The organism is Acinetobacter sp. 1294243, assembly GCF_000588015.1.
GTDB lineage: Bacteria > Pseudomonadota > Gammaproteobacteria > Pseudomonadales > Moraxellaceae > Acinetobacter > Acinetobacter pittii.
Map to the genome: position 1 here is coordinate 288,358 of NZ_JFXG01000001.1, position 115,343 is coordinate 403,700.

General features: G+C 37.1%; 115 protein-coding genes and 3 pseudogenes (2 of these 118 only partly in view). 38 read left to right on the forward strand and 80 right to left on the reverse strand.

Translation table 11 applies throughout. The features are described 5' to 3' along the window. The 5 genes in view from trpB to J655_RS06265 are tightly spaced (at most 36 nt apart) and all read right to left on the reverse strand, a layout consistent with a single transcriptional unit that may run on beyond the window. Window positions 1–634 carry the 5' portion of a tryptophan synthase subunit beta gene (gene trpB, locus J655_RS06245; RefSeq protein ID WP_001164640.1) on the reverse strand. It extends 572 nt beyond the left edge of the window, so the window shows 634 of its 1,206 coding nt (coding positions 1–634); the start codon lies at window positions 632–634; the stop codon falls past the left edge of the window. A 36-nt stretch (window positions 635–670) separates the two neighbouring features. Next, window positions 671–1,858: a vWA domain-containing protein gene (locus J655_RS06250; RefSeq protein WP_032052159.1), complete on the reverse strand. Its 1,188-nt coding sequence runs from the start codon at window positions 1,856–1,858 to the stop codon at window positions 671–673. A gap of 15 nt (window positions 1,859–1,873) precedes the next feature. Further along, window positions 1,874–2,725, reverse strand: a complete 852-nt coding sequence (locus J655_RS06255; protein WP_032006141.1) for an AAA family ATPase — start codon at window positions 2,723–2,725, stop codon at window positions 1,874–1,876. 29 nt (window positions 2,726–2,754) lie between these two features. After that, window positions 2,755–3,141 carry a hypothetical protein gene (locus J655_RS06260; RefSeq protein ID WP_002113949.1) on the reverse strand — a complete coding sequence of 129 codons (387 nt, stop codon included), beginning with the start codon at window positions 3,139–3,141 and terminating at the stop codon, window positions 2,755–2,757. Continuing rightward, on the reverse strand, window positions 3,134–3,439 hold the full coding sequence (locus J655_RS06265; RefSeq protein ID WP_005069366.1) for a YcgL domain-containing protein: 306 nt from the start codon (window positions 3,437–3,439) through the stop codon (window positions 3,134–3,136). The genes J655_RS06260 and J655_RS06265 overlap by 8 nt, the downstream gene beginning before the upstream one ends. Before the next feature lie 441 nt (window positions 3,440–3,880). On the opposite strand from J655_RS06265, the gene J655_RS24315 reads away from it, so the two are divergent. Beyond that, the gene (locus J655_RS24315; protein WP_032006139.1) at window positions 3,881–4,045 is read left to right on the forward strand and encodes a hypothetical protein; all 165 of its coding nucleotides are present in this window, start codon (window positions 3,881–3,883) and stop codon (window positions 4,043–4,045) included. A 72-nt stretch (window positions 4,046–4,117) separates the two neighbouring features. Here J655_RS24315 and J655_RS06275 read toward each other — a convergent pair whose 3' ends face one another. From J655_RS06275 to J655_RS06285, 3 genes are all read right to left on the reverse strand, one after another. Then, window positions 4,118–4,453: a hypothetical protein gene (locus J655_RS06275; protein WP_019767826.1), complete on the reverse strand. Its 336-nt coding sequence runs from the start codon at window positions 4,451–4,453 to the stop codon at window positions 4,118–4,120. Between the two features lie 178 nt (window positions 4,454–4,631). Beyond that, window positions 4,632–4,898: a hypothetical protein gene (locus J655_RS06280; protein WP_032006138.1), complete on the reverse strand. Its 267-nt coding sequence runs from the start codon at window positions 4,896–4,898 to the stop codon at window positions 4,632–4,634. A gap of 97 nt (window positions 4,899–4,995) precedes the next feature. Beyond that, window positions 4,996–5,847: a LysR family transcriptional regulator gene (locus J655_RS06285; RefSeq protein ID WP_032006136.1), complete on the reverse strand. Its 852-nt coding sequence runs from the start codon at window positions 5,845–5,847 to the stop codon at window positions 4,996–4,998. Between the two features lie 118 nt (window positions 5,848–5,965). On the opposite strand from J655_RS06285, the gene J655_RS06290 reads away from it, so the two are divergent. Beyond that, window positions 5,966–6,640, forward strand: coding sequence for an FMN-dependent NADH-azoreductase (locus J655_RS06290; protein ID WP_080973572.1), 675 nt, complete (start codon window positions 5,966–5,968; stop codon window positions 6,638–6,640). 459 nt (window positions 6,641–7,099) lie between these two features. Here J655_RS06290 and J655_RS06295 read toward each other — a convergent pair whose 3' ends face one another. From J655_RS06295 to J655_RS06315, 5 genes are all read right to left on the reverse strand, one after another. Next, on the reverse strand, window positions 7,100–8,224 hold the full coding sequence (locus tag J655_RS06295; RefSeq protein WP_002113905.1) for a ribonuclease D: 1,125 nt from the start codon (window positions 8,222–8,224) through the stop codon (window positions 7,100–7,102). Window positions 8,225–8,556: 332 nt separating this feature from the next. After that, window positions 8,557–9,153, reverse strand: a complete 597-nt coding sequence (gene recR / locus J655_RS06300; protein ID WP_002113756.1) for a recombination mediator RecR — start codon at window positions 9,151–9,153, stop codon at window positions 8,557–8,559. 9 nt (window positions 9,154–9,162) lie between these two features. After that, window positions 9,163–9,492: a YbaB/EbfC family nucleoid-associated protein gene (locus tag J655_RS06305; RefSeq protein ID WP_002113538.1), complete on the reverse strand. Its 330-nt coding sequence runs from the start codon at window positions 9,490–9,492 to the stop codon at window positions 9,163–9,165. A 265-nt stretch (window positions 9,493–9,757) separates the two neighbouring features. Continuing rightward, complete coding sequence (locus tag J655_RS06310) at window positions 9,758–9,994, reverse strand: hypothetical protein (RefSeq protein WP_032006132.1); 237 nt, start codon at window positions 9,992–9,994, stop codon at window positions 9,758–9,760. A gap of 167 nt (window positions 9,995–10,161) precedes the next feature. Continuing rightward, window positions 10,162–11,349, reverse strand: coding sequence for an O-succinylhomoserine sulfhydrylase (locus J655_RS06315; protein WP_032006131.1), 1,188 nt, complete (start codon window positions 11,347–11,349; stop codon window positions 10,162–10,164). Window positions 11,350–11,485: 136 nt separating this feature from the next. Here J655_RS06315 and J655_RS06320 point away from each other — a divergent pair, with 136 nt between their 5' ends. Beyond that, window positions 11,486–12,571: an alpha/beta fold hydrolase gene (locus tag J655_RS06320; protein WP_032006130.1), complete on the forward strand. Its 1,086-nt coding sequence runs from the start codon at window positions 11,486–11,488 to the stop codon at window positions 12,569–12,571. Between the two features lie 110 nt (window positions 12,572–12,681). Here J655_RS06320 and J655_RS06325 read toward each other — a convergent pair whose 3' ends face one another. After that, window positions 12,682–13,149 carry a hypothetical protein gene (locus J655_RS06325; RefSeq protein ID WP_032006128.1) on the reverse strand — a complete coding sequence of 156 codons (468 nt, stop codon included), beginning with the start codon at window positions 13,147–13,149 and terminating at the stop codon, window positions 12,682–12,684. A gap of 855 nt (window positions 13,150–14,004) precedes the next feature. On the opposite strand from J655_RS06325, the gene J655_RS06330 reads away from it, so the two are divergent. The 3 genes from J655_RS06330 (at window position 14,005) to J655_RS06340 (ending at window position 16,079) form a co-directional block, all read left to right on the forward strand. After that, window positions 14,005–14,274, forward strand: coding sequence for a YARHG domain-containing protein (locus tag J655_RS06330; RefSeq protein ID WP_014206654.1), 270 nt, complete (start codon window positions 14,005–14,007; stop codon window positions 14,272–14,274). Between the two features lie 17 nt (window positions 14,275–14,291). Continuing rightward, window positions 14,292–14,705: an HIT family protein gene (locus tag J655_RS06335; RefSeq protein WP_005069390.1), complete on the forward strand. Its 414-nt coding sequence runs from the start codon at window positions 14,292–14,294 to the stop codon at window positions 14,703–14,705. Window positions 14,706–14,960: 255 nt separating this feature from the next. Further along, entirely contained in the window at window positions 14,961–16,079 is a 1,119-nt protein-coding gene (locus tag J655_RS06340) for a porin (RefSeq protein WP_002122289.1), read from the forward strand. A 110-nt stretch (window positions 16,080–16,189) separates the two neighbouring features. Here J655_RS06340 and J655_RS06345 read toward each other — a convergent pair whose 3' ends face one another. Both J655_RS06345 and J655_RS06350 read right to left on the reverse strand, forming a co-directional pair. After that, window positions 16,190–16,780, reverse strand: coding sequence for a YidB family protein (locus J655_RS06345; RefSeq protein ID WP_032006127.1), 591 nt, complete (start codon window positions 16,778–16,780; stop codon window positions 16,190–16,192). Between the two features lie 99 nt (window positions 16,781–16,879). Beyond that, window positions 16,880–17,341, reverse strand: coding sequence for a DUF6231 family protein (locus J655_RS06350; RefSeq protein WP_005069394.1), 462 nt, complete (start codon window positions 17,339–17,341; stop codon window positions 16,880–16,882). A gap of 39 nt (window positions 17,342–17,380) precedes the next feature. Here J655_RS06350 and J655_RS06355 point away from each other — a divergent pair, with 39 nt between their 5' ends. After that, window positions 17,381–18,250, forward strand: a complete 870-nt coding sequence (locus J655_RS06355; RefSeq protein WP_017482227.1) for a DUF2797 domain-containing protein — start codon at window positions 17,381–17,383, stop codon at window positions 18,248–18,250. Window positions 18,251–18,284: 34 nt separating this feature from the next. Here J655_RS06355 and lpxB read toward each other — a convergent pair whose 3' ends face one another. Next, a complete protein-coding gene (lpxB, locus tag J655_RS06360; RefSeq protein WP_017482228.1) occupies window positions 18,285–19,460 on the reverse strand; it encodes a lipid-A-disaccharide synthase in 1,176 nt (391 codons plus the stop codon). A 220-nt stretch (window positions 19,461–19,680) separates the two neighbouring features. On the opposite strand from lpxB, the pseudogene J655_RS06365 reads away from it, so the two are divergent. The 4 genes and pseudogenes from J655_RS06365 (at window position 19,681) to J655_RS06375 (ending at window position 23,972) form a co-directional block, all read left to right on the forward strand. Next, window positions 19,681–21,779 (forward strand): annotated as a pseudogene (locus J655_RS06365) (TonB-dependent siderophore receptor). A gap of 66 nt (window positions 21,780–21,845) precedes the next feature. Then, window positions 21,846–22,145 carry a hypothetical protein gene (locus J655_RS0104205; RefSeq protein ID WP_025468528.1) on the forward strand — a complete coding sequence of 100 codons (300 nt, stop codon included), beginning with the start codon at window positions 21,846–21,848 and terminating at the stop codon, window positions 22,143–22,145. Then, window positions 22,138–23,694 carry a PepSY-associated TM helix domain-containing protein gene (locus tag J655_RS06370; RefSeq protein ID WP_032052160.1) on the forward strand — a complete coding sequence of 519 codons (1,557 nt, stop codon included), beginning with the start codon at window positions 22,138–22,140 and terminating at the stop codon, window positions 23,692–23,694. The genes J655_RS0104205 and J655_RS06370 overlap by 8 nt, the downstream gene beginning before the upstream one ends. Then, window positions 23,691–23,972 carry a hypothetical protein gene (locus J655_RS06375; RefSeq protein ID WP_032052161.1) on the forward strand — a complete coding sequence of 94 codons (282 nt, stop codon included), beginning with the start codon at window positions 23,691–23,693 and terminating at the stop codon, window positions 23,970–23,972. The genes J655_RS06370 and J655_RS06375 overlap by 4 nt, the downstream gene beginning before the upstream one ends. On the opposite strand, the gene J655_RS24320 is transcribed toward J655_RS06375, so the two are convergent. After that, window positions 23,947–24,063 carry a hypothetical protein gene (locus tag J655_RS24320; protein WP_081312007.1) on the reverse strand — a complete coding sequence of 39 codons (117 nt, stop codon included), beginning with the start codon at window positions 24,061–24,063 and terminating at the stop codon, window positions 23,947–23,949. The genes J655_RS06375 and J655_RS24320 overlap by 26 nt on opposite strands. 61 nt (window positions 24,064–24,124) lie before the next feature. Here J655_RS24320 and J655_RS06380 point away from each other — a divergent pair, with 61 nt between their 5' ends. After that, a complete protein-coding gene (locus tag J655_RS06380) occupies window positions 24,125–25,012 on the forward strand; it encodes a sulfite exporter TauE/SafE family protein (RefSeq protein ID WP_032052162.1) in 888 nt (295 codons plus the stop codon). Between the two features lie 96 nt (window positions 25,013–25,108). Next, complete coding sequence (locus J655_RS06385; RefSeq protein WP_078220773.1) at window positions 25,109–26,218, forward strand: 3-deoxy-7-phosphoheptulonate synthase; 1,110 nt, start codon at window positions 25,109–25,111, stop codon at window positions 26,216–26,218. Window positions 26,219–26,290: 72 nt separating this feature from the next. Here J655_RS06385 and J655_RS06390 read toward each other — a convergent pair whose 3' ends face one another. The 9 genes from J655_RS06390 to ybaK form a co-directional block, all read right to left on the reverse strand. After that, a complete protein-coding gene (locus J655_RS06390; protein ID WP_032052164.1) occupies window positions 26,291–27,034 on the reverse strand; it encodes an adenosylcobinamide-GDP ribazoletransferase in 744 nt (247 codons plus the stop codon). Window positions 27,035–27,141: 107 nt separating this feature from the next. Next, window positions 27,142–28,710 carry a histidine phosphatase family protein gene (locus J655_RS06395; protein ID WP_032052165.1) on the reverse strand — a complete coding sequence of 523 codons (1,569 nt, stop codon included), beginning with the start codon at window positions 28,708–28,710 and terminating at the stop codon, window positions 27,142–27,144. Between the two features lie 123 nt (window positions 28,711–28,833). After that, a complete protein-coding gene (locus J655_RS06400) occupies window positions 28,834–29,433 on the reverse strand; it encodes a histidine phosphatase family protein (RefSeq protein WP_032052166.1) in 600 nt (199 codons plus the stop codon). Next, window positions 29,426–30,481, reverse strand: a complete 1,056-nt coding sequence (cobT, locus tag J655_RS06405) for a nicotinate-nucleotide--dimethylbenzimidazole phosphoribosyltransferase (protein ID WP_032052167.1) — start codon at window positions 30,479–30,481, stop codon at window positions 29,426–29,428. Before cobT ends, J655_RS06400 begins: the two co-directional genes overlap by 8 nt. 1 nt (window position 30,482) lies before the next feature. Further along, window positions 30,483–31,001, reverse strand: a complete 519-nt coding sequence (gene cobU, locus J655_RS06410) for a bifunctional adenosylcobinamide kinase/adenosylcobinamide-phosphate guanylyltransferase (protein WP_032052168.1) — start codon at window positions 30,999–31,001, stop codon at window positions 30,483–30,485. Continuing rightward, a complete protein-coding gene (locus tag J655_RS06415) occupies window positions 30,989–31,615 on the reverse strand; it encodes a 2'-5' RNA ligase family protein (protein ID WP_032052169.1) in 627 nt (208 codons plus the stop codon). The genes cobU and J655_RS06415 overlap by 13 nt, the downstream gene beginning before the upstream one ends. 100 nt (window positions 31,616–31,715) lie before the next feature. Continuing rightward, window positions 31,716–33,863 carry a bifunctional mannitol-1-phosphate dehydrogenase/phosphatase gene (gene mtlD / locus J655_RS06420; RefSeq protein ID WP_032052170.1) on the reverse strand — a complete coding sequence of 716 codons (2,148 nt, stop codon included), beginning with the start codon at window positions 33,861–33,863 and terminating at the stop codon, window positions 31,716–31,718. 564 nt (window positions 33,864–34,427) lie between these two features. Next, the gene (locus J655_RS06425) at window positions 34,428–36,659 is read right to left on the reverse strand and encodes a TonB-dependent receptor (protein WP_017482242.1); all 2,232 of its coding nucleotides are present in this window, start codon (window positions 36,657–36,659) and stop codon (window positions 34,428–34,430) included. 158 nt (window positions 36,660–36,817) lie between these two features. After that, window positions 36,818–37,285 (reverse strand): Cys-tRNA(Pro) deacylase, encoded by a 468-nt coding sequence (gene ybaK / locus J655_RS06430; protein WP_017386867.1) that lies wholly within the window; start codon window positions 37,283–37,285, stop codon window positions 36,818–36,820. Window positions 37,286–37,474: 189 nt separating this feature from the next. Between ybaK and J655_RS06435 the strand changes: the two genes are divergently transcribed. The 4 genes from J655_RS06435 to J655_RS06450 all read left to right on the forward strand — a co-directional run bounded on the left by J655_RS06435 (window position 37,475) and on the right by J655_RS06450 (window position 42,126). Continuing rightward, window positions 37,475–37,777 (forward strand): hypothetical protein, encoded by a 303-nt coding sequence (locus J655_RS06435; RefSeq protein WP_005076193.1) that lies wholly within the window; start codon window positions 37,475–37,477, stop codon window positions 37,775–37,777. A gap of 234 nt (window positions 37,778–38,011) precedes the next feature. After that, the gene (locus J655_RS06440) at window positions 38,012–39,385 is read left to right on the forward strand and encodes an ABC1 kinase family protein (protein WP_032006115.1); all 1,374 of its coding nucleotides are present in this window, start codon (window positions 38,012–38,014) and stop codon (window positions 39,383–39,385) included. A 228-nt stretch (window positions 39,386–39,613) separates the two neighbouring features. After that, window positions 39,614–40,897: an acyl-CoA dehydrogenase family protein gene (locus J655_RS06445; RefSeq protein WP_171063705.1), complete on the forward strand. Its 1,284-nt coding sequence runs from the start codon at window positions 39,614–39,616 to the stop codon at window positions 40,895–40,897. A 23-nt stretch (window positions 40,898–40,920) separates the two neighbouring features. After that, on the forward strand, window positions 40,921–42,126 hold the full coding sequence (locus J655_RS06450; protein WP_032052172.1) for an acyl-CoA dehydrogenase family protein: 1,206 nt from the start codon (window positions 40,921–40,923) through the stop codon (window positions 42,124–42,126). A 126-nt stretch (window positions 42,127–42,252) separates the two neighbouring features. Here J655_RS06450 and J655_RS0104210 read toward each other — a convergent pair. Beyond that, window positions 42,253–43,464 (reverse strand): annotated as a pseudogene (locus J655_RS0104210) (alkane 1-monooxygenase). Between the two features lie 189 nt (window positions 43,465–43,653). Here J655_RS0104210 and J655_RS06455 point away from each other — a divergent pair. Further along, entirely contained in the window at window positions 43,654–44,601 is a 948-nt protein-coding gene (locus J655_RS06455) for an AraC family transcriptional regulator (RefSeq protein ID WP_032006111.1), read from the forward strand. Window positions 44,602–44,646: 45 nt separating this feature from the next. Here J655_RS06455 and J655_RS06460 read toward each other — a convergent pair whose 3' ends face one another. From J655_RS06460 to J655_RS06470, 3 genes are all read right to left on the reverse strand, one after another. Next, window positions 44,647–46,512, reverse strand: a complete 1,866-nt coding sequence (locus J655_RS06460; RefSeq protein ID WP_032006110.1) for a SurA N-terminal domain-containing protein — start codon at window positions 46,510–46,512, stop codon at window positions 44,647–44,649. Window positions 46,513–46,643: 131 nt separating this feature from the next. After that, on the reverse strand, window positions 46,644–46,916 hold the full coding sequence (locus J655_RS06465) for an HU family DNA-binding protein (protein WP_001043034.1): 273 nt from the start codon (window positions 46,914–46,916) through the stop codon (window positions 46,644–46,646). A 169-nt stretch (window positions 46,917–47,085) separates the two neighbouring features. After that, complete coding sequence (locus tag J655_RS06470; protein ID WP_005069443.1) at window positions 47,086–47,541, reverse strand: phasin family protein; 456 nt, start codon at window positions 47,539–47,541, stop codon at window positions 47,086–47,088. 208 nt (window positions 47,542–47,749) lie between these two features. On the opposite strand from J655_RS06470, the gene J655_RS06475 reads away from it, so the two are divergent. The 8 genes from J655_RS06475 to fdx all read left to right on the forward strand — a co-directional run bounded on the left by J655_RS06475 (window position 47,750) and on the right by fdx (window position 53,865). Beyond that, complete coding sequence (locus J655_RS06475; protein WP_005069445.1) at window positions 47,750–48,397, forward strand: hypothetical protein; 648 nt, start codon at window positions 47,750–47,752, stop codon at window positions 48,395–48,397. 109 nt (window positions 48,398–48,506) lie between these two features. Further along, window positions 48,507–48,980 carry an Rrf2 family transcriptional regulator gene (locus J655_RS06480; RefSeq protein ID WP_002117915.1) on the forward strand — a complete coding sequence of 158 codons (474 nt, stop codon included), beginning with the start codon at window positions 48,507–48,509 and terminating at the stop codon, window positions 48,978–48,980. Between the two features lies 1 nt (window position 48,981). After that, a complete protein-coding gene (locus J655_RS06485) occupies window positions 48,982–50,199 on the forward strand; it encodes an IscS subfamily cysteine desulfurase (protein ID WP_002117998.1) in 1,218 nt (405 codons plus the stop codon). Between the two features lie 66 nt (window positions 50,200–50,265). Further along, a complete protein-coding gene (gene iscU / locus J655_RS06490; protein ID WP_002117907.1) occupies window positions 50,266–50,652 on the forward strand; it encodes a Fe-S cluster assembly scaffold IscU in 387 nt (128 codons plus the stop codon). A gap of 30 nt (window positions 50,653–50,682) precedes the next feature. Continuing rightward, the gene (gene iscA / locus J655_RS06495) at window positions 50,683–51,003 is read left to right on the forward strand and encodes an iron-sulfur cluster assembly protein IscA (protein ID WP_002117986.1); all 321 of its coding nucleotides are present in this window, start codon (window positions 50,683–50,685) and stop codon (window positions 51,001–51,003) included. A gap of 90 nt (window positions 51,004–51,093) precedes the next feature. Then, the gene (hscB, locus tag J655_RS06500; protein WP_005076214.1) at window positions 51,094–51,612 is read left to right on the forward strand and encodes a Fe-S protein assembly co-chaperone HscB; all 519 of its coding nucleotides are present in this window, start codon (window positions 51,094–51,096) and stop codon (window positions 51,610–51,612) included. A 37-nt stretch (window positions 51,613–51,649) separates the two neighbouring features. After that, window positions 51,650–53,509: a Fe-S protein assembly chaperone HscA gene (gene hscA / locus J655_RS06505; RefSeq protein WP_017399526.1), complete on the forward strand. Its 1,860-nt coding sequence runs from the start codon at window positions 51,650–51,652 to the stop codon at window positions 53,507–53,509. A 17-nt stretch (window positions 53,510–53,526) separates the two neighbouring features. Continuing rightward, complete coding sequence (fdx, locus tag J655_RS06510) at window positions 53,527–53,865, forward strand: ISC system 2Fe-2S type ferredoxin (protein WP_009387062.1); 339 nt, start codon at window positions 53,527–53,529, stop codon at window positions 53,863–53,865. A 54-nt stretch (window positions 53,866–53,919) separates the two neighbouring features. On the opposite strand, the gene J655_RS06515 is transcribed toward fdx, so the two are convergent. The 8 genes from J655_RS06515 to J655_RS06550 form a co-directional block, all read right to left on the reverse strand. Then, entirely contained in the window at window positions 53,920–55,386 is a 1,467-nt protein-coding gene (locus J655_RS06515) for an adenylate/guanylate cyclase domain-containing protein (protein ID WP_017403203.1), read from the reverse strand. A 56-nt stretch (window positions 55,387–55,442) separates the two neighbouring features. Further along, complete coding sequence (locus tag J655_RS06520) at window positions 55,443–55,877, reverse strand: HIT domain-containing protein (protein ID WP_002117900.1); 435 nt, start codon at window positions 55,875–55,877, stop codon at window positions 55,443–55,445. A gap of 201 nt (window positions 55,878–56,078) precedes the next feature. Continuing rightward, a complete protein-coding gene (mfd, locus tag J655_RS06525) occupies window positions 56,079–59,540 on the reverse strand; it encodes a transcription-repair coupling factor (protein ID WP_032042620.1) in 3,462 nt (1,153 codons plus the stop codon). A 134-nt stretch (window positions 59,541–59,674) separates the two neighbouring features. Then, window positions 59,675–60,031, reverse strand: coding sequence for a hypothetical protein (locus J655_RS06530; protein WP_032006107.1), 357 nt, complete (start codon window positions 60,029–60,031; stop codon window positions 59,675–59,677). A gap of 81 nt (window positions 60,032–60,112) precedes the next feature. Further along, window positions 60,113–61,045 carry a Dyp-type peroxidase gene (locus J655_RS06535; RefSeq protein WP_025466564.1) on the reverse strand — a complete coding sequence of 311 codons (933 nt, stop codon included), beginning with the start codon at window positions 61,043–61,045 and terminating at the stop codon, window positions 60,113–60,115. A 141-nt stretch (window positions 61,046–61,186) separates the two neighbouring features. Then, a complete protein-coding gene (locus J655_RS06540) occupies window positions 61,187–61,969 on the reverse strand; it encodes a glutathione S-transferase N-terminal domain-containing protein (protein ID WP_078210398.1) in 783 nt (260 codons plus the stop codon). Between the two features lie 21 nt (window positions 61,970–61,990). Then, window positions 61,991–62,497 carry a ribonuclease E activity regulator RraA gene (rraA, locus tag J655_RS06545; protein ID WP_002117938.1) on the reverse strand — a complete coding sequence of 169 codons (507 nt, stop codon included), beginning with the start codon at window positions 62,495–62,497 and terminating at the stop codon, window positions 61,991–61,993. A gap of 12 nt (window positions 62,498–62,509) precedes the next feature. Further along, window positions 62,510–63,175 carry an NAD(P)H-binding protein gene (locus J655_RS06550; RefSeq protein WP_032052173.1) on the reverse strand — a complete coding sequence of 222 codons (666 nt, stop codon included), beginning with the start codon at window positions 63,173–63,175 and terminating at the stop codon, window positions 62,510–62,512. A 212-nt stretch (window positions 63,176–63,387) separates the two neighbouring features. On the opposite strand from J655_RS06550, the gene rpsT reads away from it, so the two are divergent. After that, complete coding sequence (rpsT, locus tag J655_RS06555) at window positions 63,388–63,654, forward strand: 30S ribosomal protein S20 (RefSeq protein WP_002117906.1); 267 nt, start codon at window positions 63,388–63,390, stop codon at window positions 63,652–63,654. A gap of 57 nt (window positions 63,655–63,711) precedes the next feature. Here rpsT and J655_RS06560 read toward each other — a convergent pair whose 3' ends face one another. Then, complete coding sequence (locus J655_RS06560; RefSeq protein ID WP_032052174.1) at window positions 63,712–64,446, reverse strand: histidine phosphatase family protein; 735 nt, start codon at window positions 64,444–64,446, stop codon at window positions 63,712–63,714. 57 nt (window positions 64,447–64,503) lie between these two features. Then, window positions 64,504–65,361, reverse strand: a complete 858-nt coding sequence (locus tag J655_RS06565) for a 3'(2'),5'-bisphosphate nucleotidase CysQ family protein (protein ID WP_032052175.1) — start codon at window positions 65,359–65,361, stop codon at window positions 64,504–64,506. A gap of 294 nt (window positions 65,362–65,655) precedes the next feature. Between J655_RS06565 and J655_RS06570 the strand changes: the two genes are divergently transcribed. Continuing rightward, on the forward strand, window positions 65,656–66,024 hold the full coding sequence (locus J655_RS06570; protein ID WP_017399519.1) for a hypothetical protein: 369 nt from the start codon (window positions 65,656–65,658) through the stop codon (window positions 66,022–66,024). 59 nt (window positions 66,025–66,083) lie between these two features. Here J655_RS06570 and J655_RS06575 read toward each other — a convergent pair whose 3' ends face one another. From J655_RS06575 to J655_RS06605, 7 genes are all read right to left on the reverse strand, one after another. Beyond that, entirely contained in the window at window positions 66,084–66,743 is a 660-nt protein-coding gene (locus J655_RS06575; protein ID WP_032007503.1) for an SOS response-associated peptidase family protein, read from the reverse strand. A 107-nt stretch (window positions 66,744–66,850) separates the two neighbouring features. After that, window positions 66,851–68,584, reverse strand: coding sequence for an ABC transporter ATP-binding protein (locus J655_RS06580; protein WP_017482258.1), 1,734 nt, complete (start codon window positions 68,582–68,584; stop codon window positions 66,851–66,853). 12 nt (window positions 68,585–68,596) lie between these two features. Beyond that, window positions 68,597–69,739: an ABC transporter permease gene (locus J655_RS06585; protein WP_002117973.1), complete on the reverse strand. Its 1,143-nt coding sequence runs from the start codon at window positions 69,737–69,739 to the stop codon at window positions 68,597–68,599. Window positions 69,740–69,746: 7 nt separating this feature from the next. Further along, the gene (locus J655_RS06590; RefSeq protein ID WP_000881922.1) at window positions 69,747–70,685 is read right to left on the reverse strand and encodes an ABC transporter permease; all 939 of its coding nucleotides are present in this window, start codon (window positions 70,683–70,685) and stop codon (window positions 69,747–69,749) included. Between the two features lie 12 nt (window positions 70,686–70,697). Further along, on the reverse strand, window positions 70,698–72,731 hold the full coding sequence (locus J655_RS06595; protein WP_081403774.1) for a M3 family metallopeptidase: 2,034 nt from the start codon (window positions 72,729–72,731) through the stop codon (window positions 70,698–70,700). After that, complete coding sequence (locus tag J655_RS06600) at window positions 72,732–74,555, reverse strand: ABC transporter substrate-binding protein (protein WP_005069494.1); 1,824 nt, start codon at window positions 74,553–74,555, stop codon at window positions 72,732–72,734. Between the two features lie 15 nt (window positions 74,556–74,570). Beyond that, complete coding sequence (locus tag J655_RS06605; RefSeq protein WP_078225382.1) at window positions 74,571–76,361, reverse strand: ABC transporter substrate-binding protein; 1,791 nt, start codon at window positions 76,359–76,361, stop codon at window positions 74,571–74,573. A 131-nt stretch (window positions 76,362–76,492) separates the two neighbouring features. Between J655_RS06605 and J655_RS25100 the strand changes: the two are divergent. The 6 genes and pseudogenes from J655_RS25100 to J655_RS06630 all read left to right on the forward strand — a co-directional run bounded on the left by J655_RS25100 (window position 76,493) and on the right by J655_RS06630 (window position 82,450). Beyond that, a pseudogene (locus J655_RS25100) lies at window positions 76,493–76,614 on the forward strand (hypothetical protein). A 521-nt stretch (window positions 76,615–77,135) separates the two neighbouring features. Beyond that, complete coding sequence (locus J655_RS06610; protein WP_032052177.1) at window positions 77,136–79,835, forward strand: TonB-dependent receptor; 2,700 nt, start codon at window positions 77,136–77,138, stop codon at window positions 79,833–79,835. 108 nt (window positions 79,836–79,943) lie between these two features. Further along, window positions 79,944–80,657, forward strand: coding sequence for an energy transducer TonB (locus tag J655_RS06615; protein ID WP_032052178.1), 714 nt, complete (start codon window positions 79,944–79,946; stop codon window positions 80,655–80,657). A 40-nt stretch (window positions 80,658–80,697) separates the two neighbouring features. Then, window positions 80,698–81,579, forward strand: coding sequence for a MotA/TolQ/ExbB proton channel family protein (locus J655_RS06620; RefSeq protein ID WP_075382891.1), 882 nt, complete (start codon window positions 80,698–80,700; stop codon window positions 81,577–81,579). 15 nt (window positions 81,580–81,594) lie between these two features. Next, a complete protein-coding gene (locus J655_RS06625) occupies window positions 81,595–82,017 on the forward strand; it encodes an ExbD/TolR family protein (RefSeq protein WP_002118000.1) in 423 nt (140 codons plus the stop codon). Between the two features lie 19 nt (window positions 82,018–82,036). Next, a complete protein-coding gene (locus J655_RS06630) occupies window positions 82,037–82,450 on the forward strand; it encodes an ExbD/TolR family protein (protein ID WP_002117898.1) in 414 nt (137 codons plus the stop codon). A gap of 69 nt (window positions 82,451–82,519) precedes the next feature. On the opposite strand, the gene J655_RS0104215 is transcribed toward J655_RS06630, so the two are convergent. From J655_RS0104215 to J655_RS06645, 4 genes are all read right to left on the reverse strand, one after another. After that, entirely contained in the window at window positions 82,520–82,969 is a 450-nt protein-coding gene (locus J655_RS0104215; protein WP_017399510.1) for a GNAT family N-acetyltransferase, read from the reverse strand. 101 nt (window positions 82,970–83,070) lie between these two features. Continuing rightward, complete coding sequence (locus J655_RS06635) at window positions 83,071–85,236, reverse strand: malate synthase G (RefSeq protein ID WP_017399509.1); 2,166 nt, start codon at window positions 85,234–85,236, stop codon at window positions 83,071–83,073. 368 nt (window positions 85,237–85,604) lie between these two features. Then, window positions 85,605–86,747 carry a cell division protein ZapE gene (zapE, locus tag J655_RS06640; RefSeq protein WP_002117902.1) on the reverse strand — a complete coding sequence of 381 codons (1,143 nt, stop codon included), beginning with the start codon at window positions 86,745–86,747 and terminating at the stop codon, window positions 85,605–85,607. Window positions 86,748–86,824: 77 nt separating this feature from the next. After that, complete coding sequence (locus J655_RS06645) at window positions 86,825–87,847, reverse strand: AraC family transcriptional regulator (protein WP_002117929.1); 1,023 nt, start codon at window positions 87,845–87,847, stop codon at window positions 86,825–86,827. A gap of 121 nt (window positions 87,848–87,968) precedes the next feature. On the opposite strand from J655_RS06645, the gene J655_RS06650 reads away from it, so the two are divergent. Both J655_RS06650 and J655_RS06655 read left to right on the forward strand, forming a co-directional pair. Beyond that, window positions 87,969–89,516: a flavin-containing monooxygenase gene (locus J655_RS06650; RefSeq protein WP_080973577.1), complete on the forward strand. Its 1,548-nt coding sequence runs from the start codon at window positions 87,969–87,971 to the stop codon at window positions 89,514–89,516. 46 nt (window positions 89,517–89,562) lie between these two features. Next, complete coding sequence (locus J655_RS06655) at window positions 89,563–90,474, forward strand: lysine exporter LysO family protein (protein WP_032007235.1); 912 nt, start codon at window positions 89,563–89,565, stop codon at window positions 90,472–90,474. On the opposite strand, the gene pyrF is transcribed toward J655_RS06655, so the two are convergent. The 28 genes from pyrF to J655_RS06795 form a co-directional block, all read right to left on the reverse strand. Further along, the gene (pyrF, locus tag J655_RS06660) at window positions 90,471–91,169 is read right to left on the reverse strand and encodes an orotidine-5'-phosphate decarboxylase (protein ID WP_032052179.1); all 699 of its coding nucleotides are present in this window, start codon (window positions 91,167–91,169) and stop codon (window positions 90,471–90,473) included. The genes J655_RS06655 and pyrF overlap by 4 nt on opposite strands. 177 nt (window positions 91,170–91,346) lie before the next feature. Continuing rightward, complete coding sequence (locus J655_RS06665) at window positions 91,347–91,712, reverse strand: lipopolysaccharide assembly protein LapA domain-containing protein (RefSeq protein ID WP_032007237.1); 366 nt, start codon at window positions 91,710–91,712, stop codon at window positions 91,347–91,349. Between the two features lie 25 nt (window positions 91,713–91,737). Beyond that, window positions 91,738–92,040: an integration host factor subunit beta gene (locus J655_RS06670; RefSeq protein ID WP_002121337.1), complete on the reverse strand. Its 303-nt coding sequence runs from the start codon at window positions 92,038–92,040 to the stop codon at window positions 91,738–91,740. Window positions 92,041–92,196: 156 nt separating this feature from the next. Further along, window positions 92,197–93,870, reverse strand: a complete 1,674-nt coding sequence (gene rpsA, locus J655_RS06675; RefSeq protein WP_002121348.1) for a 30S ribosomal protein S1 — start codon at window positions 93,868–93,870, stop codon at window positions 92,197–92,199. A gap of 111 nt (window positions 93,871–93,981) precedes the next feature. Next, entirely contained in the window at window positions 93,982–94,662 is a 681-nt protein-coding gene (cmk, locus tag J655_RS06680; protein WP_032052180.1) for a (d)CMP kinase, read from the reverse strand. Between the two features lie 10 nt (window positions 94,663–94,672). After that, window positions 94,673–95,113, reverse strand: coding sequence for an SRPBCC family protein (locus J655_RS06685; protein WP_014206600.1), 441 nt, complete (start codon window positions 95,111–95,113; stop codon window positions 94,673–94,675). A gap of 70 nt (window positions 95,114–95,183) precedes the next feature. Then, on the reverse strand, window positions 95,184–95,687 hold the full coding sequence (tadA, locus tag J655_RS06690) for a tRNA adenosine(34) deaminase TadA (RefSeq protein ID WP_032052181.1): 504 nt from the start codon (window positions 95,685–95,687) through the stop codon (window positions 95,184–95,186). A gap of 5 nt (window positions 95,688–95,692) precedes the next feature. Then, complete coding sequence (locus J655_RS06695; protein WP_014206599.1) at window positions 95,693–96,817, reverse strand: enoyl-CoA hydratase/isomerase family protein; 1,125 nt, start codon at window positions 96,815–96,817, stop codon at window positions 95,693–95,695. Next, the gene (ung, locus tag J655_RS06700) at window positions 96,814–97,527 is read right to left on the reverse strand and encodes a uracil-DNA glycosylase (protein ID WP_005069527.1); all 714 of its coding nucleotides are present in this window, start codon (window positions 97,525–97,527) and stop codon (window positions 96,814–96,816) included. The genes J655_RS06695 and ung overlap by 4 nt, the downstream gene beginning before the upstream one ends. Window positions 97,528–97,580: 53 nt before the next feature. Beyond that, complete coding sequence (locus tag J655_RS06705) at window positions 97,581–98,177, reverse strand: 6-pyruvoyl trahydropterin synthase family protein (RefSeq protein ID WP_002121363.1); 597 nt, start codon at window positions 98,175–98,177, stop codon at window positions 97,581–97,583. Between the two features lie 228 nt (window positions 98,178–98,405). Further along, window positions 98,406–99,365: a type II secretion system minor pseudopilin GspK gene (gene gspK / locus J655_RS06710; protein ID WP_032052182.1), complete on the reverse strand. Its 960-nt coding sequence runs from the start codon at window positions 99,363–99,365 to the stop codon at window positions 98,406–98,408. Then, window positions 99,366–100,181: a type II secretion system minor pseudopilin GspJ gene (gene gspJ, locus J655_RS06715; protein WP_032052183.1), complete on the reverse strand. Its 816-nt coding sequence runs from the start codon at window positions 100,179–100,181 to the stop codon at window positions 99,366–99,368. After that, a complete protein-coding gene (gspI, locus tag J655_RS06720; protein WP_005069533.1) occupies window positions 100,181–100,561 on the reverse strand; it encodes a type II secretion system minor pseudopilin GspI in 381 nt (126 codons plus the stop codon). Before gspI ends, gspJ begins: the two co-directional genes overlap by 1 nt. Continuing rightward, window positions 100,551–101,105: a type II secretion system protein gene (locus J655_RS06725; protein WP_005069534.1), complete on the reverse strand. Its 555-nt coding sequence runs from the start codon at window positions 101,103–101,105 to the stop codon at window positions 100,551–100,553. The genes gspI and J655_RS06725 overlap by 11 nt, the downstream gene beginning before the upstream one ends. Before the next feature lie 6 nt (window positions 101,106–101,111). Continuing rightward, window positions 101,112–101,720: a TetR/AcrR family transcriptional regulator gene (locus J655_RS06730; protein WP_005069536.1), complete on the reverse strand. Its 609-nt coding sequence runs from the start codon at window positions 101,718–101,720 to the stop codon at window positions 101,112–101,114. Between the two features lie 36 nt (window positions 101,721–101,756). Next, window positions 101,757–102,530 (reverse strand): TatD family hydrolase, encoded by a 774-nt coding sequence (locus J655_RS06735; RefSeq protein ID WP_005069538.1) that lies wholly within the window; start codon window positions 102,528–102,530, stop codon window positions 101,757–101,759. Between the two features lie 17 nt (window positions 102,531–102,547). Continuing rightward, window positions 102,548–102,889: a PilZ domain-containing protein gene (locus J655_RS06740; protein ID WP_002121335.1), complete on the reverse strand. Its 342-nt coding sequence runs from the start codon at window positions 102,887–102,889 to the stop codon at window positions 102,548–102,550. Window positions 102,890–102,899: 10 nt separating this feature from the next. Further along, entirely contained in the window at window positions 102,900–103,880 is a 981-nt protein-coding gene (locus tag J655_RS06745; RefSeq protein ID WP_032007245.1) for a DNA polymerase III subunit delta', read from the reverse strand. 13 nt (window positions 103,881–103,893) lie between these two features. Further along, window positions 103,894–104,655 (reverse strand): 3-deoxy-manno-octulosonate cytidylyltransferase, encoded by a 762-nt coding sequence (kdsB, locus tag J655_RS06750; protein ID WP_002121419.1) that lies wholly within the window; start codon window positions 104,653–104,655, stop codon window positions 103,894–103,896. A gap of 9 nt (window positions 104,656–104,664) precedes the next feature. Continuing rightward, the gene (gene lpxK / locus J655_RS06755; RefSeq protein WP_002121338.1) at window positions 104,665–105,675 is read right to left on the reverse strand and encodes a tetraacyldisaccharide 4'-kinase; all 1,011 of its coding nucleotides are present in this window, start codon (window positions 105,673–105,675) and stop codon (window positions 104,665–104,667) included. Window positions 105,676–105,677: 2 nt separating this feature from the next. Beyond that, window positions 105,678–107,405 carry a lipid A export permease/ATP-binding protein MsbA gene (gene msbA, locus J655_RS06760; protein ID WP_002121388.1) on the reverse strand — a complete coding sequence of 576 codons (1,728 nt, stop codon included), beginning with the start codon at window positions 107,403–107,405 and terminating at the stop codon, window positions 105,678–105,680. Then, on the reverse strand, window positions 107,402–107,830 hold the full coding sequence (locus J655_RS06765) for an ExbD/TolR family protein (RefSeq protein ID WP_005069548.1): 429 nt from the start codon (window positions 107,828–107,830) through the stop codon (window positions 107,402–107,404). The genes msbA and J655_RS06765 overlap by 4 nt, the downstream gene beginning before the upstream one ends. A 15-nt stretch (window positions 107,831–107,845) precedes the next feature. Then, a complete protein-coding gene (locus J655_RS06770; protein ID WP_032007246.1) occupies window positions 107,846–108,481 on the reverse strand; it encodes a MotA/TolQ/ExbB proton channel family protein in 636 nt (211 codons plus the stop codon). 50 nt (window positions 108,482–108,531) lie between these two features. Next, window positions 108,532–109,419: a ParB/RepB/Spo0J family partition protein gene (locus tag J655_RS06775; RefSeq protein WP_017399496.1), complete on the reverse strand. Its 888-nt coding sequence runs from the start codon at window positions 109,417–109,419 to the stop codon at window positions 108,532–108,534. Beyond that, the gene (locus J655_RS06780) at window positions 109,416–110,198 is read right to left on the reverse strand and encodes a ParA family protein (protein WP_002121458.1); all 783 of its coding nucleotides are present in this window, start codon (window positions 110,196–110,198) and stop codon (window positions 109,416–109,418) included. The genes J655_RS06775 and J655_RS06780 overlap by 4 nt, the downstream gene beginning before the upstream one ends. Before the next feature lie 21 nt (window positions 110,199–110,219). Further along, complete coding sequence (rsmG, locus tag J655_RS06785) at window positions 110,220–110,852, reverse strand: 16S rRNA (guanine(527)-N(7))-methyltransferase RsmG (protein WP_017482277.1); 633 nt, start codon at window positions 110,850–110,852, stop codon at window positions 110,220–110,222. Between the two features lie 87 nt (window positions 110,853–110,939). Next, on the reverse strand, window positions 110,940–111,629 hold the full coding sequence (gene murU / locus J655_RS06790; RefSeq protein ID WP_032052184.1) for an N-acetylmuramate alpha-1-phosphate uridylyltransferase MurU: 690 nt from the start codon (window positions 111,627–111,629) through the stop codon (window positions 110,940–110,942). Continuing rightward, window positions 111,629–112,642, reverse strand: a complete 1,014-nt coding sequence (locus J655_RS06795; RefSeq protein WP_017482278.1) for an aminoglycoside phosphotransferase family protein — start codon at window positions 112,640–112,642, stop codon at window positions 111,629–111,631. The genes murU and J655_RS06795 overlap by 1 nt, the downstream gene beginning before the upstream one ends. A gap of 120 nt (window positions 112,643–112,762) precedes the next feature. Between J655_RS06795 and J655_RS06800 the strand changes: the two genes are divergently transcribed. Both J655_RS06800 and J655_RS06805 read left to right on the forward strand, forming a co-directional pair. After that, window positions 112,763–115,204 (forward strand): LPS-assembly protein LptD, encoded by a 2,442-nt coding sequence (locus J655_RS06800; protein WP_032042352.1) that lies wholly within the window; start codon window positions 112,763–112,765, stop codon window positions 115,202–115,204. Continuing rightward, window positions 115,204–115,343: the start of a peptidylprolyl isomerase gene (locus J655_RS06805; RefSeq protein WP_017482279.1), read on the forward strand. The gene runs 1,171 nt beyond the window's last position; only the first 140 of its 1,311 coding nucleotides appear in the window; the start codon lies at window positions 115,204–115,206; the stop codon falls past the right edge of the window. Before J655_RS06800 ends, J655_RS06805 begins: the two co-directional genes overlap by 1 nt.

Consider the following 115,343-nt stretch of genomic DNA (forward strand, 5'->3'; position numbering starts at 1 on the left):
CTCGAACCATTTTAGGAAATGGATGGGGTCCAACCACAGAACCAATCGCATAAATAAAATTTTTAGGATCTTTTAAATATTCTTCAAACGCGCTATCTACAGCATCTTTTAAGGTTGCTGTACCGCGAGTTACTGACACCAAATGAGCGCCCAAAATTTTCATTTTGACCACATTTGGATGTTCTTTTTCAATATCAACTTGCCCCATGTGGATTTCGCATGGAATACCAACTAAAGCACAAGCCGTTGCTAAAGCCACCCCATGCTGACCCGCACCCGTCTCGGCAATGACTTTCTTTTTGCCCATATACTTAGCAAGTAGGGCCTCACCTAAACAGTGGTTAATTTTGTGGGCACCGGTATGATTTAAGTCTTCACGCTTTAAATAAATTTGTGCGCCACCTAACTGTTCTGAAAGGCGTTTTGCATGAAATAAAGGACTTGGACGGCCGACATAATTTGCAAAGAGATCTGCTAATTCATTTTGAAATTCTGGTGTATGGCGAATTTCTTCATAAGCAACATTAATTTCATCCATTGCTTCTTTTAAATGCGGAGGAATAAATTGGCCTCCATATTCACCAAAAAATCCCTGTTCATTTGGCAAAGCAATACCATTAATTTGATGTTGCATATCATCCCTCTTTTTAAATTATTAAAGTTATCAAGTTTATCGAGAAAGGTAACGCGTCAGATCCTCAATACCTTTTAGGGTCATTGGATACATATGGTTTTCAAAAATCTCTTTAATCCAACCAATGGTTTGAGTGTAATGCCAATACCCTTCAGTTTCAGGGTTTAACCATGCTGTTTTATCAAAATGTTGACGTAGGCGACGTAACCAAACCTCCCCTGTTTCATCATTCATATATTCAACCGAGCCACTTACCGATTTCAACTCATACGGTGCCATACTGGCATCGCCCACTACAATTACACGATAGTCGCGTCCATAGGTGTGAAATAGATCCCATGTATTCATACGGGTGGCTGTTCTGCGGTAGTTATCTTTCCAGACATAGTCATAGAGACAATTATGGAAATAGAAGTATTCGAGTGTCTTAAACTCACTTTTAGCAGCACTAAAGAGTTTTTCACACTGGGCAATGTGCGCATCCATCGAACCACCCACATCAAACAACATGAGTACTTTTATTCGATTACGACGCTCTGGCACCATTTGAACATCAAGAATACCTTGTTTGGCTGTTTCTCGAATAGTTCCATCAACGTCTAACTCTTCAGCTGCGCCTTGGCGAGCAAATTTGCGTAAACGTCGTAACGCAATTTGCATCTGACGAGTTCCAAGAACTTGGTCATCATCTAGATTTTGGTATTTCCGCTGTTCCCAGACTTTAACCGCCGAACGTTTACGCCCTGGCCCACCAATTCTGACGCCTTCTGGATGGTCACCAAAAGCTCCAAAAGGTGAAGTTCCACCTGTGCCAACCATACGGTTACCACCTTGGTGTTTCTTATGCTGTTCGCGTAAACGCTCTTCTAGCATTTTCATCAGTTCTTCTAAAGAACCTGCTTTTTGAAGTTCAGCTCTTTGCTCTGGTGTTAAATGCTTTTCGAGAAGTTCTAAATCGAACCAGTCTTTTGGTAATTTATGAACTTGCTTAAGCAACTCATCGATATCAAAAGTTTCAATGCCATCAAAGTAATCTTTCATGGCACGATCAAACTTATCAAAAAATCGCTCATCTTTAACTAAAATAGTTTTAGCAAGCTGATAGAACTCTTCTTGGTCGGCAAAAACCAAACCTTCACTCACCGCACGGTTTAGATCAATGAGTTCACGAGTGGTAACTGGAACACCATATTTACGTAAGGTGTAAAATAACCGCACAAACATGGGTTACTCCCTCCCTTAACGTCGAGACATGAAAGCCAAGCGTTCGAGAAGTTGTACATCTTGCTCGTTTTTGATGAGAGCACCATATAAAGGTGGAATAGCTTTAGAGGTATCTCGATTACGTAATACATCTTCAGGCATATCATCTGCCATGAGCAAGCTTAACCAATCAATTAACTCAGAGGTTGATGGTGGTTTCTTCAAATTAGGAATTTCACGTAGTTTAAAGAAAACCTGTAAAGCTTCGTTTACTAGTGTTGCAGAGATATTTGGGAAATGAACCGCAATGATTTCTCGCATTGTAGCTTCATCTGGAAACTCAATATAGTGGAAGAAGCAACGACGCAAGAAAGCATCTGGCAATTCTTTTTCATTATTTGAAGTAATAATTACAATTGGGCGTTGCGTTGCCGTAATTGTTTCATTCGTTTCATAAACATAAAAAGACATTTTATCGAGTTCATGCAACAAGTCATTTGGAAACTCGATATCGGCCTTATCAATTTCATCAATTAATAATACGCAACGCTCTTCACTGGTAAAAGCTTCCCACAATTTACCAGGTTTAATGTAGTTCTTAATATCGTAAACTCGGTCATCACCTAACTGGCTGTCTCTTAAACGAGAAACTGCATCATATTCATACAACCCTTGCTGCGCTTTAGTTGTAGATTTGATATGCCAAGTAATCAGTTTTAAACCTAAACTTTGTGATACTTGTTCAGCAAGTAAAGTTTTACCCGTGCCCGGTTCACCCTTAATCAGTAAAGGCTTTTGCAAAGCACGAGCTGCTTTTACAGCAAGTTTAAGACTATCAGTCGCGATATATTGATCTGTACCGGTAAAATGTTGGGTATCAGCAGACATTTAAAGACCTTATTTTTCTATTTCAATGGTTAGATGGAACGCATGCTTTTGTTTGTTGAATATTTTGACCAACAATATCCAATCACCAAACCTAAACCAACTACAAACAGAATTAAAGATAAATTTGACCAAATTAGAGGGCTGTCTTTGGTTAAAACACCAAAAAGGAGTCCAAAAATAGCAGGTGCTACAGATGCATTCGGTCCTTCAGACACTGTTGGTGTAACTAAAATAGCAAATACAATCAGCCAGCTAATTGCACCAAAGGTGGTAGGAAGACGGCGCATTAATCGCCACCAACACCACAAAGCAATAATAGCGCCTATTCCATAAGCTGTTAAAGCAATAACACCTTCAGGAATAACATCCAAAAAAGAGAATAATTGATTCATTATTCCAGTTTGATCTTCACGCACCACGTAAGCCCTCTGGTTCAACTGCATTCGGGTTAATTAACCCTTCTGGCGGCATCTGAATAAAGAAACCTTTTGTTTGTAATGAGTCTAAAACATGTAAAACATTAACACGCGCCAATTTACGTGTTGGAGCCAACTCTAAATGCATGACAAACGTTGCACGACCAAACGCTTGTAAAACAGCTTCAGGAACATTTTCAAACGGATCAGCTTGTTCCGTATTGTCAGGATAGTTTGGACGAGCAATATACATGTACATTTCATCTTTTTTGCTCGATCTATAAATATCACAGTGCATTTCAAATCAACTCTTGAACTAAGGACAGCATACATGAAAAAAAACGACACACACACGCAGGTTTGTTTACGCATCAGTCGTTTTTTTAATTCTTGAGAAATATTAACCTACAACATTGATTAAGGTCGATAATAACTTTGTTCTAAACAGGAGCTAGATTTTACAAAATCATATAAGTTTTTGATTTTAAATATTAAAATAAAAGCAGTTCTTGGATTTTAAAAAAAGTATTCATCATCAAAGATTTGATAATAGTGTTCTTGCAAGACTTATACTTAAGCTATCAAAATAATAAATTTCTTTTTCACCTATTTAAGAATACACACTTGAGTAAAACTTTTAACTACTTCACTACACATCACCAGATGTTACTTAACTCGTTTAATAGCGAGATATGTTTCAATAATAAGTATCTTGTTCATAGATATGGAGGATGAACTTATGCCTCGTGGTGATAAAACTGCTTATACAGCAAAGCAAAAACGTCAGGCCAAACATATTATTGAGAGTGAAGTAGATAGAGGCCATTCTCAAGAAGAAGCCGAACGAATTGCATGGTCTACCGTCAACAAACAAGATGGTGGCGGTAAGAAAAAGTCCCATTAATATATAAAAATAAATACTTCTTTAGCCCAAACTAAAGAAGTATTTTTTATTTAAGGACATGTTAATTTTTTTCTAGAAGACGCGAGAGCTTTTTATATAGTCATCGCTTACTTGATTTAAGGCACTCAAAATAGCGCTATCATCTTGACTTAATAAAGCCTCATTAAGACTTTCCATATAAGCGATGAGTTGGGTTTTAGAAGTATGGGCAAATTCGGTCGTTACAGCTTCATCTTCATATAAGATTACATAACTACGTGCGAAACCGTAGATTAGGTAAACTGCTGCTTTTTCTTTTGTATCTTGAGATTCTTTAAGAGACTGCTCACATGCATTTTTTAAGTCTTTAAATGCATCTGTACCAGTAGATTGATTTTTGAAAGATAAAAGTATTGTTTGGAAGTTCATATCCATATTCCACTTAAAAAGCAAAGCTACAGAACAAGATAGAACCTGTCAAATAATATCCTGATTAATATAAATTTAATTGTAAATAAATTTATATTTAACTTCCTTTAGATCACAATAAATCATGCAATAAAAAACCACTCCTTTTTAAGAGTGGTTTAGTTAAAAATATCATTCATTAGAAGCTTATTTCAATTGTGATCGTGGTACCGGAGTGCTCAATATCAGTTGAGACATTAAAACCTCTGCTTCTAAGCTCCTCTTCAACCACTGTAAGATGATCAGGACTTATAGCATCCACAGGAAACCAGAAAGTTGCTTTTCGTTTCCCCTCCTTAGATTCAGACTCAGTACCTGTTAAAATTTTTTCCAATAAGACGTCTTGATTTATTTTAAAGTTTTTAGCATTTTGACGAGCTTGTTCAGCATTAAAGTTGTTAAGCATATTTATCTCTCTAATTATTAATTTATCTAATTTTATATCATAAAAACGCTATATAAGTTTTAGTGTTGTGTAGTTAAAAGCAATCAGAGATATAGGTTTATTGATTGAATAAACTTTCCACCCATTCGATAAATTTTCTGGCATTTCTATTTTTAAGATCCTCCTTATTTGGAATGTAGTAACACAGCTTTGATTGAACAGCTTTAGTTTCAAACTCCCGTAAAAGATTTGCCTTAACAAACCTTTGGGAAAGTGTAGTAGAGCAAAATACTAATCCATTGGCAGATAAAGCCTCGTGTATCCCAAAAATTTCCTGATCAAATTTCTTAATCGTCACCCTATCTTGTTTCCATTCATTTTCCTCAAGCCAAGCCTCTAGTGGTGGGCTTGGTAATGCCTTATTTTTCCATTCTGTCGTAAATAAAGTTATTGGTTCACTAGAACATTTAAGCAGATCAAGTTTGGATGAACCAAATACATTAAAAGACTCATATTTAACGATATCTTGAGACTGGACCAAAGATACGTCGCCATATCGAATAGGTAATGTATATAAGTGATTATCTAAAGTTTCACCTGTAGAAAACTCAACAGAGATATCGGGGTACAATTGATAAAATTCATTTATTGAAGGAATTAGCAGCATTGCAGCTAGTGAAGACGTACTAGCGACTCTCACTACGTTTCCATTTACTTTTATTTCATCTAGTGCATCTTCAATCTTACGAAACCCCTCAGAAATTGCTGCAGCAAGTCTTTGCCCTGTCGTTGTAAGCCTTATTTTCCTTACCTGTCGATGAAATAAATCAACATTTAATCTGCTTTCTAGATTCGCAACATGATGTGAAATTGCAGTCGGTGTAAGCGAGAGTTCTTCAGCAGCCAATTTAAAACTACCCAATCGAGCGGCTGATTCAAATGCTTTAAGTGCTTGCAAAGAAACTTGCATGTCTCCTCCCCATTTACAATTATAGATGAACTAAAATCATCTATAATTGTAATTTTCTCGTTTGTCTACTTATGTTTTAAAACTCAAAATAAATTAAATCCTAACCTTTCTGGAATTAATGATGAGTAAAATATTACATATAGATGCTAGTGTCAGAGCTGCAATTAACGCTAATCCAAATCATAATTCTATTTCAAAAAATATTGCCAGTCGTTTGATCAACTCTTGGAAACAACAATTGCCTATAGATGAGTATATCTATCGTGATGTAGGAATGAATCCACCACCCTTTATTAATCAAAATTGGATTGATGCTGTATTCACATCTAAAGATAAAAGAACTCAAGCTCAATGTGATGTTTTATCTATATCAGATCAATTAATAGCAGAAGTTTCGAGCTCAGATATTCTTGTAATTTCTTCACCTATGTACAATTACGGCATGCCTGCTCAACTGAAAGCATGGTTTGATCAAATTATTCGTATTAATAAAACCTTTGATTTTGACCTAGCTCGTGGAGACTTTCCCTTACAACCTCTTTTAGCTGGAAAAATTTTAATTATTATCACTTCCAGCGGTGAATTTGGGTTTGAGAAAGATGGGATTCGGCATGATATGAGTCATCTTGTACCCCACATTCGTACACTGAGCAAATATTTAGGCGTAGAAAAAACTTATGAAATTACTTCTGAGTATCAAGAGTTTGGAGATCAAAGGCACATAGAGTCATTGGAAAATGCTTTTCAAAAAACCGAAGAAGTTGTGTCTAAACTTGCTGATTCATTTAGATAATATCTGTAGATTTTAATACTCATTTTAAATTTCATAAAATTAAGTTACTTTAACTAAGCCATATCATTAAAAATAAAAAAGCCTACCCAATTGGGTAGGCTTTTCATTTCTGCACCGAAACAAACTTATAGTTATATATTATATAAATTGAAGTTGTTTTTCTTAAATCCAAGAATATACAGACCTGTATGTTTAATCAATTGAATTTTTCTCATTATATAAGTTAATTTAATTCATTATTGAAATTTCAAATTATATTTACTTTATTACATTATTTTATGAATTTTATCAGGCTAAATAATTATTTAGATAAACTACAGAAAATCTATTTTTTGTATACTTAGATATTATAATTAGCTCATTTTAATAATTAATTAAAAATTTAACAGAATTATTATGCTTTAGTTAAAAAGGCTCATCATATGATGAACCTTTAAATTTCTAATTATTTATTGCATTTTAAATAGATAAACTTTGTTTTTCTTCTTGAAACAACTGGATTAATGGTTGCGTTAATAACTCATAACGCCATCCTAATAGATAGTCAGGTAAATCCTGTTCATCCCCTTGACATAGAACATGTTGATGAATGGCGTTTAACCATTTTTTTCTCAACAACACTTCTTTAGGAATAGAAGTCTCATTTATTGCATGAGCAAGCACCATATCCATTTTATTTAAAGTCTCTTTAGACGTAATCTTAAATGGTTTTGCAATCTTTGATGGCCATTTGCTTTCGACTGGCAAATCTTTAAGAAGTTCTAAAATCGTTTTGCCGTACTCGCGAACCACATTTGGACGAATATCTTTCACTTGCGACAGTTGAAAGCTATTGCGTGGGTTCTTTTCAACCATATCAATCATAGTTGAGTTTCTAAGAATAAAACTACGTGGCTGATTCGTTGCTTTTACAATGTATTCACGCCACTCACTTAAATTTTGTAGCTGCATTAGCTGACGACGTGAGTGACGATAATTTCCCACATCGGTATATAGTAATTCGTTAGGGGTTTCACTAATGATTTCTTTAGTTAGACTACTACAGTCCTCAAGAACATAATTATAAAGCCCTTTCTGCTTAAGCTGCTCTTGAATATGATGAGCTAACTTCATTAGATACAAAACATCATTAGCAGCATAACAAAGTTGTTGAGGCGATAAAGGTCTAGCTAACCAATCAGATCTGGTTTGATCTTTTTCAATATCAATATCAAGACATAGTTTTAAAGCACCTTGGTAACTCACCTGCAGGCCATGACCTAAAAAAGAAAGACCCACTTGAGTATCAAACACATTAAGCAAATCTTCTTGATCAGCATAATGATAGATTAAATCAATATCTTCTCCACATGCATGAAAAATGTTTTGCTGTGCAAGGAAGATCTTTTTCCAAAACTGACTTAGATCTAATGAAACACCATCCAACAGATAGACATCACCATTTACATTGACTTGGCATACTCCAAGTTTAGGCCAGAGTGTGTCAACCTTAATAAATTCTGTATCAAGTCCATATATTGAACATTGATCCATTTTTTGAAGAACATCAACCAATTCGGTTTGCTGTTGGATAAACTGAAACATGCTTTCTCAAGTATTGCAAAGAGTGCTTTAAACTCTGGTATATATAACATAGAAGCAGAAAAATGCCACTTAAACCTTTATGAATACTCTATTTTTGAACAATTTTTCGAAAATAGATAATTTTTTGATCTTTTATTTGTACTTTTTAAATTTATCTCCAAATGTTCTTTATTTAAAATTTATAAGATCTTTTTCATTCTTATATTCATATTTTATTTAAACTATCTTTAATAATAAAAGACAGAATAATATTTATGTTTAATAACTGAATTTAATTAATAAATTTAATCAAATTGATAGTACATTCATTAATGAAATAAGCATCGGAATGCTTATTTCATTCTCATGCGGTTATGCACTGCCTGACTTAAAGTATGGCTATCTACGTATTCGAGTTCACCACCCTGAGGTACACCTTGAGCAATACGCGTCATTTGTATTGGTAAATGTTTAGTCGCCTCTACCAAATAATGGGCTGTCGCTTGTCCTTCTACAGTAGCATTGGTTGCCAAAATGACTTCTTCAATAGTACCTTGGCTTAGACGCTGAATGAGATAAGGAATACCAATTTCTTCTGGACCAATACCATCTAATGGAGAAAGATGGCCACCTAAAACATGATATTTTCCACGAAAGCTACCGCTTTGCTCAATCGCCATCACATCCGCTGGTGATTCAACCACACACAATAACTGATCATCTCTGTCAGTTGAGGCGCAAATATCACAAATTTCATGTTCAGTCAGAGAATGGCAGACACTACATTCATGTATATAACTTGAAGCCTCATGTAAAGCATGCGCTAATGCAAATGCCCCTTCTCGATTTTTCATCAAAAGATGTAAAGCCATACGTTGAGCCGACTTCGGACCAACGCTTGGCAATATACGTAAAGCTTGAACGAGTTGTTCAAATCTATCGCTAAACACTGAATTTCCTTAGAACATGCCCGCTAAGCCAGGTGGTAAACCCATACCAGAATTTGCTTTTTGCATTTTTTCTTCAGAAATCACTTCTGCTTGACGCACAGCATCATTTACTGCAGCAGCAATTAAGTCTTCAATCATGTCTGGTTCATCTTGAAGTAATTCTGGATTAATTTCGATACGTTTTACGATATAACGGCCAGTCATTGTGACTTTAACTAAACCACCGCCCGCTTCAGCGTGTACTTCAGTTTGAGCAAGCTCTTCTTTAGCCTTTTTTATATTTGATTCCATATCTTTTTGCATGCGCTGCGCTTGCTGCATAAGCATATTGATATTCATAAACCTAACTCCGTATCTCTACCAAATATTTCAAGTATTATTGATAGTCACATAACACTGCAAAACTTAAACTCTTTCTACTCCCCCTATAGATCATCAAGATCATTGAGGTTAGTACGTTTAAATCAAAATTAATCCGTAATTCTGACACAATAAATCAATGTTTTCTATTGGTATCTATGAAACTATTTTCTATGGTCAATCCACTATAAAGCTTTTATATAAAAAACTTTTGATGAGTAGAAAAAAGTAAAATTTAGAAAAGTTACTGGGCAGCCTGTAGACTTTTATTGTTTGTTTTATATTCACTTAAGGGAACTTTCTTGAACGAAGTATTGGCTTTTTCTATTGAAAGATCAGCATCTTGAACAGATTTGTTTGCATCATTAATTAATAATACAGTTTCACTCATCTGTGTTGGTTCATCTTTTTGGGCAAATACTCTATATCCAACCAGACCAATTGCCCCTATCGTAACTAAAATAATTATTGGTTTAAGCATGACTAAAGACTCTCTTTGTTATTTTTATTAAATTTAGAACTTTTATACGTTGAAATTTTAGACTGATTTATAACAAAACGTAGACTTTTTATTGCTATTGTTGTTTATAAGTAACAAAAAAGCCACATTAAAATCTATGTGGCTTTTTCATAACAAACATAACTTAATTAGATTAAATCTAACCCACGCGAGATATCGCCAATAATATCATTAATATCTTCTAGACCAACAGAAACACGAATTAGACCTTCTTGAATACCAGCTGCTTCTTTTGCTTCAACAGAAAGTTTGCCATGAGTTGTGGTTGCTGGATGGGTAATCGTCGATTTCACATCACCTAGATTACCTGTAATCGAGATAAACTTAGTATTATCAATAACCTTCCACGCACCTTCACGCTCGCCTTTAACAACGAACGATACAATACCGCCAAAGCCATTTTGCTGTTTAGCAGCAAGTTCATGACCGTCATGAGCTGGTAAACCAGCGTAGTAAACCTTCTCTACCTTTTCATGAGTAGATAACCATTCTGCAAGAATTTGAGCACTCTCACAGTGTGCTTTCATACGTAAACGTAAAGTTTCTAGACCTTTTAAGAAAACCCATGCATTAAATGGGCTCATTGATGGTCCAAGCGTACGAACAACACCAAAAACTTCTTCTAACAACTGATGATTGCCAACAACAGCACCGCCTAATGCACGGCCTTGCCCATCTAGGTATTTAGTCGCAGAGTAAATCACAAGATCCGCACCAAACTTGAGTGGTTGCTGCAAAACAGGTGTACAGAAACTGTTATCAACCGCAAGTAATGCGCCATTCGCATGGGCGATATCTGCTAGTGCTTGTATATCTGCAATCTCAGCTAAAGGGTTAGACGGTGACTCAACAAAGAAAAGTTTGGTTTCAGGACGTACAGCATTTTTCCATTCGTCTAAATCACATAAATCAACAAATGTAATGTCTACACCAAACTTGGCAATATATTTTTCAAATAAGGCAACAACTGAACCAAAAACTGCTCTTGAGCAAATAACATGATCACCCGCTTTTAGATATGCCATAGCAACTGACAAGATTGCGCCCATTCCAGAGCTCGTCGCTACAGCTCGTTCAGCACCGTCTAAAGCTGCTAAACGTTTTTCGAACATCGATACAGTCGGATTAGTAAAACGAGAATAGATATTTCCTTGAACCTGACCAGAAAATTTTGCTGCAGCTTCAGCCGCATTTTCATATACAAATGATGAAGTCAAAAAAATCGGTTCGCCATGTTCCCCTTCAAAACTACGAGTATGTCCGGTACGAATGGCTAAAGTATCAAGTTGGTATTCTAAATCATCAGACTGGTGCATTAAATGTTCGCCTTTACTGGTCATGTACTAAAAAACTATCATCATTTTGAGTGTCTAGGGTATTTAAGGTCAAGGTAAACCTTAAAATTATCGCTTAGACTTTATTCAACTTTAGTAAATAGTTGGTAAAAGCAAGATGAAACGCTTAAAGTCCCTTGTCTCTGAACAAAGTCAAATCAAGCACCTCTCTACCCGACTATTTCACCCACAGACATTAGTATTGTCACAAAGCACTCCGTTTGAAGTGATTGGTGAATTCAATCAAACCCGTATTCGTTATTACGCAGCTACTCAAAAACAATTTAAAGAACCTTTAGTATTCGTTGCACCACTCGCTATTAATATGGCGATATATGATTTATATCCTTATCGTTCTCTTATTAAATACTTCCAAAATGCTGGTTTTGATGTCTATTTGGTAGATTGGGGCCGTTTAAAGTTTAAGGACAGACATCTTAACTTTTTATCATTTATTGAAGATTTCATTCCTAAAGCCATACAACTTGTCAGAACACACTCCAGAAGTGAACAAATCTCGCTTCACGGATGGAGTATGGCAGGGATATTCGTCACTTTATATACAGCGCATAATCATCCAAATTATGTTAAAAATCTTATTGTTCTTGGTAGTCCAATAGACAGTTATGCTTCTGGTTATATTGGAAAACTCTCCCGAGCCATAAACAACACGATTGGTCACAATAAAAAAATTCAAGACCGTATTTATTCTGGATTGCCAAAACGTCTGATTCATAGCCCAGGAATTTTAAATTCTTTAGGTTTCAAAATTCTCGACCCTAAAGGCTGGTTCGATGGTCATATTCAATTACTTAAAAACCTTAATGATCTTCAGTTCGTACAAGAGCATGCCACTCTAAGTAGCTTTTTAAATAATATGATTGATTACCCAGGTGGAATTAATCAGGACATGTTGTTCAATGTTTGGTTGCAAAATCCATTGAAGCGCGGCTTTATTCAGTTAAAAGATAAAAAAATCGAATTAAAAAATATCGACTGCTCTCTCTTAGTGGGCGCAGGTCGTAGTGATCAACTGGTTACCGCTGATGCAGCTCAACCATTAAGTCAGTTAACCAGTAGCCAAGATGTTACGTTTACTCTCATACCTGGCGGTCATTTGGGCCTCATGTCGAGTCAGGCAAGTGCGCTGGAGTTCTGGCCACAACTAGCAAAATGGCTCACCGAACGATCAACGCAAATTTAAGAATAAGGTCATGATTCCACCTATTGCTTTTATTCGGTTGGGTGGAATAAACCCTCCTATAACAGTGCATTTACCAATAATATTATTGTTTTAATAGAAAATTATTATTTTCACCATGAAGGCACTTTATTAACTTTTTTATAATCGGATGATTTAAAGTAATTTACAATCATCTGTGCACTTTTTTCAGAAGAGGCCTTGGCCTGCTCCAGTTTTGTTACATAAGGATTAGTCACTATACAGCTCGGTAGTAAACTATTTGTAAGCGGTGGAAACTTTTCCCTACCACCTAGAGTAATTTTTTCGATAAAACTTGCCAACCACATAATGTACTCACTTTTATTCTTATAAGTTGGCATTAAGCTGATATCGAGTTTAACTGTACATTCCTTTGCAGGCTTATTTAAACATTCTTCAAAATCAATAAAGTTATATTTTAGTTTATATGAAGTGTCTTTTATCTCTAGTCGAATAATACTAACTAAGCTATTCAAATGCTCGATCATATCCTCTGAGAAAAGCTTTTGCTCTTCAAAATTTTTATAAACTCTTTCAGCAATTAGTAAAAATTGTGGCATCACCTATTCCTTTAATATTTAGTCTTAACGAATGACTAGATCCTTTAAGGAAGTATGATGGATATACTATTACTATATGTAAGGGTCTGATGCTATAAAGTAACTATCAGGGCAATTATGAAAGCAACATTTGTACTATGTCACAAAATCCAAATATAAAGCGAACTTATCCTCAATATAAAATACTAAATTTTAATGATTCGAAATAACTTTAATAAAAAAAGCCCATTTCATTTGGAGAAATGGGCTATAAAAACAAAAACTATCAAACGCAGCAATTATGGGCCATATAATAAGACTTTAAATATGTAAAATCAATGTATCTTTCAGGTGAATTTTAATCTTAAATAAAAGTCGAAAATAATTTTATCTGTGTTTCAATAAGAGAAGCCCATTTCCGTCTAAAATAAATGGGCCTAGTGAATTCCACCAAATCCTAAAATACAAAATGTGATAATTATCACGCTTTGTTCTTTGATCATGGCATTAATATCTTTCTTTCCCATTGACCAAAATTCAAACTAAAACTGTCTTTTCAGCAAAAGATGAGTCATAAATATGGCTTTTCTACGAACTTTTTGATTTTTTATTTAATAGAAGCAAGTCCCCTATTTCATTCATTATGAGCAATTACAAGGTATTAGATAGTAGTTAAGTTATGGAAAGATATATAAAAAATTTAGTTAAGTTTTTGTTTTTATTGTTTATTTTTAAAACATTGATATATAAAGATTTTATTAATTTTTTGCCCAAAATTCAAACCAAAATGACACTTGAGTAATTAATAGTCATTGAAATATTGGTAAGAAACCTTATATTGAGTACAGGTTCATACCTTTAACTGAGGAAAAGCTCATGAATAAATTTATGGTTGCAGTCTTTACTGGCATGGTGAGCATTGCTAGTTTTGGCGTACAAGCTGCAACACCTGAGCAAGAATGTCAAAAATTGCAAGATGATTACAATTTGATTTATGCGTCAAAAGGCTTTTGTTTTAAAGATCCTGATGCTAAAGAAAAATATGGTAATGAAAACTGTCATACGACAAAACCAAAATTTTCTGACAAAGAGCAACAACGTCTTGACGCGATTAAAGAACGTCAAAAAGAATTGAAATGTAAATAATTTTAAAGGAATAATACATGGCATATGATGATCAAAATATCTTCGCAAAAATTTTACGTGGAGAACTTCCAGCGATAAAAGTCTATGAAGATGATCAAGTTCTAGCTTTTATGGATATTATGCCTCAAGCCGATGGTCATACATTAGTTATTCCAAAAACACCTGCTGTAACACTGCTGGACTTACCTGCTGAAGCAGCAGCCTATACTATACAAATTGTTCAAAAGATTGCTAAGGCAATGGAAAAAGCGCTCAATTTGGAAGGTATTGTATTGATGCAACTTTCTGGAGCAGCAGCAGGACAAACTGTTCCACATGTTCATTTTCACCTAATTCCAACAAATGTGCATCATCTTGGACGCCATGCTGTTGAGTTAGGAGATCAAGAAAAAATTAAAGAATTAGCTGAAAAAATTAAAGCAGCTCTTTGATTTTTAGATGGTTAAAGCGGAGTTTAGGCTCCGCTTTTTTTCGTCTAAAAACTATAAAAAATGAAAATAACTAATTTATTTCTAAATTTTAAACGTCATAAAACTGTCATTTATTCTTCACTTCTCTGTCACAAAATTTGCCGATACTGCTTAGCAAGTTGGTGAGCTTTTGTAACTTTTTGTACATAAGTCAACTACAAAATAAATAGTTAGCTAGGCATACGCCATTTTTAAATACCTTTTGGAGAAATCTCAATGAAGAAATTGCTACTCGCTGCCGCAGTTGCAACTTTGAGCGTAAACGCGGTGCAAGCAGCGCCAACTTTGTATGGCAAACTAAATGTTTCTATTAACCAAGTTGATAATAAAAATTTCGATGGTAAAAGTGACGTTACCGAAGTTAACTCAAACTCTTCTCGTATTGGGGTAAAAGGCGAAGAGAAATTAACTGATAAGTTATCTGCTGTTTATTTAGCTGAATGGGCAATTTCTACTGATGGTTCAGGTTCTGATACTGACCTTAGTGCTCGTAACCGTTTTATCGGTTTAAAAACTGAAGGTGTTGGTACATTAAAAGTAGGTAAGTATGATTCTTACTTTAAAACAGCTGCTGGTGGTAACCAAGACATCTTTAATGACGATACACGTTTAGATATTACTAATATCATGTACGGTGAAAACCGTTTAGACAACGTGATCGGTTTTGAATTAGACCCTAAATTATTAGCTGGTTTAACATTCAATATCATGGCTCAAACTGGTGAAAGCACCTCTGATAGCAAACAAGGTGAAACTGGTAAAGACAGCAAAAATGATAGCTTTGACTCTGTATCAACATCGCTTGGTTACGAAAACAAAGATATCGGTTTAGCAATTGCTGCTGCTGGTGACTTTGGTATTAAAGGTAAATATGCAGCTTACGGTCTAAAAGATGTTTATACCGATGCTTACCGTGTAACTGGTTCTTATGATATTGCTAAATCTGGTTTTGTTGTAGGTGCTTTATGGCAACACGCTGAACCTACTGATGACTTGACTGCTTATAAAACGTCAAAAACTACGCGTGTAGATGGTGTTGATAAAACTACAGATACCTATACAAACTACAAAGGTTTAGAAGAAGAAGCATATGCAGTAACAGCTGCTTATAAAATTCCTAACACTAAACTTAAAGTGAAAGCAGAATACGCTTCTGCTGAAACACAAGTAAGCGGTAAACAAGATCGTAAAATTGACTTATACGGTTTAGGTCTTGATTACCAAATCAACAAACAAGCTCGCTTCTACGGTATCGTTGCTCAACAAAAACGCGACTGGATTAAAGAAGACGACAAACAAACTGTTGTAGGTACTGGTATCGAATATAACTTCTAATCAGTTATGTTTGATTCAGATCTAAAATAAAAGGGCTTATGCCCTTTTATTTTTTGTCCTGAGTAAAAAAAGCCGATATAAAACTTATCGGCTTTTTTAAGATTTATATCTTATTTTAAAAAACCACTTACAAGATTCATGACATTTTGAATATCTTGGTTTGCTTCTTGATGATCGGTACTGTCACCTTGAGGTGTTAAAGAGTCAATGACCTGAGGTAAAACCGATGCGATTGCACCATAAACTTGCTCTTTGGGCGCTTGAGCTTGCTCGGCAACTTGTTCAATGTCAGACGGATTAAATAGGCTCTGTAACTGTTGGGTCGGAACTTCGCTATTACTTTGATTTGGATCAACCCAACTTTGAACCTGACTTCCTAAACCAGCCCCTTTTAACTTTTCTAATGCAGCTTGTAAACCACCTTGTTGCTGTACCCAACCTAAAATTAAAGGCACAACTGCAATTAATAAACTTTGTACGCCGCCACCTGTTTGAGGTGTACTGTTATTGCCAGTCACTTGCCCTAATACAGAACCTAATACTCCTCCAAGGCCACCTTGAGCGCCCGAAGAAGTATTGCCCCCCATTTGTCCGAGTACTGAACCTAAAATTCCACCTAAACCACCTTGACCTGACGCTTGCTGATTCCCACCTAAAGCCTGCTTAGCCAAAACTTCTACAATATTGCTTAAATTAGTCATGTGTAACTCTTATGTATGGTTTATACATGAGCATACGCGGATTCTTGTTAAGACAGCAAAAACCAAATTGTTAAATTTTGAAAGAGATTTAAGGCCCTTTTACCAGCGGAATTTATTCCAGTTTTCCGGGTTCGCCCAGAACTTTGAATTAAACCAGTCCGGAACATGTTTATAAGTCAATATATTAAATTGCCATAAAGCAAAATCACTATCATGTGAAGTTTTATCAATAAGTTGAGTAAAACCTAAAGAACGTAATAACTGCTCATCACTGCGTTTACTTACCACTACAATTCGTTTCGCTAATAAATCTCTTAGCTTTACTAATAATTGTGATTTTTGCACATCGCTGATGTTCTGCATTTCGTCAGTATCAAACAATACAAAACCCAAGTCATAACGCTGAGTAAAAGGCAGACTTAAAAGCTCAGTTACGGTAAAATAGTGCCATTGAATTGCGTTATTCTGGTCAATTTTCTGGCCAATACAAAGTGCAGTATGAATGGGCTGTTCGTTTGATAAATCGTCTAGCATAGAAGTGATGACATTTTGTTCAGCCATAACTGCAACCCTTAATTGAAAGATGTGAGTTTAAACTTTATGGAACTACAAGGCATTTGCCATAAAATGCATGCAGGCCTAAAAGATGCTAGTGTAACTGATCAACAGACAACCAAGGCAAATGTTGAATACAAATTTGTATTAGACCGTTCAGAAATTGATCTTCCTTTTAATTTAGGACAAGAACTAGAAATCGAATGGACAGGTAATATTTATTGCACTTCTTGTGGCACTAAAACACCAAAGTCTTATTCTCAAGGCCACTGCTTTAAATGTTTTAAGACCAAAGCAGAATGTGACCTTTGTATTATGAAACCTGAATCATGTCACTATCACTTAGGTACATGTCGTGAAGATGACTTTGCCCATAGCGTTTGTTTCCAACCACATATTGTATATTTGGCAAACTCTAGTGCTTTAAAAGTGGGTATTACGCGTGTTAGCCATATGCCAGGTCGTTGGTTAGATCAAGGTGCAACTCAAGCCTTACCTATTTTAAAAGTTGGATCACGCCGTTTATCCGGTCAGCTTGAAACCATGTTTGGTTCTTTAATTGCTGATAAAACAGATTGGCGAAAACTCCTCAAGGGTGAAGCTGAACCTTTAAATATGGTTGAACAACGTGATCAATTAATCGAAGAGTTCGCCCCTAAAATTCAAACTATTCGTGAAGAATTTAGTCAAAACCTTGAATTTAACGAAACGGTTGAACTACTAGAAAATGAATTGCCACGTGAGTTTGTTTACCCAGTTGAACAATATCCTGAAAAAATTAAGTCTCTAAACTTAGATAAAACACCAAAAATTCGTGGTGTCTTACAAGGGATTAAAGGCCAATATTTAATTTTTGATATCGGTGTTATCAACATTCGTAAATATACAGGGTACGAGCTGATTGTACGTGCATAAATAGAAAAGGCATTCTTATATGAATGCCTTTTTTTTACTTCTCTAGTACATTTAGGATGACTTGAACTGGGTCTTCCGTATTTCCAGAAATAAGCTGTTTATGCATGGTTAAGTGCTGCATCACCTGAATTTGAGCGGTTTCAACATTCATTAGTTTTTCTATTTCTGCTGCTAAATTTTCAGGTGTGGCATCAGCTTGAATTAGCTCTTCAATTACTTTTTTACCGGCAATAATATTAGGCAAAGAGTAATAAGGAATTTTGACCAAGAATTTAGCAATTAAATAAGTTAACCAATGCAATTTATAGAATGTGACCATTGGTCGATGCATCAGCATGGCTTCTAATGTCGCCGTTCCTGATGCTAAAGCAATAATGTCACTCGCGTTCATGACCATACGACCAATTTTCGATTCACTATCCGTATTTTCTAAAATATGAATTTTTGCTTTTAACTGCGGTGCTAATTGTTCAACACCCTGCTCAATCTGTTGTTTACGAGCATCATTAATTGCCGGAATTAAAAATTGAATGTCTGGATGTTTGGTATGCAAAATATTGGCAGCCCCCAGTAACATAGGAAGAAGACGCTCTACTTCACCTTTGCGGCTACCAGGTAACAAGGCAATATGTTTTTGATTTTCATCAATACCCAATTGCTGTTTGGCAATTTGAATAGGATTCTCAAATGGCAATTGTTTAGCTAGCGGATGTCCGACAAATGCTGCTGGAACTTCATATTGTTCATAAAAAACTTTTTCAAAAGGAAATAAACAAAGTACTAAATCTATACTCTGTTTAATGCCATGAACACGCCCTTGGCGCCACGCCCAAACTGATGGGCTCACATATTGAACTGTTTTTATTGGAAGATTCTTTTCTTTAATACTTTTCGAAAGTCTAAGGTTAAAATCCGGTGCATCAATACCTATAAAAATATCAACCGGATGTTGAGTCCATTGATTGATTAGACCATCACGCACGGCGAATAATTTTTTTAAATCTTTTAAGACCTCAACAATCCCCATCACAGATAGAGTTTCCATTGGGTAATAACTGTTAAAACCTTCAGCAATCATTTGGGGACCACCGATTCCCTCAAATTCAGCATCGATTCCCTGTTCTCGAAAACTACGCATAAGTTTCACACCAAGCGTATCTCCAGAAACTTCCCCAACTACAATACCTATTTTAAGTTTTCGGTTTGCCAAGGTGATTTACCCAAGAATTTGAAATAATGCATTCTAGCATAGAGGTTTATCAATCTTGAACTTGATCTATATGTACTTACCAAGAGCGGCCACAGCACAAGCTATCTAAAATTACACTCATTCACCATCTTTTAATCTAAATTAACAATGCAATTTGAATTGTAGCTTACATTTACAAACAATAAAATAAATGAGAATTATTTACATTATCCTTAATCTTATGAATATCCCGCCTCTACCATTTAAGCTTACCGTAATCGCCTGCGCGATTTGTTATGCGAACCTCTCTCATGCTCAGGACTCAGAGGTACAATCTTTACAGACGATTCAAGTTAAAGCATCAAATACTGAACAGTCTTCTGAACAAACTAAAGCATATAATGTTAAAAAATCGAGTAGTGCAACCAAGCTTAATATTGAAGCTAAAGAAACTCCTCAAACCATTAACGTCGTTACTCGTCAGCAAATTGAAGATTTTGGGCTTACCAGTACCCGAGATATTTTAAGTAATACACCGGTGTAACTGTAACCGGATTGGAAACAAACCGCACAACTTATACTGCTCGTGGTTTTGATATTTCAAATATTCTGGTTGATGGAATCGGTATCCCTCAAGTTGACAGCTATAACTATAACAATAGTGATGCAGATAGTTATTTCTATGATCGTGTTGAAATTGTCAAAGGTGCTGATGCCCTGACAAATGCTCTAGGGGATCCTGGCGCTACAATTAATTATATTCGTAAACGTCCCACTAAAGAATTTCAAGCAAATGCTGGGGTGAGCTATGGTTCATGGGATACACAACGTTATGAAGCGGATATCTCTGGTTCTCTTACACAAGATGGACGAGTACGAGGACGTCTTGTAGGTTATGAGAAAGTAGGAGATTCTTATCTAGACCGCTATTCAGAAGAAAAGAATGGATTTCAAGGAATTTTAGAAGCTGACGTTACAGACACCACAAATGTTTCAGCAGGATATTCGAAAACTCGTCAATACGCTAATGGTTCTCAATGGGGTGCTCTACCCTTGGTTAACTCCAAAGGTGAACCATTAAGTTATTCTCGTAACTATAATTATGCACCGTCATGGACATACTACGATTGGGAAATAGATAATTACTTTGCCAATATTGAACAAAAATTATGGGGAGACTGGAAGTTAAGATTAGGCTATAACCTTAAGAAATCAGATGTTAAAGATAAAATGCTTTATCTCAGTGGTTTTCCTTCTGCTAGTGACAATACGTCTGGTATTTCACTATATCCAGAAATTTATAATCAGAAATTTAAAGAAACTACTGCTAATGCAGACATTCAAGGTACTTTTAATTTATTAGGACAGCAACACGAAGCAAATATTGGTTATAACTGGTCAAAATATAGTGCTCAAAGTGTTTATTCGTATGGCAGTAGTTTAGGTGTTATTACCACAGACTTACCAAGCTGGACTCCTGAAGAACCGACTTGGGGAGACTTTACCTATGCAGACTCAGAAGAAAGAACCATGAAGTCCGTTTATGGTGCGACTCGTATTCATTTAGGTGAGGATCTGAAATTTATCTTAGGTGCCAACTACACTGAAATCGATACTTTAGAATATAAAAAGAATAAAGTTTCTCCATATGCAGGTATTACATATAACTTTACTCCTGAATATACAGGTTATATGAGTTATACCTCTATTTTTAGACCACAAACTGTTATTGATCTTTCTACTAAACAAACAGCTGTACCAGTAGAGGGTGAAAGCTATGAATTAGGTGTAAAAAGCGCTTGGTTAGATGGGGCTTTAACAGGAAATATCGCAATCTTTAGAACAGATGAAGATAATTTTGCACTAAACCCATTATGGGATCCGCTTTATAACAAATACTCATCTCCAATCGGAACGATTAGATCGCAAGGTGTTGAGGTAGGATTAACTGGAAAATTAACTGATAACTTAGATTTGGTTTTTGGTTTTTCAACATTTAGTCTAAAAAATATGGAAACGGGTGAAAGAGGCCGACCTAATATCCCGACTCAAACACTTAATGTTTTAGCTTCTTATACTATTCCACAGATTCCAAAATTAAAAGTTGGTGCAAGCATTAAGTGGCAAGATGATATACATGACACCTCTTACTCAACTGTAAAACAGGATGCGTATGCATTGCTTAACGTTATGGCCAGTTATGATTTAAACGAACATGTACTGTTCCAAGTAAATGGTAACAACCTGACAAATGAAAAATATTTGACAGGTTTATCTGGTGGCCAAGGTTACTATGGCGCTCCAGCCAACTATACAGTTGCTGTAAAGTTTAAATATTAATATCGTAGCCAATCCCAATTTAGGGATTGGCTTTACTTATTATTCTTTGTTTATGTGTCAGTAAAGATGTCCAAAACTGTAAATCTCCCTGTGTCATATCGTATAAAAGTTTTCTATCGATTCTTGCTAGTTTTCGGTATGGGCTTTGCCTGTATGGCGTGTTTAAGTCTTGGACTCACTGGAATTTTCCTTTTGAATCTGGATAAAGCTGAGGCTATCTATCTTTCAGCATTTATATCGATTTTATTTTACGTAGTCTTTGTAATTGTTGGGTTCTGCATTCAATCATTAGTGCGACTGACCATTTTATCAATCGCATTATTTGCCCTTTTCTTTATTGTGACACAGACGGTGGGTTATGCATAAAGGTATACGTCAATCTATGGCATGGCTACACTCATGGACTGGCTTAATTTTTGGGTGGCTTGTATTTGCCATTTTTTTAATGGGGAGTTTGTCTTATTACCGCCACGAAATTAATTTATGGATGCAGCCTGCACTTGCCCAATATGAAGTAAAGCAAGATATTGCTATTAAAACAGCATATCAATATTTACAAGAAAACGCTCCAGACGCCAAATCTTGGTATTTAACAGCTGCAACACCAGAAAGTCCGATCAACACCATGTATTGGGAAAAAGCTGACGGCGGTTATGGCAATGCCACACTTGATGCTAACACGGGAAAAGAGCTTCAACTTTCGGCGACCTTAGGCGGCGATTTTTTTTACCGCTTCCATTACCAACTTTTTGGCATTCCAATAATAGTTGGGCGATTAGTCGTGTGTCTTGCAGCATTTATTATGCTGATTGCTTTGGTTTCAGGCATTATTACCCATAAAAAAATATTCACTGACTTTTTTACTTTACGTACATTTAAGTCTCAGCGTTCGTGGCTAGACTTTCATAATATTTCTTCAGTCATTGCTCTGCCCTTCTTTTTAACCATAACATTTACAGGCTTAGCTATTTTCTTTTATTTATATCTACCTTGGGGAATGCAAAAGCTTTACCCTGAAAACCCTTATCAATATTTTACCGAAATCCGCACAAAGACTGTACTTGAGAATCAATCAATTCAGCCTGCTCAAAACTTAGCTATTGATAAGCTATTGGACCAAGTTCAACAGAGTTGGGGCAACCAACCTTTATCAACAATGAGTGTGAAAAACCCGAATACCAATCAAGCTCAAATTACATTTATTCAAAAAGAAGACCGCACTATTACTCGAAATCAGCCTCAAATTACATTAAATGCTTCAACTGGCAAAGTCTTGGCAGATACACGTAATCATAGTCCTATTGCAACATTGAATGCGGGTGTTTATGGCCTGCATATGGCAACATTTGCTCAACCTTTACTTCGCTTAGGATTCTTTTTCTCAGGCATTTTAGGCTGTGTAATGATTGCCTCTGGTTTGTTACTGTGGAGTCTTAAACGACAAATTCAAAATAAGAATGGTAAGTTTCATTTCGGGCGCTACTTAGTTGATCGTTTAAATGTTGCGGCATTTGTTGGATTGCCCTGTGCAACTGTCGCCTACTTAAGCGCTAATCGATTATTTACAGTCACTTCAACCACAATCAATTATGAAATTTATAGCTTTTTCTTGGTTTGGCTAATCAGCTTAATCATTGCATTAATCACTAAAAAACAGCATTTGTGGCGAACTCAACTTAGCGTTTTTATTATGCTGTGTCTTTCACTTCCAATCTTAAATCTAATTTATTTACTTAAACATGAGTATGTTCAAAGCCTCAGTGATTATTGGACCTTTGCACGTGTAGATGTATTTTTGTGGATCTTCGCAGCATTAGCCATTTTTATATTCTGCAAAATTCAGCCTATCCAGCATAAAGCCGTAGAAAAAATTCAAAAAAAGCTGAATAAATTAAATACTGAGGTGAGCTCATGATTCTTATAGCTTTCATCTTAATTTTATTAGGAATGTATTTGTTGTTTATGGCGAGCGAAAAATATCAATCGCCGAAATCAACAGGTCATTTCAAATCGTTAGCTCAAAAATATTACCGGCACTTTAAAATAGTTGCATTCATGCTATTTGGTTTATGCGCATTTATTCTTATTCAACACTATAAATTTTCAATTGGTTTTGTTAGTTGGTGGATCTTTGCAACGCCATTAACTTTTCTTCTTATACTTTTGATTAACCCACTAAAGTCACCCAAATAATCATTTTCTTTAAAAAATGATGAAAAATAGTACAAGCTAAGCAAAATTTTGATTGCTTAGCTTTTTTTTGCATAAGTAAATCATTATTCATGACAACTGTTTATCTCTAAAAGGAATAAGATATCTGCGTTTCGTGATAAGTGGCGATAAAGATGTCTGGTGCTTTTGAATTTATCTTAGCGGGTATGTTAGTGGGTTTCTGTGTAGGGATTACAGGAGTTGGTGGTGGATCATTAATGACACCAATTTTAATTAGCCTTTTTAGAATTGAACCTCATATCGCGATTGGTACCGATTTACTTTATGCTGCAATCTCAAAATTTTGTGGATCAATGGTTCACGCTAGAAAACTCAATATTGTCTGGCCAATTGTTTTATGGTTAGCCGTAGGTAGTATTCCTGCATCTTTCGGTACTTCATGGGTACTTGAGCATTATTTAAGCCAGTCAACACACTATAAAGCTGTACTCACCATGGTATTAGGTTTTATGTTGACCTTAACTGGTGTTTCCATCATTTTCCGTACGCGTATTGAGAAATTCTTTAATAAATTCAGAACTAAAGAAGTCACTCAAACTGAAAATGAGCAGTTGGCAATCCATAAGAAACGTAGCTTTATCGTGATTATGGGAATCATTTTAGGTGTATTCGTAACCCTTTCATCAGTTGGTGCGGGTGCATTTGGAATCATGGCTCTTGTGATTATGTTCCCGAACTTGCCAATGATCCGAATTATTGGGTCGGATGTTGTACATGCAGTATTGCTTACCTTGGTGGCTGGCCTTGGACACATGAGTGCTGGTAACGTCGACTTTACACTTCTGATGTGGTTATTAGTGGGTTCAATTCCAGCAATTATTATTGGAACATTAATTAGCTCTCGTATGCCTGAACGTTTAATCCGAAAAATTCTAGGGATTACCCTATTTGCCCTCGGTGTTAACTTTATGGTTCATCCAGTCAAAGCAAAACCGAAAGCACCTGTGGTACAACAACAAGCAGTAGTTGCCGAAAAAACAGGCAACTCGACTGAAAGATAGTAAAATCAATAGGATTTTTCCAATCTGAAATACCATGAGATGTAGTATTTTCATAATTATTTCATGGTATATTCAGTACACAAAACAACCTTTAGTATGATCGAACCAGTGACAGCAATGACTACACATTCAAATTCCGTTTCAAAGCCAGATATCGACGACGTTAATATTAAAAGCATTCAAACTCTTGTAACACCAAATGAGCTTAAGTCAGAACTTCCTTTATCTGATGTTGCTTCGCAAACTGTTCTAAAAGGCCGCGAAACTATTCGTAATATTTTAGATGGTTCAGATAAACGTTTGTTTGTTGTTATTGGTCCTTGCTCTATTCACGACCCAAAAGCTGCTCACGAATATGCTGATCGCTTAAAAGCGCTAAGCGAAAAGGTTAAAGATACTCTATATCTAGTTATGCGTGTTTATTTTGAAAAACCACGTACAACAATTGGTTGGAAAGGCCTAATCAATGACCCTGATATGAATGACTCATTTAATATCGAAAAAGGTTTACGTATTGGCCGTAAACTCTTGCTTGAGTTGAATGAAAAAGGTTTGCCATGTGCAACTGAAGCACTCGACCCAAACTCTCCACAGTACTACCAAGACTTAATTTCATGGTCTGCAATTGGCGCACGTACAACCGAGAGCCAAACTCACCGTGAAATGTCTTCTGGCTTATCTTCACCAGTAGGTTTTAAAAATGGTACAGATGGTGGTTTAACTGTTGCAACCAATGCGATGCAATCTGTTAAATATGGCCATAGTTTCTTAGGCCTAAATGAAGATGGCCAAGTTTCAATTATTAATACAAATGGTAACCCTTATGCACACGTTGTATTACGTGGTGGTAACGGTAAACCGAACTATGACGCAGGCTCAGTTGCAGAAGCAGAAAATGCTTTAGCAAAAGCTAAAGTGAGCAACAAAATCATGATTGATGCGAGCCATGCTAACTCAAATAAAGACCCGTATTTACAACCGCTTGTTCTTAAAAATATTACTGAACAAATTTTAGATGGTAATAAGTCAATCGTAGGTATTATGGTCGAAAGTCACTTAAAAGGCGGCCGCCAAGATATTCCTGAAAATCTTTGTGACCTTGAATATGGTAAATCAGTAACTGATGGCTGTATTGACTGGGAAACTACTGAAAAGACATTGCTTGAAATGCATGAAGCTTTAAAAAATGTTTTACCAAACCGTTAATTCATCTTTTTAAGATTGAAAATTAAGCCCTCATTTTTTGAGGGCTTTTTTATTTTTGGATGAAACTCAAAATTAAACTAAATAAAAATAACTCGAAACAAAAGCAAAAAGCAGCACGGTTTCACTAATCTCAATTGCTGCACCCACTGTATCCCCCGTAATACCACCAATTCTTTTAATAAACAGATGTCTTAAATAAACGAGACTTATTAAAAAACTAATGATGGCAATAAGCCCTTGCCATTCCCAATATAAAGCCAATAACAAAACTATTGCAGCTATTATCCATGAGACTGTTTTGGCTAAATGATCAGTCAATGAACAGCCTAAACCTTTTTCACGGACATATGGCGTAGTTAAAAACAAAATAGACGGCACAATACGTCCAAGGCTAGGAACAAAGACTAAAAATAACGTTTGATGCTGTTCAATCAATACATAAACCAGTACAAGCTTGAGCAAACATATGATAACTAAGCTGAGGACTCCAATTGGGCCACAACTTGGATCCTTCATGATTTGTAAAGTTCGTTGTTTATCACCAAAACCGCCTACCCACGCATCGGCTGTATCTGCTAGCCCATCTAAATGCAGCCCACCTGTTAGCCAAATCCATAAAGTGATTATGATAGTTGCAAGCAAAAGAACGGGTAATTTGGCAAAAAGACAGGCAACAATAAAAAGTATGCCGCCAATAATCAGACCGACTAGAGGATAAAACAAAATAGCTCGACCATTTTGTTGCGCCGTTGGTATAGTCTTTAACTCAATAGGCAGTACAGTTAAAAATTGCAATGCAATCCAAAAAGGTGTCATATCCAAGTCTCTAACTGATCTATATTTAAAAGCAAATTGGATTATGAAGAAATAAAAATGGGAATAGCAATCCCTATTCCCATTAAAGACTCCAAAAAACTGAAAATCTATTGCATTTGATAGCACTGTTTCAATTTGATGTAGTCATAGTAAAAACTGGTTGGGGTATAACGTGCATAGTTACATGCAGATTTGAACAAAGTTTCTTTTTCGTTATAAAGCATTTTAACCAAAGTAGAGCCTTGGCTATTTTGGTAAATATCCCATTGGACATTTGCCGCCATAGGTGAAACTACTTCACCACGCCATGCGCTGGTTGAGTAATTATAAGTCTGACGTAGTGGTAAGGGCTGCATCATATTATGTAAATCTAGACTGGTTGCTAGAGGAATAATAATTTCAGCATGGGCAAAACGTAAAACTGCTTTGTATGGTTGGGCTTTATTTACAACCGCATCAACTTGTTGGAACAAATCCTGTTTGAGTCCTTGGGCAATTGCACTTGTGAGCTGATTTGACTCTGTGAAACTTGGACCTTTTTCATAAAAATCATTCGCATCATTAAATTCAGCATAAAATTTTGCAGCATCTAACGGCATATATTTATCAAAATCAATACCTTTCAACTCATCTTTCATACCACCAGAAATTGAATAGAGCTCATAAATATAAGCTGCCGCATCAACTGAACTGGCAATTGTATTTTTCCCCTTACCTTTTTCTGTAATTTGTTCACCTTTAGGTGAAGTGACTGTAAAAGATCCGGTATTGCTAAAGCTATAACCAGTGGTACCGAGTTTTTTAATAAAGTCTGCTTTAAAAATCGGGCTGAGCACTGTTTGAGCTGTTTTTTCAGCTTCTATATTTTTTAATAACTCATCTAACTTTTGTGCTAAATCTTTATTATTTTCTTCAAAATCTTGATAGGCCTGACTAGCATCATAAATTTTTTGTTGGCTAGCACTCAAGGGTTGAGCTAAGTCTTCGTCTGCATTCAAACTATGAAAATAGAGTTTGAAACGATCAACGCCACCATCTTCAATACTTGGCACGCTTTCACTCGATAAATTGGTATAAGACAATGGAACAATTTTATCTTTCAGTGGCGGTCGTTGTTTGATGAGTTCAGCAGTGAAGAATTTTGCACTATCTACAGCACGATCCACTCCAGAACTTTGTACCAATATAGATGCTTGCGAATTTAAAAGACTTGGTAAGCGCTGTAATAAACGATCTGCAATGCCACGGTGTTCTAAAATACCAGTCATGGTTTCATTTCCGTAACCGTACTGGCGGATCCCTTCTACACCATAGCCTAATAAGATATTTGCCTTCATCATGGCTTCTAAATCAGCACCTAATTGCTCACCTAATGGTGTTAAGGCATTTTCTGCTTTTGCCTGTTTCCATAAATTATAAAGTGCCAAATCATATTTCAGACTTGAGAGACCTCTTGAACCGTGACGTGCCACTAGCTCTGTAAAAACTGGTTGGAACCCATTGGGTGTTTGTTCATAGTTTTTTATTTCTTGTTGAGGTTGGTAAGGCGTTTTTGTTTGATAATATTTTGATTGGTTTGTAGATGGTGCAGTTTGAGCTTCTTGATCATCATTGTTATTACAAGCCGCGAGCAATAATGATGCTGTAAGCACAGTTGTTTTAAATAAAATATTCATAAGTCAGATGAGTGGTTATAAGAAATGACAATAGCTTAGTTTTTAGCAATGACAGTTCTATTACATAGACTTAAATATCTTTATAAAAATAATAACTTACAAGTGTATAAAAATATAAAACTACTATCTTAACTTAAAAGTTATTTGACCATCTGTTTCATAAAATTCGAGTGAATATAATTTTCCAAGCTCTGCTGGCATTTTAAGTAAGTCGTCTAAAGGTTGTTGTCTTGCAAAAAAAGCCAATAGCTTAATCACACCGCCATGAGTAACAACTAAAGCATGCTGTAAGTTTTGCTTTTGCATATGCTTCAGCAAATCCTGAAAACCTTTAAGAACCCTTGTTTGAAACTGGTTTAATGTTTCTGCGCGAGGTGGACAATATTGACTCGGTTTTTGCCAAAAATTTGCAAGTAATTCAGGTGAGGTTTCATAAATTTGCTGAGTTGAGACGCCTTCCCAATCACCAAAATACATTTCTTTTAAGTCATGATTTAGAAGTAAAGGCAGCTGAGTTGTCTTCGCAAGTTGCTCAGCAAAACAAGCACAACGCTTTAATGATGAACTTATAATGACATCCCATGGCTGATTAGCCACTTGCTCAATGGTTGAGTGCATTTGCTGCCAACCTTTTGCTGTTAACTCATCATCTAAATGGCCACGTAAAGTATGGCTATATTGACTTTCGCCATGTCTGAGCAAATCAATTCTAAATTTACCCAATTTTATCCCCGCTTACGGCAGCTTGAGCAAAGGTAGCCATTTGGTTGTGTAATACACATGCCATTTTAACTAATGCCAAAGCAGCGCCAGCACCACTACCTTCACCTAAACGTAAATTCATTTTTAAAATCGGCTCAGCATTGAGTTCTTGTAAAATATGTTGGTGGCCATATTCTGCCGATTGATGGCCAAAAAGCATCCAGTCACGCACTTTAGAGTTCATCCGCACTGCGCATAAAGCAGCGACCGAACTAATAAAACCATCCACAATGATAGGTAAGCCCACCTGCGCACAGCGGATATAAGCACCCGTAATTGCCGCAATTTCCAAACCACCTACAGCACATAGTGTTTTGAATGCATCACCAACAACATGTTTATGGTGAAGTTCAATTGCCTTTTCAATTACTTCAATTTTATGTCTTAATTGATCGGCACCAATTCCTGTACCAACTCCAGTTAATTGCTCGGCAGTATCATTTAATAAAAGACAAGCTAAGGTAGAAGCAGAACAGGTATTTCCAATTCCCATTTCACCCGCAATATAAATATCTGCACCTTTAGATTTGGCCGTGTCTACACTGTTTTTTCCTAACTCTAAAGCAGCACGACATTCATCTGCATTCATTGCGGCTTTTTTTGCAAAATTTGCCGTACCAGCACGAATACAATGAAATTCAACGCCTACGTATTCGTATGCTTCACCTACTGTACCGCAATCAATCACTTGTAAATGAGCTTGATGATATTTGGCAATGACACTAATTGCTGCACCACCAGTCGTGAAGTTTTGTAACATTTGACGGGTAACGGCTTGAGGATATGCAGAGATATTTTCTTCAACCACGCCATGATCGCCAGCAAAAACTGTAATCCATGGATGGTTAATGTGTGGATGTGCATTGGATTGCAAACTAGCAAGTTTTACTGCTATCAGTTCTAGATCACCTAAAGCACCTGTAGGTTTGGTCAGTTGAAGCTGGTGTTGCTCAGCTTGTTGTTTTGCATCCACATCAGGTTGCTGTACAGATTGTAACCACCAGTTCATTTTATTTCTCACCTTTTAAAATCATTGGAAAACCAGCCACACAAAACACAACCTTATCTGCAATTTGCCCTAAACTCTGATGCAGCCTGCCTGCTTCATCGACAAATCGACGACTAATCTCACCGAGTGGCACAACGCCTAAACCCGTTTCATTACTTACTAAAATAATTTCTGACTGAAGCATGGGTAAAACTTTTAATAGTTGCTCACACTCAAGTTGTTGAACATTTTGATCTTCTAAAAGTAATAAATTGGTTAGCCAAAGTGTTAAACAATCCACCAGAATAATTTGATTAGGTCGATCAATTTTTTGCAGAATCTTTGCTAAATATAAAGGTTCTTCAACCAAAGACCAGTGAGAAGGACGCTGATTTTGATGATGTGTTATTCGGCTTTGCATTTCAAAATCTAGCGCTTGCGCCGTTGCAACATAAGTGACAGCTAATTGCCTATCTATTGCCGTTTGTTCAGCCATTCGGCTTTTGCCGGAACGAGCTCCACCCAAAATCAGTTGCAACATGCATCACCTAAAAACAAATACTGATACGGATATAACTTACCTTGTAAAGTTTGAGCTTGATAATAACCAAATGTTAAATGCTCAACTTTAAGGTCAAATTCAGCCTGTTTATATTGTACAGGTAATTCAGAAATTTTTTGTAAAATCAAATCACTACTATAGTCTGTATTATACAACCCCAAAGTGATGTGTGGGCAATAATCTAAAGCCGCAATTTCATTAGAAACTAAACCTAACTTTTGGCGTATCTGAAATAAGATATTTTCAGTGTCTCCTATTTCTACAAATAGAGCACTACTAAAGCTATCGATTGAACCAATTTTTAAATGAAACGGAGCAAAATCTTCTTTTTTTAAGATTTCTCTTTGCTGCTCAAATTCACTCAAACTAAAGTCATCACTATAAACTCTGGTTTCGTAGTCTAAAAATCCACATATAAACAGCGTGATATGATATTGACGACTATTGGGTTCTAATAAGAATTCTGAAAAATGCGCGCGCAAGGCATCTAAATAATCAACTGTTTTTTGATTATTAATTTCTAAATACCACAATGCATAATTTTGCCGTCCAAGATGCCACTCAGGATAATCTCGTATAGATGTTGGCACCATGAACGTCGAGGGTTTTAGCAACACAGCTTTAATTCAAAATCATTCAATTTTTGTATTAAAGCATGTTTGCCTTTCAGTTGTAGAGCATAATTAAAAGAATTTAGGCATATTGAGTAGGCGCATTTTTTGAATTGGTAATATTCATGTTTAAAGGCTGTTTACCTTGTTCAGAAAATAAATATTGAACTAATTGCGTTAACTCAACTTCAAGTTGTGCTTTTTGAGCAGAACTCATATCCAGTTTTTTAACTTGCTCGTGTAAATGTTTAAATGCCTTAGTCTCTTTAATTTCTAAAAATTGAATCGCATAGGCATAACCTAAAGCAGCACCTTTTAATAGGTTTTTATAAGATAAATCATGCGCGATATTTACCTCAATTGATGCGATTACTCTTTCATTATGAGTTAACTTGCGAAGTGGATCTCTTGCTACTCGTTGACAAGGGTCTTTAAATGCATATTCACATGAGTCTAGAAAGCTTTGTGCCATGCGGTCCAGATCTTTTGCATAATTAGGTAATACAATTGCAAGCCCTTGCTTTACTTCCCTAATTAAGTTTTCTGCAAACGCTTTAACTGAATGATCCCCCATTGCGACGCCAATAGAATCATAACCTAGTAAAGATGCATACCAAGCAAGCATGGCATGCACGCCATTCCATAGTCGGTTTTTGATTAATTGAATGTCTATAATCTGATTAACCAAGACAACTTGACGCAACTTTTCGAGTAAAGGGCTGCCTTTTTCTACATAAATTGGCATATCCGTTTCACTATGAAACAGAATTAGATCCATGCTTTGTAATATATGGCCTGGCTGAAAATTACGGCGCATGTTATCAACATATAAAGATGCCTGATTTTGCTGATCTTGAGTCAATTTATTACAGTCTTCAATTTCGATTTGTTCTTCGTGTTCAACATCTTCTAAATGCTGTTCAAGAAAATTATGCTTAATACGAAGTTGGCGATATAAATTTTGATTAGATAATTTTGAAACCATGCGATTTACAACGGTATCGTAAAAGTAATGTTCTTTTAAAATATGTTCAGTCACATCTTCATCGTTGGTCAATTCTAATAGAGCTTCTCTAAGATGTTTCATAACTAAATATTTCGCACCAACTTTATTTAAAATAATTAGAAAAGTTAACGACTCAATACATGTTTCAAGTGGCGAGTTAAAGCGAGCATATAATCCTTTTGCGATTATTTTTGCTTCAGCTTCGATGGCCTGTTCGGGTAAACACAGTGCAATCAAACTTGAATGGGTATACATCTCCAACATTTGTTGTTCATTTTCAGAATCAACAATGGTCATGTTCTCAATACGTTCATCATAAGAAAATTGCCCATAGCGAATGCTATATGCTCCAAATGCATTTACGGCTTCGCGAAAAAGACTATTTCTTGTAGAAGCAATAATTCTTTTTGGTTTTGTGTACCCATCCCAATGTGACAAGATCTGCGCTATATAACCACCGCCAATAGCACCGAAACCATGTATTCCCACTGTCAGTTGATTCAGACTTTGCGGAAAAGGTTCCTGCATTTCTGGCATGTCCATAACAGGGATAAATTGATCGAGATCGGTTAAAAAGTCATACATCTGATCATAATAAAAATGTGCTTTTTCCAGCATTTCGTCATTTGGTTCTTTAATATCTTTTAATAAAATCGTTAAACCTTTTGAAGTGTGAGCTGAAGTTAAACCATTTTCAGAATCTTCAAACATAAGACACTGGTTAGCGTCCAAGTGAAGTTGACTAGCAGCTTTTAAAAAAATTTCTGGATGCGGCTTTCCTTGCTCTACTTCATCACCACAGGTAATCACATCAAAAAATTTATAAACATTCGCATTAATTAAATATTCTTCGGCAATTGCCCTACGGCTTGAAGTCGCGACGGCCATTCTTAAACCCGATTTTCGTAAACGTTCTAAAACCTGAACTAAACCTTTTTTAATCGGTACGCCGTGTTTTCGAATATATTCGAGTTCCATCTCATCAGCTTTTTTTCGAATTTCTTTATAGGGAACATTTACCCCATATAACCGTTGTGCCAATTGCTCAGCAGTAGTTGCACTTAAACCTAAACATTGCATTAAATATTCGTGTGAAAATTCCTGTCCAATGAGTTCTTGAGATGCCTGTTGCAATGTTTGAAACCGTAATCGCTCAGTGTCAAACATTGTCCCATCCATATCGAAGATAGCTCCGTGAACAGGTTTTCCATGAAAAATAAGCACGTTTTTACCTCTTTTTTTGATCATGTTTTATTCAGGGTATACAAAAAAACGGCTAAAAAGGCAGGATGTTAATAAATGAAACATTAGTGGTTATTTTTTAATCAAAAATATAATCGATCTGTTACTGTGTAGAGTTAAATATCCAAAATAGTTGAAATGTATAAATAACTATGAAATTAACTTTAACTACAAAAGCAGCAGGCCATCCTCGCCTGCTGCTTTTGATTAGTTCTTTTTGTTGCGCTGATAATGTTTATTTTTCTTTGTTCCATTTACCGCTAGTTGAACCTGCCTATTTTTATAATATCCTGCAGGCGCTCACATACCAGAAATCAACTCATCTTTTTCAAAATCATTATTATTGGAGTCTCTGGTATAACTTTAAATCGCCTAAAACTTAGCATTACAGTAGTAGACGTTAATCTTAATTACTAGAACGTTTCTCAACTTTCAATATAGGTAATGATAATCATTTGCATTTAACAATGCAAGTTTATTTTATTATTTTTTTAAATTTATTAAGGAATACCTATGATTTATAGATATTCCCTATCTCACTTCACATTAATAATTAAATGTATAACTGAGGCCGTAAGTACGTCCTTCAGCTGGAATACTCTCTACCAGCCCATATACTTTTTCTGCTTGTTGACTATAGACTGCTCGATAGTCTCTATTCCAAACATTATATACACCAAAATCTATACGTCCTTTCCAAGCTGGAAAATGTGCCAAAACATCCATCGTGCTATAGCCTTTAATTTTTACAGCTGAAAGTGAGCCATCTTTTACTGCTTCATTTGTACCTTTTATAGCAAGCATTTGCACACGAGCACCATATCCTTCATCACTGTTCCACTCGGCAAAAACAGTACCTTTTATTGGTGAAACTTGAAAAGCATTCAACTCTTTCCATTTACCATCCGTATCTTTATATTGACCTCGCGTATAACCAAGTGTTCCCCCAACTTTAAACTCTTCCATAAATGGGTAGGTCGCTGTTAGTTCAGCACCATATACACGCTGGTCTTTGTCCATAACCTCAGCAACAGTTTCTTTATTACTGTTCTTGTAGAATTGGACAACTTTGTCTGAGGTATTATAGAAACCTGTTATACCTAGATTTAGACTCTGCTCTCCTTGTAAACGCCAGCCTAATTCATAGCTGTTTACACTAATAGGTTGGATATTAGCGGTTGATATATTAAATGCATCACGCATCATCCGTTGTACATCTGGAAAACTAAAACCTTGAGAGAAATTAGCAAATATTTGCTGCTCATCTGTTAATTTATATATCGCTCCCAAATTAAATAAAACAGCATCGTCATTTACAGATCCGCTTGGCTGTATACCATTTTTAGTCGAGTACTGTTCTGTTTCAGCTTTGATATATTGGTAACGAGTACCAGCCTGGACATTCATACGGTCTGTTAAAGCGTAATCACCTTGTATAAAAATGCCAGCACTTTGAATTGTTGTATTTGGACCAGCATCGGAAGTTTTACCTGTAGGTTTATAGGTCAAACCTGTATTAAATGCTGTGAAATGCTCGTAGTGTTGATGATCTTTTTCATGTTCATAATCTAAACCATAAGTTAGATTAAGATCACGATTCATAATATTTAAATCACTTTGTACTGTTGAACGCAGACCAGCCACTTCGATTTCAGATTGAGATTGTTTTGCTTCTGTACCTTCCCCTCCTAAAAAGACTGGAAAGAAACGAGCATCTTCTTTACGGTAATATCCTTCTAAATTTAAGACCTGACCTAAAATATCCTTATTTTGGTATTGAGTGTTGAATGCATAGCGCTCTGTAAAAGGCTGATTAGATATTTCTAAACCCTTTTTCCCAATATATGAGTTAGGCGCTCCTCCATAAATATAATTTTTCCCATAATCAGGACCATAATTCGTATCTTGTTCATCCTTATAATACTGTGCACCCAAACTTAGTGATTGGTTATCAGCTAAATCTATATTTATACGACTATTAACATCAATTGTATCAGTATCAGGACGGCTACCTTGCATAGGTGCTATAGCAATACGATCACCATGGCTATCGAACTGAGATCCGCGACTAGTGAAATTAGCCCCTAAGAAACCATTTATATTATCTTTATTAAATGAAATAGATTGGCTAATTTCATAAGCTAGACTATCACTTCGAAATGTATCGGAAGACGTAATACCAAGTTTAGTTTCAAAACTTACTGGTTTAGTCGAATCAGCACGTTTCGTAATAATATTAATAATCCCGCCGGTAGAACCTGATCCATAAATACTTGTAGCTCCTGAAAGAACTTCAATACGTTCAATCATGCCTGGACTAATACTATTTAGCTGCCGAGCAACATCGCGTGATCCATTTTGTGATACGCCGTCAATCATAATCATGACATCACGACCACGCATTGTTTGCCCATAGTTGGTAGTCGTTCCACTACTTACCCCAAGTGATGGAACCAACTGAGCCAGTATATCGGCAATTTTTCGTCCAGCAGTTGCCTGTTGTTCAATTTGCTGCTTTTCAATCGTTTGAACTGTGCCGGCAATTTCAGCAATATTTTTGGGCGTCCTTGTCGCCGTCACTATAATTTTTTGCAATTGAGCTACAGGCTTTTGTGTCGGTTGATTATTAAGGATTTCCTTTTCAATATTTGTATTTGCATAAACCTGCTGCGCAAATACTGCTGCTAGAGCAATACAACAAGGTTTTAATTTAAAATACTGTGATTCAGCACACATCAGATGATTTGAGTTAACCCCAACCTTTTTGTATTGATTCATTTTCCCTTTCTCCAAACCCAAAAGTTATTAGATAGTTATAAGGTTCGGCATAATACTAAATATAAATAATAATGAGAATTGTTTTTATTAAAAGAACTTGATTTAATACTACCTATCTTAAAATTAGTTAATTTAATGAGATAAGAAAAAGATTTATATTACTCATCAAGTACATCAACAAATTGAGCATTTAATAGTTGTGCTAGATCTTTCGGGTTTAAGCCAATATCTAGTCCCCGTTTTCCTCCACTCACATAGATTTTGCTGAATTCTTGTGCAGATGCATCAATAACGGTTTTTAAGCGTTTCTTCTGACCTAAAGGACTAATCCCTCCGACCAAATACCCCGTTAAACGTTCAGCGTCTTTTGGATTGGCCATTTGCAATTTTTTACAGCCAAACGCCGTAGCCACTTTTTTTAAATTTAATTGATGATTAACTGGCAATACTGCAACAAAAAAATTCTTATCATCGCTAACCATCAATGTTTTGAATACCTCCCTTACATCTAAATTTAGTTTTTCTGCTGCTTCTAATCCAAAACTTTTAGCATTTGAATCATGCTCATATTCATGGATTGAAAATTCAATTTTATTGCTTTTTAACAGTCTACATGCAGGAGTCATAATAAGTAGTGTTATAGATGAAATTATTTGGATTATAGTTTTTTTAGAAAAATTTTTAAAATTGCTTAGGCTATTTACAAGAATTACATAAAAAATCAAACAGCAACTGAATAAAAAATAATCTCAACTTGATATTCATGGCTCGACTCCATATATTTTATTTAGATTTAAGTCTGAGCTGACAATTTTATGAGTTATAAACACAACAATCTGATGGCTATGCGTCACCGTTTTTGGGATGAATCTTCAGATTATGTCTTAAATGAAAAGCAGTTTTTACAGCAGACGTTAATTGAACAAGGCATCTTTAATAACGCAACACTCGAGGATGTTAAGTATTTTTTCTATACCTTACCCAGCATTATTATTGTAAAAGCTCATGCACTTGGTTTTATGCATGATTCAGTCAAACAAATGTTATTACAGCATATTCAGTCCAATCGCCTTCACTTAATGCAGAAGTCTGAATTGAAGATCCAATTTAAAATGTAATTTAAGTTTTTGTGAAAGATCCGTTTTTACCCTAGTTTTACTCACCTGAACGCTGTAAGTTTCTTAAATTTTAAAATTGCTTAGGCTATTTTAAAGTTAATGAAATAAAGATAGCCATTTCGACTGATCATTCAGTCTGAGAGAACTATTTTAATACGCTCAAAACATGTAATATTCGTTACAATTTTAGATCACCAGCGTTTGGCTGCATGATGCGCATAGGATTCTATTTTCATGTCAAATCAGAAAGATAAGCTTAAGAGTTTAAAAACTTCTTCCATGGATCGACGCTTATCAATCGCGAAAGCTTCTTTACTTGCAGGAACACGTTGGGCAACTGCAAGTGCTTCTTCTATATTTTCTAATGAGGAAGAAAAAGAAAAGAAACGCAAAAAAGCGATGAGCGAGCAAGCTAATTATCTGGTTTCTGAAATAGGTAAACTTAAGGGTTCTATTGTTAAGATTGGCCAAATGATGGCCCTTTATGGTGAGCATTTTTTACCTGAAGAAATTACACAAGCACTAAACACCTTAAATAACCAGACAGTTGCTTTAGATTGGCCTGCAATTAAGCCGCACCTTCAAGAGCAATTGGGCGCTAAATTAAATGATTTAACAATTGATCATGAGCCAATTGGTACGGCCTCTCTCGCACAAGTACACCGTGCAACGCGTAAATCAGATGGTTTAGAGTTAGTTTTAAAGATTCAATATCCGGGCGTTGCAAATGCTATTGATTCCGATATGAGCTTGTTTAAAAACATGCTTAAACTGACGCGTATGGTTCCACAAACCCGTGAATTTGATCAGTGGTTTGATGAAGTACGTGAAATGATGCATCGTGAAGTTGACTATGATGTTGAAGCTTCCACTACTCGTCGCTTTGGTGAACGCTTAAAAGATGATGAGCGCTATATTGTTCCTACAATTGTAGATGAATATTGCACAAATCAAGTACTCTGCATGACTTTTGAACGTGGTGTACCAATTAATAGCCCTGTGATGTTGTCATTACCTCAGGAACGTCGTAATCAACTCGGTGAAGCGTCATTAGAGATTGCGGTTCGTGAAATTTTTGAATGGGGTGAAATGCAAACTGACCCTAACTTTGGTAATTACCTTGTTCGTTTAGGTAATGGCCAAGACATTCAAGACAAAATTGTATTATTAGATTTTGGTGCTATTCGCCAGTTTGATGAACACTTGCTATCAGTTGCCCGTCAACTCATTCAGGCAGGTTATCAACATAATAAAGATGCAATGGTCAAAGCCATGACTGGTTACGAGTTCTTTGATGCGATGCCTGAAAGTATTAAACCAGGTATGGCTGATGTCTTTTTACTTGCAACAGAAGCATTCAGTACTCCTGCAAATAACCCAGATATGCCCGCTGGTCTTATGGATGAACACGAACGTTATGACTGGAAGAAAAGCCAGCTTCATAGCCGTGTTATGCAACAAGCTAGTAAATCAATGGCTTCACGTTATTTTTCAGTTCCGCCAAAAGAGTTTATGTTTATTAGCCGTAAATTCATTGGAGCCTACACATTTATGACGGTTATTGATGCAAAAACCAATGTGCGACGTATGATTCGTAACTTTGCTTGATTTAATGAATGACTAGAATGATTCCATGTCATTCTAGTCAATCCTTCTCGGCTCCCCAACATTGCAATTATTTTAAATAAATAAAATCAAAAACTTATAATTTTCTTATTTTCTATTTACCATTTATCTACTCATTTTTCGAATGTCAGTAACGACATAGTTTTTTAATATGAGGCGTGTCAGCATAAAACAATAACAATGTGTTAGGACACCATAATCATGACAAATATGATCAATAAAGCTCAGGGTTTGGGTTTATCGCTGATCACAAGATTGGCTGGAAGCGATGTACTTGATCAACTCAAGTTGCGTAAATTTGTTGAAAAATCTCTTTATCAAGGTTCAAAAGCTGGCTTTAGAGCATTAACGCAGACTCAAAAAGCATTTAAGCCCAAGCAAATCTCTCAACAACGTTTACCTCGCCAACAAAAAAATTTATTTGATTTAAGTTTAACCGAAGAACAACAAATGACTTCTGAAGCAATGTCTCAATTTGCTCAAGAGGTTTTATTGGGGTTAGCTCATAATGCCGATCAGGAAGCTCAGTTTCCTGAAAGTCTTTGGCAATATGTTGAAGATTTAGGACTTAACTACTATGCACTTCCAGAAGCACTCGGTGGAGTAGCGGCCGAACAAAATATCGTTAGTAACTTATTAATTGCTGAAAAACTAGCTGAAGGTGATTTTAGTCTTACAGCAGGATTACTCAGTACATTTAGCGTTATTAATGCAATCACACGTTGGGGTTCTGCTGAAGTTCAGTCGATGTACCTACCATGTTTTGCAGAAGACTCAGACATTACAGCAACTTTTGCTGTTCAAGAAACAACTCCAGCATTTAACCCTTATGTTTTAAAAACAAAAGCATCACTTGAAAACGATCAGTTTTTTATTGATGGTGAAAAAACATTAGTGATTTTAGGCGATTTAGCTGATGTATTTTTAGTAAGTGCAGACTTTAACGGCAAGCCAGACGTATTCGTCGTGCAGTGTAATGAAACAATTTCAATAAAAAACACTCCGGCCATGGGTCTTAAAGCGACAGAAACAGCAACTCTTCGCTTTAATCACACTCCTGCTCTACGTTTAGGTGCAACAGATTTTGATTACACAGCCTTTGTAGATTTAGGCAACTTAGTGTGGTGTGCAATGGCTGTAGGTACATGTGAAGCTGTAAAAGCTTACTGTATTAAATATGCCAATGAACGAACCGCGTTCGGTGAACCTATTTCACATCGTCAAAGTGTCGCTTTCATGATTGCAGATATGGCAATTGAAATTGATGCAATGCGTATGTTGATTTTAAATGCAGCAAGCCTTGCAGAGTCAGGCAAGCCATTTCACCGCGAAGCTTACTTAGCCCATCTACTTTGTGCTGAAAAATCCATGAAAATTGGCACAGACGGTGTGCAGATTCTTGGTGGACATGGTTTCACAAAAGAACATCCTGTTGAACGTTGGTACCGCGATTTACGGGCTACTGCAATTTTACAATCTGGCTTACATGCTTAAAAGATCAATCAGAGGATACTTTAATGAATTTACAAAATCCTAAAAAATTCAAAATGATGATTGATCAAGCACATGATGTTGCGATCAATGTATTACGCCCTATTTCTCGCAAATATGATAAAGCTGAACATGCATATCCAAAAGAACTTGATATGCTCGCCTCTCTCATCGATGGCATGAATGAAGGTGGTGAAGGAATTAATGCTGGTGCTGCGGGTGCTGGAAAGCGCGGTGATACCGACAATGAAGGTATTCGCAATGGAACCAACATGTCGACCGCTCTTGGAATTATTGAGATGTGTTATGGCGATACAGGCTTATTACTGAGTATGCCTCGTCAGGGCCTTGGAAACTCAGCAATTGCTGCTGTCGCAAATGATGAGCAATTAGAACGGTTCAAAGGAACATGGGCAGCAATGGCCATCACCGAACCGGGTTGTGGCTCCGACTCTGCCGCTATCCGTACCACAGCAACCAAAGATGGCAATGACTACATTCTAAATGGTGAAAAGATTTTTGTGACCTCAGGTGAACGAGCAGACTCTGTCGTTGTTTGGGCCACACTTGATCGCAAACTTGGCCGTGCAGCTATTAAATCATTTGTGGTACCCAAAGATACGCCTGGCATGAAGGTCGAACGTCTCGAACATAAATTAGGAATTAAAGCATCAGACACAGCAGTCATCAGTTTTATTGACTGCCGTGTACCAGCAGAGAACCTTTTGGGTAATGCCGAAGTGGATGTTGCTAAAGGTTTCGCCGGAGTAATGGAAACTTTTGACAATACACGCCCTCTAGTTGCAGCAATGGCAATCGGTTGTGCGAAAGCTTCACTAGAGCGTATTAAAGAGATTTTTAAAGATCAGCTTGATCTTGACTACTCGACTCCCTATCTGCATGCTTCTAACCTTGCAGCACAAATCTACCGCATGGAGGCTGAATGGGAAGCTGCTCGTCTGCTCATGTTAAAAGCAACATGGATGGCTGATAACAAAAAGCCAAACTCTAAAGAAGCTTCTATTGCAAAAGCAAAAGCAGGTCGTGTTGGTAACGAGATCACTTTAAAATGTGTCGAGTTAGCAGCAAGTGTTGGCTATAACGAAGACGAACTACTTGAGAAATGGGCACGTGATTCAAAAATTCTTGATATTTTTGAAGGTACTCAGCAAATTCAACAATTAATTATTGCGCGTCGTGAGCTTGGTAAATCTTCAAGTGAATTAAAATAAGAGCATCGCAAGCGAGTTTAAATTCCCTTGCTGCTTAGTACTACCATCTATAGGCAAAATAAAAACCCTCTAATCACATGATTAGAGGGTTTGGTATTTCAGGAATATATATTATTTATTCAACTTTTATGTTTCTAATGATTGATCTACTGCACCAAATTTTTTGAAGATTTTTGCACGTCTTTTTGGTGAAATATTCGCTTTATTCAAATCACCTTTATAGTGATCAAAAACTCGCTTATCCATTATTTTGAACCACAACGAAGGAATTAACGCAGGTAATAACATACTTGCATAACCACTTGGTAATTCTGGTGCCTCATCAAAATGACGTAATGCTTGGAATGGACGAGTCGGATAAGCATGATGATCTGAGTGACGCTGCAACTGGTACAGAAATAAGTTTGTTACTACGTTATTGTTGTTCCAGCTATGCTCTGGCATTGTGCGCTCATATTGACCATTTTCTTTTTTCTGACGTAATAAACCATAATGTTCAATATAGTTAATAATTTCAAAAAGACTAATGCCATAAAATGCTTGTGTCGCTAAATATGGAATTGTACTTTTACCAAAAATTCCAACCATAGAGGCATGAAAAGCAGCACTCATTCCCCAGCCTTGTAATAATTCATTATCTGCTGACCAGAACTCTTTTCCTTTACGTTTTAAACGATTCTTCTCAATTTCAATTGCAGACTTAAAAGAACCTACAACTGTACGTGGCCAGAACTCATAAAATGTTTCGCCCATACGTGAAGAAGCCGGATCTTCAGGAGTTGCTGCACGTTTATGGTGTCCATAAGGATGTTCGATACGGAAATGGTTATAACCTGTAGGAACCAAAGCAAGATGAGATAAAATATGATCAATACGATCATGCTTATGGCTTAATTCATGGGCTGTATTAATTGCAATACCATTAATTGCACCCATTGAAACACCGAGCAAAATTTTATCAATGAATGACGTGGTTTTACGGCTTTTTTAATAAAATGCATAAAAATTTGCAGCATATTGCAGTGGAATAAAACTCTTCACAAGACGTGAATAATATGGATCTTTTTCTAAAAGCTTAATTTCTTCATCAGTCGGATTACGTGCATCCTTCCCAATAACAGTATCAATTGCAGGGATCACAACATGTAATAAAAGTGGACCACCTAAAGCGAAAACTTTTTTTAATGGGCGTGGGCCAAAATGGTAACCAGCTAAAATACCTAAACCAATTACAGGTAGGGCTGGACTAATCATCCATAAAAAGCGCTTACGATCTATCTCACGCATAGACGCTGGCACTGGCATAAGTTCTTGCTGAACATTTACTGGTGCATTCATAGTCATATTTCCTTTTTCTATATATCTATATAGTTAAAGAAATAGTACTTACTTAACAGTAGTAACCGTCCAAAAAACCTATTTCAAAGTCTTTGGCATTTTCTTCCACTTTTTTGTCCTAAAAACACATGTTGATCTATTCTTATACCTCACTATAATTTTATTAAAATAATGATTGATCATTTAAAGATGGATGCACTAAGTAAATTTTTTGATGATATTCACCTTAATAAGTCTGAATACATCTATTTAAAAGCACAAGGAGAATGGGCTTTTAAAACACAAGATCAATCTGCTTTACTTGCCTATATTGTTTTAACTGGTTCAGTATATATTCAACTTAATACGTCAGAAAAAATAATTGCGACAGCTGGTGATATTATTTTAATTCCTTCTGGAAAGGCACATAATGCCACCGACTCAAAATCAACAGCAACTAAATTAGTAGATTCATTAGATATTACTTCACTTTTTAACGGCCATAGACAAGACGCAATTGAATTTGGCACCTCCTCTCCTAATAAAACCTTATTACTGTGTTTGCGCTGTCAGATTGATACTCATATGGCAGGCCCTTTGATTAACGCATTGCCTTCGATCATGCATATTCAACACGAAAATCAAACCAACCCACCCGAATGGCTACAAATTGGGCTTTATTTTTTAGCAATTGAAACTCAAAAAATCAGGCCAGGACATGACAAAATTATTGATCATTTGGTCAGCATTCTTCTCATTGAGTGCATTCGTGATCACGTTCAACAAATGACAGATCAACAAAACTGGCTAAGTGCCTTAACCCATCCTGAATTAAGTAATGCCCTATCTGCTATTCACAGCCAACCAGAAGTCGCTTGGACAGTTGAGTCTTTAGCAGAACAATGCTGTATGTCACGGTCCAAATTCGCAAATGTATTTAATAGTATTATTGGGGAACCACCTCTAACTTATTTGCAACATTACCGTTTTCGTTTAGCAAGTCAGTACTTACGCACAAGTAATTTTTCAATTCAGCAAATATCAAACAAAGTCGGCTATTCATCCGAAACTGCTTTTAGTCAGGCCTTTAAAAGAATTTTTGATTTATCACCTAAACAATATCGACAGCAATATATCGAACATCATCTCGATCAATAGAAAATAAAAAAAGCGCCAAAGCGCTTTTTTTATTTGATTAAATTATTATTTAATTTTTGCATGTGATTTTAAATATTGGCTGTAATCTTCCAATATTTGTTGACCACGAGATTGACGATAAAGTTGTTTTAGCTGTTGTAATTGATCAGCAGGAATAGCATTAGCGGCTGATGAATTTACATTTGAAACTGCAACGACTACCAGTTCATTTGGCAAGTTTGCTGTTGTAACAGACCACATACCCGGTTTAGGGGTAGCTAAACTAAATGCTGCACGTTCAATTTCACGCTTTAAACCCTGTGATCGAGTAAACACACCAGCTGACTCAAATGCGACTTTGTTTTTAGCAACCACTTGGTCTGCAGGTTGAGTTTTAAACTCAGTCAACATGGTAGCAATTTTTGCTTGGGCTGCTTTACGCGCTTTTGCATCGATAACTTTGGTTTTTGCTTCATTCATCGCTTGCGCTAATGGTTTTACACCAGCTGCGTGGTAATCACGCACTTTAATCCATACCGTATCACCATTTGCTAATTGAATATTAGATGATGCATTACGGTCACCATTTTTCACATCATCATTAAATAGCTTAATTTTGACACTTGGATCACTTAAATATGGGTTTTGAGTTGCTAAAGTTACACCATTCAATGATTCAACTTTTGCACCTTTTACTTCTTGTACAACAGCTTCTAAAGAATCATTACCAACAATTGTTTCATTCAAACTGTTTACGGCATCTGAATAAACAGTAGCAACTTTATTCTTTTCAACCTCAGCCGTTAAACGCGCTTTCTCAGATTCAAATGAAGGGATTTGGTTAGCTTGAGTTTCTGCTTCAATAATATGATAACCATATTGTGTTTTTACTGGCTGCGAAACTTGTCCATTTTTCAAACTTAAAACAGTTTTATCAAATGCATCCGAGAAAACACCTGGAGCATATGCTTCAACTAAACCACCTTTTGCTTTTGAACTAGGATCTTCAGAGAACTGCGATGCAGCTTGTGCAAACGAAAGACCACCCTGAATTTTCGCATAAACTTCTTTTGCAAGTTTTTGAGCAGCTGCATCATCACGAGCATCAGTAGTAATTAAAATATGCTTTACAGTTCGTTTAGCATCTTTTTTCTGAGTTTCAACAAACTTTGCATAAGCTTGCTGAAGTTCAGCTTCAGTTGCAGGAGCTGGTTTAGTCATCATTGATGGAGATAAGACAACATAATCAACATCAACCGAAGCCTGTTGCTTAAACTCATTTTGATGCTTGTTATAGTAATCTGTAGCTTCTTGATTAGATGCAGTTAAACCTGTTTTGTAAGCATCTAATTTAATACTAGCTAAATGTAACGTACGTTGTTCAGTTTGCAAATTCGCAATTTGCATTAGATCAACTTTGCTTACTAAAGAGTAATCAGCAAAGGTTGACGTTAACATTTTTAAAGCATGATCTTGACGTAGGCTTGCTATTAAACCCTGACTCGTCATGCCAATAGAACGTAAGTAATTTTCATAGAGTTTTTGTGAGAATTGACCATTCTCTTGCAAACTAGGCTGCTGAGCTAACATTTGCTCAATTTGAGCATCACTCAAAGAGATACCTAATTTTTCTGCTTGCTGTATTAATAGATTACGTGACACCAAAATATCGAGTGCCTTAGCCTGAATGACAGGCAAATTAAGTAAACTTTCATCCCCTTTAACAGCAGCTAAATATTGTTCTTTGTAAGACTGAGTTAAAGTTTCAAGGTCTTTTTTAGATATTTCTTGGCCATTTACTGTCTTAGCAACATCAGCCTTGTTTCCCCTATTAAAATATCCTTCAATACCTACAAGTGCTAAAGGGGTCAAAAACAAAATTAGAAGGACTTTGCCGAGCCAACCCTTAATGACTGTACGAAACGATTCCATAAGTATTCCAATATTTTATTTCGAGGAGAATTTTAACTGAAAAACCACAATCAATGAATGAGCAATATTGGTCAATTCAGATATTTAATAAAAAACGCGCCTATATTGGCGCGTTTATTCATCTTAAAAGATTAAGCTACTGAATCTTTAAGACCTTTACCAGCTTTAAAGCTAGGTACTTTTGTTGCTTTAATTTGAAGCTCTTCACCAGTTTTAGGGTTACGACCAGTACGTGCAGCACGTTCTTTAACACTGAAAGTACCAAAACCAACTAAAGTTACTGTATCACCTTTTTTAAGTGCTTCAGTAATTGACGCAATTGTCGCATCGAGTGCCTTGCCTGCATCAGTCTTAGATACTCCCCCTTTTTCAGCAATTGCATCGATTAATTCTGATTTATTCATGAATAAAACATCCTCTTAATATCGTTTGTTTAAGGTCCAAGGCTATAGTTTAAAAGGCCATGACGCCTTTATAGCAATGCTTTAGGGGAAAACGCAATACTAGAGCAGGGCTTTTAGCAAAAATAAATGCTAAAAAACTGTTATATATTTGCTAAATCCCAACATTTTTTTACTTTTTATTCAATTTTGCTTTCAACTGTTGATTTTCTTCTATTAAAGCATCCACCTTAATATGCAGTTGTACGAGCAGTTGTTCGATGTGTTGCAAATCCTTCGGCGTCACCAGCCCAATACGGTTTAAAGAGTGATTAACACTCGTATCAAGAATCTTTTCTACTCTATCTTTTGTTTCAGATACAGATTCTTTTGCTTTTTCTGTGACCTTGCCAACAGTATTGTCTGCCAAGTCTCCAGTTTTTGATTCTAGCTCCTCACCCACTTTAACCAAAGAATCAAAAAGCTTATTTCCCTCTTCTTCCGCACGTGAAAAAGCACCAAGTCCTGCTAGCCAAATTTGCTTAGTATATTTCCTAAAATCTAAAGCTGATTTTCTTGAACTTTTTGATTTTAATTTATTTTTTTCCTCGGACTCTTCTATCTGGGTATCTGTATTTGCATTATCCATTAATCTAAACTCCTAATCAGATGAGAGAAATGATGACTGATTTGACCACAAAATATTTCTATAATAACAAAGTAAAGACTTGATCCATTTACAAAACTGTTCTACAAAGCAAATAAGTCATGTAAATATATTTAACACGACATTGTGTTAAGTTTGGGATAGGATGTCCCATTCTTCGGTTAATTGCTATTTCTAAGGATAAACTTTTATGAGTGAAACGCAACAAAGACAAAAACATCCGCGTCTGTTGCTGAATATTGTTCTAATTATTTTAGAAACTTTTTTTTCATTTATTCTCACCCACGATGGTGCCCTTCGCTTGCAAGCGAAAAAGTTTATTTTGAACAAAACAACGATTCGTATTAATAGCTATTTACCTTTCTTTGACTTCTATGTTCAATTTACAGAAAAAGGTTTGTTATTCGATATTCATTCTTTTGATAGACGTATTGATCTTGAGATCAATAGTACGCTTATCGATTTAATTAAAATTTTTGGTTTTTCTAACCAACGCAGTCTTAAAAATATGCGTATTGATGGTGATGAGGAAACGAAAAAGGAACTTCTAGATTTAATTTCTCATTTAACTCTACCAAAATTGCTAGTTGACTGGAAACAGTGGTTTAACACTTCAGATGATGAAGCTGAAACCCTTGCTTCACGTAAACGGATCGCTCCATTACTTGAGAAAATTGATCAACAAAGATCAGAGATCAACTCCCTTCACGTGGAAATTAAACAATATCAAAATCGAATTACTCGCTTACAACGACGTCAACGAAATATTAACTTCTCCTTTGGTATAATTAGCCTAATATTTATTGTTTATTTCATATATAATTTCTGGGTTGCCTAATTTATTTTTCTATTTTGTTCCTACACTTGAATTAAAAATAAAAAAACTTGACTATTTTAGTCGGGATTCATAAAATCCTATTATCTAGTCTTAACATGTGTATCGAATCATGCGCCTTACAACTCGCGGTCGCTACGCAGTGACTGCTCTACTTGATTTAGCTTTGCAGCCAACTGAACAAACGATCACGCTCGCCGAAATTGCCGCACGCCAATCCATTTCAGTTGCTTATTTAGAACAGTTATTCGCAAAACTTAAGCGTCATGGGTTAGTTTCTAGTGTTCGTGGTGCAAATGGTGGTTACCATTTGGCTCGAAATGCTGATGAAATTACTGTGTTAGAAATTATTGAAGCTGTAAATGAAACGGTTGATGCAACACGTTGTGACCATAAAGGTAACTGCCAAAATGGTGCAATGTGTCTCACTCATGATTTATGGCAAGAACTCTCTCATCATATTGCCGACTATTTAGCAAAAATCTCTCTTGCCGACCTCATTAGCCGAGACAACGTTCAAACTGTTGCATTACGCCAAAATGTGACTGGCACAGATTCAGCTCTTTTATCGGGTACAGGTATTTGATATGAAACGTCCAATTTATCTTGATTACGCAGCAACCACTCCAGTAGATCCGCAAGTTGCAGAACGTATGATGGAGTGTTTAACTTTCGACGGTACCTTTGGTAATGCTGCGTCTCGTTCCCACGCTTATGGCTGGCAGGCAGAAGAAAAAGTTGAATATGCACGTGAGCAAGTAGCAAATTTAATTAAAGCTGATCCACGTGAAATCGTTTGGACTTCTGGTGCAACTGAATCAGATAACCTTGCCCTTAAAGGTGTAGCTCAATTCTATGCATCTAAAGGCAAACATATCATTACAAGTAAAATTGAACACAAAGCTGTTCTAGATCCTTGTCGTGAATTAGAAGAACAAGGCTTTGAAATTACTTATTTAGAGCCAGAACCACAAACCGGTTTAATCACTCCTGAAATGGTTAAGGCTGCCCTTCGCCCAGATACTATTCTTGTTTCTCTTATGATGGTAAACAATGAAATTGGTACAGTCACAGATGTAGCGGCGATTGGTGAATTAACACGTGCCAACAAAACATTTTTCCACGTAGATGCAGCACAAGCAGCTGGTAAAGTTGATATCGACTTATCTACGATGAAAATTGACCTTATGAGTTTCTCTGCTCATAAAATTTATGGTCCAAAAGGTATCGGCGCATTATATGTACGTCGTAGCCCGCGTGTTCGTCTAAAAGCACAAATTCATGGTGGTGGTCATGAGCGTGGTATGCGTTCTGGTACTTTGGCTACTCACCAAATCGTTGGTATGGGTGAAGCTTTTGAAATTGCAGGCAAAACAATGCATGCAGAACAAGAGCGTCTCCGTAAACTTCGTGACAAACTTTGGAACGGTTTACAAGACCTTGAACAAGTGTTCTTAAATGGTCACCCAACTCAAAACGTTGCAAACTATTTAAATGTTAGCTTCAACTTTGTTGAAGGTGAATCTTTAATGATGTCGCTTAAAGATGCTGCAGTATCAAGTGGTTCTGCTTGTACTTCTGCAACTTTAGAGCCTTCATATGTTCTTCGCGCATTAGGTTTATCTGATGAGCTAGCACACAGCTCAATTCGCTTTAGTTTTGGTAAATACACAACTGAAGAAGACATTGACCACGTGCTTACAATTACCAAAGCCGCTGTTGAGAAATTACGTGAACTTTCTCCGCTTTGGGATATGTACAAAGAAGGTATCGATCTTTCTACAGTTGAATGGGCAGAACACTAATTATTGAAATTAGTGTTTTAACCCTCATATTAATATTAGGCTGACCCCGAGGTTTGGAGAAGCGAAATGGCTTATAGCGAAAAGGTAATTGATCATTACGAAAACCCACGTAATGTTGGTGTTTTAGATAAAAACTCTGAAAATGTTGGTACAGGCATGGTGGGTGCACCTGCATGTGGCGACGTGATGCGTCTGCAAATTCAGGTAAATGATAGTGGTGTTATTGAAGAAGCACGCTTCAAAACTTATGGTTGTGGTTCTGCAATTGCATCAAGCTCACTTGTAACTGAATGGTTAAAGGGTAAGACTCTTGATGAAGCTCAAGCGATCAAAAATATTGATATCGCAACTGAGCTTGCTCTTCCTCCAGTAAAAGTTCACTGCTCTGTACTAGCTGAAGATGCAATTAAAGCTGCGATTGATGATTACCGCAGTAAAAAATCTAAAGCTTAATTTGTTACCATTGTAAACGTTGGAGTTTTCATGATTCATTTAACTGAAAATGCTGCGACTCATATTAGCAATTACCTTAAAAATCGAGGTAAGGGTGAAGGCATTCGCGTGGGTGTGAAAACTTCTGGTTGTTCTGGGTTGGCTTATGTTCTCGAATTTGTTGATTCTGTCGATGAACATGACCAAGTTTTCGAACAATTTGGCGTTAAGGTTTTTGTAGATCCAAAAAGTCTTGTCTATTTAGAAGGCTTAGAAATGGACTACGTAAAGAATGGCCTTAACGAAGGGTTCGAATTTAACAATCCCAATAAAAAAGGTGAATGTGGTTGCGGTGAGTCTTTCACTGTATAACTCCCTCTTCTCCTTCCATCCTTTTCATTAAAACAGTGACTTTTTATAGCACTGTTTTAATGTATTTAATTAACGTGGACCTCCTTTCTAATGAATCATTTTGAGTTGTTCAATTTACCCGTAGAACTCGATATCGATTTGGCGAGCTTAAAATCTAGTTTCTTAAGTTTGCAACAGCAATATCACCCAGATAAAGCAGAAGATAAAGATCAGGCATTGATCAAATCAAGTGAAATCAATCAAGCTTTTAAAGTACTTTCGCAAGTAGATAGCCGCGCTGCTTATCTATTAGCGTTAAAAAAGCAAGATCATCACCTTGATCAATCCATTAGTGATTTTGAGTTCCTACAATCAGCTCTAGAGCTTCGTGAGCAACTTGATGAAGCAACTTCACAAGAGCATTTGAGTACTCTTAAGCAAGAAGTTTTTCAGTGGATTGAAGGCTTAGTTCGCGAATTTAAAATTGACTACTCAGATGAAGATTGGGGCGAAGCTCGAGATACTGTACGTAAATTACGTTTCTTTCAGCGCGTTCTTAACGATATTGAAAAAGCAGAAGATCAACTGTTGGATGATGAAGACAACTTTGATTTAGACGATGATTTTTAATTTGCTTTTTCCAATTTATATTCAAAGGATTTAACTCATGGCACTTTTGCAAATTGCTGAACCGGGTCAATCCAGTGCCCCACATGAACACCGCATTGCGATTGGTATCGACCTAGGAACAACACATTCTTTAGTTGCGACAGTGTTATCAGGCAAACCAAAAGTCCTTAACGACGAAAAAGAAAGACGACTTCTTCCTTCTATTGTGCATTATGGAAATGATGTCACTCATTATGGTGAAGAAGCAAAACCTTTCATTATTGCTGATCCAAAAAATACAATTGTTTCTGTAAAGCGTTTTATGGGACGCTCAAAAGCAGATATCAAATTTCAACACCCATATGAATTAGTAGGTTCTGAAAATGAGATGCCAGCTTTCGAGACACGTTCTGGTCGTAAAACGCCTGTTGAAATTTCAGCTGAAATTTTAAAACAACTAAAAGAACGTGCTGAATCTAGTTTACAAAACCCAGTAAATGGAGCCGTAATTACTGTTCCAGCTTATTTTGATGAAGCACAACGTCAAGCAACACGCGATGCTGCACAGCTGGCTGGGTTGAATGTACTACGTCTTTTAAATGAGCCAACTGCTGCTGCTGTGGCTTATGGTTTAGATCAAGAAACGAATTTAGCTACAGATCATAACTATGTGATTTATGATCTAGGTGGTGGTACTTTCGACGTATCAATCCTACGTTTTTCACAAGGTGTCTTTGAAGTATTAGCTACAGGTGGTCATACTGCTTTAGGCGGTGATGATTTAGATCGTCTCATTGTTAAGTGGGCTAAAAAACAATTAAATATTGATACGCTAAGTGATGAAAACTATGCAGTATTTATTGTTGCTGCTCGCCAAGCAAAAGAACAACTCTCTACACAAGAATCAGTTCAGTTAAAACTACTTGAAAATGTACTAACACTTGATCGCTCAACCTTTGAGAGCATTATTCAAGTTGCTTTAGATAAAACAATCAGTGTTTGCAAACGCGTTTTACGTGATGCAAAACTTGAGTTATCAGATATTCAAAATGTTGTTTTAGTAGGTGGTTCTACCCGTTCGTATGCTGTTCAGCAAGCAGTTCGCAATGTATTTAACCAAGAACCACTTTGCACAATTAATCCTGATGAAGTAGTCGCGATTGGTGCTTCTATTACAGCCAATCAATTAATTGGAAACAGCCAAGACGGCTCACTACTTTTAGATGTTACTCCTCTTTCTCTTGGCTTAGAAACCATGGGTGGATTAGTAGAGCGTCTTATTTCTCGTAATACAGCTATTCCGGTTGCTCGCCGCCAAGAGTTTACTACTTATCAAGATGGCCAGACTGCCATGCTGATTCATGTAGTTCAAGGTGAAAGAGATTTAGTCGAACACTGTCGATCGTTAGGAAGATTCGTTCTTCATGGCATTCCCCCAATGACTGCTGGCCAAGCACGTATTGAAGTTACCTTTCAGGTAGATGCAGACGGCTTGCTTACTGTTTCAGCTCGTGAAACAACTTCAGGTGTACAAGCTCAAATTGATATTAAACCATCTTATGGTTTATCAGAGTCTGACACTGAACGCTTGCTAATTGAAGGTTTCCAACATGCAGAAGAAGACAAAAATCTGCGTCATTTAAAAGAAACCAAAGTTGAGGCCCAACGCGAGCTTGAAGCATTAGAACAAGCTTTGAAAGTGGATGCTGATTTACTCAATAATGAACAGCTCGAAGCACTTAAAGCCGCTGAAAACTCGCTTAAAGTACAACTTGAAGACAATGATATTCAAGCAATTGAAAAAGCTGTAGAACAACTTAAAGTACATAGTGATGCTTTTGCTGCACTACGTATGAATCGACATATTGACCACGCCTTAAAAGGTACAAAACTTGAAGATTGGTCAAATTCAAACTAAAGGTATAGGTGATCAATATGCCCCGCATTAAAGTACTTCCTCACGCTCAATTTTGTCCTGAAGGTGCAGAATTTGAAGTTGAACAGAATGCAAATCTTTGCCAAAGTTTGCTTGATCGAGGAATTAAAATCGAACATGCATGTGACATGTCATGCGCTTGTACAACATGTCACGTAGTAGTTCGTAAAGGTTTTGATAGCTTAGAAGAAATGGATGATGTTGAAGCAGATCTTTTAGATCGCGCTTGGGGTCTTGAACCAGATTCTCGCCTCTCATGCCAAGTAAAAATTGTTGATGAAGATTTAGAAATCGAGATTCCTAAATATACAATCAACCACGCTTCAGAAAATCATTAATCGTGTTAATAAAAAAAGCTGCTTTAAAAGCAGCTTTTTTATATTTTATAGACTCTAAACTTGATCTTGTTGGTCTATTTCTAAAGTTTTAACTTCATCTTCAAGTCTTAACTGCGCTATACCTTGGGTATTCACTAAAGTTTGTTGAACTTTAATTCGTTGAATCATTTTTTCAAGCACTTCTACTAGTTCAGGATATTCATAGTTTTGTACTTCCTCTAAATTAAGTACTAAGTGAAAGCCTTTATACTCATAATCAAACCATTGCTGATGATCCGATTTATTGCCTGTATATTTCTCCATCACTTGCCATGTCTTTACCGCACCTTGAATACCTTTTAGATAAATCGGTGTTTTAGGAGCGCACAAGAAATCACTTTTAATTAATTGATAAGTATCGTCTGAAATTAAGATTTCATCTATTTCAGCAGCATATTGCAAACGAGCCGCTAAATTCACATCACGACCTACAATCGTATAAGCCATACGATGTGTTGCCCCATAATTTCCTACGTGGCAATAACCAGTACTAATGCCCATTCGGATATGCAATGCTGAGTAACCCATTTTTTTCCAGCGCTCGCGCAACAATTTCATTTGCTGACGCATAGCGATTGCCATTTCTACACATGCTTTAGCATCTTGCTCCACACCTTGTGAATTCGGATCACCAAAAAATATGAGGATGGCATCACCCATAAATTTATCGACTGTGGCTTCATACTGTTTAGCAATTTCTGTCATATGACTTAAATAGTCATTAAGCAAAAATGCTAAATCATCTGGAATTAAAGTTTCTGATAATTCTGTAAAACCCTGAATATCAGAAAAAAACACCGTCATTTTTTTACGCTTATATTCAATCTTTGCTTCAGCCTCACCACGCATAATAGATTGCCATAACTGTAATGGCGCATAACGGCTTAACTGATTAGCAAAAGCAATATAGCGGGTCATTTGGTCATAGTAATGTTGACGCTGCTGACTGATTTTTTTAACCCAACGATGCTGGTAGTAGTTTCCGATAGTAATAAACATAACCAAGCCAAGAAGTGTAATTACAGTCAACTCTTGGCTAGTAGGTTCAAAATATGTATAAAAACCAAATAAAAAGAAAGTACTTAAATAAAAAATAATCGCGCCTAACAAACTGGTCAAACAAATGACTGCGAAAGAAATACGACTATTAATTGCTGAATAAAATAATGCAAAAATTGCAATAAATGTAGGCACCAAATTAAGATGCAGACCTGCTAAGGTAACGGCTACAACAATTGCATCGATTGCAAAGAAAACACTTTTTTGAGTTTTTTTATCGAATTGGTACTGAAGCCAATGTTCTAACTTCGAACTAATAAAAAGCAGAAATAGGAAAAAAGGTGGAACATAGATCTGATAATTTGTATTAGGTGAGGTAAAAGCATAGATCACTAAAATTAATGACAGAATTGAATATCCCATCAAACGATGAAAATATGCAAACTGCTTAGGCTCTCTATCGATAAACCTCTCTAATTGCACCCTATCCTCCACACCTCAATGTAGCCACATTCATATAAATGTGGCTTTGCATTGATTTAGTCCATGCGCCAATCAAATGGCATATCACCTTGACCACGTAACGCAAGCATAAGAGTTTGACGCATATGAGCCAGCACATCATTTGTATAAGGAACCGCAGGTGTACCCCATACTGGTTTAGGCCATGCAACATCATTCTGATAACGTACAACATGATGGAAATGCAATTGAGGCACCATATTCCCCAAAGCTGCAACATTCATTTTATCAGCACGGAATACGCGAGATAACTGGCTAGATAACCAACTTGATTCACGTAAAAACTGTTCTTGGTCAGCTTGGCTCAACTCATATAGTTCTGTGATTCCCGGCACACGAGGGATTAAAATCAGCCAAGGGAATTGCATATCATTCATTAAACGACATGTTGAAAGCGGGAAATCGCCTACAAAAAAAGTATCTTGAGCAAGTTGGGGATGCAAACTAAACATATCTTTTATAAATGACAATAAACAATAATGGCTAATACTATCACATCAGTTTTGATGTGAGTATTGCTAGTGTCTGGTTTGATTACAAATAACAATGATTTTATGCACTTATTCCTCTAATAGACCGAGAAATCATGCATAAAATTTTGTTATTAACATACAAAGGATTTATATAGAATGAAAATCACTTTAAAACACTATTTAAGCATGTAATTCCTTCAATAATTTCGCTAACAAATCATTAATAAATTGGATTCGTTTTTCCTGTTCTTCAAGCTGAACCATAACTTTTAAACGTTGACCACCTTCCATACGATAATAGGTTGGATGTTTTTGCATGAGTTGAATAATACTAATGGCCTGAACAGGTGTATCAGGCGAGAATTCAATATTGCCACCTTGAGTATTAATATCGATTTTAGTAATCCCCAGCTGTTCAGCTTTCAGTCGAATTTGATGAACACTAAATAAGTGTTTAACTGATTGCGGTGGAACCCCAAAACGGTCAATAAGCTCCATACGGATATTGTCGAGCTTTTCTTGGGTATCTGTATTACTAATACGCTTATAGAATAATAAACGCTGATGCACGTCACCTAGGTACTCATCTGGAATAAGAGCAGGTATGTGTAAATTAATTTCTGCTGTTAATGATAAAGGTGCATCAAAATTCGGCGTTTTACCTTGCTGAATCGCTTTAGTAGCTTTTTCCAGCATTTCCATATACAAGCTATATCCAATTGCCTGCATTGAGCCACTTTGCTGCTCACCTAAAAGTTCACCGGCACCTCGAATTTCTAAATCTTCTGTAGCCAGCATGAAACCAGCACCTAAAGTTGAAGCACGTTGTATTGCATCTAGACGTTTTTCAGCATCACCTTTTAAATGCTTTATCGAAGGAACCAATAAATAGGCATAAGCTTGGTGATGTGAACGTCCTACACGGCCACGTAATTGGTGTAGTTGAGCTAAACCAAGTTTGTCAGCCCTTTCTATCAAAATAGTGTTGGCATTTGGAACGTCAATTCCAGTTTCGATAATTGTTGAACATACCAATACATTGTATTCTTTGTGATAGAACTGTTGCATGACTTGCTCAAGTTCTCTTTCCCTCATTTGCCCATGAGCTACTGCTACACGAGCTTCAGGAACAAGCACGCGAATATTTTCAGCTGCTCTCTCAATCGTATCAACTTCATTGTGTAAGAAATATACTTGGCCACCACGTAGTAACTCACGTAGGATCGCCTCTTTAATAGACGATTCGGTATGTTCTTGTACAAAGGTTTTAACAGCTAAACGACGGGCTGGCGGTGTAGCAATGATAGATAAATCACGCATTCCCGAAAAAGCCATATTAAGCGTACGAGGAATTGGTGTAGCTGTAAGCGTTAACATATCTACATCTGCACGTAATGCTTTAATACGCTCTTTATCACGCACACCAAAACGGTGTTCTTCGTCGACCACCATTAAGCCTAGATCTTTAAACTGCACATTTTCTTGTAAAAGTTTATGGGTGCCCACCACAATATCGACTTTACCTTCAGCAAGATCTTCAATATTTTTCGTATGCGTTTTATTTGAACCAAAGCGTGATAATACTTCAATACGAATAGGCCAGTCGGCAAAGCGGTCTTTAAAAGACTCATAATGCTGTTGAGCAAGTAATGTCGTCGGTACTAATACAGCGACCTGCTTACCATTTTGCACCGCAACAAATGCTGCTCGCATTGCAACTTCTGTTTTACCAAAACCAACGTCCCCACAAACAAGTCGATCCATCGGTTTAGCTTGTTGCATATCATAAAGCGTCGCTTCAATAGCATTGGCTTGATCAAGTGTTTCTTCATACGCAAATCCACTCGCAAATTGCATATAAAGTGACTGATCGACTTCAAAACCAAAGCCAGGTTTTGACTGACGACGTGCTTGTATATGTAGCAACTCTGCTGCAACATCATGAATTTGTTCTAAAGCTTTACGTTTAGCCTTACTCCACGCGTCAGTTCCAATTTTATGTAATGGTGCTAAATCTGGATCTCCGCCACTATAGCGGCTAATGAGATGCAAGTTAGTCACAGGCACGTAAACTTTTGCCTCTTCAGCATAGTCTAGTTGCAAGAACTCATAATCTTGCCCTTCAATTGCCAAAGTAATTAATCCAGCGTAACGCCCTACACCATGGTCAATATGAACAACAGGAGCACCTATGCTTAATTCGGTCAAACTACGTATTAGGAACTCTTCTGAAACTTCTTGCTGACGTTTACGACGACGTTGGACTACCCGATGCTCATATAACTGATTTTCTGAAATAACAGACAATTCATCAGTTAAAAGCAAACCACGGTCTAATGGTGCATTCGTAATTGCAATCGCAAACTGACTTTTCTGGAATTGCTCAAAACTATCTACGCTAGGAATATCTCCTAGGCTAGCACGCAAGCCATCTCTTAAACTTTCACGTCGACCAGCGCTTTCAGCAACCAATAAAACAGGATGATTTGCTTCATCAATATATTTTTTAACTACGACAAATGGTTTGTCTTTTTTCGGATCAACTGGCAACTTAGGTGGTTGCTCAACCTTAAGATTTAGAGCCCCAACTTTTTCTTCAACTGTTTCAGCGCTCACAAGCATACGTGGGAACTGATTTAAGGCACTTAGTAAGTTATTTGGTGCAATAAATAACTCATCAGGTGGGAGAATTGGCTGGTCTGCGTTATGGCGTCTATCTTCATAGCGACGAAAAACTTCTTTCCAAAAACTGGTTAAATCAGTATCCACATCATTATTTGTAATTACAATGCAATTCTTTGGAAAGTACGTTGTAAGTGTACTTTGAGATTGCATTTGAGTTTTATCAAAAAATAACGGTAAATAAAACTCGATTCCTGGGGATGCGATTCCATCAAGAACATCTTGGTAAATTGGGTTTTTCTTAGGATTTGCAGTCGGAAAAAGTTCAGAATAACGGTCTCTAAAAATTGAACGAGCTTCTTTTAATGGGAACTCTTTTGCTGGTAAGACGGTAAAACTTTTTAAAGTAGTTGTTGTTCTTTGCGTTTCTGGATCAAAGAATTTTAAAGTATCAATTTCATCATCAAAAAGGTCAATACGGATAGGTGCATCCTGACCAGATGCAAAAATATCCATAATGCTGCCACGTACAGCAAACTCACCATGGTCGTAAACTGTATCTACTAAATGATACCCAGCTTGTACTAACCGTAGCTTCTGTTGTTCTAAATCAAATTTTTGCCCCACACGTATATCAAAATGCTCACCTAAAACCCAAGAATATGGTGCAACTCTTTGAGCTAAAGTGCTTGCTGAAATGAGCAATACACCTTTTTGCGGCATATTGGATAAAATCGCGAGTCGTTCTGAAACAATATCTTGATGAGGTGACAAGCGGTCATACGGCAAAATTTCCCAATCAGGGAAAATTGTCGGTTTTATGCCATAAAATTCAAGTTCACTTTCTAACTGAGCAACATGTTGGTTATTTCGAGCTACTACAACGAGCAAAGATGAATGCTGAACGGCAATTTCTTTGAATAATAATGCAGCAGACGAACCTAATAACGACCCTACCCAACGCTTTTCACCGGCTTTGAGCTGTTGTAAATTCAATTGAGAGATTTCTTGTTGAAACATGTATATGGCTTTTATCAGCTAAGAAGATATGAGCTTAATAGTAGCATGATGTTTTTAGTGAAATGAGTTATTTTTTTGAAAATCAAACTACTAGTTAGCCCTACTTTTTATATTTTTTAATCAATCAACTATGATTATTTATCACGCAAGAACAAAATGTAATATTGATTTAAAATTTGTATAATCGCTTTGAGTTGAAGTAGCTTTTCTTGAGTATTTTCCAATCTTGCAACATAGCGCTGTGTTGCGATTTCTAAATCAATCTTTTCATTAATTTGTGGCGTAATTTGAAATAACTTTTGAAGATTATCAAAATTCTGTAATTTACGGTTTGAGAAATATTCAAGATGCTCTGACCACTTCTGATTAATCACTACATCATTAATGATAGGCCCACGTTCAGAATCAAATTTTAATTGATTCTCTTGCAAGTAAAGTTGTTCTGGCGTTTCTTTTGAGCCTTGAAAAAGCTGCGTTATCTTTTTAAACATTTCATCACATCATATTTATTTCAATTTAAATAATGGAAGTCATCTAGTCACTCCCATCATTTGAGTCTTCTAAACTAACGACTATTCATCGCCTAAATCATCAAGAAAATCTACAGTCGGTACAAAAAATAAAGTACCTGTTTGAGCAGTACTAAAGTCAAGTAACCGATCCAGATTACCATGCTCGTTACCTAAAAACATGTTCTCAAGCATTTGTCGGGTTGTACTAAATTTACGCGAGTAGCCAATAAAGAATGTACCATATTCATTTCTAGAAGGATTTGAAAAAGGCATATTAGCTCTCATAATTTTAAGTTCATTGCCTTCTGCATCATGAGCTTTACTAACGACATTATGAGCCGTTAAAGGTTTTTCATCATCGCCGAGCTCAACATCATTGAACTTTTTACGGCCAATCACTTTTTCTTGTTCTTCGTCAGTTAATGAACGCCATTTATCCATATCATGTGTATATTTCTGGATAAAAGCATAACTTCCCCCGATAAAGTCAGGGTCTTCATCGCCTACTAATGCCCACTGTGCTGCAATAACAGGTTCAGGATTCTCTGTTCCATCCACAAAGCCAATAATTGCACGACCGTCAAAATAACGAAAACCATGAACTTCATCAATTGGATACGTTACTTTACCAAGCTGTTGATTAATTATATTACCTAGCTCGTAACATAAAGTCTGACGATCAGCACGTATATGAAAAAATAAATCACCCGGAGTTGAGACAGCCGTGTATTTCGGACCTCTAATTTCTTGAAATGGTTGTAACTCTTGAGGCTTGGATTGCTCTGGAAATAATATATCCCATGCATTTGAGCTAAAACCTAAAGTAGCATTAAATTTACTATCTGGATAACGATTAAAGAGACTTCTGGTTAGTGCTGAAAAATTAGCAGCAAAATCTTTTACTTTTTCTATTACAGAATCACCTTGAGCTAGTCCCAATACAATAAATAATGCATTTTCACCAGGAGCACTCGTTACAGGTTGAATTCTCATACATTCCATAAAATATGCCTTTTTAGGTATTTAAGCTTATTAATTTAGCATACTCATATTTTTTTCATACAACCTGTTAAGAAATCTGATGTTGATAAGAGTTTAAGAAAACGCCTAAACTCTTACTCAGATTAAGCTTAATCAACGTCCATATTGCTTTTTTAAATACTTTACGATTTGAGCCGACTCAAACATCTTCACTCCCGTATTTGGGTCTACTAAGTATGGTACTTGCATTTTACCTTGCATAATCGGCAACAGCTTTTCTCTTTTTCCGCCTTCTAAAGGTATGTATTTACCAGGTTTTAAGCGAAGAATAGCAGGTCCCATATCTTGCCATCTCTCTTTAGCCACATTATGCAAAATATATGGTAGCTCAAGTTCAGAGAGTAGACTTCTTACAATTCGTGAATACGGACTTGCTTCAAAACTCCATAACTCAAGTTTTTGTTCAGGTGCAGCTCTATCAACAATTTTTTTATTTATCCATATTCCACGAGCTCCATTTAATATAGTTCCTGCAACTGCAACATAAGGCATGTTTGGGTAACTCGAAAATTTCTGCGGTGTTTTCCCTGTCTTACCATAATGTTTAAATAAATGATGAATAATATCCTGTGATTCATATAGCTGATCGCCAGTATTTTCATCAATTAAAAATGGAAACTGTAATTTACCGCCTTTTTCTTTTACAACTGAACGATACTTTGTTCCACCTTTAGGACATGGATAAATTTCAACGTCCAGATTCAAAAGTGTAATCACTTCACGAACACGACGGCAAAATGGTGAACCTTCAAATTCATATAATTTCAAAGCCTTTACAGGTTGTTGTGGAAATGCTGTTCCTGAAACACCTCTACCACCTTCAGCAATTGCAGATACAACTGCTTGAAGTACTTTAATTTGATGAATCACCATCATGCCTTCCTTTATATTAGAGAATTAGACTAATTTTTCTTTTGCTATCACAATCCCATTATTATCAGCATAGATAAAATCACCAGATTGAATTGTGACTCCACCAAAATACAAATTAATATCTACCTCACCAATGCCCTTACGATTACTTTTTTGTGGAATTGCAGCCAATGCATGTACTCCCAAATCTAAGGTCGCAAGTGCATCAACGTCTCGTACACAACCGTAAATCACTACACCATTCCAGTTGTTTTTAACTGCTGACTCAGCAATCAGATCACCCATGAGTGCACAGCGCATAGATGCACCACCATCCACAACTAATACTTTACCTGTACCATCTGTTGCCAATAACTCTTTTACACGTGAGTTATCTTCAAAGCACTTTACTGTTACAACCTGTCCCCCAAAAGTTTTACGTGCTCCATAACTTTGAAAGAACTTGCCATCCATTGATGGGATTACAACCTGTAAGTCTTTTTCAGGGTTATCATCTAATAAATCACATGTTACAAATGGTACTGTCGACACTTTAATACTCCCTTATCGAGTTTGTTGTATGCTCAGATTATCATATCGTTTAAAGGCTTCAATTTGCGTTAGCGCCGCTACGACCATCGTATGAGCCAATTGCTCGGCAGTTACTGGCTTATATTTGAATGGCTTTTGAAATTTATTCTCAATAAGTTTAAATAGACTTTGCCCTAAGTCTTCAATAAACCGTACATCGCTGCGTTTACCAATCAGTAAAGACGGTCTAAAAATAGATAGTTTTTCGATTTCTAGACTCTCAATATAATCTTCTAATTGTCCTTTCACTTTAGTATAGAAAATTGGAGAGTTTGCATTTGCTCCAAGGGCACTCACTAGCAATAGATGAATATGTTTATCTTGTACTAAATCTGCTAAATGAGCATTTATTTCATAATCCACAGCGTAAAAAGCCTGTCTTGAGCCTGCCACTTTTATTGTTGTTCCCAAACAGCTAAATGCATGGGTATGGCCATTCACATCTTCATCATTGAGTAATAAAAAATCCTCTATAACGAGTTGAGTAACTTTTTTATATGTATTAAGTAGTTGTGATTCTTTTCTTACCACAACAGTAATCGCTTCAAATTCTGGTGTTTGCTCAAGCTGTTCGACAAGCGCTAAACCCACAAGTCCCGTAGCACCTATCACAATTGCTTTTTTAGTACTTATAGTCATTTTTTATCCAACCCTCTTTAAGTTTGTATCAAATTTAACCTTTTCTTACCGTTTTAGCAGCCCCTAAAACTGCTTAAAATGCTCGCAAGGCTTGACTTCGCGGTGTTGATTCATCACAATATGGCACTTGTTTACGGGCTGGTGATGGTTACACCAGTTTACTGAATTGACCACAGCCCGCCCAGACCAACTTATTTTCAAGGAGTGCAAGAGTGGCAAACTCTGCTCAAGCTAAAAAACGTGCGCGTCAAAACGTTACAGCGCGTAAACACAACGCAAGCTTGCGTTCTATGGTTCGTACCTACATCAAACGTACTTTAAGTGCAATCGCTGGTGGTGATTATGCTGTTGCTACAGAAGCTTACAAAAAAGCTGTTCCTGTAATCGACCGCATGGCTGATAAAGGCATCATCCACAAAAATAAAGCTGCTCGTCATAAGAGCCGTTTAAATGCTCAAGTTAAAGCGTTAGCTAACTAATTTGAACATGTAAAAAAAGCCCAATAGGGCTTTTTTTATTATCTATTGTTTTTGAGCTTATAGCACTTTATGAAATTTAGCTACATTCAGCTCATAGGCCTTTCCTCTCCAAATCCACTTTAATTTACAATTTGGAAACTCTTCACCTTCAAACCATACAAATAATCCTTCCATCATTTCCGGCCAGTCTTCTTTCTTAATTTTATTCTCGCCAGAAATTACAGCAACAATTGCTGCAATAATCGTGTCATGACTCACGGCTAAACTAAGACCGCCTTTAGTTTTTGGATGAGTCCGGTAAATAAGCTCTAGTACATCTAAAACACCTGTAATGGGATGTTTCATACCAGGTAATGCATTATTTACAAAACTATTAATAAAACCTAAAGCACCCTGCTTTTTAAAATAAGGAGCAGCTTGTTGTATATCCAACACAAAGCTACCTGGTTCAACAAGTAGCCCTTGCTCAATAATTTCAATCGTATGAGTATTTGATTGGGGACTTACATCGTCAGCCCCTTCAATCATGAGCGCAGCCGTATCGACACAGCGTTGTATTGGACTTGAAATACAATGCTGAATAACACGATCTGTATTTTTGATTAAGTAATTACCCCATGCCTGCGCAAGCTCACGCCCCTGAGGAGTAAGTTGGAGATCATAACCAGCCAAGCCCTGCCCATCTACAAGTTCTCTTAAAGAATGGCGCGTAAATAAGGTTACAGGAATTGAAGCATCGGGCAATAAATCAATTGCTTCAAACATACTTTTAGGCAATAAATCGAGTGCCATCTTTATCTTGTCATCTTTTTTCAATACTTTGCCACTATAACATGTCTGGCATAACTCTCAATCGATAACACCTGATTGGGCTAATGCTTCAAATGCTATTTTTTTGCTTTCCTGATCACGAAAAGCGATAAAGCCCTTATTTAAAACTGTGTTTCTTTGGTTATATTCAAAAGGTTTTCCATCCAAAGTAAGTAAACCACCGCCTATACTTTCTAAGAGACCTTGACCAGAACTGGTATCCCATTCAGAAGTAGGATGAAAGCGTGGGTAAATATCTATTTCACCTTCTAACATCATGCAAAACTTATAGGCACTTCCTGCTTCTCGTCGAATAATGCGATGTTCTTTTTCAATAGGTTGAATAAATTTTTGGTATTTTGGATTTTTACTACCGTGACTAAGTCCTATTTGTATAGGTGCATCTAGCGAAGTTGAACTAACCTGATATTGATACCATTGTTGTTGGCTAAAGCTATATTTAAAAGGTAAAGCTTGCAGATATCCTAAGTACACAACTTGTTCACATGGCACGGCAATAACTGAGAAAACTGTTTCTTTGCCATTGATCAAGCTTAGATTGATCGTAAATTCATCACGTTCATGTATAAATTCTTTGGTTCCATCAAGTGGATCTAACATCCAACAAGTAGACCATTCATGACGGGCACTATAATCACTTTCTTCAGACAATACAGGCAACTCTGGAGTAATCTCTGCAAGATGCTTTAATAAAAATCTATTTACCTTTAGATCTGCTTGGGTTACAGGTGAATCATCATGCTTTTCATGAATAGTAAACTCATAACCCGCAGCATAGTTTTGATATTCTTCTAGTAAAATCTGACTCGCCTGTTCCAGAATAGGCAGAAGTTGATTAATTAAATTATCTTGTGGGCGTGTAGTTGTTATAAACATAAATATGCTCTACATAGTTTCACTTCTATTATAGGTGAATTATGAACAATTCTATATTCGCCAACAGTTTGATTTACTAAAATAGTAATTTATCTTAATCATTAGGCCGTTGCTTTCCGCCTATGCTATTTAGGTAATATGAATAATTTTAATATTTATAAAAGTCTTTATTCCGTACAAAAAACAATCTATAAGTTATGAAAAATAAACAACTTAAATCAGATTTATCCATTTCCTTTTCATATATTTCTTGGTATGTTCAAGAACACAATAACAAGATGGAAGAAAGTGCACATGATGCTATATGGATATCATTTCTCTACAATAGAACATAACTGGGAAGACCTTAAGCCCTTAAATGAGTTTCTACAAACATTTGCAGATGATGATGGTGATGTCTCAACACGAGATAAAGAATCACTCAAAGAAATCATAGCGAAATCTGATACAGCGCTGGCTCTCGCTAGAGAAATGGGTTGGGATGGTAGCTATACAGGCTGCCCTTATCTATTCTGGTTACCAAGTAAAAATAGCCAATCTTTTGAATATGGTTTTGTATTTAAACAGACCTCAGATAATACAACTTTTGTGATTTCACCGATTGAATTGAGCTATTTAGCTGAAGATTCCGAGGTACAAACATTAAGTAAAGATATTGAATAAGTGATATAGGTTATTGATTCAAATTTGACATCAATAACCTCATCTTAATTTTAGATAGATTAGTCAAACATGCTTAACTGAGGTGTAGGTTTTATAATTTTTTCTTTTAGGACATGAGAGCATTCAAACTCTTCAACTGGAAAACCTTCGATAAAGCTGGAAATATCTGGTGATTCTAAACTTAACCATTCATCTAATCGGTCATGTGGAATCACAATAACTGATCGTTTAACATCACCCGGCTCATGAAAGTCTTTCATCATTGGATGGTCTATAGCGTCCATGGTCAACATGCTTGCAGAACGAATAATCGTTTCATTCATTTTGCAAATTTCATAGATTGCTGCAATAAAAAAAGCCTGTCCATCTTTACGGCGCACACCCCACCGCTCTGGCTTATCATTTATATACTTACTTTCATAAAATTCGGACACTGGAATCACACCGAATTTACATTTAAGTGCGGCTTCTTGAAAGCTGGGTTTTTGGAAAATAGTCTCATGACGGGCATTGTAGGTATGTTTTGCTATATTTGTATCTTCAGCCCATTTAGGAACCAATCCAAACATCACTTCGCGCCATTCAAACCCTTGTGGTGATTTAAATAATAGTGGCATTGTTCCAGCAGGATAAACCTCTTCGGCATAGCTAAAGCCGACCACAGGCAACTGAAGTTGCTGTAATTGGGCAAGCGTTAAAGGTTTAAAATTGGCGCACATAACAAGAATAAAATACTCTACATTTACTTCTTTTATTTTATAAGCATTTACCACATAAACCAAATAAAAAGGCACTCGAAAGTGCCCTTAACGACATAACTTTACGCTTATGAAACGTGTTGAATCCCTTGAGGAATCGCCTGTAATAGTCGTTTAGTATAATCATGTTGAGGATGTGCATAGAGTTCATCTGAATTGGCTATTTCTACAACCTCGCCATGATTCATGACCATGACCTGATCAGAGATATATTTCACGACCGATAAATCATGTGAAATAAAGATATAACTTAGTCCAAACTCATCTTGTAAGTCTTGCAATAAATTAAGTACTTGTGCCTGAACTGAAACATCGAGCGCAGAAACAGATTCATCACAAATTAAGATTTCAGGCTTTAGCGTTAAACAGCGTGCAATGGCAATACGTTGACGTTGTCCACCTGAAAACTCATGCGGATATCGGTAGTAAGCTTGTTCAGGTAAATTGACTCGCTCAAGCAGTCCGAGAGCAATTTGCTTGCGCTCAGCATCATCTTTACCAATGTTATGAATTTGCATAGGCTCTAATAAAATCTGCCCGATGGTAAAGCGCGGATTAAGAGACGCATACGGATTTTGAAAGATGATCTGGATTTTCCGTTGATATTTAGCAAACTCTTTTTCAGTTAATGAAAGAATATCTTTACCTTCGATGAAAGCCTGCCCACCAGATGCCTGATGTAAACGCATGAGTAATAGCCCAACAGTCGTTTTACCTGATCCAGACTCTCCGACTAAACCCAAAGTTTTACCCTTAGCCAGCTTAAAAGAAACTCCTTTTACGGCCTGAAACTCTTCTTTGCCAAATAGACCTTTACGGCTATAAAAGCTTTTTTTCAGGTCTTTTACTTCTAAAATGATTTGTTCATCACCATTTAAGCCACGTTTGCGCTCGGGAATTTCTGAAGCATCAAAACTTTGCTCGACCAATACATCATCTTCTTGACGCATAAAATCGCTCGTTACAGGCAAACGATAAGGCCGTTGTGACATTTGCGGGCGGCAATATAACAAAGCTCTCGTATATACATCTTTAGGCTGTTCAAGGACCTGCTCAGCAGCACCTTGCTCTCTTATCTCGCCATGACGCATTACAATGACTTTATCTGCAATTTCACCGACCAATGCTAAATCGTGGGTAATAAAAAGCATCGACATTTGACGGCGCTTACGCAATGACTCGAGTAAATCAATAATTTGCTTTTGAATCGTGACATCAAGGGCCGTAGTCGGTTCATCGGCAATGAGCAGTTTAGGCTCACACGCAATCGCCATAGCAATCATGACACGTTGTTGTTGACCACCCGAAAGTTGATTTGGATAGGCGTCAATTTTAGTTTCAGGTGAAGGAATACCTACTTCTTTAAGCAACTCTAGAACGCGTTGCCGAGCCTGTTTACGGCTCAACCCCATATGCAAACACAACACTTCTGCAATTTGGTTGCCAACCGTAAAAACAGGATTTAATGATGACATCGGCTCCTGAAAAATCATCGCAATATCTTTGCCACAAATTTTACGCATCTCTGTACGAGATAAGCTCAGTAAATCTTTGCCTTCAAATATAATTTTACTTTGCTCATCAATTTTACTTTGACCTACAGGCAGTAATCCCATAGTTGCCAAAGAAGTAACCGATTTGCCGCTACCCGACTCACCTACTAAAGCAACCGTAGTATTTGCAGGAATATCAAAAGTAATTCCTTTTACGGTTTCAATATATTGCTTATCTTCACCTTTAAAACTTACTCGTAAATTTTTAACATGCAGTAACGGTGCATTCTTATTTTCTTGTTCTAACATTTGACCTTCCTCTTATTTTAGTTTTGGATCTAATGCATCACGAAGTGCATCAGTAAACATTGAAAATGCCGTTACCAAAACAGCCATTGCGACAGAGGCTGCTACAAGCTGCCACCATTTGCCTAAAAGAAGTTCACTTTGTGCTTCATTTAGCATACTCCCCCAAGACACTACGCCTACTGGCACACCGAAGCCTAAGAAACTCAAGATGACCTCAGATTTAATGAAAGACACCACCAAAATTGACATTTGGACCAAAGCGATATGGCTGACATTTGGGAAAATATGAATGAACATACGGCGGAAGTGACCAACACCAATTGCTTTGGCAGCAAGAACGTATTCACGTGCAGTATGTTTCATATATTCTGCACGAATTAATCGATAAACACCCGTCCAGCCCGTTAAACCTAAAATCAGAACAATAGACAAAATACCTTTTTGTTGAAGTACTGCAGCAATCGCGAGAACTAATAACAAATATGGAATTGAGGTAAAAATGTTATAAAACCAGTTGAGAATATCATCAACCCAACCACCGAAATATCCAGAAATTGCGCCTAAAAGTGTACCAATTCCTACTGCAAGTAAAGCCGATATCACCCCAACAATAATTGAAGTTTCAGCACCTTTAATAGTTTTCTTTAAAACGTCCTGTCCCCATTTATCAGCTCCAAACACAAGGGTACTTTTCAGTTCTGCTTGTTGATCAAGTAAATGTCCTCCAAGTTGCTGATCGATCGCTTTCATATCATCGGCTAATGGGTCAACTACACCATAATAATCAATTGCACTTCCCGCACTCTTTTCTTGTTTAATTTCAGCCTTAAGCTTATCAATTACATCTTTTAAAGGATCGACTGGATTTTCTGGTAACTCTTCTTCAATCGCTGCCGCCTTTTGCCCTGCATCTGTTGTCTTATCTGCCCCTATAAATGTAGGCGGTGCATAACTTACGGCTACCTCTTTATTCCAGTCAGATGCAATCACGCCCGTCATTGATAGAACCAAGATAATAAAATAAAGCAATACAATCACTAGCGATGACATTGCGATCTTGTCGGCCCGAAGACGACGCATGGCAAGTTTCCACAGGCCAGATGAATGAGCTTCGGCTTTTGTTTGTTGTTTTCTTTTTGATAAAACGCTCAGCATAGCCCACCTACTTCAACTGTACACGTGGATCAACCACTTTGTAGACCAAATCGGCAATCAGGTTAAAAATCATGGTTGCAGCTGCGATGTAAACTGTAATTGCTTTAATAACAGGAAAATCACTCCGCTCAACTGCAATAATCACCTCTCGACCAATCCCGGGAATACCAAAAAAACGTTCAATTAAAAATGCGCCTATGAGCAATGCAGGTAAAGTTGACATCACATCGGTAATAATCGGAATTGAAGCGTTCCGCAGTACATGTACACCTAAAATTCGGCTTTCACCTACACCTTTAGCTCGTGCTGTTCGAACATAGTCCTGATTAATTTCATCAAGCACGAAACTACGATATAACCGTAAAGTCGGTGCAATACTCACCACCAACATGATTAGAATTGGTAGTAAGGCAAACTTAAATAAATTATCAGTAAAGGTGTCGCTCCAGCCTTGCACAGGAAACCAACTTAGCTGATACGCCAGAACATATTGAAAAACGATAATGTAAACTAAGATACTGATCGACATGCCAATAGTACATAGCATCATGACCATACGGTCGGTTAGAGAGCCCCGTACCGCAGCAACAGCTAATGCCAAAATAATTGAAATAACCGTCTGTAAAATAGTCAGTGGGATTAAAAGCGTAAGCGAGGGTCCTAATCGGGTTAAAATAATTTGAGAAACGGGTTCGCCAGTACTCCAACTTGCACCATAGTCAAAAGTCAGTATCTGTTTAATGAAAATCCAGAGCTGAACGTAATAAGGCTGATCTACACCAAGCTGCTTACGAATGTTTTCAATCTGCTCAGGATTAGACATCTTGCCCGCTAAAATATAAGCAGGATCGCCCCCTACCCAGTTAAAAAGAATAAAAATAAGTAAGACTACCCCCAACATAGTTGGAATCATCTGCCATAAACGCCGAATAACATATGCCAGCATAGTGATAATTCCTTATTTAACCCGTTGACCGGTAATTTCATTAAAGAACGCTTTGTTATCAGGTTCACGACCAAGGAAATCTTTAACTAATTCAGCTGCTGGTTTTTGGCTACCTTGTGACAAAATGGTTTGACGGTAACGCTGTCCAACTTGCGGGTTATTAAGGTTGTCCCCATATGCAGAAAGCATGTCTAAAGCTAAAACCTCAGACCACATATAGCCGTAATAACCTGCTTGATAACCGCCCATCAAATGCCCAAACTGCCCAGGAAATTCTGTTGTTGGTACATAACCTAAGGCTGTAGCAGCTTCCATTTTTTGCCAATTTTCTAAAGGTTTTACTTTTAAGGCATCAGCAGTATGCAATGACATATCGTACTGTGCATAAAGAGTCTGACGCGCATAGCGCAAGCCACGACCATAGTTATGTACAGCTTTTAAACGGGCAATTAGTTCGTCATCAACACGTGGACATGCTGGATCACAATAATCGGCCACTTTAGATAAAGTCTCTTTACGACGTGCCCATTCTTCATACATTTGAGATGGCGCTTCTACAAAATCACGCTCTACGGATGTTCCAGACTGACTGGCATAACGTGTATTTGATAAAATGCCATGTAAAGCGTGGCCAAACTCATGAACAAAAGTTTCAAGCTCGTCACTGTTTAAACCTTTACGGTTAAAATTGGTGACTAATGCTGAAACTGGTAATCGATTGGTTAAAGTGCTGCCACCGTATACTCCCCAAACGGCAGCATGGCCATATTTCCCTTCACGAGGAAATTTATCCATATATAAGCCACCAAGAAGCTTTCCTGTTTTCTTATCAACTACATCGTAATATTCAACTTCATCCTGCCATGCTTTAACTTTGACGGGTTTAAAATCAATGCCATAAAGGTCAGATGAAATGGCAAATAACCATTTTTGAGAAGCTAAAGTTGGGAAATAATCACGAAGTCTTTCCTGATCAATCTGATATTTATTCTTACGAAGTTTTTCACTCCAGTAAGCTTCACTCCAACGTGTGATCTCGGTTTTTTCTAATGGCGTTTTTAAAGTTTGTGCTTTAAATGCACGGAGTTCTTCTACTTCTTTACGTTCAAGTGGTGCTACTGTTTTTTGGACTTCTGCTAAAAATTGATTTACAGCCTCAGGCGTTTTAGCCATACGGTCTTTTAAAACCCAATCTGCATAACTTGCTTTTCCAAATAACTGCGCAAGCTCATAACGCAAATCAATTGCTTGTTTAAGTAGTTTTAAATTTTGCTCAGTACCACGTCGAGTAAAAGCAATTTGATATCTTTTCCGAGCATCATCATTATCTGCCAACTCCATAAAAGGACGATATTCAGGATATTCAAACCCTAATAAATAATTGCCTTTAGCATTTTTCTTTAATGCTGAAATATAACTTTGAGGTAAGCCTTTCATCTCTTCAGGAGTAAACTCAAGTTTCTCCGGATTATCGCGGACATTACGGGCATATTCTTGTTCGAGTTTGGTCAACTCATCCAGAATGGCCTTCATTCGTGCACGCTTTACTGGTTCAAGTTGAACACCTGTGTCTTCAAACTGATCTAGAATATCTTGGCGGTATTTTTGGTCAATTGGGTCTGTTGCTTGTGTATTTTTAATTAAGTTATATAGCTTCGGGTTCTGAAATATATCAGTGTGAAACTGATTAATTTTGATTTCACAGTCTTCAGCTGCCTTACGTAATTTTGCATCTGGGTCTACGTTACTATATAGACTTATCGGACCTGAAAAATCCTCAAAATGCGCAAAAATTTTATCCCATTTTGCCAATAGAGGTGCCGCTGCTGCATTATCTTTAACAGGCGTTTTTTCAAAAATAGTAATCTGTTGTTGAATCTTTTTTAAATTAGCATCACACCATGCTGGGAGCTGTTGTGCTTTAAGTAATGGCAAAGTAGGACGTGTTGTCTCTGCCGTTGCAAACTGACTTATACCTATGGTCAACATACATAAAGTTGTCATTTTCAATGCATTATTTTTCATCATATCTCCAATTTTTTTCATTTAATGATTAGATTTAGTATTTGTATCAATATCGAAATACATCCACTCTGCATGTAAAATTGGATGCTTCTTATATCCAATGATTTTTGGTTGAGCCAGCATATTCCGGTAGCGTGCATATGAGATTTGAACAGACATATACACTTCTAATAACCGTGTCATTTTTCGATAAAGTGCATCTCTCTCAGGACCTGCTTGCATTTGTTGCGTTTGGCGATACAACTGATCAAACTCTGGAATAGAACCACAAGACCAGTTCGTCATATGTGTATTAGGTCCATAAAAATTCTGCATAAAATTATCCCCATCTGGATAATCGGCTATCCATGCAGAAGACCCGAACATCCCGTCGCATTGTTTTTGCGCACGAATAAGATCTGCAAAGAGCATGGGTTTAAAGACCATACGGATATTCAAACTATCAAAATTTTTCTTCCAGAGCTCAGCGCTTTGCTGACCAATACTGTCACTACGCGCCATATATTCAATGACAAGTGGTTTTCCGTCTGGTTGCGTACGCCAACCTGAGGCATCTTTTTTATAGTGATATCGATCTAATAGTAAATTTGCTGCTTTCACCGAATATGGGGTACTGGTTCTGTATTGAGGATCATTACCCACTACACCTGGTGGAATTGGAAAATGTAGACGCTGTGCATCATCATTTCTTACTAGTTTAATTTCTTGATCTATCGAACGAGACATCGCAATCGCACGGCGTAAAGCAATTTTCTCTTTACTCATTCCCCCAACAACTGGATTTTTAAGATTCCAATAAATATAGCTAATTTCGGGGTCAACAATGCGAGATAACTGCACACCTTCTTTAGCAAGTTCAGGTCTTAGTTTGCCGTCTTTAACCGCTTTTGCGACCAGTTGGCCTTCAAGCTGAAATATATCAACCTCACCACGCTGAAATGCTAGCCACCGCGATTGGTTTTCTTCCATTACCTGAATATCAATTGTGCCGATTTGAGGCATTTTTTTACCTTTAAGTCGCTTCACAATTGCCTGATCTTCAGGGCTGCTGGCATTAAAGTTCCAAGTAAAGCCGCGATAATCAGGATTCGCTTTTAAAACAATGCGCGATGCTGGTACCCACTTGCTCAACACATAAGGACCTGTACCTACAGGGTGGCCCATTACATAACCGGCTTTGTCTTTATACTTTTCGATGACTTCACGTGCCACTGCACCTGTCGGGTCATGGGCGAGTAATAAAGGAAAGTTATAGTCTGGCTTAACTAAACGAATCACCAAAGTGTATTTATCAGGTGTTTGTAAACCACTTACCTTTTGATCATAGTTAAATTTTCCGGACTTATTGGCTGCTTTGACTAACGCATCCATACCTTCAATTTTGTTTTCTAATAGCCAGCTATTTGGAGAGCGCAGATTCGGGTCCAATAAACGCTTAAAAGAATACGCATAATCATTGGCTGTTAATTCTCTAGGTTTGCCTTTAAAAACAGGGTCTGGCGTAAAATAAATTCCCTTTTTAATGCGAATGGTATAGGTCAAACCATCAGCACTGACTTCTGGCATAGCAGTTGCTATTTGCGGAATAAGCTTTGCCGGCCTTGCTAAATAATCATAGGTATATAGAGTTTCAAATATCGATGTGGTTACATGCGCAGAATATAAATCATGGATATAAGCCGGGTCGAAACCTGTCTCAGCTGTTGGAAATACATAACGTAAAACTTTATTCGGATCGGCTGGGCTTTTCGCAAAAATACTTGTAGATCCTGTTAAGGCCATACTAGCGAATAGCAAGCTGATACTACAGTGCTTGAGCTTTTGTTTTAAATTTTCAGTCATCATGATCTTTATCTAAAATTATTTTTTAATAGGAGTAATATCAAGATATTGCCAGTTTGTATTCATCATAGGATGGGGTTTAAAACCTTGAACTTGTGGCCGTACTAACCAGTTACGAATTCGAGTTACATGAACAATCCATGGGTTATCAGCTTCAATCTGGCGATTGAGCTTTTCATAATATGGTAGACGTTGTTGCGGTGGTAAATGAATGGCCTGAGTATAAAGAGCGTCATATGTTTTAGACTGATAACAAGCATGGTTTCCCTGTCCAGCATTTGGTCCATAAAGCAACTGTGCAAAATTATCTCCTTCAGGATAGTCAGCAATCCATGCCCCACTCCAAATCATATATTTACATTGAGTTGCGGCTTTTAAGTTATCTGCAAAATTACTTACCTTAAAGTCAGCTCGAATGCCAATTGCATCCAGATTCTTTTTCCAGAGTTCTGAGTGGATAACTGAGGCCGAGCTATTTTCTGTATTGATTTTTAAAATCAAAGGTTTCCCGTTTGGCTGGGTTCTATAACCATCAGCACCTTTTTTATAACCATAATAATCAAGTAATTTATTTGCTAGCAGCGGGTTATATCCTACGCTACTTTTATATTTCGGATTATAGCCATTCACACCTTCAGGTATAAACATTTCAGCCCGAACAGCTTGCCCTTTATAAGCCTGTTTTATACTTTCTTTTTGGTTGTACGACAAAGTAATTGCTCTACGAAGAGCGATCTTTTCTGGGCTAAAACCACCAATCACCGGATCACGCATGTTCATCATCGTATAGGTAATTTCAGGTTCCTTATATGGGAAGTGTTTAATTCCTCTCTTCTTAAAAGAAGCTTTAAGCTGATTTCCATCTAAAGCTTGAGGAACTGCACTCGCTGTAAGTTTGTCAAAGTCGAGTTGACCCGACTGGAAAGCTAACCATCTTGACTGCTCTTCTTCAATAATACTGACTACCACCTTTCCAATTTGTGGCATTTTCTTTCCAGACATTTCCTTAACAAGCTGGTTATCCCAAGGTGTTCCTGTCGACTTAAAGTTCCAGACAAAACCACGATAATCAGGATTAGCAATCAACTCGACCTTACTTCTTGGTACATACTTACTTAACATGTAAGGGCCTGTACCTACGGGATGCATACCAATACGGTCACCGTAATAATCGACAACCTCTTTAGCAACTCCGCCAAATGCAATATAGGCAAGAATATAAGGGAAATTATAGTCTTGGCGAGTTAAGGTAAATTGTAAAGTATATCGATCAAGTGCTTTGACTCCTGCAATTGGAGCAGCATAATCAAATTTTCCAGTTTTCTTTGCTTGGGCTACAACCGCATCGGCACCTAGTAACTTACCATCAATGAATGAAACAGACGGTGCTCTATTTTTAGGATCTAGAATACGTTTAATTGTATAGACGTAGTCTTCGGCTACTAGCTCACGGCGTTTACCTTTAAAAGCGGGATCATTAGTAAAATAGATACCTGGCTTAATTTTAAAAGTATACACTTTACCGTCTTGTTCCACTTTGGGCAGGCTCTCTACTGTATAGGGAGCTAACTGTAATGGGCGTGCCAGATAGTCATATTTAAGTAAAGGCTCAAAAATTGCCTCAGCAATATTAGCACTATAGAAATTGGTAGTTTTAACCATATCGAAGCCATCATCCGGGGCTTCATAGGCAACATGCAAAATTTTGTTTGGTTGCGCTGGCGTAATTGCGTAAGCACAAGGAACAGATGTAATAGCCAGACTTAAAATGGCGAGCTTAAAAAATTTTAATTTCAAGTTCATACCCACGTAATTAGTTTTTTAAAAGATATTATCCTTTTGAGTAACATCTAAATCTGCATAAGAAAAGTTCTTTTTCAACAGATAAGCCTATTTAGGTTTAATTCTTTACTTTTCTATGAGCATTTTTATTTGAACAAATGGAAAAACAAAGTCAAAAACCCAATCTTTTGTAACTACTGAAAATAAAGCGAATTTCATGCCATTTATTAATATTCATCACAAAATAATTAATAATATTAGAAATTCATATTTTTATTAGGTACTTAAAATGGTTTGAACTATATAAATAAAAGTAACTTTTTGCCAAATATTATATTTGCATATGTTAATCATCTAATACCTTAAATGCACAAATAAAATACATTAATGACACATTATGATTCATATTAAGACAAGCCAAATTAACAAATAATTATAAAATAATGAATTGATTTTAAATAAAAAATATAACAAAAACCGGCATTATAAATAGTATAACATTACATATAAAAAGGTTCTAAAACGATACATTTTTATTTATTAAGCATGTGAAGAGTCCAGTAATGTATATTTTTTATACAAAAAAAATTTGAAACTTTTGGCCAGCGTTCAAAAATTTTCCAAACGGAAAATTTATTTTTATTTAATAAAAGATGAACCTTTGTTCTAAACCATAATAAAATCAATATATATCAATATTTTGCATAAACTAAAAAAAGAAAAATATATAGTTGGCACTTGCTTTGCTTAAAAACTTTCCAGCAATATCGCTAACGACAACAAAAAGGGATCAAATCCACGATGAAAAAAAAATACAATGTTCGATCTCAGGCAACCCCCAAGATCAGCAAAACAATTCTTAAATTAAGCACCCTTAGTTTAAGTATGATGTGTCTTACCCTGGCACAGGCAGCAGAAACTGAACAATCAAGTAGTGATGAAAAACCAACAAAAGTCGTAAAAGTTGCCGTTACAGGTTCTTCAATCAAAGGAGTTGCAGCACAAAGTGCTTCACCTATTACCATTATTAAAGGCGAAGATCTCGCAAATGCTGGCGTTACTACAGTTGAAGAGGCATTAACCCGTGTAAGTTCAAATCAGGCAGGTTTTTCAACTGACCAGAATGTGGGTGCCAGTAATACCGATGGTTCTACCGCTAACCTTCGGGGTTTAGGTAGCGATAAAACACTCGTTTTACTTAATGGACGACGCCTCGCAGCGAACCCTTTTGGTACTTCCACCGTAAACCTAAATATTATTCCTTTAGCAATGATTGATCGTATTGAAGTTTTACGTGATGGTGCCTCAGCAGTTTATGGTGCCGATGCTGTTGCAGGGGTTATTAATTTCATTACAAAAAAAACATATCAAGGTGTGGGTATTAGCGCAGGCTTGTTACAACCAGAACACAAAGGTGGTGACAAACAAGATATTTCTATCTTTGGTGGCTATGGCGACTTAGATGAAGATGGTTTTAATATTTTCGGTGTTGTAGATTATCGTCGTACTAACGGCATTATGGCAAAAGACCGAAAAATTTCTGAACGTGGCGGAGTATTACCAGAACTCGGTCTTGATGGACGCTCTGCTAATGCGTTTACCTCAAATTTTTATGATCCTATATCTGGAGTTTCTGGAAATCCCTATGCTCAAAATGGTCAATGTTTGGGCCCCACAGAGTCAGCAGAAGAGGGATTCTGTTATGCAAATACTCAAGCTTTGATAGGTATCAAACCTGACGTAGAAAACGTTTCTGTTTTAGGACGTGGTACATTCAAAGTTAATGATAATTTAAATGCTATTGGTGAATATATTTATTCACGTAGTGAAGTTATCACTTCTGTTGCTCCAGATCCTTTTAGCCGTAGCAATCTTTCAACTCGCGTCACCCTTCCAAGTGATAGTCCATATTATCCAGGTAATGGTATTGTTCCTAGCGTTAATGGGTTAAGTGGTGCCCCCCTAGAACTCTATTTACGCTCACATGCTGGGAACCGTATAGCTAAATCAATTAATGAATCACATCGGCTTTTTGCTGGTCTGGAAGGTGACGTATGGGGATGGGATTTAAACACAGGTATTACCTATGCAAAAAGTGAAGCCTCAGATAATTTCGTTACTGGTCAATTAAATAAGACTAAATTACAAGATGCCTTAAATAACGGAACATTAAACCCATTTGGTGAAAGTAGTGATCCTAATATCTGGAACAGTTTATCAGTTAAAGGAAAATATAATGAAGCAACTTTAGAATCCACTACTGCTGACTTCAGTATTAGCCGTCCTATTTTTACTTTACCTGCTGGTAAGGTTGGTTTTGCTTTAGGAGGCAGCTTTACTAATCAAGATTGGAAACAACATATTAATGCAGATTTAGTCCGTCAAGCTCCTAGTAGTGGTACAGACCCTAGTAAACCTGATAATTCTGGCGACCGAGACATTACCTCTGCATTTGCAGAATTACAAATACCTATAACCAAAACGATCGAAGCACAACTTGCAGCTCGTTACGATGACTATAGTGACTTTGGCGATACTTTTAACCCTAAATTCGCGATCCGTTGGGAGCCATTAAAACAACTCATGTTCCGTACCTCATATAGCACAGGTTTCCGTGCACCAAGCCTATATGAGATTAATGCGGCTCAAAGCAAAACTTATACTGGTGCAAAATATAATGACCCACTTTACTGCCCAGGCGGTGAGGTCGTAGAAGGGAAAAATAAAAATGACTTTTGTAATACTCAATTTATGAAATTACAGGGAGGCTCAAAAGATTTACAACCAGAAGAATCAAAATCATTTACTGCCGGCTTTGTTTTCGAGCCAATTAAAAACCTTGTACTAACGGTTGACTATTTCAATATTAAAATTGACGACCTGATTGCTCAGGTGGGAGAAGCCACAATCTTTGGAGAACCTGAAAAATACTCTGCTCTTTTTGTAAGAAATGCTGATGGTACTATCGACTATATAAAAACCAACTTATTCAACTCTGGTGGTATGAAAACAGAAGGTTTTGATATTAGTCTGAATTATTTAACTCCAATGACATCCACTGGCCGTTTTGGCTTTGGAATTGATGGGACTTATGTATCCAAACTAGATTATCGCGACTCAAAAAGTGAGCCATGGACAGGACAGGTTGGCCTATATGAAGACCCTGCTGTTGTCCGATGGAAACACACAGCTAATATTAACTGGGCATATGAAAATTGGAGACTAGTTTTTGAACAACAGTTTGTACGTGGTTACGATGATCAAAATCAGATAGGTGAAGAACAATATGATCATCACAAAGTTAGTGATTATACCCTCTACAATATTTCTGGTACCTATAAAGGCTTTAAAAATCTTGAGCTAACAGCGGGTATTAAAAATATTTTCGATGAAGATCCATCTGCTTCAAACGTTTTAGATAATTTCCAATACGGATATGACCCTCGGTATGGTGACCCAACAGGACGTACATACTATTTACGTGGTACATACAAGTTCTAATTGGTTATTTTGCAAACACGACTTTAGACATCGTGTTTGCAGACCGAATACTCACCCTTAGTCAAACATTAATTTAAGAATTGTTTGTCTCAAGTTTCAGGAGTAACTATGGGCATGACTTTTACAGACATAGAAAATAAATCTGCCAAACGCCTAATTGGTATTGCTGCAGTTATTTTTCTGCATCTTCTTGTTGCCTATATTCTGATGTCAGGTTTAGCAAACAATATTCAAAAACCAGCAGAAAAACCTGTGGAATTACAAATTATTCAGGATATTAAGCCGCCTCCTCCACCAAAGCCGGAAGAGCCGAAACCAAAGGAAAAACCGCCTGAGCCACCAAAAATGGTAGAAAAAGTTGCCAAGGTTCCTGAGCCGCCTAAACAAGTAGAGAAAGTAGCAACACCGGTACAAAAAACGACACCAGTGGCTCAACCGACTAAAGCGGCTACCCCAGCTCCTGCTACACCTAGTACCACATCACCAAGCCCTGTTGCCGCAGCTGCTCCAGTGGCTGCTGCGCCAGCCCCCAAACCAGCTGGTGTAAGTCGTGGTGTTTCAGAGGGTTCTGCTGGTTGTGAAAAACCAGAATATCCACGAGAAGCACTTATGAATGAAGAACAAGGGACAGTGCGTATACGTGTTCTGGTTGATACATCCGGCAAAGTTATTGATGCCAAAGTAAAAAAATCGAGTGGCAGCAAAATTTTAGATAAGGCGGCAACTAAAGCTTACAGCTTATGTACGTTCAAACCAGCAATGAAAGATGGTGTACCTCAGCAAGATTGGTATGAAATTGAATATCCATTTGTAATTGAATAAACAATTGAATTAGCAAGAAATTAAAAAATATTGGAGATATATGATGAAAAAATCAACTCAACCGTTAGTTCGTTTCGCTTCTGCAAGTCTAATCGCAGCTTGCTCGTTACTTCCATTAAGCTCAGTTTTCGCAGAAGAAACAAGCAATACTCCTGTGGCCACAGCAACTACTGAAGCTACATCAAGTACAAATACTCCAACCCCACCACCGAAACCCGCAACAAGCGAAACTGTCAAAAATCCTTATGGTCTAGAAGCCCTTTGGCGCGAAGGTGATTTAGTTGCTAAGTCTACCTTATTTATATTAGTACTCATGTCGATTGGAACTTGGTACATCATCATCTCTAAACTATTGCAGCAAGGTAAAGTCAAACGCCAAGGCAAAGAAGCTGAAAAACACTTTTGGGAAGCGACTTCCCTTGATAATGCTGCAGAAGGTTTAGAACAAAGTAGCGCTTATCGCTTTATTGCAGAAAAAGGCATTAATTCAACTAAATCACATGGCGGTTCTTTACTTGAACGAATCGATTTTAATACATGGGTGAGCATTTCAATTCAACGCGCAATTGAGAAAATACAAAATCATTTAGGCGGTGGTTTAGCCTTTTTAGCAACAGTAGGTTCTACTGCACCATTTGTTGGTCTTTTTGGTACCGTTTGGGGAATTTATCACGCATTAACAGCCATCGGTATCTCAGGTCAAGCATCTATCGATAAAGTTGCAGGCCCCGTTGGTGAAGCTCTGATTATGACAGCGATTGGTCTTGCAGTCGCAGTACCTGCTGTACTTGGTTATAACTGGCTTACACGCCGCAATAAAGCAGTAATGGAAAATGTCCGTTCATTTGGTTCAGATTTACACGCGGTTTTATTAAGTGGAGAAATTAATACCAATAATTCAGTTAACCGCAGCATTAAATAACGAGGAGCAAACATTATGGGTATGAGTGTTGGTTCTGAAGATGATGATGAAATGATTGGCACAATTAACACGACACCTTTGGTTGATGTCATGTTGGTTTTACTTATTATTTTTCTTATTACTATTCCGGTAGTCACACATACAGTTCCAGTGAAACTACCAGAAGAAAAAAATACTCCCTATGCAACCACGCCTGAAAATATTCAACTCTCAGTAAATAAGAAAGGCGATATTTTCTGGAACGAAAGTTATGTGCCAAGTAAAGAGATATTGCTGGCAAAACTTCAAGCAGTTGCACAAAAAAGGCCTCAGCCAGAAGTTCATATTCGGGGTGATCAGCTTACCCATTTTGAAGCGATAGATCAGGTCATTAGTACGACCAAAGAAGCTGGTATTGGCAAAATTGCTTTTGTTACTACCCCTCCAGCCTCCCCGTAATTAAATTAAGGAGAATTTTATGGGTATGAATGTCGGTTCAAATAATGATGACGATGTGATGTTAGAAGTCAACATGACACCTCTTATTGATGTCATGTTGGTACTCATTATTATGTTTATTATTACCATACCTGCACCAAACAACGCGATTAATATTAATTTGCCAAATGGCACACCGCCACCAACAAATGAAAAGCCACCTGAAGTGATTGATGTAAGAATTGATGCGGTAGGCAAAGTATTTTGGAATAACCAAGAGGTTTCTGACAGAAAGGCGCTAGAGACCTTATTTCAAGGTGTTGTTGCTAAAAAAGATCAAGACCAGATCAAACTCAAACCAGACCAGATGGCTGAATATAAGAATGTAGCGATGGTCATGGCTACGGCACAGCGTTTAGGTGTCACTAAAATTGGAATTGTGAGCAGTAACTAATATTGCTCTTCAATCTATTTAATTCTATTAACTCCTGCGCTAACTTGAATCTTCAGTTAGCGTTTTTTTTTAATTAGAAATATTCAACTCTAAAATAATATCTCCACACTCATCATATTCTCCAGTTTCTCGGAAACCCATTTTTTTATAAAGTTTTCCAGTCACATAGTTGGATGATTTATACATCGTTCTAATTCGTTTAGCTCCTTTTGCAGCCATTTCATCAATTGCTATTTGCAATACCTTAGTACCATAACCTTTAGCCTGACTATTTTTATCAATCATAAAACGAAACAACCAAAATAATGTCTCATCAGGTGGATCAATTTCGACGCAATACATTAGGAACCCAACGACCTCATCATTAAAACAGATGACTCTTGGACAGTAATGTTCTTCCACTTTAGACTCAGCAATAGAATATACATTTGGTGCAACATAATCTTTTTGAGATTCATCTAATGATAATCTTGCACATCGAATCCAATTCTCACGATCGAGATCTTTTAGACTAATCAAATTCAAAACCTTTTAGCTATAAATTCCCTTTCTATAAGCACAAAATATACCGAAAATAAAAAAAAGCCTCCGAAGAGGCTTTTTTTTAAAACAGGAGGAAATTAATCACCTGTATAACCTTTTAACTTCAAACGAGCAGCATGAAGTAACGGCTCAGTGTAACCAGAAGGCTGTTCACAACCTTTGAAGATAAGATCAGAAGCTGCTTGGAAAGCAATATTTGTTTCAAAGTTAGCTGCCATTGGTTTATACAATGGGTCATTTGCATTTTGCTCATCAACAATTTTTGCCATGCGTTTAAGCACTTCTTCAACTTGTTCACGAGTCACAATACCGTGACGTAACCAGTTCGCAACGTGTTGAGAAGAAATACGTAATGTTGCACGGTCTTCCATTAAGCCCACGTTGTTAATATCAGGAACTTTCGAACAACCTACACCTAAGTCAACCCAACGAACAACATAACCTAAGATACCTTGGCAGTTATTTTCAAGTTCATTGTTAATCTCTTCCGCTGACCAGTTTGTATCAGGTGCAAATGGAGGGGTTAACAAGTCATCTAATGACAACATTTCCTCAGCTTTTAACTGATCTTGACGTGCTTTTACATTTACTTGATGGTAATGCATCGCGTGAAGTACAGCACCAGTTGGAGATGGAACCCAAGCACAAGAAGCACCAGCATTTGGATGTGCAGCTTTAGTTGCTAACATATCTTTCATGCTATCTGGTTTTGGCCACATGCCTTTACCAATCTGTGCTTTACCTTGTAAACCACATTTCAAGCCAATCGCAACGTTACGGTTTTCGTAAGCAGCAATCCATTTTTGTGTTTTAACCGCTTCTTTACGAACAACAGGTGCAGCTTCCATAGAAGTATGGATTTCATCACCCGTACGGTCCATAAAGCCAGTATTAATAAAGATCGTACGGTCTTTAGCAGCAGCAATACAGTTTTTCAAGTTTACAGATGTACGGCGCTCTTCATCCATAATACCGATTTTTAACGATTTAGGTGGTAAGCCAATCGCCTGTTCAGCACGTTCAAATAACTCTACAGCAAACGCAACTTCTTCAGGACCATGCATTTTTGGCTTAACAATATACATAGAACCTTTACGAGAGTTTTTATTTTCGTTTGTACTACGGATATCAGCAATTGATAACAATGGAGTTACCAATGCATCCATAATACCTTCAAAAATTTCTTCGCCGTCTACCAAAATAGCTGGGTTAGTCATTAAGTGACCTACGTTACGAAGTAACATAAGTGAACGACCATGAAGTTTTGTTGTACCACCAATTAAGTTTTTAATTTCGCGATCTTTATTTAGATCACGCACAATCGTTTTACCATTCTTTTCAATAGATTCTTGAAGTGTACCCTTCATTAAACCTAACCAGTTACGGTAACCTTCAACTTTTTCTTCTGCATCGACAGCCGCAACAGAGTCTTCCAAATCTTGAATTGTGGTTACTGCCGCTTCAAATGTTAAATCTTTAACACCCGCTGGATCAGTTTGTCCAATTGGGCTATTTGCATCAATTTCGATAATGACATGAAGACCATTACTTAAAAGTACAACTTCTGAAGGATTTGCTTCTTCACCATTGAAACCAACAAACTGGGCTTCATGAGCTAAACCTGTTTTTGAACCATCTTTCAAAGTTACAACGAGTTTATTTTGCTCAATTGCATATTTTGTTGCATCTGCATGTGAACCTTGAGCAAGCGGGAAAACTTCATTTAAGAAATTCTTAGCGAACTCAATAACTTTTGCACCACGAACAGGATTATATCCTTTACCTTTTTCAGCTCCACCTTCTTCAGAAATTACATCGAAGCCGTAAAGTGCATCATATAAAGAACCCCAACGGGCATTTGCTGCATTTAAGCAATAACGTGCATTACGTACAGGTACAACTAACTGTGGTCCTGCCAACAAAGCAATTTCTTCGTCTACGTTTTCAGTAGTAATTTGAAAATCTTCAACTTCTGGCAATAAATAACCAATTTCAGTTAAGAACGCTTTATAAGCAGCTAATTCAAATTTGTTGTTACGGTGCCATTCATCAATTTTTGCTTGTAATTCATCACGCTTAGCCAATAATGCTTTATTTTTTGGGCTAAGATCGACAACAACTTGCTCAAAGTTCTTCCAGTAAGTTTCACTATCTAAACCAGAACCTGGTAAAGCTTCATTTTCGATAAAATCGTAAAGTTCTTTAGCAATCGCTAACTTGCCTTTTTGAATACGTGCAGTCATTGTCTTTCCTGAAGTTGCTACTTTTTATACCAAGAGAATCCTAGTATACCGATTTAAATTAAGCTGAATACTAATATCACATTCCTAAATAGTAAGCATTTTCCCTTGCAAAACTATTGACAAAGATAAAGTTTTCTATATAGGAAATATTAAAATTCTAACTAGTATTCCCAACAATTTATTCAATATTTAAAGATACCGAAACTAAACTTTTTGTTAACAGACAAAAAGTTTCACTATCTTATTTTTTCTAAAGCGTATTTAGTTATATCAAACTTTACAGGGTGAAAAAGCACTATTTAACTAAATTTATCAATTTTTGTTGTAAAAAAAGCGCCCAATTTAGAGCGCTTTTCATATCTACTTTCTTAAGAAGTTTTAGTAGCATCAATATGACGATGTTCAGAATGTAAATATTCATCAGATTGCATTTCTAGCAAACGTGAGCGCGTACGTTCAATTTCAAATGCTAATTTTTCACCTTGATAGATATCAATAATACTATCTTGGGACGTTAAAAGTAATTTCACACCTCGATCGTAAAACTCATCGACTAAATAAATAAAGCGACGAGTACCTTCTGACAAGAAATCCGTCAAATGAGGAACATTACTGACTAGAACCGTATTATAAATATTTGCAATTTCAATAAAATCTGCTGGGCTACGTGGTTTAAAGCAGAGTTCAGAAAACTCACACCACAACACATCTTCTGTATGCCCCAGAGTCTCGACAACACGATTATTAATCACAATCGGCTCTTGAGAATGAGCTTGTGTATGGGTTAAAGCACTAAAACGTTCAGCCATCCAGCTTTGTGCTTCATTCGTTAATGGCGATTTAAATAATTGAGCTTGTTTTAGTACACGCAAACGATAGTCCACACCTGCATCTACATTTAAAACAGCACAGTTCTTTTTAACCATTTCAATGGTTGGCAAGAAACGATCACGGTGAATACCGTTTTTATATAAGCCATCTGGTGCAATGTTTGATGTTGCGATTAATGTCACACCACGAACAAACAATTTTTGGAATAAATCACTCAAAATCATTGCATCTGTTACGTTTGATACAAAGAACTCATCAAAACAGATAACGACAGCATCTTTATAGATTTGGTCAGCTACGATTTCAAGTGGATTACGTTGGCCTGAAAGCTTATTTAGTTCTTTATGAACATGTTGCATGAAATGATGAAAATGCATACGCGTTTTACGGCGAAATGGCACAGATTCATAAAATTGATCCATCAGCCAAGTTTTTCCACGGCCTACTCCGCCCCACATATATACACCTTTAGGTGAAGTTTGGCGACGAAAACGACGGAAAGCTTTTTTTGAGGCTTTATAACGGTTTAAAAGTTCTTTCCATACGCGATCTAATTCTTGCACTGCCTGTGCTTGCGCTTCATCTGCCATAAATTGACCTGAAGCTAAAGCCTCAGCATAGCGTTCTGCTGGGGAAGAAGGTGTGAATGCAGTACTATGAGAAGATTTTAAATTTAACATATCGTTTTATTTCAATTTTAACTGATGAGAGTATAGCGAACATTTTGTTCAACCACATTAGCTTTTAGCATCAAGAGTTACGACGATGACTCTTTTGCATATTGTCGAGGACTCTGTCCAAACCACCGTTTAAATGCATGATTAAATGCCGCCGGTTCAGAATAGCCGAGTAATTCGGCAACAACTTCTATTGAGTATTCCCTATATTCCATAAGCTTCAATGCCTTATTCTTGATAATTTGTTCACGAATTTGCTTATAACTCGTATTTAGCTGTTGCAGTTGATGCCTTAATGTCCTTTCAGGCATTTTCAATGCAAAAGCTGTTTCCGCCATGCTCGGGATAATTCCTTGTTGCAGTTCAAGATAATCTTGCACACATTGTATGATATGTGGAGTTTGATGATCTTGTTGATTTAATCTTGTTATTTCTGCAATACATTTTGATTCATAAATACGATGTGTAATGATATCAGCAGAAGGAATCTTGATTTCAAGTACATCCTTACTTAGGCTAAATGCCGCATATTTACCATTAAAATGCACATCTTCGCCATAATATGCAAAATAACATGACAAAGTATCCATATCAGTAGGCTTTTCAAATGGAAGTTCTATACGCATCGTAGGCATTTGTAATCCCATCATCGTATAAATATCTTGAATAAACTTATAAGTTCCAGAGACTTCACATTGTGCCCGTAACTGACCAATTTCCGTTTTTAAATCAACCGGCAAATAATTTAAAATCGTCCGCTCATCAGTTTCGTATAAAGCTAAGCTACCAAATAAATGCGTAAGCTTTTGATATTTTATACCCTTATTTAAAGCAGTTTGAATATCATTACTTGTGACAAGTAGCATAAGCAATGGGCCGTAACCGGCTAAAGCATAATGCTGTCCAATAAATAAACCCTTTTCAGGCTCTACATTTTTACTAATTATTTGTTGAATGTCCCATTCAAGACGATCATGAATTGTGGAACTCGGGTCTAAAGCATCGACTTTAATACCTATATCGGCCAAACGTGAGTCGACATCAATGCCAGCATTGCGCATTCCTTGAATTAAATAGATTAAACCAAGTATCGACCGTTTCATTCTTCTATCAATTTCCCTAGACTGAAATGTTTTACTATAAAGAAGCAAGAAAATTAATTGCCGAATCTATCAATTTTCACGTCGATACAATCATGTTTAAACTGATTAAAAAACGTTAGTCTTGCGTGCAATCCTCTTTTCAGCTTATGCAGGGTTTCCAATGCTAAACGCAAAGCAAGATGCTATTCAAAAAACTAAAATCGCTATTATTGGTGCTGGCTTTGGTGGCCTAGCAATGGCAATCCGTTTACTACAAAATCAACAGCAAGACTTTGTTATTTTAGAAAAATCAAACGATGTCGGTGGAACTTGGAGAGAAAATCGTTATCCAGGTGCAGCATGTGATGTTCAATCTCATATGTATTCCTTGTCTTTTGCACCAAAAACAGATTGGACAAAACGCTATGCTGAGGGACCAGAGATCTTTAATTATATTCAAGACATTACACAAAAATATAAAATTAAGGATTACTGTAAATTTAACCATGACGTAACTCATGTCCAATATGATGAAACACGTCATGTCTGGACTCTAGATTTTAAGGACCAACCTTCTATAGAAGCTCAATTTGTAGTTTTTGCATCTGGTCCCCTACACATCCCACAAATTCCTCCTATCAAAGGGATTGAAAAATTTAAAGGAAAAGTATTTCATTCCTCAAAATGGGAACATGACTATGACTTAAACGGAAAGTCAGTCGCATCTATTGGTACAGGTGGTAGCGCAATTCAATATATTCCTGAAATAGCCAAAGATGTTAAACAGCTCTATGTATTTCAAAGAACAGCTGCATGGGTAATACCACGCGATGAGCGCAAATATTCAAGCTTAAGTAAAGCATTATTCAAATCTTCTAATATTTATCGCCAAATTCATCGTAGTCGTCTTTACTGGAGTAATGAATCTCGCGTTGTGCCCATTGTTCAACCTCAAATCATGAAATATGGCCAAAAATTGGCAGAAGCATTTATCCGTTTTCAAGTCAAAGACAAAGAGTTAGCAAAAAAACTCACACCTGACTTCGTTATGGGATGTAAACGTATTCTTATCTCAAATAAATACTTTCCTACCTTTAACCGAAAAAATGTTGAGCTAGTAACTGATAGTATTCAAGAGATCAAAGAAAACAGTATTGTTACTAAAGATGGTCGAGAACGACCTATTGATTGTTTAATTTACGGTACAGGTTTTATTACTGACCCACGTATTTATTTAAAACATTTCACATGTATCGGACGTAATCAAATCGAGTTAAAACAAGCATGGAAAGATGGTGCTGAAAGCTATTACGGCATTATGACTAAAAACTTTCCCAACCTATTCCAACTGGTAGGCCCTAATACAGTTCTAGGTCATAATTCGATTATTTTTATGATTGAATCTCAAGTAAATTACATTTTACAGCTTATTCAGTTAGTAGAAGAGTCTGGTCAAAAAGCAATTGAGATCAAGCCTGAAATTCAAGACGCCTTTAATGAACGTGTCCAAAAGCAGCTGCAAGGAACCGTATGGCAAGCTGGTGGCTGTAGTAGTTGGTATCAATCTACCGATGGTAGAAACTTTTCACTATGGCCAACTTACACATGGAAGTATTGGTTAGAAACACGTAAAGTTAAGCCCAAAGACTACTTACTTTTAAATAAAAGCTCACAAAGCTATGCAGCTTAAAATGTTCAAGACATAATAGATAGGTTGATAACAATCTATCTATTATATGCAATCTTTTTATCTCATCATTCAAATTTTTTTAGCGCTTGCTTTCGGTTATTTCCTTGCACCAAAACTATCTCTAAATATCCGACACTTTATATTTAAAATACTGCCCTATTTTTCTTATATTCTTTTAGCTAGTGTAGCTTTGGAATTAACCTTGGCACTTGATCAAATCGAGAATCCTTCTGCCATACTTCCACCCGCTATTATAATTGCTCTTACCACGTCTTTTGGTTCGTTCTTTACGTGTTTATTTGCTTATACAATTTTTGATAAACAAAGTGTTAAAGGAAAAATTTCCCTACAACTTTTTGTAAATGCTTTAAAGAATATTGCGAAGGCTTTTCTTGCACTAGGTATCGGTGTTTTATTCGGCGCTATCATTACTCAATTCACCTCTCATATCGCATTTAATAGCTGGTATTTGTTATTACTTTTTATTTTTTTAATTGGTATCGAACTTGCCTTCACCCACTTTAACCGCACATGGTTAAGCTGGAAAATTTTAATTGTGCCCTTAGCTGCTTTTATAGGGTCTTGTATAGCAGGCTTTTTGAATTACTATTTACTTCTCAAGCATTTTACACTTAATGAAACTTTAGCTTTAGCACAAGGCTATGGCTGGTATTCAATGTCAGGGATTTTATTTACGCAATTACATTCGGCAGAGTTGGGTGGAATTGCTTTATTAACTGACTTATTTAGAGAAATTGTTGCCATTTTTCTAATGTATACCATGGGTTGGCGTTTTCCACGCCCTGCTATCTCAAGTGCGGGTGCAACCTCCATGGATGTTACCTTAGCAATGGTAAAACAGTCATGTGGTACACATTATGTACCACATGCCATGATGAGCGGCTTATTATTAAGCCTACTCGCCCCGTTATTAATTAGCTTATTCCTAAATTTTTAGGCAATCGAAGCAAGAATAGATTTCAACATTTCTGTTGGCTTTTCTGCTTTAGTAATCGGTCGACCAATTACCAGATGCGTAGAGCCATCAAGCATAGCTTGCTTTGGAGTTACAATACGTTTTTGGTCGTCTGCATTAGAACCTTCTGGACGAATACCAGGTGTTACTAAAGAGAAGTCTTGCCCAATTAATTCACGAAGAATCTTAGCTTCTTGAGCTAAACAAACCCCTCCATCCAAGCCACTTTCTTTCGTTAAATTAGCCAAGCGCTTTACATGCTCTACTGGCTCAACATCTAAACCAATATCTTTTAAATCTTCACGACCCATTGATGTGAGTACTGTCACAGCAATAAGTTGGGTTTGATAGTTACCCGCTTTTAAGCGTTCCACACAAGTTTCCATCATTTTACGGCCACCTGAAGCATGAACATTTACCATCCATACGCCTAAATCAGCCGCTGCACTTACTGCTTGAGCGGTAGTATTTGGAATATCATGAAATTTAAGATCAAGAAAAACTTCAAAATTTTGTTCTTGCAGTTTTTTTACAACAGATGGGCCTTCATGAGTAAAAAGCTCTTTACCTACTTTTACGCGGCATAAAGCAGGATCAAGCTGTTCAACAATTTTTAAAGCGTCATATTGGCTTTTTGCATCTAACGCAACAATGATACTCAAGAGACTTTCTTCCATCATATAAAATCAGCGTTATTATAATAGACAACTCATGAAGGAATAAAGGAATGTAGAGAACTGCTTTCCAAAATTAAAGTGATAAGAACAAAAGCGTTTATATTTAGAAGAATAAAAGAAGAGATAAAATTTAGAGAGATACTACTCTTTACTCATCAATAAAGAGTAGTACGGGGATTATAGCGGAGTAGAATTTTTATCTTGCGGATAAATATCTACAACGGTTTTTTCATGTCTTACATTTGCAGCTGCTTCAGCTGCTGCTAATTGAGCATTTTGGATTTGTTCTTTTCTTAAATGGTCAATATCTTTACGCAGGCGTTTAATTTCCCAACCTTTTTGGAATACTCTGAAAACTTGCACACCTAATAAAAGACCAACCACAGTTCCTAGTACCAATGTGAGTAGCAATAATAAGCCTAAACGCATAGCTGGAACTTGGGTAAATAACAAATCAACAGAAAGTTCTGTTGGATTCTGCAAAACAAGTGCTAAAGAATAGCCAAATACAACAATAAGCAATGCAATTAAAATATAACGCATAGGCACCCCGACTTATAAATTTTATTTATTTCCCAGATTCGTTTACAGCATCACGAAGGGCTTTTCCGGGTTTAAAATGTGGAACAGCTTTAGCTGCAACTTCAACTGATTTTCCTGTTTTAGGATTGCGACCAACTCTTGGATCACGGTGGTGTAAAGCAAAGCTACCAAAACCACGGATTTCAATTCGATTATCAGTTGATAGGGCTTCTATCATTTGATCAATCATAATTTTAACCGCCTCTTCCACCAAAGGTTCAGCTAAGTGTGGGTTTTTTAGCGCAATGCGTTCAATCAAATCAGACTTATTAAGAGCTTCAGTAGTCATCTACGACCTCGTTATTTATTGCTACTCTATGTCGTTCGATAATAACCTGTTTAAATACAAAACGGTAGCGCAGTATGTTGAATACTAGGCTACCGTTTACAGTAATTTGTATAAAAAGTACAATTCCGTTACATGAAACTGTACTTTGTTAACTTATTACTTCATTTGTGCTTTGATCAAGTCACCAATAGTCTTAGGACCATTGTCTTGACTTGTAGTTGCTGTACGCAAGCTAGCAACTGCTTCTTTCTCTTCAGCTTCGTCTTTCGCTTTGATAGACAAGTTGATAGAGCGAGATTTACGATCAACGTTGATGATCTTCGCTTCAACTTCTTGACCAACTTCTAAGAATTTAGTCGCATCTTCTACGCGGTCACGGTTGATTTCAGAAGCTTTAAGAGTTGCTTCAACTTCGTCAGCTAACTTAACAGTTGCGCCACGAGCATCAACTGCAGTTACAGTACCTTTAACTAAAGCACCACGTTCGTTAGCAGCTAAGAAGTCATTGAACGGATCGCTGTTCAATTGCTTGATACCAAGGCTGATACGGTTACCTTCAGCGTCTACAGACAAGATAACTGCTTCAACAGTGTCACCTTTCTTGTAACGACGAATAGCTTCTTCACCTTGCTCGTTCCAAGAAATATCAGACAAGTGTACTAAACCGTCGATACCGCCGTTCAAGCCAATGAAAATACCAAAGTCAGTGATAGACTTGATCGTACCAGATACTTTTTCGCCTTTCTCATGAGCTTTAGCAAACTCTTCCCATGGGTTAGCACGAGTTTGTTTGATACCAAGGCTAATACGACGACGTTCTTCATCAACTTCAAGAACCATAACATCAACTTCATCACCAATCTGAACAACTTTAGATGGGTGGATGTTTTTGTTAGTGTGGTCCATTTCAGAAACGTGAACTAAACCTTCAACGCCTTCAGCGATTTCAGCGAAACAACCGTAGTCAGTTAAGTTAGTTACGCGAGCTTTAACGATAGAACCTTTAGGGTAACGGCTCATGATCGCTAACCATGGATCTTCGCCTAATTGTTTAAGGCCTAAAGATACGCGGTTACGTTCACGGTCAAATTTAAGTACTTTAACAGTAACTTCTTGACCAACTTCAACAACTTCTGAAGGGTGCTTGATACGCTTCCAAGCCATATCTGTGATATGTAGAAGACCATCAATACCGCCAAGATCAACGAATGCACCGTAATCAGTAAGGTTTTTGATTGTACCTGTAACTGTTTGACCTTCTTCAAGTTGAGCAAGTAATGCTTCACGGTCAGCAGAAGATTCAGCTTCCATAACAGCACGACGAGATACAACAACGTTATTACGTTTAGCATCAAGTTTAATTACTTTGAACTCTAACTCTTTACCTTCAAGGTGAGTAGTGTCACGGATAGGACGAGTGTCAACTAATGAACCTGGTAAGAATGCACGAACAGGACCGATGTCAACAGTGAAACCGCCTTTAACTTTACCAGAGATAACACCAGTAACGATTTCGCCATCTTCAAAGATTTTTTCAAGTTTAGTCCAAGTTTCAGCACGCTTAGCTTTTTCACGTGATAAAACTGTTTGACCCATACCGTTGTCAAGAGCTTCAACAACTACGTCAACAGTATCACCAACCTGAACTTCAAGTTCACGTTGTTCATTTAAAAATTCAGCACGGTCAACAATGCCTTCAGACTTTAGGCCAGTGTCAACAGTTACCCAGTCGCTATCGATGTTTACAACAACACCTTGGATGACTGCACCCTTTTCAACGTTGAGGTTTAATTCACTTTCTTCAAAGAGGGCTGCAAAAGATTCGGTCATGATATACCTGATAAATTCAGCGGTCTTGGATCAGACAAGGCCGGTTTAGTTAAGTATCAACATAGTCTTTATAGACTGATCAAGCTATGCTTCAACTGATAATTCTATTTACTAAATAGTACGGCTATCGACATAATCAACCATTAACTTAAATACCTGATCGATCGTTAATTCCGAACTATCAATGATATAAGCATCTTTGGCTGGCTTGAGCGGAGCAACTTCTCGCTCCATATCTCTTTTGTCTCGTGCCTGTATATTAGCTAAAATGTCGTTTATTTTAGCATCTAGCCCCATACCCTGCAACTGTTTTACTCTTCGCTCAGCGCGTGACTCTGCCGAAGCTGTCAGATAAATTTTGGCATTGGCTTCTGGAAAGATAGATGTTGCCATATCACGACCATCTGCAACTAAACCAGGACTTTGCGCAAAAGCTCTTTGTCTTTCAAATAGTGCCTGTCTAAGCTCTGGAACCACTGCAACTTTTGATGCGTACTCACCAACTCGTTCTGTACGAATTGTTTGAGATACATCTTCGCCATCCAAGAAGACCAAAATCCCTGAGGTAGACGTTTCAAATTTAATGTCCAGTTGACGTGCATATTGAATACATTCATCAAACTGACTGTCTAATTTCTCTAATAAATCGTGTTTATGTAATGACAACCCTAATAAACGATATAAGGCACCCGAATCGAGTAAATGATATTGATAATGTGCTGCAAGTTTTGCGGCCAATGTTCCTTTACCCGAACCACTCGGACCATCAATAGTAATAATTTGAACTGTCATTGAACTCTCACTAAGAAGCAAATGCTTTAGCTAATCTCGAAAAGCCTAGTGTAATGGCTAGTTTTAGCTGTGCAAGGATTAATTTACTGACCACTGGCGCTTTTGCCGTTAACTCGATGCGGTATGTAACTAAGGTAATGTATGGAGTAATCTCAGAAAACTCGATTCTACCTAAATGGTGTTTAATCAAAGGATTGTCTATTAATTTATACTCAATACTTTTATTTTCTTCCAACAATGTAATTTCTTCTTTAAGTGGCTTAATTGGACCAAATCCCATACGTCGAATTGAGCCTAAGCCATCAGGTCTTTTAGAATCTGCGGAGTCTTTAACACGCACAACCTGTAAAGGTGCAAAAGCAGTATTGTAAGTTGAATGCTTAGAGAGCAAATTAAATACATCAGTAAGAGGAGCATTAAATTCTTTTTCTACGGTAATTACATTACGCATTGGATCGTCCTTATTAAATAGAATCATGACATTAAAACCGCATTAGTTTGCCATAAGAGTATGTTAATTTTTAATCATTTAAGGACGCTTTTTGTTGTTTCTCTTGTTTCTTTTGCTCACGTCTTTGTTTAAAAAAATGGCTAAGCTGTTGTGCACATTTTTCTTGTAGACAGCCATTCTGAAATGTAAACCTATGATTATAATAACCTTGCTGTAATAACTGACGCGCACTCACCAAAGAGCCTGCTTTAGGTTCTGGCGTACCAAAAACCACATGTTTAATTCTTGCATGTACGAGCGCACCTACACACATAGTACATGGCTCAAGAGTGACATATAAAGTCGTATCTTCAGGTAATCGATAATTTTCTAAAGAGGAACACGCTGCACGGATAGCTTGAATTTCTGCATGTGCAGTTGGATCTAATAAAGTAATTGGAGCATTATAACCAGATCCAATTACTCGATTTTGGCTCACCAGAACCGCTCCAACAGGTATCTCACCCTGCTGGGCGGCTAATTCAGCTTGCTCGTAAGCAAGCTGCATCCAGTATTCATCACTATATTCAGTCATTTATTTTAGGTGATCACACCGTGTTGTCTAAGTAAGGCATTCCAGCTATCAATTGAAGTTACTGGTGGACAATCAGCCAATATACCTCTCAAGCTTAGATCGTCACATGGTTTCCATTCAGGTGATAAATCTTTATCAACTAAGCGTGCGCGAACACCTTCCACAAAGTCAGGATGACGGATTTTCCACTCAGAAATCTGAGCCTCTAGATCAAAGACCTCATCCCATGAGTGGATTTGTTTGCCCCATTGCCACAGTAACCAAGTAATTGCCGCGGTACTAGGAGATCCTTTTTGCAAATTCTCACTCGCTTGACGTAACCAATCACTGCTCGCATCACGTAAGCTAACAATAGCTTGATAGTCTTGTTCAAAATTAAAACCACGGCAAACACTATGAATTACATCAAGTGAGTTTTGCAATGGCCCTGCCGCAACAGGACGGTGTAAACTATTTAAAGTATCATCAATTGCTCGGAAATCCCCTGCAGGATAATGAGCCCAATTAATATTTAAAACTTTTTGCAAAACATTATCACGCTGAGCTTCACAAATATGTGTTGCCCAACCGATGCTATACGCCCCAGCAGCAGTCATGATTGAACCGGTTAAGCCCGTAAACAAACCTATTGGACCACGATCTGCCAAGAAACGGCTCGCACCAACATCAGGATATAAACCAATATTAATTTCAGGCATTGCTAAACGTGAATATGGCGTCACTAGACGGAATGGTGCAGCCATAAACAAGCCTAAACCACCGCCCATTACATAACCTTCTCCCCAAACCACAACCGGTTTAGCATAATTATGTAAAAGTAAATCTAAAGCATATTCCTGCTGGAAGAACTTATTTGCGGTATCGACTTCTTGATTTATAACAAGTTGGCGTAATTTTCTAACATCACCACCTGCACAAAAAGCTTTTGGTGTAGTTGAGTCTAACCAAATTGCTTTAACCTGTTCATCGTCACGGAAATCTTCAAATACACGCAATAATGCCGTTACGATTGATTCGTCTAAAGCATGTAACGATTTAGGACGATTCAAACGTACTATACGCCAGCCGTTTTTTGCTTCTTCAACCACCAAGTCCGGGTGATAGTTATTTACATTGGGAGAGTTCATCATGCGTCCAATTGCCAGTCTATGGGCTCAATGCCATGTTGTTTCAAATATTGATTTGTTTTTGAAAACACTTTGCATCCAAAAAATCCCCCTCTATTTGCAGCAAGAGGTGATGGATGTGCGGCTGTTAAAACCAAGTGTTTATCTCTATTTATACGTTGTCCTTTGCGCTGTGCATAAGCACCCCACAAAATAAATACTATATGTTGTCTCTGTTCATTTAGAACATCAATAACTTCATCAGTAAAGGCTTCCCAACCCTGCTTTTGATGTGAAGTCGGCTGTCCAGCCTCAACGGTAAGCACACTGTTGAGTAAAAGCACGCCTTGCGTAGCCCATTTTGTTAAGTCACCATGACGAGGAGCCGGAATACCCAAATCTGTATGTAGTTCATGAAAAATATTGCGCAAAGATGGTGGTAATGCAATACCTTTTTGAACAGAGAAACTTAATCCATTCGCTTGGTTTGGCCCGTGATATGGGTCTTGACCTAAAATCACAACTTTCACATCAGCTAATGGTGTGGTATTTAAAGCATTAAAGATCTGTTTACTAGGCGGATATATTATTTTCTGAGCTTGTTTCTGTTGAAATAAGAAATCGCGCAAACTATCCATCTGAGGACTTAATAGAAAAGGTGCTAAAGATCTTTTCCAACTTTCTTCTAATTGAACTTTACTGAGTTTATCTTGCTGTTGCTCAGTTAATTGCATTAATGTCATCCTAGATCAATTTTCAATTCTACAAATAAAATAAGTAATTCGATTTATACTTCGACTTGCAAATCAACTTGAGGATTATTAAATTTAATCCCTTTTTTCAAGTCTTCATACATTTGTGGATTTGCCCACTCTATCTGAATTTGTTCTGAAAAAACAATTCCATCAAGACTTAAAATACCCATTTGTTCGTTTTGAATATCTTCAATAAAGCTCTGAGCATATCCAGTATCAGTCTCATGAACAATAACAGAATATACTTCAACATCACCTTCCCCATTTTGAGTGACTGTTGATTGTAAAACTTGCTGAGCTAGATAAAAGAAAATACGTGAAAACTGTTCAGCCGACGGTGAAACAGGTAAAGAAATCCAACGAGCACTAAAAGTCTGACATGCATCAATATATTGAGAATCATCTTTTTCCCAAAAACAGATTGCGTGATCAAAGCTGTCGAATAGGTCTTTTATTACTCCTTTTAGGAGTCCAAAATCATAAACCATTTGCCCATGATCTAATTTCGAAGCTTTAAGCAATAACTCAACTTTATAGCTATGTCCATGAATTGATCGCTTACAACGATCCGATGTACAGTTACGTACAACATGTGCATTTTCAAACTTAAATAACTTACGAATTAACATGTGCCAAATCGATCATTCCTTCTAAGAACATTATTATAAAGCAAAAGACGAAAATTTCGCACCACTTTTCAATTAGAAACAATTAGCAGAAAGTATGATAAGACTTATGAAGAAACATTGAATATAAACATATAGAAAGTTTATATTTACTTTAACGTTTAACTTGAGAAAAATTTATAATCACAAACTTCAAAAAACATCTTAAGTAAATAAATCATAAATTTTCAATTAGTTAAAAGGCACTATACTTCTAGAATATACATAAACCTGCTTATCACTGCGCATTAAGGCACTTGTAAACTGCCTTTTTCTATTATTCAACACAACCTCGATTTGTGCTTGAAAAAAGTTCGACTTCACATCTAAAAGGCTATTAACTTCAGTTTTCTTTTGCGCATCAACTGCTGAAAAAGCACTCAATTGCCATAATTCATCAATATTTTGAAAGAATTTTAAATTCTGTTGGCGTAATTGAAGTTCTTTTTCTATAGTCCCTAAATCTAATTTTTGATCAATACTCGCTAATACTAATGGTGATGCGGTATTAACATTCACTTTTATATTTTCAGGTAATGCAGAAATGTATGGTGCTATTAAATCATATTTCTTGCCTTCAAAACCTCTTACCAATTTCAACTCTTCTATACGATGAAATTTAGCATTTGAAGCCAAATAGCCAGGGTCAAGTCCTTCATAATAGTTACTTTCTGCCCCCATAGGGCCGCTTGGTTCATCATCTGGATCTTGCCAATCAATAACTGCTTGACTTAACTCTGCTGGCAATCCTACACGCACAAGCAATCGCTCAAACCAATTTTTAGCAGCTTCGTTTACCTTACCTTCATTGGTCGTTAAATTGTTTAGATTAAATTTTCCAGACTCATCTAGTAAGCGCCCCGATACGGCTCCATCTTCTATTGGGAAAGGTGGCATTGGCTGAGCCCAGCTTTCCTTTAAATGATCGATGCCACCAGCATTATTTGCATCTTGAATTAATAATTCAGAAAAAAAAGCTTCTGCACTTTTTGCATAGAGTAATGACTGATTTTGACGCATCAAATAACCCGTATTTTCCATCGTATTAGTTTGATGCTTTGCGATAGAGGCAGCTAAAATTGTAGCCAAAGCCACCATTATCAAAATTGTGAGTAACGCTACACCTTGCTGATTTTTTTTATATAGTAACATTTATTGACCTCCCTGTTTGGAGAGCGATAAGTCACCTTGATTTAAGCTATAAATCCACTCATAACTTACACCTGCAATCGTGAGTTGCATTTTTATTCCTTTTGGCAACTTCCTAAATTCATCAGGTTTTGTAGGGTCAATATTAACTTCAGGCCACTTTGTTACTTCTTGAGGTGTCAAAACCATAATTTGAAATTGTTCAACTTGGCTCAGCAGCGTACTTGATAAGGGTTGCTCTCTATTTGAAGTATTTAAGTTACTATATTTTAGGCGATAAAGCTTTTTTTGAACAGGATCATATCGATATTCGATACGCTCAAAAGGTGATAATCCTTGCTTTAATGGATCAGTAACACCCGCCTTACTAAAGCGGAGAACTTGATTATCAATCTCTAAAGCTGGACGTAATTGCCCGCCTTGATTGGCTGATAAAGGTATAATTTGCAATGTATCACGCAAAACTTGTTGATAAGCATCTTGTAATTCAAATAGCTGCACTTCATGTTGAGTATTACGATCGCGAACTTTTAATAAATAGTCAAAAACCTTCCACCCCAACAAAGATAAAATAGCAAAAATTGCAATTGAAACTAAAAGCTCAACTAAAGTAAATCCTGAGGCACGAGTTAATCGAGCACTGCTCGATCGTGTCGCAAGATGAGAAACTATGTTTCGAGTGTGAGAGCCTTTAAAGCGAAGCTTTGTCTGAGCGGAAGACGAAGAGCTTTGCTCAGAGTAACCCCTCATCATCTGCTCCGATCGTGCCGCAAGACGTGAAGCTGGGCCTGGAGAGCAAAAATATTTATTCTTTATCATTATTTTGCTTTCATTGGGTAATTAAAAAATACCAAGTGAGTAATACCATTTTGAACTTTCCCCTTATCAGAATCATATAAACTAACTTGTACATCTACTTTTTGAACATTTGGACTAATTGTAGATTGCGCAGATTTATCAATCTGCCAAGTCTCACCTTGAGAAGTCACTTGCTTGCTTTGTGTACCTTCGAGCCATTCCTGATTTATTTCCATTAAAGCAACTTCATTCATTGCGACAAACTGTGCTTTTGTTCTAAGAATTGCATTTGAGGTAGATTGAGTATATTGCATGGCTACTTTAGTTAACGCGACAGCCGCCACTGCAAAAATTGCTAAAGCAACCATTACTTCTAATAGAGTAAAGCCTTTAGATTTCATTTATTTTACCCAAATGATCAATTTGTATTTCTGAACCAATTGGTTTTTGTTCAAAGTAAAACTGTATTTTCACAGTTTTAGCTTCACCGTTACCGAACCAGATTAACTGAGGAGCCTGCCCTCCAATTAAATCGGTATTCGTAGCTTTTGAATAGTTTTGCTTATCTAAAGGTTGTATTGTAAACGATACATGTTTAGGCAGTTGCCGCGTAGTAAATTCTGAATATTTTTGCCAGCGATTTTTTAAATCTTGGACCTGTAATTTACTCTGGTCATGATACTCATACAATTCATAAGAAAATGGTGAAACATCTGTTTCACTGAGAGTAGATAAAGCTAAAACACGAGACTGATCAAGCGACTCTTTACCAATCTTATGCATATCAAGCAAAAATAACTCTCTTGCTTGCATCGCTTTCTTTTGGTCAACCCCACCTATGTTGAGTACAACTAGAGAGGTCATAATGGTCATAATAACAATCACCACCATCACTTCTATGAGAGTAAAACCTTTTTGAGATTTAAGTGGTGATTGAGATTTCATATCGACCTAAGCATATTGCTCAACAGCTTGTTTAGGCAAGGCTAAAGCCTGATCAATATAAGCCACTCTTAAAGTGTCTCTTGAACCTAAATATCGTTGATAAAAACTTGAATTGAGAATAGCTGCCGCACCATGAGTTAATGACCAAATAGAAGCAAGATAATCTCGTGTAGGCATACTGCTTTGAATAGATTCTAGGTAGTGGTCTGTCATACGAATGATAATTCGCAATCTCTGTTTACGCACTTGATAAAGTTCGTGAAAAAGATGATGTACGCCTTGAGCAGTGATTGAGAGTTTTTCCTCAATTTGATGGAATAAAACTGTTCGCTCAGGATGATGTAAATGATGCAACATGAAAAAAGCCAAATGCTCTGGAAAGGCTTTTTCAGTATCTTGAACCATTTCAAGTAACATACGCTCATTACGAATAATCAACAGCATGTACAACTCATCTTTACTTTGAAAGTGTTTGTACAAAGTTCCTTTTGCTAAATCAAGCTCAGCAGCCAAGACATCGAGTGTCATTCCGGCTTCGCCATTTTCTAGCAATAATTGTTCCGCAACCTGAAATATTAATACTTCTCTTGCTCGGAACTGAGCCTGACGATCCATCTTCACGCAATTACTCTCTTATATAGTTTCTATAACCTAAATCGCTTTTAGCAAGTTCTCAAAATTTTGTGAGGTGATCATTGCAATTTCCTCAACCGATTTATCATATACATCACTTAGCGCTTTGGCTACATAAGGCACATATTTTGGTTCATTTGTTTTACCACGATATGGGACAGGTGCTAAATACGGGCTATCTGTTTCAATTAAAAGGCGATCTAGTGGAACCTGTTTAGCTACATCGCGCAAATCCTGTGCATTCTTAAATGACACAATACCGGAAAAAGAAATGTAATAACCACAATCAAGCACAGCTTTAGCAGTTTCCCAATCTTCAGTAAAACAATGCAGAATCCCATGTGTTGAGTGTTCAGCACGGATAATATCTACCGTATCATGCTTTGCTGATCGGGTATGAACGACAACTGGTTTTTTTACAATTTTTGAAGCTTGGATATGTCTTGCAAAACATGCTTTTTGCTCTTCAATAAAATCAGTACTGTGATAATAGTCCAGTCCAGTTTCACCTAAAGCCCATACTTTTTCTGATTGAGCCAATTCAACCAAATACTCAGTTGTTGCACGTGCCATTGTGCCCACATCCTCACAAGGGTGTACACCTACCGTATAACCAACATCTGCATGTTTATTTGCAATTTCAGCCAATGCAATATGGTCATCGAGATCAACGGAAATTGCCATAAACTTAGACACTCCTTCTGCTCGCGCCGCTGCAAGCGCAAGGTCCAGATCACCGTTATAAGGCGTTAAATCTAACATCGTTAAATGGCAATGCGTATCAACAAACACTTTTCTTTCCTATTTAATTACATCGTATAACTTGGACGGTCTAGAGACATACTACCAGCCAAAACTCGTTCTGCCTCAGTTTTATAGTAAATTCCCTTATCTCCGCTTAACTGAATAGCAAAACCTTGGGGTTTAAATCCACTTTGTTTATGGGAGATCCAGATTACTTTGCCTGTTAGAGGAATTTTTTGAGACTGCTCAGGCAAAGTCGCTAAAATGAAAATTTCTTGTCCCATCTTTACCTTTTGTTTTGATGGTACGAATAGGCCTCCACCTTGCACATATCCCATATAGCTTGCTTGCAAAGTAGCTTTATCAGGAATATTTACCTGAATAATCCCCCCCATTTGCGGCTGCATAGTTTTCCCCTTAAATATTCATTAACGTTATAAATAATTGATCAATAATAAGTTGGCTTTGTACATTTTGTTCAACAAGCTTTTTTGCTTGCTGTAATTCACTATAAATATTAAATAAGCTTTCTAAATCATAATATGGGCTTAACTGATCAAAATCTAAATCAGTATTTTTCTGTGGTTGGGTTAGCTTGACACAAATTAAATCACCCAACAAGTATTCAAAAAGCATTATAAAATCATTAAAACTTAATTCTTTTTGCCATTTGCCTGAGAAAAATAAAGGCATATTTTTTTGAGCAACAATTTTAAGCCAATCATTTAAGAAAACTTGCCTTTTCGCAAACCAGTCACTTTGAGCAATTTCTATTGCTTGTAAAGGCATATCATTAGATAAGCCAAGCAGTAAATCGGGCTGCACTTCCGCAAGTTCAGATAAATGCTCATTCAAATAAGAAGTAGCTTGCTCATATGAAATACGATCTAAAGCGAAATGTTGCAATCGGCTACGAATAGTGGCCGGTAGTTTAAGATAGTGATCAGCTAATAAAATTAAAACAACACGCTCGCCTGGTTCTTCTAAAGTCTTTAGCAAAGCATTTGAAGATGCCAAATTAAGTGCTTCTGCAGGCTCAATCACAATAACGCGCCAACCTTCTCCCGTTTGTTGTACGAAAGGTAGTAAGTCACGGATCTTTTCTATTTTAATTTTTGCATTCTGTTTTTTATTTTCTTCATCCGTTGTGATATGAACATAATTGGGATGAGTGTCTGATTTTAACCATTGGCAACTACTACATTCACCACAAGGGCCCTGCGGCTGCTTATTTAAACAAAGTACCCATGCCAAAAACTGCTTAGCAAAAGCATGTTTTCCACAACCTTGCTTGCCGTAAAATAAGAGACCATGTCCAATATTGGGAAACCTTGTTGTCAAGGTGTCCCATGTTGTTTGCTGCCAAGGATAAACCTTTGAAGTTACATTCGGATTCATTAAAAATTAACGCTTATTCAAAAGATTCAACAGGCATACTATTTAAGCGATCAAGATCAGCTTGAGTGTCCACACCTGGTGGTAAATTGGCTTCGGCTACAGCAATTGCAATTCGATGACCATTTTCCAAAACACGTAATTGTTCAAGGCTCTCCAACTTTTCAAGCTTCCCCATATCCCATGTTACGTATTCTTGTAATAAGTTCACTCGATAAGCATATAAACCTAAATGACGAAATGCTTGTGAATGTAAAGTCGGTTCATCATGCTTAGCCCCATCTCGATCATAAGGAATGGTAGCCCGGCTAAAATATAAAGCTTCATTTTGTTTAGACATGACTACTTTTACAATACTGTCACGCTGGAACTCATCTAAGGTATGAATCGGCTCACACAACGTAGACATTGAACAATTTGGTTTATCAACCAAAAGTTCTGCAACTTGCCGAACAAGTTGAGCTGGCAATAAAGGTTCATCACCTTGAACATTTACAATAATATCGTCTGCATCCCAACCCTTAATGCGAGCCACCTCACTTAAACGGTCTGTACCCGAAGGATGATCTGCACTGGTAAGAACTACATCAATTCCATCTGCACGGCAGATCTCAGCAATACGTTCGTCATCTGTTGCCACGCACAAATCATCAAAACCTTCGACTTTTTTTGCCTGATCCACTACACGTAAAATCATAGGACGGTTATGAATAAGCAACAATGGTTTACCTGGCAAACGCGAACTTGAGAAGCGTGCTGGAATGACGATGTGTTTCATTTTTTCTTCCTAAGATAATTGAATATCAAGTTCTTGCAATTGCATTTTTAAAACCTGATAACACTGTGTAGACAGCACAGCTGTAACAGGAACTACCCAAATAGATTGTTTAAATTCAGGATGTTTTTCAAGTAACGGTAATAGTTTAACTGCATCTTTTTCAGTTGTAATAAGTGGCAGCTCATCATTAAAAATTAAATCATTGATTGTGTAATCATGATGATCTTGAAAGGCATGCTCTTCGAATTGCTTCAACCCTAGATCTTTAAGGGTTTGATAAAACCGTTGAGGAAAGCCAATACCCACTACAGCATGATAATTATTCTCAAGATTAAAGCTTGGTTTAGAATTAGATAAAGGGTTAAGTAAATATGGCTGTCCTGTCTCGAGATACATGTTTAATTCTGTAGCAGGTTTATGAGTATGCTCAATCACTGTTCCAGTTTCTAAACGTTCAACAGGCTCTCGCAGATAACCTTCAGGTAATAGTTTTTTATTCCCTAAACCACGATTTTGATCCAGTACAATCCACTCGATCTGTCGATCTAATGCCCAATGCTGCAACCCATCATCACTAATAATCAAATCTATTTCTGATGACTCAAGCAATAACTCTATTGCGGCCTGCCTATTAGGACCTACTGCCATTGGTACACTTGTAGCCTGAACAATTAATGCTGGCTCATCCCCAGCTTGAGCTACTTGGCCGCCCGAGGTAACCAGCAGTGGAAAAGGACCATTACCCCCATATCCCCGACTAATTACCCCTACTTTTACATTATGCTGCTGTAGATAATTCACCAGTTGTATTAGCAAGGGAGTTTTTCCGCTTCCACCTACTGTGATATTACCTATAACCATCACAGGTACGGGCGCTTTATAAATTTGCTTAAAACCTGAATTATAAAGATTACGATTTAGTAAAAACCCAGCCCGATACAAGCAAGACAATGGACGTAAAGCAATCAACCAACTCGATTGTTTATTCCATGCATTCTGGATCAGCTGGACTAATGACATGCTTAGTTATCCTCGAAATTACGCTGATGTAATTGATAATAAGCACCATGTTTTGCGAGGAGTTCTTGATGAGTACCTTGTTCAACAATTTGTCCTTGATCCATCACTACAATACGGTCAGCATTTTCAATTGTTGATAAACGGTGAGCAATGACAATCGTAGTGCGGTCTTGCATCGCTTCATCAAATGCTTGCTGAATAAAATGTTCAGATTCATTATCAAGAGCACTTGTAGCTTCATCTAAAATTAATATTGGAGCATTCTTTAAAATTGCTCGAGCAATAGCAATTCGCTGACGCTGACCACCAGATAAGTTTAGGCCCTGTGCCCCTAAAACAGTATCATAACCATTTGGTAAATTCATAATGAAGTCATGTGCATATGCAGCTTTTGCAGCGGCATGAATTTCCTCATCTGACGCACCTTGCAACTGACCATACGCAATGTTTTCACGAACAGTACGATTAAATAATACAACTTGCTGATTTACCATTGCGATTTGGGTACGCAAACAAGAAAGATCAATATCATTAATTGGCAAACCATCTAAATAAATTTGCCCACTTGATACCTCTTGGAAACGTACCAACATATTAACTAATGAGCTTTTACCAGCACCTGAACGTCCAACTAATGCTACAGTTTGCCCAGGAAGAATATCTAAAGAGAAATCTTTAATAGCCTGTACGCCATCAGCATAATTTAATGCCACATGATCAAAACGAATTGCACCATTTAGTTTAGGTTTCAACTGACCGTTATTTTGCTCTTCAGGCAAATCTAATAGTTCAAAAACAGAATGAGCTGCTGCTAAACCGCGTTGTAACTTTTCATTAACATCAGTCAAGTTTTTAACTGGTTTTGCTAATAGACCAGCAGCTGTAAGGTAAGCCACGAACTCACCAGCACTAGTATTACCTAAAATCTGTGGTCGTAAAGCTAACCATACAATAAGGGCCATCGCACAAGCCATTACTACCTGAACCACAGGGCTATTCAGGTTTTGTACAATTACCATTTTTAAACCACGTTTTAAGTTTTCTTCTGATGACTTATAGAACCGTTCTTGTTCAGACTCTTCACCAGCAAAAGTTTTTACTACAGCATTACCATTGATACTCTCTTGAACAACGTGGTTCACATCACCCATTGTATCTTGAACCTGTAATGAGAGTTTTCGCATACGTTTTGAAGCTTTACGTACCAATACACCAATTACAGGTAAAAATACAAAAACACATAAAGTAAGACGCCAATTGGTATAAAACAGATAGCCTAATAATCCCAGTGTAATCATCCCATCCCTAACGATGACTCTTAATGACTCCGAAGAAGCTGCTGTTAGCTGCTCAACGTTATACATAATCTTGGCAGTAATATGGCCAGATGAATTATCTAGGTAATATTGTGCCGGTAGTCTTAAAAGTTTGGCATAAACTTCTTGGCGAATACTAAAAACCAAACTACGTGAAATCACCGCAGTATAGTAACCCCCCATAAAAAGGCCTAAACCACGGAAAAAAACCAATAAAATGATTAATAATGGGAACCAATCCAGATCACTTCTACTGCCACTTTGGATTGCATCAATAATAAATTTAATCAATTTAGCAACGGAGACTTCTGTTGCTGAGTTAATACCGAACCCGATAAGAACTAATAAGGCCACGCCCCAATAAGGTTTTAAATAGGCTATGAGACGCAAATAAACCTTAAAATCTTGATTCACTCAGAAAAACCTCTAGAAGGAACTTTGGTACTAATATTGATGTTAACAAAACCGAGTTGTCCTGCTACATCCATAACGCGAATTACATCCTGATGAGACGCTTTGGCATCCGCAGCAATGATGAACATAAAATCACGGCGCTCTTGAGCAACTTGCTTAATCGCAGTACTCAGATCAGCAACCTCTTTAGACGAAAGTGCCTGACCATTTACAGCATAATGACCAGAAGAGTCTACCACGACTTCAATTTTGTGATCGTACTGTTTTGGTGGAACACCTTGTGCATCTGGTAACGTTAAATTGAGGCGACTTGGCTGATTAAAAGTAGTCGATAGTAATAAAAAAACCAAAATGAACAACAAACAGTCAATCATAGGCGTTAAATTGATATGGATGTCTTCAACCTGAGAACGTTTAAATTTCATCTGGCTATTCACCCATCACCCAACACGACGATGTTCTGCTATAGACGAGGAACGTTTATAGAACAATGAGGCATGAAATAAAGTCGATTGCTGCTCTAGTTCAGCAATATAATCTTGTACTAATCTTTGAAAATAGCGATAAGCAACTAAAGCAGGAATCGCAATTAACATTCCCACAGCTGTAGTAATAAGCGCTTTAGAAATACCCGGAATCATTAAACTTGGACTCCCTGCCGATCCAAAATCAATCACAAGGAATGACTCAATAATCCCGACTACTGTACCAAGCAGCCCTAATAAAGGCGCCACAGCACTCAAAGTCCCCAAGAAATTAATATTTTTCTCTAAATAAGAAATTTCTTGAGAAGCGGCTACTTCCATTTGTGCTCGTGCAAATTGCTCACCATGCTCACGATGATCAAAACCTGCTTTTAAAATGTGAGCCAATGCGCTGTTTTGCACTTCTAGATTTTGTTCCAAATTTTCCACAATATCTTCAGTTCTTAACGAACTATCATCAATTAATGCTTTGGGTAGAACTTGTGAACGTCTTAACCGAACAAAACGTTCAATGCTGATCGCAACAGTTAAAATTGAGCATAGAATTAAAGGCAACATCAACCAGCCACCCGCTCTCACAAGTTCCCACATATCTTCTTCCCCAAGAATATAAAATTAGAAATATATGACCCAAATGCAAATTAATCAGGCAAACAAATATTTAAAATGCCATCTAACTCATCTAAGGTATGGTAATGAATAACAAGCTTACCCTTACCTTTTTGATTATGATCAATTTTCACATTAGCGCCAAAACGCTCTGATAATTTTTGTGTCAATTGTTCAATATCAGGTGCTACAGGTGCTTTTTCCTTCTCCTGCTTAGGCTCACTTCTATCACGCACCAATTGCTCTGTTTGACGAACAGATAGTCCTTTTTCAATTACGATTTTAGCAACGTCTAATTGATCTTTACCCTTTAACGTCAAGATAGCTCGAGCATGCCCCATATCAAGCTGGCCTTGCTGCATGAAATCTTTAATTTCATCCGCCAAACTCAACAAACGAAGTAAATTACTTACCGTAGTACGTGCTTTCCCTACTGTGTCAGCAATTTCTTGATGGCTCAAACCGAATTCATCATGAAAACGCTGCAAGGCTATAGCCTGATCAATCGGATTTAAATCTTGACGCTGAATATTCTCAATAAGTGCTAACGCAATGGCAACCTGATCATTTAAATCACGAACAATTGCAGGAATTTCAGTTAAACCCGCAAGTTGCGCTGCACGCCAGCGTCGTTCACCCGCAATGATTTCGTATGGATGTGCTTCATCATCAACTGGACGAATTACAATAGGTTGCATCACTCCATGTTTTTCAATAGAAGATGCTAGCTCTTGCAAATCATGCTCATGAATAAAGCGACGTGGTTGATATTCACCACGTTTCAATAAATTTACATCAATTTGTTTCAACTGTCCGTGGTCAAGTGCCTGTGCTTCCAGCTGTAATTTTTCTTTTTGAATTGAACCAAGTAATGCATCTAAACCACGTCCTTTAGCCAATCCGCGTTTTTTGATGCTCATACTTTACTTCCTTTCTTCACTTTACTTTTCTTCAACATCTCAGCTGCAAGATTTAAGTATGCAACTGCACCTTTAGAACTTTTTTCAAAATAGATAACAGGCAAACCATGCGCTGGTGCTTCTGCTAAGCGAACATTACGTGGAACGACAGTATCATAAAGTTTTTTACCGAAATACTGTTCTAACTCAGCAGATACATCACGTGTTAAAGCATTTCGTGCATCGTACATTGTACGTAATACACCAATAATTTCTAAATCAGGATTTAATGCCTTTTGAATACGATCAATAGTCTGGGTTAAATCAGCTAAACCTTCTAGCGCATAATATTCGCATTGCATTGGAATGATTACACTATCTACAGCTGCCAAAGCATTAACAGTAATCAAGCTCAAGCTTGGCGCACAATCCACTATGATAAAATCAAATGAGTTTCGGATTTCATTCAGAGCATTTTTTAGAATAAATTCGCGCCCTTCTTGCTCTGCAATAGCAAGCTCAACACCGGAAAGTTCACGATTAGATCCTAAAACTTTATATCCAACTTCTGCTTTTTGAATAGCTGTTTCAATTGGTACTTCACCAAGTAGAACATCCGTAATCGAATACAAAAGATCGTTCTTTTGAATACCGGACCCCATCGTAGCATTACCTTGTGAATCCATATCTACAAGTAATACACGTTTCTTTAATACAGCTAGAGACGCTGCAAGATTTACTGCAGTCGTTGTTTTACCAACACCACCCTTTTGGTTTGCAATCGCAATAATTTGAGCCATGGTAACCCTAATACTTTTTATTTAAATACGTTGAAGTAAAAGTAAATGACGTTGTTCATCAAGTCTTGGTACGCGCAGCTCAATCACTTTACATAAAAAGTCCTGCTTAAGTTGCTCAATTTCCTCAACTGGCACAACTCCTTTCATTGCTGCAATTATACTGCTCTGATGCAAGTATGGCTGAGCTGCATCCACAAAATCCGTTAAAGAAGCAAAAGCGCGACTTGTAATCACATCAAATTGACCAAGCTCATCAATTGTATCTTGATTTTCAACACGTGTTTGCACGGCTACTACGTTTTTTAACTTAAGGTCAGCAATAAACTGTTTCAAAAAACGAATTTTCTTACCATTTGAATCAAGTAATACACATGAGCGTTCCGGCTGACATAAAGCAATGATCATGCCCGGCATACCACCACCTGTACCTACATCAAGCAAACGGCCTGCTGGCAAATCTTTCAAAATACTTAGGCTATCTAACAAATGCTTCACTAACATTTCTTTCGGATCACGAATCGCTGTTAGATTATAAGCTTTGTTCCAAAGTACCAAAGCATCTTGATACTTCAACAATAATGTCAAAGCTTCATCGCTAAGCGATAAACCTAATTTTTGACTACCCTGTTGTAACTCTTGAAAAAACGGATGCATAAACAGATAACATCTAAGTAAAATTTAAAACAAAGTATACCCATTTATGCATCGTGGAACACTAGTTAACGATTAGGGATTACACACTTAATCGTAGAAGCCTTCACGAATTTGCAAATCTAGCTCCATTAAACGCTCAGGCGTTCCCACATCTACCCATGCACCTTTAAGCTTTTCACCAGATATTTTCTGATTATGCATCGCTTGCTTCAATAGTGGAGCTAAAGGACGCTTACCCGCTTCCAATCCATCAAAAAGTTTAGGATGAATAACAGATAGACCACTAAAAGTGAGGTTTTCGCCCGTCACATTTTGATCGAATGTAAAAGCGCGCCCATCCAATAATGTAAAGTCGCCTTCAGGATGCTGTTTAGGATTATCAACCAACACAAGATGTGCCAAATCATCATTTAATTTAATATGGCGCAGACCTTCAAAATCCATTGTGGTCCATACATCTCCATTCACCAGAATAAAAGGATCTGTTCCAAGCAGTGGCAAAGCATTAATAATTCCACCAGCTGTTTCTAGCCCTTCATCCTCTCGTGTCCAACGGATATCCACACCAAATTGAGAGCCATCACCTAAACTACTGATGAGCTTGTCGGCCAACCATGCAGAATTGATGACTATTTCAGTCACACCAATTTTCTTAAGTTTTTCAATATGCCACACAATCAGGGGCTTACCGCCCACCTCGAGCAAAGGCTTTGGTGTATATAGCGTAAGTGGACGCATACGATTGCCCAAGCCAGCAGCAAGAATCATTGCTTTCATTATGCTGCTACCTCATAGCTACCATATTTCTCGATAAATTTAGGCATCACGATATTATTTATAAATGCCATAAACTCTTCAAGCTCAGCGTAACCACGACTTTCTTCGAGCAAATACCACATGACACGTGGTAAATCCTTCAAATAACCAGACTTACCATCACGTTCAAATAAGCGAACAAAAATGCCTAAAATTTTAATATGGCGTTGGATCGCCATTAAATCTGCATCACGTTTAAATTGATCAAAGCTACGGTTTTGTTTAGTCGACGCTGGCAACAGGTCATAAAACACTTTAAACCATTGATAAACACGATCAGCGTTCCATTGAACATATGCATCACGAGTAATCGAAATTAGATCATATGTATCAGCGCCAATAACAGCATCTTGGAAGTCGATTACCCCTAATTCTTGCTCATCGGTAATTTTCATCAAATTTCGACTATGAAAATCTCGATGTACAATAACTTGTGGTTGGGCTAATGCAGCATGAGCCAAGAAGTCAAATGCATTATCAATCGTTTTTTTCTGTTCAGCAGTCGGCTGAATAGAAAGCGACGGTAACATCCAGTCTGTGAGTAGATGCATTTCCGACATTAATTTTTCGTAAGAATAAGCTGGGAACTGATTAGTCCCGTCAATAGACTGCAATTGAATAAGTTGTTTAAAACTTTGTTCGTAGTATTTATCAACAGTTTCGTTAGTTAATAATGTCGACAAAAGCACATCGCCAAAGTCTTCTAACAATAGAAAACCTTGAGCCAGATCTTTCGCGACGATCTGAGGCACACGTACGCCATGGCTCGCAAAAAACTCGTCAATGGTCACAAACGGAACACAGTCTTCTTTTTCTGGAGGGGCATCCATGAGCATATACGTTTTATTTTGTAACTCGATACGCGCATAACGGCGGAAGCTTGCATCACCTGCTAAAAAAGCGATCTTAAATTGATCATTTTCAAGAACAGATGTAAGCCATGTATATATCAATTGTTCACGTTGTGTATTCATTTGCAATAAAATCTAAAACAAGCTGAGATTTTTGAAGGGTTAAGTGTAGCCACTTATAAACTTTTTCTCTATGATGCGACAATAATTAATTGTGAATTAGCATACTTGGTTAATGAGACAATGAAGCATCAGTTTAAATTTAATCCTTTAGCGACAGCTATTTTTACGCTCTTATGTGGCTCCATACAATCAAGTTATGCTGAGTCAACTGATGTTGTCTCCAATATAGACAATAATCAACTTAAAGCGAGCATCAAGGGAGCTTACCCAGGTCAAGAATTCTTTCAGCAATATTATGTTGATAAATCTGCACCTGAAGCACAGCTTCGTGACAATAAATATTTAAGCTCGGCATTTTGCCAAGGCACATGGGTTACACCGATTAACCCTGAGACCAAAGCTTTAGACGCCGACAAAGCGACTTCTGTCGTTACGGCTAACTACGGACATTACAATCCAGCGGGTGATTCTGTTTTAGAAGGTGATGTCGTTATTGATCAGGAAGGACGTACAGTTCGTGCTGACAAAGTAACGATTGATAAGACCCAAACCTTTGCGCATGCACAAGGTCGAGTACAGTTAGCTCAAGGCGGGTTACTTTCACAGAGTGATGAAATTAATTATAACCTAAAAACCCAAACCGGGAATTTAGACAATAGTTTTTATATTTCTGAACAGCAACATGCCCATGGTCATGCAGGAAAAATCGAAAGAACCTCACCAAACGTTATGGTTCTTAATGATGCAACCTATACGACTTGCCCACCAGGCCAAAAACCCGGTTGGAAAATCCAAGCCAATAAAATTGAGTTAAATCAGGAAACTGGACGCGGCGTAACTCGTGGAACAAAATTATATGTTAAGGACGTTCCTGTTCTAGCTGTTCCCTATTTTAACTTCCCGATTGATGACCGCCGTACTACAGGTATCCTCAACCCACAATTTGGTTTCTCAAATGATGGTGGTGTTGAGCTTTCTGTTCCGGTTTATTTAAACCTTGCACCTAACTATGATTTGACACTTACTCCGCGATATTTAGCAGACCGCGGTGCAATGCTAAAAGGTGAATTTAGATATTTAACTGATGGCTTTGGTGCTGGTGAAATGTGGGGTGGCATCTTGCCATCTGACAAAAGTTATGATGACAAAGATCGTAAAGATTTCCATTTTTTACATAATTGGGATATCAACGACCAGTGGTCTACTAACCTCGAATATAACTATGCATCAGATAAAGATTATTTCTCTGACTTAGATAGCAGTCCTAACTCTAAAACAGATCTTAACTTACGTAGAGCTTGGGAACTTAATTATCAACATGGTATTCCGGGTTTAAAAGCACAGCTTAAGGTCGAAGATTTCCAGACACTTGATCCTGAAGTTGCAGATGCAGATAAACCATACGCGCGTTTGCCACAATTCTTATTAAATTACGTCACTGGTAATCCACTAGGACTACAATACGAATTTAATAACGACACTGCTTACTTTAAGAAATCAATTAATGATGATTCTGCTCAAGAAAGTAGTGGTACACGTATTTATAACCAGTTCGCAACGCGTTATAACTACCGTACACCGGCAGCTTTTGTGATTCCTGAAGTCTCTGTACGTTCTATTCAAACGTTTTATGATAAGGACAGTATCGCATCTCAAAATCTAGATGGTGGTTCCGAAAACAAATCAGTCGTTGTACCTCAATTCACGTTAGACACTGGACTGAACTTTGAACGTGATGGTAAGTACTTACAAACACTTACACCACGTGCTTTCTATGCATATGCGCCATACAAAAATCAAGATGGTTACCCTAACTTTGACTCAACTACTGCGTCAGTAAGTTATGATCAATTATTTAACCCTTACCGTTTTTATGGTCATGACCGCCTAGAAGACAATAACTTTTTATCCTTGGGTGTAAGTTATAGCCTCTTTGACACAGTAGGTTTAGAACGTTTACGGGCAAGTGTAGGTCAAAGTTACTATTTCGAAGACCGTCGTGTCACCTTACAACGACAACAAGATGAAATTGATACTGAACGCAACACAGGTCCTGTGGTGAGTCTATCAAGCCAGCTTAACCAAAACTTTACCATTGCTGCTAACTCAGCTTGGATGTCGAATGGTGACAATGCTCAACGTGACTTCCAACTTTACTATACTGGTGATAAAGGAAATCTATATAACCTAGGCTATTTCTATCGTAAAGATATTCCTGGTCGTCAAGATACTTATGACCAAGTTGTTGCATCGTTTATACAACCAATTAAAGACAATTGGCGTATTATGGGCCACGTACAATATGACATGGACAATGATGTTGCCCGCGAACTCTTACTAGGAGTTAACTATGAGTCATGTTGCTGGGGTATTTCTGTCTACGGCCGCTCGTATTATAACGATCTAGACGATCCAAAATCTCCAGATGTTAGTGAAAAGCGCGCGATCATGGCCGAAATTACACTAAAAGGTTTAGGTGGTTTAAACAATAAACTCGCGTCTTTACTTGAAAATCGCGTTTTAGGTTTTAACAAAATTAATCAATCTTGGACACAACGTTAATGAAGACAAAGCATCTTAAACAGTTTTTTAAAGCAACTACACTTGCTGCCCTAATCTCTTCATCAATGCATAGTTTTGCCCAACCCGCTGATGAAGTTGTGGCAATTGTGGACAATAGCGTAATTTTAAAAAGCGATCT

Coding starts and splice junctions, on each gene's coding strand:
- J655_RS06685 (WP_014206600.1), bottom strand. CDS start 95,113: ATGCGTAATGTAATTACCGTAGAAAAAGAATTTAATGCTCCTCTTACT.
- J655_RS06725 (WP_005069534.1), bottom strand. CDS start 101,105: ATGAAATCTCAATCACCACTTAAATCTCAAAAAGGTTTTACTCTCATA.
- J655_RS06585 (WP_002117973.1), bottom strand. CDS start 69,739: ATGCTGAGCGTTTTATCAAAAAGAAAACAACAAACAAAAGCCGAAGCT.
- J655_RS0104205 (WP_025468528.1), top strand. CDS start 21,846: ATGTCCAAAACTGTAAATCTCCCTGTGTCATATCGTATAAAAGTTTTC.
- J655_RS06765 (WP_005069548.1), bottom strand. CDS start 107,830: ATGAAATTTAAACGTTCTCAGGTTGAAGACATCCATATCAATTTAACG.
- J655_RS06705 (WP_002121363.1), bottom strand. CDS start 98,177: ATGTTAATTCGTAAGTTATTTAAGTTTGAAAATGCACATGTTGTACGT.
- J655_RS06450 (WP_032052172.1), top strand. CDS start 40,921: ATGAATTTACAAAATCCTAAAAAATTCAAAATGATGATTGATCAAGCA.
- J655_RS06320 (WP_032006130.1), top strand. CDS start 11,486: ATGAAACGCTTAAAGTCCCTTGTCTCTGAACAAAGTCAAATCAAGCAC.
- J655_RS06460 (WP_032006110.1), bottom strand. CDS start 46,512: ATGGAATCGTTTCGTACAGTCATTAAGGGTTGGCTCGGCAAAGTCCTT.
- J655_RS06295 (WP_002113905.1), bottom strand. CDS start 8,224: ATGTTTCAGTTTATCCAACAGCAAACCGAATTGGTTGATGTTCTTCAA.
- zapE (WP_002117902.1), bottom strand. CDS start 86,747: ATGTTAAATTTAAAATCTTCTCATAGTACTGCATTCACACCTTCTTCC.
- J655_RS06645 (WP_002117929.1), bottom strand. CDS start 87,847: ATGAAACGGTCGATACTTGGTTTAATCTATTTAATTCAAGGAATGCGC.
- J655_RS06625 (WP_002118000.1), top strand. CDS start 81,595: ATGGGTATGAGTGTTGGTTCTGAAGATGATGATGAAATGATTGGCACA.
- J655_RS06390 (WP_032052164.1), bottom strand. CDS start 27,034: ATGACACCTTTTTGGATTGCATTGCAATTTTTAACTGTACTGCCTATT.
- J655_RS06355 (WP_017482227.1), top strand. CDS start 17,381: ATGGAACTACAAGGCATTTGCCATAAAATGCATGCAGGCCTAAAAGAT.
- J655_RS06595 (WP_081403774.1), bottom strand. CDS start 72,731: ATGAAAAAAATTGGAGATATGATGAAAAATAATGCATTGAAAATGACA.
- J655_RS06775 (WP_017399496.1), bottom strand. CDS start 109,419: ATGAGCATCAAAAAACGCGGATTGGCTAAAGGACGTGGTTTAGATGCA.
- J655_RS06340 (WP_002122289.1), top strand. CDS start 14,961: ATGAAGAAATTGCTACTCGCTGCCGCAGTTGCAACTTTGAGCGTAAAC.
- J655_RS06385 (WP_078220773.1), top strand. CDS start 25,109: ATGATCGAACCAGTGACAGCAATGACTACACATTCAAATTCCGTTTCA.
- J655_RS06345 (WP_032006127.1), bottom strand. CDS start 16,780: ATGACTAATTTAAGCAATATTGTAGAAGTTTTGGCTAAGCAGGCTTTA.
- J655_RS06250 (WP_032052159.1), bottom strand. CDS start 1,858: ATGTTTGTGCGGTTATTTTACACCTTACGTAAATATGGTGTTCCAGTT.
- J655_RS06480 (WP_002117915.1), top strand. CDS start 48,507: ATGCGCCTTACAACTCGCGGTCGCTACGCAGTGACTGCTCTACTTGAT.
- J655_RS06465 (WP_001043034.1), bottom strand. CDS start 46,916: ATGAATAAATCAGAATTAATCGATGCAATTGCTGAAAAAGGGGGAGTA.
- J655_RS06655 (WP_032007235.1), top strand. CDS start 89,563: ATGCAATCTTTTTATCTCATCATTCAAATTTTTTTAGCGCTTGCTTTC.
- J655_RS06315 (WP_032006131.1), bottom strand. CDS start 11,349: ATGCACCAGTCTGATGATTTAGAATACCAACTTGATACTTTAGCCATT.
- J655_RS06800 (WP_032042352.1), top strand. CDS start 112,763: ATGAAGCATCAGTTTAAATTTAATCCTTTAGCGACAGCTATTTTTACG.
- J655_RS06290 (WP_080973572.1), top strand. CDS start 5,966: ATGATGAGTAAAATATTACATATAGATGCTAGTGTCAGAGCTGCAATT.
- J655_RS06325 (WP_032006128.1), bottom strand. CDS start 13,149: ATGCCACAATTTTTACTAATTGCTGAAAGAGTTTATAAAAATTTTGAA.
- J655_RS06615 (WP_032052178.1), top strand. CDS start 79,944: ATGGGCATGACTTTTACAGACATAGAAAATAAATCTGCCAAACGCCTA.
- J655_RS06425 (WP_017482242.1), bottom strand. CDS start 36,659: ATGAATCAATACAAAAAGGTTGGGGTTAACTCAAATCATCTGATGTGT.
- J655_RS06535 (WP_025466564.1), bottom strand. CDS start 61,045: ATGAGAATTCAACCTGTAACGAGTGCTCCTGGTGAAAATGCATTATTT.
- hscA (WP_017399526.1), top strand. CDS start 51,650: ATGGCACTTTTGCAAATTGCTGAACCGGGTCAATCCAGTGCCCCACAT.
- J655_RS06565 (WP_032052175.1), bottom strand. CDS start 65,361: ATGTTTATAACAACTACACGCCCACAAGATAATTTAATTAATCAACTT.
- J655_RS06280 (WP_032006138.1), bottom strand. CDS start 4,898: ATGCTTAACAACTTTAATGCTGAACAAGCTCGTCAAAATGCTAAAAAC.
- J655_RS24315 (WP_032006139.1), top strand. CDS start 3,881: ATGCCTCGTGGTGATAAAACTGCTTATACAGCAAAGCAAAAACGTCAG.
- J655_RS06310 (WP_032006132.1), bottom strand. CDS start 9,994: ATGCTTAAACCAATAATTATTTTAGTTACGATAGGGGCAATTGGTCTG.
- J655_RS06575 (WP_032007503.1), bottom strand. CDS start 66,743: ATGTGCGCCAATTTTAAACCTTTAACGCTTGCCCAATTACAGCAACTT.
- J655_RS06580 (WP_017482258.1), bottom strand. CDS start 68,584: ATGTTAGAACAAGAAAATAAGAATGCACCGTTACTGCATGTTAAAAAT.
- J655_RS06255 (WP_032006141.1), bottom strand. CDS start 2,725: ATGTCTGCTGATACCCAACATTTTACCGGTACAGATCAATATATCGCG.
- mfd (WP_032042620.1), bottom strand. CDS start 59,540: ATGTTTCAACAAGAAATCTCTCAATTGAATTTACAACAGCTCAAAGCC.
- J655_RS06770 (WP_032007246.1), bottom strand. CDS start 108,481: ATGTGGGAACTTGTGAGAGCGGGTGGCTGGTTGATGTTGCCTTTAATT.
- J655_RS06475 (WP_005069445.1), top strand. CDS start 47,750: ATGAGTGAAACGCAACAAAGACAAAAACATCCGCGTCTGTTGCTGAAT.
- J655_RS06560 (WP_032052174.1), bottom strand. CDS start 64,446: ATGGCACTCGATTTATTGCCTAAAAGTATGTTTGAAGCAATTGATTTA.
- J655_RS06745 (WP_032007245.1), bottom strand. CDS start 103,880: ATGAATCCGAATGTAACTTCAAAGGTTTATCCTTGGCAGCAAACAACA.
- tadA (WP_032052181.1), bottom strand. CDS start 95,687: ATGACTGAATATAGTGATGAATACTGGATGCAGCTTGCTTACGAGCAA.
- J655_RS06695 (WP_014206599.1), bottom strand. CDS start 96,817: ATGATGAACTCTCCCAATGTAAATAACTATCACCCGGACTTGGTGGTT.
- J655_RS06795 (WP_017482278.1), bottom strand. CDS start 112,642: ATGAATACACAACGTGAACAATTGATATATACATGGCTTACATCTGTT.
- cobT (WP_032052167.1), bottom strand. CDS start 30,481: ATGAACTGGTGGTTACAATCTGTACAGCAACCTGATGTGGATGCAAAA.
- J655_RS06440 (WP_032006115.1), top strand. CDS start 38,012: ATGTCAAATCAGAAAGATAAGCTTAAGAGTTTAAAAACTTCTTCCATG.
- J655_RS06285 (WP_032006136.1), bottom strand. CDS start 5,847: ATGCAAGTTTCTTTGCAAGCACTTAAAGCATTTGAATCAGCCGCTCGA.
- kdsB (WP_002121419.1), bottom strand. CDS start 104,655: ATGAAACACATCGTCATTCCAGCACGCTTCTCAAGTTCGCGTTTGCCA.
- rsmG (WP_017482277.1), bottom strand. CDS start 110,852: ATGCATCCGTTTTTTCAAGAGTTACAACAGGGTAGTCAAAAATTAGGT.
- J655_RS06570 (WP_017399519.1), top strand. CDS start 65,656: ATGATGCTATATGGATATCATTTCTCTACAATAGAACATAACTGGGAA.
- J655_RS06275 (WP_019767826.1), bottom strand. CDS start 4,453: ATGAACTTCCAAACAATACTTTTATCTTTCAAAAATCAATCTACTGGT.
- J655_RS06670 (WP_002121337.1), bottom strand. CDS start 92,040: ATGACTACTGAAGCTCTTAATAAGTCTGATTTGATTGAACGCATTGCG.
- J655_RS06610 (WP_032052177.1), top strand. CDS start 77,136: ATGAAAAAAAAATACAATGTTCGATCTCAGGCAACCCCCAAGATCAGC.
- J655_RS06630 (WP_002117898.1), top strand. CDS start 82,037: ATGGGTATGAATGTCGGTTCAAATAATGATGACGATGTGATGTTAGAA.
- gspI (WP_005069533.1), bottom strand. CDS start 100,561: ATGAAATCTAAAGGCTTTACTCTATTAGAAGTAATGGTTGCTTTAGCA.
- pyrF (WP_032052179.1), bottom strand. CDS start 91,169: ATGGAAGAAAGTCTCTTGAGTATCATTGTTGCGTTAGATGCAAAAAGC.
- J655_RS06395 (WP_032052165.1), bottom strand. CDS start 28,710: ATGAATATTTTATTTAAAACAACTGTGCTTACAGCATCATTATTGCTC.
- J655_RS06530 (WP_032006107.1), bottom strand. CDS start 60,031: ATGTTTAAAAAGATAACGCAGCTTTTTCAAGGCTCAAAAGAAACGCCA.
- gspK (WP_032052182.1), bottom strand. CDS start 99,365: ATGTTACTATATAAAAAAAATCAGCAAGGTGTAGCGTTACTCACAATT.
- J655_RS06335 (WP_005069390.1), top strand. CDS start 14,292: ATGGCATATGATGATCAAAATATCTTCGCAAAAATTTTACGTGGAGAA.
- J655_RS06520 (WP_002117900.1), bottom strand. CDS start 55,877: ATGTTTAGTTTGCATCCCCAACTTGCTCAAGATACTTTTTTTGTAGGC.
- hscB (WP_005076214.1), top strand. CDS start 51,094: ATGAATCATTTTGAGTTGTTCAATTTACCCGTAGAACTCGATATCGAT.
- J655_RS06265 (WP_005069366.1), bottom strand. CDS start 3,439: ATGCACTGTGATATTTATAGATCGAGCAAAAAAGATGAAATGTACATG.
- J655_RS06485 (WP_002117998.1), top strand. CDS start 48,982: ATGAAACGTCCAATTTATCTTGATTACGCAGCAACCACTCCAGTAGAT.
- J655_RS06375 (WP_032052161.1), top strand. CDS start 23,691: ATGATTCTTATAGCTTTCATCTTAATTTTATTAGGAATGTATTTGTTG.
- J655_RS06665 (WP_032007237.1), bottom strand. CDS start 91,712: ATGCGTTATATTTTAATTGCATTGCTTATTGTTGTATTTGGCTATTCT.
- J655_RS06305 (WP_002113538.1), bottom strand. CDS start 9,492: ATGAATATCAATATGCTTATGCAGCAAGCGCAGCGCATGCAAAAAGAT.
- J655_RS06590 (WP_000881922.1), bottom strand. CDS start 70,685: ATGCTGGCATATGTTATTCGGCGTTTATGGCAGATGATTCCAACTATG.
- J655_RS06455 (WP_032006111.1), top strand. CDS start 43,654: ATGGATGCACTAAGTAAATTTTTTGATGATATTCACCTTAATAAGTCT.
- murU (WP_032052184.1), bottom strand. CDS start 111,629: ATGAAAGCAATGATTCTTGCTGCTGGCTTGGGCAATCGTATGCGTCCA.
- rpsA (WP_002121348.1), bottom strand. CDS start 93,870: ATGACCGAATCTTTTGCAGCCCTCTTTGAAGAAAGTGAATTAAACCTC.
- iscU (WP_002117907.1), top strand. CDS start 50,266: ATGGCTTATAGCGAAAAGGTAATTGATCATTACGAAAACCCACGTAAT.
- cmk (WP_032052180.1), bottom strand. CDS start 94,662: ATGACAGTTCAAATTATTACTATTGATGGTCCGAGTGGTTCGGGTAAA.
- J655_RS06600 (WP_005069494.1), bottom strand. CDS start 74,555: ATGATGACTGAAAATTTAAAACAAAAGCTCAAGCACTGTAGTATCAGC.
- J655_RS06435 (WP_005076193.1), top strand. CDS start 37,475: ATGAGTTATAAACACAACAATCTGATGGCTATGCGTCACCGTTTTTGG.
- J655_RS06470 (WP_005069443.1), bottom strand. CDS start 47,541: ATGGATAATGCAAATACAGATACCCAGATAGAAGAGTCCGAGGAAAAA.
- J655_RS06540 (WP_078210398.1), bottom strand. CDS start 61,969: ATGATGGTGATTCATCAAATTAAAGTACTTCAAGCAGTTGTATCTGCA.
- cobU (WP_032052168.1), bottom strand. CDS start 31,001: ATGTTGCAACTGATTTTGGGTGGAGCTCGTTCCGGCAAAAGCCGAATG.
- J655_RS06635 (WP_017399509.1), bottom strand. CDS start 85,236: ATGACTGCACGTATTCAAAAAGGCAAGTTAGCGATTGCTAAAGAACTT.
- ybaK (WP_017386867.1), bottom strand. CDS start 37,285: ATGACTCCTGCATGTAGACTGTTAAAAAGCAATAAAATTGAATTTTCA.
- J655_RS06415 (WP_032052169.1), bottom strand. CDS start 31,615: ATGGTGCCAACATCTATACGAGATTATCCTGAGTGGCATCTTGGACGG.
- lpxK (WP_002121338.1), bottom strand. CDS start 105,675: ATGTCATTAGTCCAGCTGATCCAGAATGCATGGAATAAACAATCGAGT.
- J655_RS06370 (WP_032052160.1), top strand. CDS start 22,138: ATGCATAAAGGTATACGTCAATCTATGGCATGGCTACACTCATGGACT.
- J655_RS06550 (WP_032052173.1), bottom strand. CDS start 63,175: ATGACTATAAGTACTAAAAAAGCAATTGTGATAGGTGCTACGGGACTT.
- J655_RS06330 (WP_014206654.1), top strand. CDS start 14,005: ATGAATAAATTTATGGTTGCAGTCTTTACTGGCATGGTGAGCATTGCT.
- J655_RS06730 (WP_005069536.1), bottom strand. CDS start 101,720: ATGGATCGTCAGGCTCAGTTCCGAGCAAGAGAAGTATTAATATTTCAG.
- J655_RS06740 (WP_002121335.1), bottom strand. CDS start 102,889: ATGCAGCCGCAAATGGGGGGGATTATTCAGGTAAATATTCCTGATAAA.
- gspJ (WP_032052183.1), bottom strand. CDS start 100,181: ATGATAAAGAATAAATATTTTTGCTCTCCAGGCCCAGCTTCACGTCTT.
- iscA (WP_002117986.1), top strand. CDS start 50,683: ATGATTCATTTAACTGAAAATGCTGCGACTCATATTAGCAATTACCTT.
- J655_RS06445 (WP_171063705.1), top strand. CDS start 39,614: ATGATCAATAAAGCTCAGGGTTTGGGTTTATCGCTGATCACAAGATTG.
- J655_RS24320 (WP_081312007.1), bottom strand. CDS start 24,063: ATGAATAATGATTTACTTATGCAAAAAAAAGCTAAGCAATCAAAATTT.
- J655_RS06780 (WP_002121458.1), bottom strand. CDS start 110,198: ATGGCTCAAATTATTGCGATTGCAAACCAAAAGGGTGGTGTTGGTAAA.
- fdx (WP_009387062.1), top strand. CDS start 53,527: ATGCCCCGCATTAAAGTACTTCCTCACGCTCAATTTTGTCCTGAAGGT.
- J655_RS06380 (WP_032052162.1), top strand. CDS start 24,125: ATGTCTGGTGCTTTTGAATTTATCTTAGCGGGTATGTTAGTGGGTTTC.
- J655_RS06620 (WP_075382891.1), top strand. CDS start 80,698: ATGATGAAAAAATCAACTCAACCGTTAGTTCGTTTCGCTTCTGCAAGT.
- J655_RS06350 (WP_005069394.1), bottom strand. CDS start 17,341: ATGGCTGAACAAAATGTCATCACTTCTATGCTAGACGATTTATCAAAC.
- ung (WP_005069527.1), bottom strand. CDS start 97,527: ATGCAATTAACTGAGCAACAGCAAGATAAACTCAGTAAAGTTCAATTA.